Genomic DNA, 114,122 nt, shown 5'->3' with positions numbered 1-114,122 from the left:
TCTGCTGACGAAATCCCAGCAACCTGGTGGCTCCCCTATAAATTGTCCGACGAAGGCCGAAGCGTCTTTGCGCCAGTCTCGGCAAATGCAACGGTTGATCCCGAACTGTTGACGGCCTTGGCGAACGGGCACCTTGGTAGTGCTGGCAGCGTTCAGGACAGCTTTCGGGCCCGCAAGGTGGGCTACGATCTGCAGTTTGCACCCCCAAAATCCGTTTCGTTGCTGTTCGCCTTTGCCGATTTGGCGACAAAGCTGAAAGTGTTGGACGCGCATTTGAAGGCCACGACGCGAACGCTTGAATTCGTGAGCGACACAGGGCTAATCCAGTCGAGGCGAGGAAAGGCAGGCACGTTACGCGAGGCCGTGCTGGGCTTCGTGTGTGCGCTATTTACCCATTTTTCCAGCCGCGATGACGACCCGCAACTGCATACACATGTCGTGGTGCCGAACACCGTCCTACGCAAGGACGGGTCTGTCGGTACATTCGATACGAAAACGCTGTACCAGTGGCAGCTTGCCATTGGCGCCATCTACACGGCCGAACTGTCTTCCAATTTGCGAGCGCTGGGCTACGACCTGGAACCAACTGAACACGCCTTCGAAATAACGGGCGTCCCGACCGAAGTCCTGCGCAACTTTAGCAAGCGGCGTAATGCCATTGAAGAATACGTTGGTGACAAGGGATTCACGACGGGTCAAAACCGTGCAGCTGCCCAGGTCGCTGCGCTCAAAACGCGAAAGGCCAAAAGCGGCCTGCCGCTCGCTGAGCTGGGCCGGGTTTGGCAAGAGCAGCTGGTTGAGATGGGGATAAATGCTGGCGATCTGGTCGCGCAAACGGAGTCAAAAGACCCTCCGGTAGCGCCCGACACCTGGTCGTTGGCTAAGATGGCTATCCAGGCCGCGGTGGAACATGATGCGACGCTGTCTCGAGCGTCCGTTTTTAAGATCGTCGGGATGGCATTGCAGTGCTTCGCCAGCGCCTCTGAGATCGAGCACATTGCTGATCGTCTCGTCCAAGAAAAAGTCCTTGTCAAACTCACGGATGCGAGCCTGCCGGAGGAAACCTATTATTCAACGCCCCAAATGATCGATGCTGAACGCGCTATCGTTTCTCTCGCCAAAGCGGGGGTTGGCTGCCGCGAATTTGTACCCAGAGAAGTCATCGAGGCGGTTATCGGGAAACGGTCAACGATGTCGCAAGAGCAGATCGACGCCGCTCGACACGCGCTCAACCTGGATCAGGTCTCAATCGTCGAAGGCACCGCCGGGTCTGGCAAATCCTTTACCTTGGGTGCTGTTGCTGAAGCCTCGCGCAACGCCGGCCTCGACGTTTGGGCGTTGGGGCCTTCGTGGCGCGCCGCGCACGTACTGGGTGAAGACACCAACGCGCCCCAAACACGGGTCCGGGCCCTCACTGGTTTCTTGAACGATTTTGAACGCGGTAAAGTCGTCCTTACGGCCGATACGGTGTTGCTGTGCGACGAGGCCGGTATGGTCGATACACCTCAAATGCATCGACTCATGGAGGCCGCTGCACAGGGCCGCTGCAAACTTGTCCTGTCTGGCGACACGAGGCAATTGACGCCCGTCGGGCCCGGTAGTCCATTGTCCTTGCTCACTCGAACAATCGGCACATGCCGTATTGAGCAAATTCGTCGACAAAAGACTGGGTGGAACCGCGCCGCGTCAATGGGCTTTGCCCGCGGTCGTGCGCATCTGGCGCTCCGCGCTTACGATGTTGGTGGCAGGATCAGCTGGATGGCCGGCGCGGATGCAACCCTCGTGGCCCTGGCTGATCAGTTCATCAAGGATCGTCTGGTCGATGTTGCCAAAGCTGGGGCAGGGCACTTGCCCACCTGCCAAGCCTTCGCCGGTCGCAATGCCGTCGTGCACAGGCTCAACGAGCTGATCCGCAATCGCCTTCAGGCCGCTGGTCTTGTTGGCGCAGATGCACTCGTTCTTGAGGTATTGAGCGAAACGTCGGGCAAGCGAAATCGAGGTGAAAACAAACAGATGTTGCGACCTTTGGCACTGGGCCTCGGGGACCGCATCGTCTTCAAAGAGAAGATCGATCACCCTCAACGGTTGATCCAGAATGCGGACACGGCCATCGTTGAGCAGGTCGTCGGAGGACCATCGCCCTCTCTGGTCCTGCGATTTGAGCCGGATGGATCCAGGGTTCGCACACGCGTTGATGAGCTGGTGGGTTTTCGGGAGGAGGGGGCCCCGCAGGTGCCGGCCATCGCGCTCGCCTATGCGGGCACAACATATTTTGGCCAGGGCCTGACATTGGACCGCGCCTATGTGGCGGCAACCCATGCGATGTCGGCCGAGCACATCTACGTTGCTATGACGCGCCACCGTCATTCTGCTCGACTGTTCGTGGATGTGGACCGGATAAATGTGCGGGTCAGGGGCGTACCATCGTCCCCGATCGCCAAATTTGGTGGTGGCAGATTGGAGAAGGACGCGCGTGCAATTGAGCTTCTGGAGGAGAAGAAGAAGCGGTTCTACCAGGAATGTCGGCGCCCAACTGCGAAAAGGAACGCGCTCGATTTGCTCGTTGAGGCCAAGCCGGCGCCACAGGGTGCGGCTGATACTCACTACACTGCCGCCAAAAGCGATATGCTTGCTATTCTTGGCGAAGTTGCGCCCAGCGGTTTTGAGCAAATTACCCGATATGTGCGGTCGAACGGGGTTCTGAACGCCTTGCGGTTGGCGATTTCGAAGTTCTGGAAAAACCCATTTACGAATGGAGGCTTCGGCTTGGGCCGCCGGGAGACAATCACTCCTCATCACAAGTCGGAGTTTGTCAACGGGGGCGAAATTTCAGTGGGCAGTGGAGAGGCTGGTGACAGCAGTTGGCACAACAATGACGAAAGAAGCGGCCTCGACACCTCTCCTGATTAAGGCCGTCTTGTCCCAGCGCGATCAGGCTCTGTGGCAACTTCGGGGCCGAATGCTGACAGTCCGGTGCTAGCGAGAATGCTGGACAAGCGGCCATTCAGGATCCGACCCCGCGCGAGTCGTCTTTGATGGTATCCGGCGCCCCAATCCTGAAATAATGATGGACGTGAGTCGTCACGGCTTGGGGAACACCTAGGGCCCCTCGCCATAGCCGCGAACGACGGCCTCGCATTCGCTGAGTGCGCGGCCAGAAATTCCGCAATGCCGTCAGACTAGGCAATCTGTACAATGTGCCGGGCAGTGGGATGGTGCTCGGCGCATCCGGATACAAGATCAGTGCATGACTGCATCGAGCAAGCCTAGTGCCAAGCCTTCGGCACGGAATAGGCGACATACCCGAACGTGTTTGGGGCGGCCATTGAGCCGCCCATTTCGTCATTTGCGTGAAATTTCACACGCATTCTTGACAAAATACTTCACTAACTTAATTATGTTCCCACACTACCCATGGGAGGCGAAGATGGAACAGGACATTCAATTCGAACCCACGGTGGGACGGGAGGACCTTTTGATTGCTGGCAAGGATGATGCGTTCCGCGAGATGGTGCACAACCTGCTGGCCTTTTCGGCCCGGCTCGAGCAAATCCGCTCCCGATTTGGAGCGTTTGTCGGCCTTTCGGGGGTCCAGTACACTCTGCTCATCAGCATCAGGCAGCTACAGTCGGAACGCGGGGTTGGCGTGCGAGCTCTCGCCGATCACCTCGCGTTTTCCCCGCCATTCGTAACCAGTGAAACGACCAAGCTCGTAAAATTGGGACTTGTGACCAAGACTCCCAATCCCGACGACCAGCGCCGTGTTCATATGCGTGTCTCGGACAAAGGCACTGCTCTTCTGTCTCAGCTGGCGCCCGTACAGCAGGAAGTCAACGACCTGCTGTTTGAACCGGTGAATGCCGCCAACTACGCCCTCGTGCGGCAACTGGCAGCCTCTCTGCGGGCGAGCGCGGAAAAGGCAGTCCTGCTCTCGGACTACCTTGTGGGCACGGAAAGGAGCGATCAATGAGCGCTTCGGCATCCACAAGCATTGATCCCCGCGAAATGCGTCAGGCGCTGGGCCAATTCCCAACGGGCGTCTGTGTCGTAACTTGCCGCGGTGACGGCGAAGATTGCGGGATGACGATGAGTTCGTTCAATTCCCTCTCGCTCGACCCCCCGCTTGTCTTGTTCAGCGTGGATAAACGCGCCTTAAGCCTCCCCCATTGGGAGCAGGCCAAGGGATTTGCGATCAACATCCTTTCCGACAACCAACAGGCAATTTCCAACCGATTTGCCCGTGCCGGCTCTAACAAATGGGAGGGCACCCATTTTCACAGAGGGTTTGCCGAGGCCCCCGTTCTGGCCGGCGTCGCCGCCGTCTTTGAGTGTCGTCCGTGGGCAACCCATGATGGCGGAGATCACATCCTCTTCATCGTGGAAGTGATCGAGATGCGCTCAACCCCCGACCGACGCCCCCTGGTTTTCTCCAAGGGACGCTACGCAAAGCTAGAACAAACCCAAGACGTGGCCCCTTGGCCGCTCGCAATTCACTACTGACCCCAAAGGAGGACGTCGCCATGGTTAAGACCGGCGCTCAACACATTGCATCACTTAATGACGGTCGTTCCGTCTATATTAACGGCGAACATGCGGGCGATGTTAGCGTCCATCCCGCCTTTCGCAGAACCGTCCAGTCGACGGGCAAGCTTTATGATTTCCAGTCGCGCCCCGAAAATTTGGACCTGATGACCTATCAGGTCGGTGAAAACAGTGACTTGAGAGCCAACCGGATTTGGCAGCTGCCCAGGTCATACGGGGAGTTGGTCGAGCGCCGAAAAGCGCTGGTGGCATGGACCGAAATTCATGGTGGCTTTCTGGGTCGAGCCCCGGACCACGTCGCATCGTGTATTTCGGGCATGTATATGGGAATCGACGTCTTCGAATCCTACGACAGCAACCGCGCCAAGGCCCTGGCCGAATATTATCGCTACGCGCGGGACAATGAGCTCTACCTCACCTACGTGATTATTAATCCCCAGGCTGACCGTTCCAAGGCCGCCAATGAGCAGCAGGATCCGTTCCTTACTGCCGGGGTAGTTGATCAGGATGCCGAAGGTTTGACCATTCGTGGGGCAAAGATGCTCGCGACGGGCGGAATCATGGCCAATGAGGTCTTTGTGACCTGCATTCAGCCCTTGCGTGAGGGCGAAGAGCCGTACGCCGTTTCCTTTGCTATTCCCATGAATGCAAAGGGTCTAAAGATCCTTTCGCGCCGCTCGTACGAACAAGCTGCAACCAGCGTCTATGACTACCCGCTCGCCAGCCGGTTCGACGAAAATGACGCTGTCCTATATTTTGATGACGTCAAGGTTCCCTGGGACCGGGTCTTTGTAAACCAGGACACGGCGATGTGCATGAAACAATTTATGGCCACCCCGGCTCACGTCTACCAAAACTACCAGGCCCAGATCCGCCTCATGGTCAAAATGCGGTTCTTGGTCGGGATCGCCCGCAAAATAGCCGATACCAACGGCATCATCAATTTTCCTCCAGTCAAGGAGACGCTGGGAAAGCTGGCCGCCCAGAACAATCTCGTGGATTCTCTCGTTCATGCAATGGAGATCAAGGGACAATCGCGGAACGGCTATTTCATCCCCGACACGCACACGCTCTATTCAGCTCAGGTTCTCACCCAAGAGCTCTACGGGCAGGTCATCACGACTCTGCGCGAACTGGCGGGCGGCGGTCTGATCATGTTGCCCTCATCCGTCGAGGATTTTGCCAATCCAGAATTGCACGAGCTCATTGGCAAAACCCAGCAATCGCCGACGTCATCGTCCGAAGGCCGCGTGAAATTCTTCAAGCTTGCATGGGACGCCGTGGGCTCGGAGTTTGCTTCCCGTCATAGCCAGTACGAAATGTTTTATGCGGGCGCCAATTTTGTTACCAAGGGGCACAGCTTCCGCTCGTTTGACTGGGACAGCTGCACCCAGTTGGTCGATCGCATGCTCGACAGCTATTCGCTCGAGGACGAGCTCAAGACAACCAAATCATCAGCGGCGTAAGGAACCAAAATGGCTATCAACAAGCAGCATCTTGAATTTTTCCCCGTCGACATGGGCACAGAAGGTTGGCACGTCCCTGCCGGCTATCCTGAGGGAATCGAACAGAAAATTCTCGCGGGCGCTCTCGATGAAGACGCAAAGTCTGGCAACCGCACGCGCCTCTTGCGGTTTGCACCCGGTGTGTTCACCACCAAACCATTCGTCCACGACTACTGGGAGGAAGTCTATTTGGTTTCAGGTGATCTCACGGTGGGGAACGACGAGAACGGGAAAGGTGGTGAGAGCTTCTCACCCAACACCTATGCGTGTCGCCCCCCGGGAGCCTATCACGGCCCCTTCAAGTCGGAGCAAGGGTGTGTCTTGCTCGAAATCCATTACTACGACGAAAACTAACCAAAATGGTGACGCTCTCGGAACTCGCACGCAAACTCGAAAAGGGAGAGGCAACGAGTCTCTCCCTGGTCACGCAGTATCTGGAAACCATCGAGAACTCCGACGACCCTAATGCGCCAGTATTTCTCGCTCTCGACCGAGACCGCGCACTGGCCGATGCCCAGCGCGTCGATGATCTTCGAGCCGAAGGGAAGTCCCCTTCACCTCTCGCCGGCATCCCAATTTCAATAAAGGCATTGTTTGACGTCGAAGGATTGGTGACGACAGCCGGTTCGACCGTTCTAAAAAGTGCCGCACCGGCCCGACAAGACGCAGAAATCGTCAAGCGGCTGCGGGCGGCCGGGCTGATCATCCTCGGGCACACCAACATGACCGAGTTCGCCTATTCCGGTCTTGGCATCAATCCCCATTATGGAACGCCCGCCAACCCGGCCGATCCCACGACACCACGCATCCCCGGCGGCTCGTCATCGGGCGCAGCCGTCTCGGTCGCCCGAAATATGGCTGCCGCCGCCATCGGCACCGACACGGGCGGCTCTTGTCGCATACCCGCCGCCTTGTGTGGCCTGACTGGTTTTAAACCGACGGCGTCGCGCGTCCCCCTGGATGGGGCCTATCCCCTCTCGAAATCCCTCGACAGCATTGGCCCGATTGGTGCCAGCGTGGAATGCTGCGCGCTGCTTGACGCGATCATGGCCGGCGATCACCCAGCTGCCCCCGATCAGGTCAAGCCGTCAAAGCTGAAATTGGCAGTTCTGGTCAATTACGTAACCGATGACGTTGAAGCGGCAGTGTCTCACGCATTCTCGGTGGCAATAGACCGCTTGGCAGACGCCGGGGTGACGATTGAAGAAATCAGGCTCGAGGACCTTGACCGACTGCCCGAACTCAACGCGCGCGGCGGCATCGTTGCTCACGAGGCTCTGATGGTCCACCAGGAGCTGCTCGCCTCGTCGGCCGAGCTATACGACCCGCGGGTCAGCGTGCGTATCGAGAAAGCCTTGCAACAGGAACCGGGCGAATATGAGCGCCTTTTGAACATTCGCCAAGAGATGATCAAAGCGGCAAACAGTGCGACCGCGCCCTATGACGCCGTAATATTCCCCACGACGCCTTTCGTCGCTCCGACGCTTACAGAACTGGAGGATGAACAAGCCTATGGACGCGCGAACCTCTTGGCTCTTCGCAATCCGACAGTGGCCAATTTTCTCGATCGCTGCGCTATCTCGATCCCGATTCCGGTCGGTGGCGGCATGCCGGTTGGCATGAATCTAATGGGGTCCCACGGCGGCGACAGATCGTTGCTGGGTGTCGCGCACTCTGCCGAAGCGATATTGAGGGGCTAAACTCGATCAGGCGCGCATGATCTGGCTCGTTGCGTTCATCTGGAAAGAAGCGATGTGTTCGCGCATCGCTTTTTCCGCAACGTCGAGATTGCCCGACTTTATGCCTTCAATGACTGCCGCATGTTGCTCGCAAACCCGAATATTGTGATCGGGTGCCTTGAGCGAGATGAACCAGAACCGCAACGCCTTGTCATGGAGACTAGAGAGCACATCTCCTAGGATACGGTTGCTGGCCGATTGCGTGATCAAGCGATGGAAATCGCGGTCGAGCGAAATGAACTCTTCGATATTGCGGTCCTTGGCCGCCTGCCAGATGGCTGCAAGATTGGCCTCCATCATGGCAATCTCGGCGCGACTTGCCCTTTCGGCCGCCCAACGGACGGCGGCCGTCTCATTGACCATACGCATCTCGACAACCTCCATGAAATCATCGAGACTGACGGGACTGACCACGATCCCCTTGCGGGGCATAACGTCGACGAGTCCATCGACAGCCAACCGGTCGATCGCCTGAATCACCGGCGTTCTCCCAATGTTGAGAGCCTCAGCCAGGTCCGTGACTGTCAAAGGCTGCCCGGGGCGCAGTTCACACGTCACTATGAGCTTGCGTATCTCATCATAAGCGGTGTCGCGGAGCGAAACCCTTTTGCCAACGGTTTTCATCAAATGTTCTCCGCGCCCATCTATACGGCCTACCCTACATCTTCGAGGATCGCGGTATCGTAGCGGAACGAGATCGTCCGGCTCAGTTTCGGATCCTCGACCTCAGCCTCAAAGGTTGTAAAGCTCCTTACGCCTCCAATTGCCGGCAGCGTGCCGCAAAACATTGCTGTGCCATCAGCGAGCGTGTCGGTGCCTGTATATCGTTTGATCAGATCGCGCGGATCAAGAAGCCCGTCCACACTCCCCTCCTGATAGAGCACGCGTTCGCCATCCTCGATCACATAGCTGCGCAATATCAATGAGTCCCAGTGGTCAGCGACTTCGCTAAACGGCCATACACGGTCCGCCACTGGCTTGTCGCACATCTGTTTCGAGACCGTCACTCCATAGGCTTCGACTTTGCGATCGGTATGATCGGAACCAAGACCGACGAAAAGGTCTCCATCAGCAGCAATCAAAACCAGCTCGGCCTCGCCGCTCGAATTCTCACCGGTCGCCTGGACGACAGGATCACTGTTCAATCGGGAGGGCGAAACCCTGTAGAACGTTGGTGTTGCTTTGGGCCGCGCGATGCCGAGCGCCTCCAGCTCGGCAATATGATGTTCCATTGCCTCGCGATTGCGACCGGCCCAGCCAGCTATGACAAGAGCGTCGATATCAAACCGTACTGCGCGCTCACCCGTTTGGCTGTCCACAGTCATATTGAGTGCCACCATTTCGGCTCCTCCTTTGGTTGTAGCGAATGGTCAGCATCACCAAAGATGCTTGACAGCAATGCATGGTAATGATCATGTGATATTTCACAAGCGTTTTATTTGACCGTAGGGAAAGGTCGACCGCTTGCAAAGGAAGGACAGGGAATGAAACACATCGTACGCACTGCTGGGACGCTGATGGCGTCTCTCGTCCTCGCAACCCAGGCCATGGCTCAGGACAAACCCGAGCAGATCGACGTGGGGGTCTTTACGTTCACCTCTGGTGCTCCAGCAGCCTATGGCCAGCCCGGCGCCCAAGGAGCCGAGCTGATGGTCGACCTGATCAACGCCGCCGGCGGCATTGATGGGGTGCCCCTCAGAGCGACGATCGTTGACGAAGCCCAAGGGGCCGAAGGGGTCATTGCCGAATATCGCCGTCTTGCTGGTGAAACCAGTTATCAGGTGATGATCGCAGCACTTTCTTCGAGCAACTGTCTTGCGTTGGCGCCCGTTGCCGAGCAAATGCAAATGCCAACGATCAGCTGGAACTGCGATACGCACCAGCTCTTTTTGAACCAACAGCTCGACTACACGTTCCGGCCCAATGGGAACACCATTCCCGAATTTGTGGCCTATGTCGCTTACCTGCTTCAGGTCAATCCCGACATCGAACGAGTCGCAATCATCAATCCTGACTATGCATTTGGCCATGACGCCGCCGAGATCGTTAAGGCGGCCTTCCGCGCCTTTAAGCCCGATGTCGAAATTGTCGCTGAGCTCTTCCCGAGCCTTGGCGCTTCGAGCTACCAGACCGAAGTATCTCGCCTATCGGCCGCTCGCCCGGACGCCATCTTTTCCAACCTCTGGGGTGCAGATCTCGAAAACTTCGTCCGTCAGGCCCAGCCGCGCGGCCTCCTCACGCAAAGCCAGACTGTCCTGGCGCTCGGCGAGACCATCCTCCAGCGTATCGATCTGCCAGACGGTGTGATCGTCGGCATGCTCGGTGACGGATATTGGCTCACACCCGACGCCCAGGCCAACGAGGATACCGTGGCCTTCGCTGAGGAATATGCGACCCGCTTTGGCGAGTATCCGGTGTTTCCCACCATGAAAATGGCCAATAGCTTCATGGTTATGAAAGCGGCCTATGAAGCCGCGATCGAGGCCAATGATGGCGAATGGCCTTCACGCGATGAGATCGCCGCAGCCCTCGGGGGCATCGAAACTGCGACGTTTACAGGCACTGCGCGTCTGCGCGAGGATAACGACGGATACGTTGATCAGGTGATTGGCGTCACTGGACCTTCGGACACCTACGACTTCTCAGTCATCACCAATATGGTGCGGTACGACGGCGAAGCCCTGATGGCACCTTTGGGAGAAGATCCGATTGCGTGGATCGAGACCCTCACACCAGAGTTCCTCGAGACGCTTCCCGAGCCTGGCTCCTATAAGTAACGGCGTGCGCGCGGAGCCTTGTCCTTTTGAGGGGACCGGCTCCGCGCCACCGGCACCCAAGCGGTGCAGACCTCACGGATGGACAAGATATGCTTGATATGGCCTTGCCGCTGATCATGGACGCACTTGCCAACGCCGCGCTTATATTTTTCGTGGCCGTCGGCCTGACTCTGGTCTTCAGCGTTCAGCGCATCCTCAATGTTGCCCATGGCAGCTTCTACTCAATTGGAGCCTATATTGCCGCCAGCATGGGCCTTTGGCTCATCAGCGCAGGCCTAAACCCTTGGCTTTCTTTCCCTGCGCTGCTTCTGAGCGCGGCGCTCGTTGCCATGGTCCTCGGTCCGCTTGTCGAACGCACGCTGATACGTTGGACATATGGCAGGCATGAAGCGATCCAGATCCTGGTGACGTTCGGTCTATTCCTGATCCTGGAAGACCTTCAGCGCCTCGTTTTTGGTGTGCGCTCGATCTATCAGGACACTCCCATGGCGCTTCTGGGGGTATCTGAGATTGGCGGAATCTTCTATCTCAATTATCAGCTGCTCCTCATCGTGCTCGCGCTGGCTGTTCTGTTCGGCATGCGGTTTCTCATCAAGCACACCCGCCTGGGCCGTTTGCTTGTCGCCGTTGTCGCCGACCGTGAAGTCTCACTCGCTATGGGTATCAACACCGACCGCGCCTTCGTGCTTGCCTTTACGCTTGGGGTGTTTCTCGCAGCGCTCGGTGGTGCCCTTGCCACGCCAACGACTGGCGTTGCCCCCGGCCTTGGTGCCGAAACCATGGTGCTGGCATTTGCAGTCGCCGCCATCGGCGGATTGGGACAAATCGAAGGGGCTGCAGTGGCGTCGATCATTGTGGCTGGCGCGAAAGTCCTCGCGGTTTATTACGCCCCCGCATTCGACACCGTTGCCCCCTTCCTGGTGATGCTCGCCGTATTGCTGGTTCGCCCTAACGGGCTATTTGGCACCGCCACGACGAGGAAGATCTGATGAAAATCCTCTATGCGCTTTTCGCCGCGGCTTTTGCCGCCCTGGCCATCGTCCCCTTCGCTGCCCCCTGGCTTCAATTCGTACTCACCATCGCCATTGCAAAGGGATTTGCGGCAGTCGGCGTGGCCCTGCTTCTGCGTGCTGGTCTGATCTCGATTGGACACGCCATGTTTTATGCGGCCGGTGCGTACACCGCAGCCTTTATCGTCCTGCGGTCGGGAATATCGGACCTGTTCGTGCTCCTTATCGCATCCACCTTGGTCACGGCCGTTATTGGCGCCCTTGTCGGGGCCTATTTGGTTCGCTATCGCGCGATCTTTTTCGCGATGCTCAATCTCGCTGTCTCGATGGTGTTCTTCGCCCTGCTCTCCAAACTCTATGGCATAACGGGCGGCACCGATGGCTTGCGCGTGCCCGTCCCAACGGTGTTGGGCATGACCCTTACCAAGGCCGGTTTCGATATCGTTTTGTTCTACGTCGCGCTGGCGCTCATGGCCATCATCGCTGGCCTAGGCGTTCAGTTCCTGAAAAGCCCTCTCGGACACGCAGTCGGCGCTATTCATACCAACGAAGTGCGTCTCGAATATCTGGGTGTGTCGGCTTGGTCTGTACTCTTGATCGCCTACACGATTTCAGCAGCGCTGGCCGGCCTTGGTGGCGCCATTGCCGCTGTCTCGATCGGCCATGTCCTACCTGATTACGCCTATTGGACCGAATCTGGCCACTTGGTCTTGACCGCTGTTCTGGGCGGGATCGGCGGCGTTGCTGGACCGTTCATCGGGTCGATCTTTCTCGAGATCGTCCACACCGTCGCAGTTGGCGTTGCCCATAACGCCTGGAACCTAATCATGGGCGCAACGCTGCTGCTGGTCATTTTCTTCCTGCCACAGGGCCTATACGGCCTGGTCACCAAGTCAGCGGATAAAACGTCTAGCGCTAAGCTCGGGGAGAACAAGTCATGAGCCAGCCCCTCCTGAAGGCAGAAAGCTTGACCATTGCATTCGCTGGCATCAAAGCGGCGGACAATGTCAGCCTGGAAATCGAAAAAGGCGAGTTTCTTGCCATCATCGGACCCAATGGTTCGGGGAAAACAACTTTCCTCAATCTGTGTACCGGCTACATTCGCCCCGTCTCGGGCGAGGTGTACCTTGAAGGTGAGCCGATCACCGGCTGGGCGCCCCGCAGGATCGCGCGGCAAGGTATTGCACGCGCGTTTCAGATTCCCCAGCTTTTCACAGACCAGACAGTACGGAGCAACCTGCTGCTGGCCATCGCCTCTCGCCAAGGTGTTTGGGATGGCCTAAAGCCATTGGCACGTCGCAGATATCAAGAAGAGGCCGATGAGCTGCTCGAACTGCTGGGACTATCGGCTCATGCCGATGCGATCGCCGGCACCCTGCCTGAGGGGCTGAGAAAGCTAGCCGACATCACTTTGGCGCTCGCACTCAAGCCACGCCTGCTGCTTCTCGACGAGCCGACAAGCGGTGTGAGCGCGTTGGAGCGGTTCTCCATCATGGAAACGCTCATGAACGCTATGCGCACCAAGGGTTTGACCGCGCTCTTTGTCGAACACGACATGGAAATCGTGGAGCGCTACGCCGACCGAGTGTTGGTGTGGAACAGCGGGTCCATTCTTGCGCAAGGCAAGCCGGCGGAGGTTCTTCAGGACCCCCGCGTCGTGGAAACTGTTGTGGGGGTTGCATGATGCTCAAGGTTGATAATCTCGAAGTCGAAATCGAAGGCGTGCAGGTACTGCGCGGCATCAGCTTCACCCTCGAATCTGGCAAGACAACGGTCCTGATCGGCAGGAATGGGGCCGGCAAAACAACCACCCTTCGCGCCATTATGGGCCTTCTACCTGTCGTTTCGGGCACTGTGTCGCTGGCGGGCGATGCTCTGCTGGACAAACCGGCTTTCGCTAGAGCTCCTCTGGGAATTGGCTATGCTCCCGAAGATCGGCGCTTGATCGCAGAGTTTTCCGTGCGTGAAAACATTCTCCTTCCTGCACTGGCGCTCAATATGGCACCCGCGGAACGCAAACGTCGTCTCGACGAGACCTACGCGCTCATACCCCAGCTAGAAACGCTCGACGCTCGGCCGGGGGGCAGCGTCTCAGGAGGTCAGGGCAAGATGGTCGCTCTTGGACGGGCCCTCATGGTCGCTGATCGCGTGCTATTGCTCGACGAGCCGTTTCAGGGACTCGCTCCAGCGCTGGCGCTTGACTATGCCAGGGCGCTCAAGCGGCTCAAGGCAGAAAAACGCGACATTGCCTATATGATCACCGAATCCAGTCCCGATCTGTTGTCATCAGTCGCCGATGAAACTCTTACCATCGAGCGGGGCATGGTATCAGGCGGAACTGTGGAAGCCATTTAGCATAGCGTTACAGAGCGACCATGCAAAGGTGAATGAAGGTTCGATGCGAGCCGGGGTGCGGCTGGTCGCTACGAGACAAATTTTGTGAATCGCCCAAGGGATCAACTGTCGTTATTGCCCCTTGCGGTCTGCATCCTTGTTGGGGGCGGGACCGCGACGGCAATATAGGTCCAAAGTCATCGAAACATCACCTATGTGCACGATGGCGGACCAGGCAGATGGTATGGCCGCGCGGAGCTCGCCGCCATTTCGCTACCGTGGTCGAAGCGAACCGGCAGCCTTCAGCAAAGCGTCTTGGCGGCCCAAATGTTGGAAGTGAGGGCGCGCTGCCAACTGGCGATAAGGGGGCCGTCATCTGCCCTGTCCGCTATTATTCGAAGATTGTAGAAAACAGACTCCCGGCGCCATTGTCCCGCCGATGAGACGATGGCGGGGAACGGACAGAGAGGGCTCTCAGGTCAGTAGCGCCTTTACCTGCTTGCCATCGCAAAACATCCGGATGCGGTCCTGAACAAGCCGAAATGCGAACTCGTCGCCGGGAATGCCCTTGAACGATTTGGTCTTGATCTTTACACATTGACCATCCGCAAGCTGTCCCGTCACGATCTGGTAAGTGTCCGTCGTCAGATCATTTGGCGCAGTTTGGGTCTTGGATTAGCGGAGTATCGGCCTCGTCTTTGGGTTGATGTTATGCGGCGAGCTTGCGGTGCTGCAAGCGCCGATGCTGGATGGTTTGTCGTTTGATCCTTTCGCGCTGTTTTATGATGGCTGCGGCCCTGCCGAAGTAGGCGTCTGCCGGGGTCACGTTGTCGAGGCTCTCATGATAGCGCCTGTGATTGTAGTGTTCGACGAAGGCGCCGATCTGGGCCTCCAGGTCGCCGGGCAGGAAGTAGTTCTCCAGCAGGATGCGGTTCTTCATGGTTTGGTGCCAGCGCTCGATCTTGCCCTGGGTCTGGGGATGCATCGGGGCGCCGCGGACGTGGCTCATGCGATTGGTCTGGATATAATCGGCCAGTTCACTGGCGATATAGCAGGGGCCATTATCGCTGAGCAGCCGGGGCTTGTGATGCACATGCACCTGGTCGCAGCCTGAGGCCGCGAGGGCCATGTCCAGCGTGTCAGTGACGTCCTCGGCCCGCATTGTGTTGCACAGCTTCCAGGCGATGATGTAGGTGCCCCAACAATGGAATGTCCAAGCCAGCTTGAACCTTTTGGTCTTCGGGATGCGTTAGGTTTGAAGTGAGTTGCCTTGGGTAACCTACAGCCCATGAGGTCATGAGGCTTTAGCCGCTGGCTTCAGGGTCATCCGCAAGTTTTAGGAGGATGTCCATGGACAAGGAAAACCAAAAAGACTCTGTCAAGCGTCCATGGCCTGCAATCTGGCGGGGTGCGAAGTGCAAATGCCCGAACTGCGGCAAAGGCTGGCTCTTTCATCACTACCTTGAGCAGCACGACAATTGTGCCGTCTGCGGTGAGCCGCTTGCCTATTATAAGGCTGGCTTGTTCCTGCCTTTCGTGGTCGTGACGTTTGTTATCCACTTGGTGGCTGGTGTAATGCTCCACATGGAACTGAGCGGGGCATCAAATCCACTCTATTACCTGTACATTCTTGTCCCTATGACCCTTGTTGGCACTATGGCAATCCTACCCTCCTCGAAAGGGGCCATAATCGGACTTATGTGGTCTAAAGGTTGGAGCGACGAACAAGACCGCTAAGCGTGTGCCAAAGCTACACGTCTGCATTCGCCCACTACTGACGTAAAGCAGACAGTCCGATAACCACCCCGTTCTCGACGTTGCCGAGACCATAGCGGACCAACCGCTTTCGGGAAATCGAAATGCATGCTCGAACGGCAGAAAGGGGGCGCGTTGCCGATCGGCGGGTGCCGACGCCATTGTCGCCGTTCGGAGCGCCGCGTTCGGCGCCCGAAACCTGCCGTTCATTCACTTCCACCCGACGGCAAAGTCGGGGACGTCTGCTGAAGAGGTCATCAGGAAAATCAAGCGGCTCCTCAAGATTGAAAAGAACCCGCCCACTGTTACCCGCGCCGAAGGTCGCCTCACGCAGCGCGGTGGCTTCTTGAAGAGTACGGCCTCGTCACCGACGACTATCACCGCACACAATGGGTGTGGTTCGCTGTGACCTTCACCGCAATCTGGCGCAATTTCTTGAGCGCTAAGTGGCGGATTGCTGGCGAGATCTCGAAGAAAAGTAGAACGGACGTTCGAGCGTGATGCCGCGAAAGTCTGGTCTGAGCCCAAAGTGACGAATGCTGCACGATGGACGAATGTCGATTACCAACCTCACTACGCCAGCGTGCGCGTCATCTCACGGATCAGATCATTTGTCTCTGGTCTCGTCGTTTGGTGCCGATATCGAAGGGCCAAAACAGTTCTTGATATTTCAAGACCATCGATGGGTTTCGACACCAGGCCCATGTCCGAAGGAATAGCGGTGGCTGGCAGGATCACCGCACCTGACCCTTGCCGAGCAAGTTCAACTAACCAATCCACGCGATTTGACCGATAGGCCGCGTAGAGTTCGTGACCATGATCCGCGCAGGTCCCATGCAAAACATCCCGCATTTCGCAATTTAGGCGGTCAAGCATGTCAGTTTTAGCAAGAGTCGAAAGAGAGATCGCACTTAGTTCAGACAACGGATGCGACTTTGACACCACGACCTTGTAGTCCTCTTCATAGAGATGGTCTATACGATAGAGGTCTTCACTGACCTTCTCTGCGGTGACTACAACGTCAAATTCACCATCTCGTAACCCGGCAAGAAGCTCGGAGGTTGACGCCACGATCAATTCTATTTCGGCTTGCGGCAATCGCGTACGAGTACGCTCCATAGCTGCCGAAATCCTGTTGTGGCCAATCGTTTCTCCGACACCGACAGAGATTGGCACCCGCTCCAAGCGCATATGACGGACCGCCTCCGCCTTCGCCTGCCTCGTCTCATCATGAGCCTTCTGCAATCTTGGCTGCATGAGTTTTCCCAGCGTCGTCAGCCTGCATCCCGCACGGTCCCTGACAAACAGGTCACCTCCAAGCTCGTCTTCAAGTTTCTTGATCGCAGTCGTCAAGGAAGGCTGGGAGACATTGGAGGCGCTGGCTGCGTGGGTGAAGTTTCGGTGCTCGCAGACAGCGAGAAAATACCTGATCTGGTTCATTTCCATCGCCGCATCCTCTGTTACATCTTCAGCCACACCATCAAACCCACTTCAATAGTCAATGTCTATCAAAGAATAGAATTTCGGAATTGGCTTCGGGCGCATTCGGCATGGGACAAAAGTGCATCGAAACCAAACACGATGCACTTCAAATCAGGGGACGACCATGAAAACGCAAATCCTTCAGACAGTCGCCGCACTGGCTCTGATCACAACCCCTGCAACTGCACAGGACAACCCAATGGAAAATCACACTGCCAGCTACATCGCCATGCCCGCCGCCGAAGGCCAGACCGGAGCTTTCGCGGAGTTTCTGGCTGGTGCCGCACCTATCGTGCGGGACACAGAGCCGGGCACCGTCCTTTGGTTTGCTCTGCAAGCCGATGACACGCTCGCAATCTTTGACATCTTCGCAGACGAAGAAGCACGCGACGCTCACTTCTCAGGAGCGGTTGCGGCGGCTTTGAACCAAAACGCCGACGCGCTGATCGACGGCGGATGGGACGACGGTGTTGTCGCGAATATCAACAACTCCGATGTCCTGTCGGTCAAGGCGCCGGTTGATCTCTCCACGGCAACGACCGCAACTTACATCAAGCTCGAAGCTGCTCCAGGTAAAGGCCCCGAATTGGCAGCCTTGCTGACCGCCGCCGGCCCCATCGTCGCAGAAACTGAACCCAAGACATTGTTCTGGGCGGCGCTGCAGATTGACGAGACCAACTTCGCCATCTTCGACATCTTTGCCGACAACTCTGGCCGCGAAGCGCACTTTGCCGGACAAGTCGCCGGACTCCTGAATGAAAAGGCTTCAGAATTGATCTCAGGTGGATGGGACGACGGTGTGGTGGCAAACGTCCACAATTTCGAAATCCTCGCTACCAAGTAAGCTCGAGGTGACTTGAGAAAGAAGTGCCCGGTGCAACCCATCGGGCGCTTTGCTGTTTGAATTTAGATTCGCGCCAAAGCGGCCAGAACTGGCAAGCGAAGCTCGCACTCGCCACCGGCTTGGAAAGGGCGGCTATCGGCGGGAACATGTCCGCGCCTTCGCCCAACACGCCGAGATCGCGGACGACGCAATCTACATCAAGGTCAGCAAAAAACACCCTATTGAGGACGCTGGTAGCCAACAAAGGAGGGAAGTCAGCTGGAATCGGCGTTCCCGGTTTTTACCAAAGTGGCAGAGGGGATGGGCCTGTCGTCGAACCTTCTCCACCTTAAGTTATTGATTTCTTTGAGACGACGGGGCGCCCTCAATCATCGGTCAATGCATCGATGTGCCATGACGGCGTTTGGTTCAATCTGCGCTTGACCTTCCAGTGACGGGAAGGAGCACATTGATCCTTATGGCCCGTGCATCGGCCTTCACGCGGCACAGACCGCGAAAGGAGAACACCATGTCCACTGTCAATCCTCACTCCGGCCACGTCCACTCAGACGCCGAAATGCCGAAGGTCCACGAAGTGCCTGCGACCGAACCGACGGCCATCGACCCGGTGTGTGGCATGACGGTGAGCCTGAAGCCGGACACCCGGACGGAGAGCTACGGTGGCGAGAACTTCCACTTCTGCTCGGGCAAGTGCCAGACGAAGTTCCAAGCGGATCCCTGGTTCTATGCCTCCGGCCGCGCCGCGGGGCGGAAGAAGGCGGCCCCGGCTAACGTCCAGTACACCTGCCCGATGCACCCCGAGATTGTTCGCGATGGACCGGGTAGTTGCCCGATATGCGGCATGGCTTTGGAGCCGATGGTTCCCTCGGACGAGCCCAGCGAGGAGCTGACCGACTTCACGCGGCGGATGTGGATTTCGGCGGCGGCGGCGGTGCCGCTCATTGTGCTGACGATGGGCGAGCTTGTCGCCCTGCCGGTGCGCGACTGGGTCGGGCATCAGACGGCGAGCTATCTGGAGTTCGTGCTGGCGACGCCAATCATCCTCTGGGCCGCGCTGCCGTTCTTCCGCCGCGGCTGGGACTCGATCTTGAACCGATCGCCGAACATGTGGACGCTAATCAGCCTCGGCGTTGGAGCGGCCTATCTCTATTCGCTGGTGGCCACGTTCCTCCCGGGCGTGTTTCCAGACCAGTACCGCATGGGCCACGGCGTCGGGACATACTATGAAGCGGCCGTCGTTATCGTGGCTCTGGTCTTCGTCGGCCAGGTTCTCGAATTGCGGGCGCGCGAGCGCACCGGGGACGCGATCCGCGCGCTGCTTGATCTCGCACCCAAGACCGCGCGGCGCATCCTGCCGGACGGCACCGAATACGACGCGCCGCTGGAGAACATCATGGAGGGCGACCGGCTGCGGGTGCGCCCCGGCGATGCGGTCCCGGTGGACGGGACGGTGATCGAGGGGCGCTCGTCTCTTGATGAAAGCATGCTGACCGGCGAGTCGATGCCCGTGGAAAAAGGCCCTGGTGATGCCGTGACCGGGGCCACGATCAACAAGAACGGCAGCCTCGTGATCGAGGCAGGCAAGGTCGGCGCCGATACCGTGCTGGCTCAGATCGTGGCCATGGTCTCGAACGCCCGCCGGTCGCGCGCGCCTATCCAAGGACTGGCCGACAGGGTTTCCGCGGTATTCGTGCCGACGGTGGTGGTCATCGCCATTGTCGCCTTTATCGTCTGGCTGACTGTGGGGCCCGAGCCCGCGATGGTGTTCGCCATCGCCTCGGCGGTGTCGGTGCTCATCATCGCCTGTCCCTGCGCGCTGGGGCTGGCTACGCCGATTTCCATCACCACGGCGGCGGGACGCGGCGCGCAGGCGGGCGTGCTGATCAAGGATGCCGAGGCGCTGGAGCGCATGGCGGCGGTCGACACGCTGATCGTGGATAAGACCGGCACCCTGACCATGGGCAAGCCGAAGCTGACGGATACCGTGGTGTTGGGGGATATCGCCGAGGCCAACCTGCTATCGCTTGCGGCCGCGCTCGAGCGCGGCTCGGAACACCCACTCGCCGAGGCAATCGTCGAGGGAGCTGAGGCCCATGGGGCGCCGCGTCAGGAGGCCGTGGATTTCGAGGCGGTCACTGGCAAGGGCGTGCGCGGCACGGTCGGCGGGCGTGAAGTGGCGCTCGGCAATGCGGCAATGATGCGCGAGATGGGGCTGGACACCGGTCTGGCCGAAGCGAAGGCCGACGGCCTCCGCGCCGAAGGCAAGACAGCGATGTTCATCGCGTCGGGCGGCGCGCTCGTCGGCATCGTGGCGGTGGCTGATCCGATCAAGGACAGCACCGCGCAGGCGATCCGGGAACTGCACGCGCAAGGGCTGCGGGTCATCATGGCGACCGGCGACAACGAACGCACGGCGCAGGCGGTCGCCAGCAAGCTCGGCATCGACGAGGTCCGCGCCGGCGTGCTGCCCGAGGCCAAGAAGGATCTGATCGACCAGCTGCGCCGGGATGGGCACAAGATCGCCATGGCGGGCGACGGGGTGAACGACGCGCCTGCTCTGGCTGCAGCCGATGTCGGCATCGCCATGGGAACCGGCGCGGATGTGGCCATGGAAAGCGCGGGCATCACCCTCCTGGGCGGTGACCTGATGGGGATCGTGCGCGCACGCAAGCTGGCCCGCGCCACGCTTCACAACATCAAGCAGAACCTGTTCTTCGCTTTCGCCTACAATGCTCTGGGCGTGCCGGTCGCGGCGGGACTGCTCTATCCCCTTACGGGAATGTTGCTGTCGCCGATGATCGCAGCAGCGGCGATGAGCCTGTCATCCGTCTCCGTCATCACGAACGCGCTGCGACTGCGGCGGATCGAGTTGTGGGGGAATGACAATGTCCGAAGACCCGAACCGGTGGGAAGACGTCTATCGGAACAAGGAAGAGGCCGAGACGAGCTGGCATGAGGCACGGCCGAAGGTGTTGCTCGACCTCATCGCGGAGACTGGCGTGAGGACGGACGCCGCCATCGTCGATGTGGGCGGGGGTTCCTCACGTCTGGTGGACTGCCTCCTGGAACAGGGATTTCGCCGCATCACCGTGCTCGACCTCTCGGAAACTGCTTTAGCGAAGGCTCGGGCGCGACTTCCCAAGGACGTGCCGGTCGAATGGGTGGTGGGCAACGTGCTGCACTCGAAGCCCTCCGGTCGCTTCGACATCTGGCACGACCGCGCCGCCTTCCACTTCCTGACCGACGCCGCCGATCAGGAGTCATATCTGCGGGTCATGGATCGTGCCCTGGTCCCCGGCGGTCATGCTATTATCGGAACCTTCGCGCTGGACGGTCCGTCTACCTGCAGCGGACTGCCAGTCGCCCGCTACGACGCCGCACGGTTGTCCGAGCGGCTCGGCGATGGGTACCGGCTGATTCGAACCCTCAACCATGAACACCCAATCCCTTGGGACAGCGTGCAGCGGTTCCACTTCGGTCTCTTCCGAAAGGTCTGACGCAGACCGAAATGGGATCAATCGGCGGCGGCCGCATTCGATCTCTGCACTTGCAGGTCCCGAATGTGTTCCGGCCAGGTCGACTTGATGTAGTCGAGGATCGCCTCGATCTCCGGTTCATCCAGAACCGAGCCGAAGCCCGGCATTCCCGAGTTGAAGGTCACTCCCATGTCGTCGAGCACCGCCTGACCGCCGCGTGTGATGTAGTCGATCAGCATCGCATCGTCATGGTGCCAGGTGTGACCGGACTCGTCATGGGGAGGCGCCGGGTAGACACCGTCGGCGTCGGGGCTGCGCCAGTCCGGCTGTCCCTCAAGATTGATGCCATGGCATGCCGCGCAGTGCTCGACGTAGAGCGCACGGCCAGTGTCCGCATCCGCCGGGGCGGCGTGCAGAAACGCCGCGGCAGGGAGCGGAAGCAGACCGATCAGGAGGACTGCTGGAGCGAAAAGCCGCACAGACGACGTTCCTATGCTGAACATCGGCCCGGATCCATCGAAAGAAGATGTATTTGACCAGCGCGGCGATGACGAGCACCACCAGCACGGCGAGCACAAGGCCCCAGAGCCCCATCCCCACATCATGCCGTCGCCCATCATCGTTCCGCCCTCCATCGGGTCCTAGTGATCGCGCGTCTTCCCCGACAGCCCGTCGATGATCGGGCAGTCCGGGCGGGCGTCGCCGTGGCAATTCTCGACAAGATGCCCGAGCATCTCCCGCAACCCGGTCAGTTCCGCGATCTTGCGGTCGATCTCGCCAAGCTTCTCGGTGGCGATCGCCTTCACATCCGCGCTGGCGCGGTCGCGGTCGGTATAGAGGGAGAGCAGCTGCCGACATTCCTCGACCGAAAACCCGAGGCTGCGGGACCGCTGGACGAAACGCAGCCGGTGGACGTCCTCGCTGGAATAGTCGCGGTACCCGTTGGCGGCCCGGTCGGCGGTCAGCAGACCGATGTCCTCGTAGTAGCGGATCGTCTTGGGCGGCAGGCCCGATTGCCTGGCGGCTGTCCCGATGTTCATGGCGGCGTCTCCGAAGCTGCGTCGCCAATATGGGATTCCAGCCACTGGAAGCTCAAGAAATTTCGAAGCGACAAACGGAAGTTGCCGCGCGGCTGAACCGCGCGGCCATCCGGGCCTCAGTCGGCGTTCTCAGCCAGCCAAGTGGTCATCCGCTCGATCTCGGGGCCCTGCGCCGCGATGATCTCCTCGGCAAGCGCGCGCATCTGCGGATCGTCGCCGTGCTCGAGCAAAACCTCAGCCATGTCGATGGCGCCCTGATGGTGGGCGATCATTCCACAGGCGAAGGCCACGTCGGCATCCTCCATCATCATGCCTTCGTGCATGGCCGGCATGGTGATCATCATCTTGCGCATGTTCTCTTGGACATGCTCGGGCATGGATTCGAGGTCCATGCCTCCCATGCCCATCATCTCCATCATGCCCGCGTTCATGCCGCCGCCCTGATTACCGTGCATGCCGCCATGTCCCATGGCCGAGTGATCCATGCCACCCGCGGCGGCAGCTGTCGTGCACTGCTCGGGGAGCTGGAATTCCGCGTCCTGCGCCATGACGGGCGCTGAGAACGCGGTAGCGGCGATAGCCGCGGCGAGGATCGTCTTTGCGATAGTCATCTTGAGTTCTCCTGAATGTATGATTTGTCGAGCGATCAGAGCCACAGACGTCGCGGAGGGGGGAGGATCACCCCAGGATCGCTTCCCAAGCCCGGCACCGGCGTCGCAGCCGTCGTCTCGTCGCTGGCCGAAACGGTGGTAATTTCATGCGCACCGACTGAAATCCCCGGACAGCAATGAGCCATCATGCAACAGGCTGCTGCCGCAGCAGCACAGTCGGCTTCCATCTGAACGGTGAGAAAGCCGTGCTGGCCGCTCGGTTTGCCATGAGCGTGTTGAGTATGGGCTTCCGCTTGCACTGCGTGATCATAGGGTGATGGGGAGCCAAAGTTGGCAGGCGGCCAGATGAAGGCGAATGCCAGCGCCAGTAACGCTGCAATTGCCATGTTCCAAATCCGCGCTGATTTTTTCATCAATGGTTATCCACCAGGGAAGACGCTGCCTCAGCAGTTACAACCCGCCTCAGGCAAGCGCGTTCTTCTTGCCGCTTCTTGTGACTATTGGCCGAGCATCATGCCGCAGGGCGAGGCGAGAACCCGGCGTCCACGAGCACGGACGCAACGGCGGATCGATCGACTCCCGACTCCACGGTCACCCGCTTATGGGGCAAATCGATGTCGACCTTTGCCTGCGGGTCGACCGAATGGATCGCCTTTGTAACGCTTCTGGCGCAGCCGCCGCACGTCATGTTGTCGATCTGGAACTGCATAAGAGTCTCTCCGAGCATCTGGTTAGCCCTGAAGATGGGGCTTCCAGCTAGTGGAAGGTCAAGAGCAGCCCGGGCGCGATCGATGCGTTTCGGCTCAACCTTCCGTGTACGGGTGACGATTGCGTCTCTGTGGGATGAGGCGTGTGAGTAAGCCATCAAAGAAGAATGCGGGGTGCGGACGGTTTGAAGACCATGCTGCTTGCAGCGATGGCCTTGCGTGAAGAAAAGGATCGACGATGCGATTGATTGTTTCTCGCCGGGGTTTCGTAATTGGCGCGTGCGCTGTTTCGGTGACGGCCGCGGTGCCTGCCGGGGCCGAGGCCAGTCCTGGTCTTCACGTCCTCAGGGATCCCAACTGCGGATGCTGCTCGGCCTGGGTCGACATTCTTGCATCCGAGGGATTTGATGTGACGGTCGAGGAGAGCGGAGGAGCGGCGCTCGCGCAGTACAAGCTCGACAACGGTATCCCGCAGGCCATGGGTTCGTGCCACACCGGCAAGATTGCGGGATATATGATCGAAGGACACGTTCCGCCTGCCGACATCCGCCGACTGCTGGACGAGCGTCCGGACGCCATCGGAATTGGCGTGCCCGGCATGCCCTACGGGTCACCGGGCATGGGGCCGGAGAGCGAACGTGAGGCCTTTGAGGTTTTCCTCATAGGGCGCGACGGATCGACTTCAGTCTATACCAGCTACGCAGCAGCGTGACCTGAGTGCAGACCTGTCGGTCACCGCGCCGGATCAACCGGCCAAAGCTGCTGGCAGCGCGGGCCCTACCGGAACGATCCCGGTCGGGTTGAGAGCCTTGATCGAGTAGTAGCCGCGCTTGATGTGGTCGATGCTGACTGTCTCGCACACCCCCGGCAGCGCGAGGATGCGCGCCTGGTAGGCGCTGAGGGCGGGAGAGTCGGCGATGCGGCGCAGGTTGCACTTGAAGAGGCCGTGATAGGCCACATCGAAGCGCACCAGTGTCACGAACAGCCGCACATCCGCTTCGGTGAAGCGGTCGCCCAGCAGGAAGTCGCGGCCATCGCCGAGGCGTCCTTCGAGTTCATCGAGCATGGCGAAGACGTCTTGGAACGCTTCTTCGTAGGCGATCTGCGTGGTGGCGAAGCCCGCGCGATAGACGCCGTTGTTGAGAGCCGGGTAGATTCGGGCGTTGATCGCGTCGATCTCCTCGCGGAGGTCGGCCGGATAGAGGTCGAAGGTGGTGTCCGCGAAGTCGCCGAACCCGGAGTTCAGCATCCGCAGGATGTCGGCGGATTCGTTGTTCACGATGGTGCCGCGCTGCTTGTCCCACAGCACCGGCACCGTCGCCCGACCCGAAATGGCGGGGTCGGCGCGAGTGTAGATCTCGTGCAGGAAATTGGCGCCGTTCAGCGTGTCGAGGTCGGCCCCGCCAGTGTCGCCGAAGCGCCAGCCCTGGTCGGAGAGTTCGGGCTCGACGACGGAGACCGAGATCGCGTCCTCCAGTCCCTTCAGCTTGCGACCGATCAGCGTGCGCGACGCCCATGGGCAGATCAGCGCGACGTAGAGATGGTAGCGGCCGGGCTCGGCCTTGAAGCCGCCTTCGCCGGTCGGCCCGGCGCTGCCGTCAGGGGTGATCCAGTTGCGGAAACTGGAGGTCTGGCGAACAAAGCCGCCCTTCTCGTCCTTGGCCTGGACGGGCTGCCAGTTCGCAACCCATTTCCCGTTCATCAGCATGGTCGTCTCCTCAAGTCGTCAGGGTTATGGCGGTGCCCCAGGGATCGTGTAGGGTCAGGCCGTCGGTGGTTTTGATGCTTTCCATGCCGGCGCCTTCGACGCGTGCGGTGATGGCTGCGAGGTCCGCTGCACTGCGGACGACGATTTCCACGGCATCCAGACCCGCCATGCCCTGCGGGCGCACCCCCGCACGGCGGCTGTTCCAGACGTTGCCGGCAAGCTGGTGGTGATAACCACCACTGCCGTAGAAGCTGGCGCCGGGATAGCGCGCCGCGATATCGAGGCCGAGCAGGTCGCGGTAGAAGCGATCGGCTTCTGCAGTATCCCCCACCTGCAGGTGGACATGGCCGACGCTGCCGCCCTCGGGGAAGCCCGTCCATGCGGTGCCCCCGGCGCTTTGGAGCAGGTCCTGCAGATCGAGCGGATCGGTGCTCATCCGGATCTCGCCGCTCTCTCCGTGCCAGTCCGAGACCGGACGGTCGGCATAAACCTCGATGCCGTTGCCCTCGGGATCGGCGAGATAGAGCGCCTCGCTGACGATGTGGTCCGACGCGCCTTGAAGCGGCACGCGCGCTTCCGCGACGTGGGCGACCCAGCGGGCCAGGTCAGCTCTGGTCGGCATCAGGAAGGCGGTGTGAAAGAGGCCGGCCTGCCGCGGGTCGAGGGGAGCCAGCGCGGAGTCGCCTACGAGTTCGAGCAACGGCGTCGTGCCGGTACCGAGCGTCACCCGCCGGTCGCCGGTCTCGATGGGGCTGAGCCCGAGGACGGTCTGGTAGAAGGCAGAGACCGCACCGAGGTCACGCACCTTGAGCCGGACCGCCCCGATCCGCATCGGCGCTGCAGTCATATCGAAGAAGTCGGTTGCGATGGTCATGGTGGGTTTCCTTTGAGAACGAGTGCGGCCGCGGGAGGCCCCCCGCGGCCGGCAAGGGAGGTCAAGCGCGGCTGCGCTTCAGGGCGAAAGCGCCGTCGCCGAGCAGGGCCTGGACAACCAGCGTCACCGCCCAGAATGCCGGGAATTCCCAGCCGCCGCCTTCGTTCGAGAAGAAGAAGCCGGCCGCGCCATGGGGCACGTAGATCGATCCGAGCAGGATCGGCACCAGCGCCAGCGACACCCAGCGGCTGTAGACGCCGAGGATTAGCGCGATGCCGCCGAGGAGCTCGGCCGCGATGACGAGGTAGGCGAGCGGCCCGGGCAGCCCGAGGCTGGCGAAGTAGCCCGCCGTGCCGGCCGGGGTGAAGACGAAAAGCTTCAAGCCGGCATGAGCGAGGAAGAGGACGCCCATCGAAACCCGCAGGATGGTCGCGGCGAGATCGGCGTTGGTGACCCCGTCGACAAGCGACGGACGGGCGGAGGCGGAAGCGGTGGCGTAGGTCATGGTCATGTTCCTTGATTTCGAGGGAGCTCAGGCAGCGCGCTGCCAGGTAGGGGCAATGTCGGTGCCATGGCCGAGGCCGTAGCCGAGCGTGATGTTCAGCGCGGCGGCGGGCTCGAGGTAGCGGGCGGTGGCGAGGGGCCCGGTCTCCAGCGTCTCGAAGCCGGCGCTCCGGGCCAGTTCGGCGACCGCGGCGCGGGCGGCCTCGTCGTCTCCCGCAATGAAGACCGTTGCGGGACGGCCGGCGGCCTGACCGTTGTTCTGCAGCACCTGCGCGAAGATCGTGTTGAAGGCCTTGACGACCTTCGCCTGCGGCGCGCGCTTCTGGATTTCCTCGGCGGCGCTGGTCGTGTGACCGATGCTGAGGCCCGAGAAGTCCGCCTTCATCGGGTTGGTGATGTCGATGACGATCTTGCCTGCGAAGCCGCCGGCCGCCTCGATGACGTTGCCCGCGGCATCGAAGGGCACCGCCAGGACGACGATGTCCGCCGATTGCGCAGCAGAAGCGAGGGATGCGGACGACACGCCGTTACCCACTTCCCGGGCGGCAGCGTCGGCTTTGGCTTCGTCGCGGCTGGCGAGCGTGACGGGATGGCCGGCATTCGCGAAGCGGGTGGCAAGACCCTTCGCCATGTTGCCGGCGCCAATGATCGAGATGCTCATGTTCGTTCTCCTTCTGACATCCGGCGTTCGGCTGAGCGCCAGTTCGTTCGTCATGCGGAAAACATAGACTCTGCCGAGAAAGACGATAATCCGACCCTTGGGAAGATGATTGCTTCCCGAAGAAGGGTAATAACCTACCAGCCTTGCTCCCAATGCGGCGTCTGCCTGTACCGCTCGGAGAGGAAGTCGACGAGCAGGCGCACCTTGGCCGCGAGATGGCGGCTATGCGGATAAAGGACGTGTACGTCGTAGGGATCGGATTCGAACGACGGCAGCAGTCTGATCAGCCTGCCCGAGCGCAGTGCTTCCCCCGCCACGAATGCGGGCACGCAGGCGAGCCCGAGTCCAAGTTCTGCGGCTTGGACGCAGGCCTCAGCGTTCGAATAGCGGATGCGGCCATCGACGCTCGCCATCTCGACCTCGCCAGTCTCGCCCTTGAACGGCCACCGGGTTGGCTCGCGGAAGTTGGTGTCGATGATGCAGGCGTGTTCGGCAAGGTCCGAAGGCGACTTGGGCGCATTGTGCTGTTCGAGATAAGAGCGTGCACCGACGACGACGATGCGGACGGCGCAGAGCCTGCGGATGATCAGGCTGGAATCGCCGGGACGCCCGACGCGAACCGCAAGGTCGAAACCTTCATCGACGACGTTGACGACCCGGTCCGAAAAGCTGACGTCGAGTTCGATGTCCGGGTAGAGCCCGGCGAACGCGTTCAGTGCGGGAGCCAGTTCGAGAGTGCCGAATGTCAGGGGCGCCGTGAGCCGCAGCCGTCCGCGCGGGGACTGCGAGATATTTCGGATGTCGAGATCGAGGGTGTCGAGCTCATCGACAAGCGGCTTCAGGCGATCGTAATAGGCACGACCAGCCTCGGTCGGCACGACGGATCGCGTCGTCCGGTTGAGCAGCCGCACGCCCAGATCGGTCTCCAGACGCGAGATCAGCTTGGACGCCTGTCCGGACCGCGTGCCCAGCTTCTCTGCGGCCGCCGTGAAGCTGCCTGTCTCGATCACGGCGAGAAACATGCGGTCGCAGTCGAGGCGGTCCATTTCTTCCCATGCGGTGCAATGATGGTTAGTTGCTGGCCATTCTAGCCAAATTGACAATCAAAGGCCATTGGCTGGCGGGCGGAAGATCATCGCCCCCGGCACGCGCGCGCCTGATCCCGCATGACGCTGTAATCGGCGAGCATAGCGGCGATAGCGGACCTGTCCGGGAGCAGCACGATTTCCTCCGCTGCGCGGGCCTGGACCTCTTGGTCGTGCTCAACGACGGGTGGGCATACGGCGCCGCTCAGCAGATCAGAACCGCCCCTCGCGCAGCCGCTCAGCAAGCTCGTTGCGATCGCGAGGACGGCGAGCCGCCGCATCCAGCATCCGGCGTTGGACGTCATTGGCCTTCTCCGTGGTTTCAAGGCGTTCGGCGAGGCGGCCCGCTCGTTCCCCTGTGCGCCGAAGCGAAAGCAGGAACAGGAGCACTGCCAGCGCGATGGCTCCGTAGCGCAGCGCCGCCCGCATGCACGGGCTCGTGGCGATCCCGCCGAGCAAGGTGCCGATCACCGCCGCCCCCGTCGCCAGTCATCAAGGCGGGCGTAGATCGTGACTGCGATGCCGCCGAGGGCGACCGCGATGAACACCCAGCGCAGGGTATCGAGATACGGGACCAGCGGCAGGACGGCGCTTTGCGTCTCCGCCAGCACCTGCTGGGCCACTTCCACCCCGACCGTGCCGAGCGTCGCGACACCCGCCGCCCCGCCGCCCTTCATCGTACGGCTGTCGGCCAGCACCTCCCGCGCGGGCGGCGTCTCAGCTGCAAATGCGGTCGCCCGTACCGGGAACCGCTCGCCCCACTGCCGCGCGGGGCCGAGGTCGACATGCATGAAGCCCGAGCGCGGGTAGAAACCGAAGCCGAGGAACCCGACCTCGCGCGCGGCGGCCTCGAACGCCACGGGGTCGTGGTTCGCCATGGCGATGTCGAAAGCGGCGCCGTCGAGGTGCTTGGAGCGGGTGGCGCCCCCGACGGCACGGTTGTGCTCTGGGCTCCGGTAGGCCGAGCGGACGATCAGCGGCTTGCCCAGCCGGTCGCGCAGCGCCTGCAGCTTGTCGAGCGCAGGCTCGTTGATCAGCAGCCTGCCGGTGCCTCGGCAGGCGATCTCGGCCGGGCTGAAATTCGGCCAGTGCCAGGTGCTCTCCGGTACATCACGCCAATGGCGGTGGAAGGTCGTGGTCATGGGGTCCTCCAGAAACGAAAAACCCGCCTCGAGGGCGGGTCATTGCGGGCTGATGAATGGGGATGGGGCGCGACTACGGGCTGCCGCCGAAGATCTTCAGCTTGATGGCGATGCCCGCGAGCAGCGCCAGCATGACGCCGGTGGTGATCATGCGGACGGCGGTCTGCATGGCGGTGCGGCGCACCAGCCGGATGCAGTCGACGAGCGAGCGGAGATCGCGGATGGCGGTGCACATTCGGCCGACGACGCCGTCGCGCGCCGCCTGCCAGTCGAAGGTGGCCTGAACTCCTGCGGACCGGAAATCTCGATGCGCGGGCGCGGCAGGTAGACCGCGTGCACAATGAAGGTGAAGCTCTCGCTCGAGGGCAGGACGTAGGCAAATTCCATCTCGCAGGCCTCGCCGTTGATGGCCTGCGTCACCAGCGTCTGGTCGGCGAGGCGGTCCACAAGGGCGACAGCTATCCCGGCGAGCACGACGCCATCATCGATCCCGAGATTTGGGACCGCGTCCACGCCATCCTGCAGGAGAGCCCACGCAAGCGCGCGGCCCGCACCCGCGCCGACACGCCCGCGCTGCTGAAGGGGCTGCTGTTCGGGCCCGATGGCGCCGCGTTCTCACCGACGCATACTCGGAAGGGGGATCGTCTCTACCGCTACTATGTCAGTCAGACCGTGCTGAAGCATGGTGCTGGTTCGTGTCCGGTCGGCCGCGTGCCTGCGGGGGAGATCGAGGGCGCCGTCATAGACCAGCTCCGCGCCGTGTTCCGCCAGCCGGAGATCGTGGCGGGGACGTGGAAGGCAGCGCGTGCCTATGCCGAGGACATCTCCGAGGCCGACGCACGCGCGGCCTTGCAACAGCTCGACCCGCTGTGGGACGAACTCTTCCCCGCCGAGCAGGCGCGCATAGTCACGTTGCTGGTCGAGCGCGTCGATATCGGCACGAACGGGCTCAACTTCCGGCTCCGGATGGACGGCCTCGGAGGGCTCGCGCGCGAGATGCTATCTGGCAGCATCGGAGCAGCGGCATGACCCGCGCGACGGCGGTCCCCGACACGGTCACAATCCACGTGCCATTCCGCATCGTGAAGCGCGGCGGGCGGAAAGAGATGCAGCGGCCATCAGGCAACCACGCGCGCGGGAAGCCAGACGATACACTCATCAAGGCGCTTGCGCGCGCGTTTCGCTGGAAGAGGATGCTCGACAACGGTGACTTTGCCACGGTAGCCGACCTCGCCGCACAGGAAGGCATCGCTGTCTCCTACCTCACGCGTGTGCTTCGGCTGACGCAGCTTGCGCCCGACCTCGTCGAGGCGATACTCGACGCACGGCATCCCCCGGGCCTGACGCTTCAGTCGCTGCGAGTGCAGATCCCCGATGAATGGTCGAGGCAGCGCGAGACCTTGCTGCCAGGGACGGAATAAGGCTTGCGGCATCAGTCGGCCACGCTGTAGCTTCTCCGAGCCGTTGTCAGGCGAAAGAGCTGCCAAACCAAAGAATTGCGCGTTGATCTGAGCCGAGTTCTTTGACAAGCCGTTTGCTGCGCGATGGCATGTCGAAACCGGGCGAAGTAGATTGCGCATGAACGAAGCCGATACCTGCAGGAAGTTCGTCGTCCCGAAGCTGCAGGAAGCAGGCTGGGATGACCGCCCGCACGCAATAAACGAGCAGAGAACCTTTACTGACGGCCGAGTTGTATTTGTTGGCGGCAAAGCTCGCCGTGGCAAGCAGAAGCGCTCAGACTATCTGCTGCGGTATAATCAGGACTTCCCGATCGCCGTCGTTGAGGCCAAATCCCGCTACCGGCACGCCGCGGAGGGACTCCAACAAGCCAAGGAATATGCAGAAATCCTTGGTCTTCAATTCGCGTATTCGACCAACGGGATCGAGATCGTCGAGTTCGACTACACGACCGGCATCGAGCGAACGATTTCGGATTTCCCGGCGCCTGATGACCTTTGGGCCCGGCTGCGCCGCGCCGAGGGCATTGTCGACGACCAAGTGGCCGAACGGCTGCTGACACCCACCTTTCCAGACCGAGCCAAACCCCTTCGCTACTATCAGGAAATCGCGGTGAACCGCGCGGTCCAAGCGGCCCTTCAGGGCAGGAAGCGGGCACTGCTCACCCTGTGCACCGGAGCGGGCAAGACTGCCGTCGCCTTCCAGATCTGCTGGAAGCTATGGTCAGCACGCTGGAATTCCAAAGGGGTGAACCGGAACCCGAAGATCCTGTTTCTCGCCGATCGCAACGTCCTCGTCGACGATCCGATGGCAAAGGATTTCAGCCCGTTTGGCGACGCCCGTCACAAGATAGCTGGCGGCGTGGCGGTCAAGAGCCGCGACATGTATTTCGCGATCTACCAGTCCATCGCGCGTGACGAGAACCGTCCCGGCCTCTACCGAGAGTATGCGCGCGACTTCTTCGATCTCATCATCATTGACGAATGCCATCGCGGCAGTGCGCGCGACGACAGCAACTGGCGGGAAATTCTCGAGTGGTTCGAGCCCGCAACCCAGATCGGGATGACAGCGACGCCGCGGCGAGAGGACAACGTCGACACCTACAACTATTTCGGCGATCCGCTCTATGAGTACAGCCTCGCGCAGGGCATCGCTGACGGCTTCCTGGCCCCGTATCGCGTCCATCGCGTCATATCGGACTACGACGCTGCCGGCTGGCGTCCAACGCGGGGTGAACTTGATCGCTATGGTCGCGAGATCCCCGACGCCGAATACTCGACGCGGGACTTCGAGCGGGTCGTGGCGCTGCGTGCACGAACGCAGGCCATTGCGAGACATCTGGCGGGCTTTATGGCCGAGACCGACCGCTTCGCCAAGACCATCGTCTTCTGCGTCGACCAGGAACACGCGCTCGAGATGCGGCAGGCGCTCGCCGCCCTGAACACCGATCTCGTGAAGGACCATCCCGACTACGTCTGCCGTGTGACGTCCGACGAAGGCGATGTGGGAAGCGCGCACAGGGCGAAGTTTCAGGATGTCGAGACCAAGACGCCGGTCATTCTCACCACGTCGCAGCTTCTCACGACCGGAGTGGACGCCCCGACCTGCAAGAATGTCGTGCTCGCGCGGGTCGTGGGCTCGATGCCCGAGTTCAAGCAGATCATCGGACGGGGCACCCGCCTCAGGCCCGACTACGGCAAGCTCGCCTTCAACATCATCGACTACACCGGAACCGCGACGCGCATGTTCGCCGATCCCGCCTTTGACGGCGATCCCGTCCGCGAGGACGAAGCGGTCATCAATGCCGACGGCGACATCGTGGAAGAGCGCGAGATCGAAGACGTGGCGCCGGATCCGGACGATCTTCCTGAAGGGCCCGATATCCCGGATGGACCCGTCGAGTTGGGGGACGAGGGCGAGAACGGGCCCCGCAAGTTCTATGTCGACGGCGGCGAGGTAGCGATTGTCCGGCACCTCGTGTACGAACTCGATTCCGATGGGCGGCAGCTCGCCTGCCGCCAGCTTACCGATTACACCGGCGACAAGGTTCGCACGCTCTATCCCAATGCGTCGGAACTGCGCACGGACTGGCTTGACCCCGAACGCCGGGCGGAAATCGTCGAGCGTCTCGAGGAGAAGGGCATCGACCTAGACTCCTTGGCTGATGCAGTCGGAAAGCCGGAGGCCGATCCGTTCGATCTCCTTTGCCATCTGGCATATAACGCGCCGCTGCGAACCCGGCGCGAGCGCGCTGACCGTCTGCTGAGAGAGCAGGACGAGTTTCTGGACCGCTTCGGGCCGGATGCCCGCGAGGTCTTGGATGCCGTGCTTGAAAAGTATGCCGAACATGGCAGTGCCCAGTTCAAGCTACCCGACATCCTCGAAGTGCCCCCGTTCAACGAGTGGGGCAACGTCATCGAAATCGCCGCCCGCTTCGGCGGGGGCAAGGAGCTGCGCAGCGCCGTCACCGAGCTGCAGCGTCTGCTCTACACCGCTTGAATTGAAGGAGATCCAACTTGGCCAAAACCGCCCGTAAGAAGGCTGAGCCGAAGCAACTGACCACTGCCCAGCGTCTCGACAGCATCATCAAGTCCGCCCGCAAGATCATGCGGAAGGACAAGGGGCTGAACGGCGACCTCGATCGGTTGCCGATGCTCACCTGGATCATGTTCCTGAAGTTCCTCGACGACATGGAGCGGATCGAGGAGGGACGCGCGGAGCTCGCAGGCAAGGACTATCGCCCGATCATCGAGGCTCCTTATCGCTGGCGCGACTGGGCGGCGGATGCGGATGGCATCACAGGCCCGGACCTCCTGTCGTTTCTCGTTTCCGAGATGACGGAGCGTCCGGACGGCACCCGCGGCCCGGGACTCTTCGCCTATCTCCGAGGCTTGCGCGGCGACAATGGGCGGCGAGAGCGGCGCGACGTGATCGCCACGGTCTTCCAGGGCTTCGCCAACCGCATGGAGAGCGGCTACCTGCTGCGCGACGTGGTCAACCTGATCGACGGCATCCATTTCGACTCTTCGGAGGAAGTCCATACCCTTGGCCGCCTCTACGAGACGCTGCTGCGAGAGATGCGCGACGCGGCGGGGGACTCGGGCGAGTTCTACACGCCCCGCCCGGTCGTGCGGTTCATGGTTGAGGTGACCGATCCCAAACTGGGCGAGACCATCCTCGACCCGGCATGCGGAACCGGGGGATTTCTGACCGAGGCCTTCCAGCATCTCGAGCGCCAGGCAGACACGGTCGAGAAGCGGCGCATCCTGCAGGAAGACAGCTTCTTCGGTGGCGAGGCCAAGTCGCTGCCGTTCCTGCTGTCCCAGCTCAACCTCCTGCTGCACGGCCTGCACGCCCCGCGCATCGACCCCGGCAACGCCCTTCGCTTCCGCCTGGCCGAGATCGGCGAGGATCAGCGGGTCAATGTCATCCTGACCAATCCGCCATTCGGCGGCGAGGAGGAGGCAGGCATCCTCAACAACTTCCCCGAGGACCGGCGCACGGCCGAAACGGCGCTGCTGTTCCTGCAACTGATCATGCGGCGGCTGAAGCGGGCCGGGCGCGGGCGGGCCGCGGTCGTCGTTCCGCACGGCACGCTGTTCGGCGATGGCATCTCGGCGCGGATCAAGGCGGACCTGCTCGAGAAGTTCAACCTGCACACGGTGGTCCGGCTGCGTGAAGGGGTGTTCGCGCCCTACACGGACATCCCGGCAAACCTGATCTTCTTCGATACGACCGGACCGACGAAGGACATCTGGTACTACGAGATGCCGCTGCCTGAGGGCCGCAAGAAGTACTCGAAAACTGCGCCCATGGCCTATGAGGAGTTTGCGGACTGCCTCGCCTGGTGGAAGAAGCGCGAGCCGAACGAGCGCGCCTGGAAGGTCTCGGCCGCTGACCTGATCCAGCGCGACGATCAGGATCGTGTCGTCGCCTGCAACCTGGACATCAAGAACCCCCATTCCGGTGAGGTCGTCGATCACCGTGCACCGGCCGAGATCGTGGACGCGATCATCGCACAGGAACAGCGGATCATCGGCATCATGGACGAGATCAAGGCCGTGCTTGCGGAGCGCGTGTGATGTGGGGATCGATTGCCATTTCGGACTTCCTGACCAAATCCGAAAGCTGGGTACCTGTCGAACCTGACGGTCAGTACAAGCAGATCACGGCGCGACTATGGGGAAAGGGCCTGACGCTTCGCGGTGAAGTTCCGGGCAGCGCAATCGCCGCTGCGCGACAGTACTGTGCCAAGGCCGGCCAATTTCTGCTCTCGCGGATTGATGCTCGCCACGGCGCCTATGGAATCGTTCCCGAGGAATTGGACGGCGCCTTGGTCAGCAACGATTTCCCTTGCTTCGACATCGACGCCTCAAAAGTACTGCCGCACTACTTCGAGTGGTACTCACGCACTCCCGAGTTCATCGACCTGTGCCGTCGGGCAAGCGAAGGATCGACGAATCGGGTGCGCATGAAGGAAGACAAGTTCCTGAGAATGATGGTCCCGCTTCCGTCCCTCGGCGAACAGCGTCGCATCGTTGAAAAGCTCGACCGGGTCGCGGCGCTGGTGGACGAACGCCGCAGCGCCATCGAGGCGGCCGAGCGCGAAACGCAGGCGCTGCTGCTGAAAGCTTTCCAGCGCGCCATCGACGGCGCTCCCCTGCGCCCCATGGCCGAGGTCGCGCCGCTGGTGCGCAGGCCGGTCGAGATCGATCTTGACGCGAGCTATCCAGAGCTCGGCGTCCGTTCGTTCGGCCGCGGTACTTTTCACAAACCCGATCTGCTGGGCGCGGACCTGAGCTGGCAAAAGCTCTTCCTTGTTCAGCAAGGCGACCTCGTGTTCAGCAACATCAAGGCTTGGGAGGGGGCCTTCGCGGTGGCTGGCCCCGATGACCATGGGCGGGTCGGCTCGCACCGCTACCTGACATGCGTTCCCACTCAGGGGCTCGCGACAGCCGATTTCATCTGGTTCTACCTCCAGACCTCTGAAGGTCTCGGCAAGGTCCAATCCGCATCGCCCGGAAGTGCCGACAGGAACCGCACTCTAGGGCAAGGAGCGCTGGAGGCGATCACTGTTCCGACGCCACCGATCGGCCGCCAGCAATGGTTCAACCGTCTGCATGCGAGGGCCCGCGAAGCCCGCACCATCCGTGCTAGCACTGCGCAGGATGTCCAGGCCCTGATCCCAGCCATGCTGCACGAGACATTTGGTAGGCAGCATCAGGCGGCGTGAGAATCGGACGGCTTATTTATCTGACGCCGTTCCGGCCCAGAGTCTTGTATCTGGGCTCGGCGTCCGTTTGCCATTTGGGAGGTCGAAACGCAGCAAGCCGGCTTTTCGGTTAGTCGTCGCGATCTTGTTGAGGTGTGTGGTCCGCACCGGCACTAGCTCCATCACCTCACTGGCAAGTGGACCGAACGCGACCCCTGGTCTCTGTGAAACCGTCTGCAACAGGAGTTCGGTCGCCCAACCGACATGAGCAGAGCATCCGACCCCGTCGCGATCGGTCTCGAACGCGATGATCTGGTCCTCTGGAAACAGCTGCGACTGCCTGCTTTCCTCGGTCTGAATGGCGTGGCGCGTGCGGACAGCTTCCTTCTCCACCTTTTCCTGAACGGTCCGGAAAACCTCGACGCCGATCCCACTATGAGTGCCGAGTATGAGCCGCATCTTGATCCGATCCTCGCGCGGCTTTCGGATCGCCATATCGGTCAGGTAGGTGGCGACCCGGGCCTCCTTCATCTTGGCCTTCAGGAGCTGCAGGATCTTGGTCTCGTTCGAGCCCTCCGGCATCGCCTCGAATGCATCCTTCCAAGCAGGATCCGCCAGGAACCGACCGACGGATGCCGCAACTCCATCCCAGCCAGCGTGCCTGTTCACCTCTTCAGCCATGAAGTTGAAAAGGAATTCGCCGTTCAGGCTCCGCAGGAACTCAAAAACCTTGGCGGATTCAACATTCCAGCCGGTTGGATCGATGAATGTGAAGGTGAAGCCGTCCCGGCAGGCAGCGCGTATGCCGTCGAGGTTGTCTTCGAACTGGCCTGAGAACACCTGAATGTCGAACTCCGGCTTCTGGGCTGCGAACTCCCGCAATTTCGCGACGGATGCAGGGTTCCGTTCGCAGAACCGAAAACGGACCTTGAGGCCGGGACGTCCCATATCGAGCAAAGATCGCCGAACCGTTTCCAATGTTTCGATGGCCTGAGAAAACGAGGCGTCGGAATACCTGTTAGTGTCAGATACCCGCCAAGGGCCCGCGAAGGCGTCCACGAAGTTGAAGACCGGCGATCTGCCTTGGAACAACTTGTAGGCTGCGGACTCGAGATACTTGTTGAGAAACAGATGCTTGATGAAGGACTGCTCGCGCCCGTGATAGTTTTCTATCTTGGGCGGCATCAGGCATCCTCGGGCTGCAGGGCGCGAATGATAGGTTCGGGAACGATCTGCCAGGGAAAGCCATTCCACTCTTCACCGTCGAGAAGGCGCCCGCCGGATTTCGGTCTTGCGCCGCCCCACTGCTTGAAGAAAAACGCGACGTCGTCACGTCCGCACATGTCCCGGATCTGGCGGACCCAGCTCTCGTCCATCGGCCGAGCCCGAGGCCCACTCTCGCCGCCGACGATGGCCCAAGCGACGCCCTGCAGATCAACATCCCCAACCGGTCCGAGCAACGGCTCGAACGAGATGAAGCGCGCGTCGGAATTGATCTGCTTCAGGTGCTCAATCCGGCTCGCATGCGCGGCGTCCTCGACAGAAACGCCGAGCCATATGTGGCGAGGGACCGGCCGTTCATGATACCGCTTTCGAACGTAGTTGCGCATGAGCGAGCTGCGCTTGGTCAGCACCTGGTAGACGTGCCAGTCCGCCTGCTCCATGGCGTCGAACACAGCGTCGAGGAATGTACGGTCGATGTCCTTGTGGAAGAGGTCGCTCATTGAGTTGACGAAGATCATCCGCGGCTTCTTCCAGAGCACGGGCTGCTTCAGCCTCGACGGCCAGAGTGTCAGGTCAAAGCCCTGCTCGTAGGGGTGTCCAGGGATTCCACGCCAGCGCTCTGCGAACCGCTCGGCGTAGCAGTTGTCACAACCGGGACCGACCTTGGTGCAGCCCGTCACCGGGTTCCACGTCGCGTCCGTCCATTCGATGTCTGACTTCTGGGCCAACTGCTCGCCTCACACTTTTTCACAACGGTAACACGCGGTTGACTCAGCACAAAGCACGAACAGCGGCTGAGGTGAGATTGGTCCCAGCCGCAGCCGAACCAGCGCGCAACGGGCGACGTTCGATCTCTGTTCCATCCGCCATCCAGATGAATTTTCCAAATCGCGTGCATCACGGACTTCGAAAGATCAATTGAAAGCAATGATTTAAAGCTGTTCACCGAAAGCGCGGCGGTTAACAGGTCCGGAGAATATCGGCCCGGAGAGAACGCGTGTCCGCCCTTCGGGGCGTAGGCCGGTTAACAGCCCAACCCGCATAACCCTCGAAAACAACGAGGAAATCCAGCCGCGGCCGGATCGGGAGAACGCTTTCGCGGGGGCAAGTGGCGGACCGGGTGGGATTCGAACATACGCCGAAGTAATCGGCTTGCGCTTGGCTACGCCGTGAGCGATGTCGGCTTTCGGGACGCCGCAAGCGGCAGTCGAACGGCCAGAAAGGGGCGCCTTGCCGAACGGCTGCCTGGAGCGCACCCCTCCCGCGGGCATGTTCGTGCATGCGGCGTCTTGCAGATGGGCCGGTTCCGACACCGATGAAGACAGCGTAGGCGCTCGCGAACTAACTTTAAGGGGCTGCGGGCGTGCCGGCCCCTCCGCTCGCTCAGAGCGTTCGCGCAAAGCAAGCCCTCCAGATTGCCGGCCGCGTTCCATTAGATTTCACTGTACACTCAAGATTATTACACCCGATCAAATGTGCTCGGCAGGATAATCAAGTCGCGAATGGTCACGCCGCGTCGTCGCGAGAGCATGAACACGATTGCCTCGGCGACGTCTTCTGGTTCGATCAAGCCGCCTATCTCTCGAGCCTTGCGCAGATTTTCCTCAGGCCAATCGGCCAATAGCGCCGAGACCACAGGACCGGGCGAAATCTGAGCGACTCGAATGTCGCTAGATGCCAACTGCCGGCGCATACACTGCACGAAACTTGTAATCGCCCACTTCGACCCCGAGTAAATAGGCTCCCAGTATGTAGGGAAGTGGCCTGCAACCGAGCACGTGACTATGATGTCGCCGGTGCCGCGCTCCTGCATATGAGGACAGATGGCATGCACGTTTTTCATCACCGCATTCACATTGAGGTTGAGCATGCGATCAATGGCATCAGGCGTCGTGTCTGTGAGATCGCCACCGATATAGGTACCTGCATTGCAGTGAAGAATGTCGATATGTGAGACGACCTCAAGGATTTCCGGCACCATTTGTGCGCAACTTGTGGGGTCAAGAAGGTCTGTGACATGGTAGCAAGCCTTACTGCCAAGTTCGGACGTCAATTCTTTCAGGGCACTTTCATTCCGGTCAACCATCACAACCTGGGCGCCCTCGGCCAGTAGGGCCCTCGTGGTTGCGAGCCCTATGCCCGATGCGGCGCCTGTCACAACGGCAATCTTGTCTGCGAATGCGTCTGGCATGTGGTTCTCCCGACTGTCTGCACCCTGAACAGCCTAGCTTTGTCCACTGACGCAGAGTAGTCATCCCATTCAAAATCCTCGGGTGTCAAAAAAATCCGCGCCATTTGGGCTGGCCTTGCGGTCTTCGCTATCGCGGTCCTGCCTGCCGCGTCCACTGCCACCAAGCATCATGCGTCGCCGTGCCAAATGGCAGTAATCTGAGTTTCTGCCGCCGGAGGCGTTGCCTCCACTGCTGCTGGCTACACCCGTCGAGCCTATTCCCGCGCAAAAATTTGTCGATGAGCCAACCTTCCCTGGACGGCCTAGGTGCCCCATGAAACCCTGCCATCGCATTTCATTTTGAATTACCCTGGCAGCGCGCAAGCCAAAAGCTGCGCACGACCCTCCAAGGTCAGCCCCTGCGTAACGCCCCCATGTGCGCAGGGGTCTTTTTGCGCTGAGAACTTTGTTGGCCGCGCCTCTGACCCTGCCGACGAAAGGCGAGAGCGGCCTTGACCTGGCTAATTGTGACGCCCTGATCTGCCGCGAGGTCTGCCTCCGACATGCCGGGATTGGCTTCAAGGGCGCGGCGAATGCGTTCGGCTTTGTTGAGTTTGATGGCGATGCTCATTGTGGTCTCGGTCTTCTGAGTGACACGAGCATATGACGTGAACAAAAACAGAACAAGTGCTTGACGGCGAGCGGACTCGGTTCTTGACTATCCTGCCCATCAACAGGAGGCGGACATGCCGAGCACATGGACCTGGGTCTACCGACATCGCAATCCAAATCATCCCGATCTCCGCGGCATGTGGCCCAATGAAGCCGAGGCCAGAGAGTGCAATGGACTGCTTTTGGTGCCGATGTACGATCCGCATCGCGGTGAAGTGCTGCGCGACTGGTGGGAGCTGCGGCACAAGGCCAGTGGAGAGGCCTTGCTCTTTATCCGCGCTGAGGGCGACGAGCTGGCGGAAGAGTACGCGACACCTGTGGCCGAGAAAGCCAACTGGGCCTACATGCGAGAGGTACCAGAGTGGTCAGCGCCACCGCATTCGCTGCAGTTGATTGACTACCTTCGCTCGACATCAGGCGTATTTTACGAACCAAACTTTGGCTCGCTCTTCAAGAAGATGACCAGCGAACAGGATGCTCAAGATTGGGACCAAGATGTGCCCTATGCTGGGCGCCATTGAGCTGAAAACGACGCGAGGGTGAGGCTGTGTAATTGGTGTTCGAACCTACACCAGTGATTTGGGCAAGTCCGGTTCGAGCCACCGATATCCGCTGGCGATTGAAAAATCTCGGCCTACAAAAAGAGAAGCTTGAAAAAAACGAAGGGCGATCAGTCCGCGACCGCCCCCAGCGTCAAATCACGCTTTGGCTTGGAACCACCCGCTAGTGCTGGGTGGTTGAAGGCAGGTGCCACACTCTCGCCGCGATGCGGCGAGGATTGGACACTGGGACCCTGGCGGTCGCTTGACTCCTTGTCTGGCCACTGCGCCTGGCGGCGCCTGGCCGGCCGCTCCGCAGCCTAAAGAGCGGGTGAGGGTAATGTGGCCAGGCAAGGCGTCAACCGATCTCTCTGGAATTTGGAAACCGGTCTTCTGTTCTGGCGGAGGTGCTCAGACACCCGCTACCGCATCGTTAGAGTGTCGGCGCAGACCATAAAGTCGCTCCGGGGCGCATGGTGACTCGGTTGAAGATCGCCACGGTTGGACTGGTGTCGGTCCCCGCGATCTTTGCGACCGCAGGGACCGTCTTCTTGTTAAGCCAAAGGCGCACTGTGCAGCGGCCGAACTCGGTCAGTAACTCCCACCAGCTGCGGCGGATACTTCGGCGGACGCGCCAAAAGCGCATTTGCGAATTTTGGAAAGACCGCCGCGAGCAAACGACTGTACTGTTGCTCGACTTTCCGCGTCGTGCTGCCCTGAAGAACCCGCAGGCGGCGCATAATATCATCAGGCAGAGCCTTCGCCTGCTCCGGATACAGGTCCAGCAAATTGATCGTCCTGCGCAGCCAGAATGCGCCGGTCTTGGCATTGAGCAAGGCTTCGGTCCGTTTGGACAACTGGTCGGGCAGCCTCGCCTGCTGCGGATTGTCGATCAACCCGTCCAGTGCCGACAGCCATGCCATCATGATAGGCAATCCATCTTCAGCGGCTATTGCCGTCCCCGGAGCCACGCAAACCCGAAACAGCTTGCGATAAGCATTGGCCATCTCCTGCATGCCTGCTCCTTGTGCCGCATTCTCGCGCAGGGTTTTGGCCGCCGCTGCCGCTTCAGGACCAATCTGCTCCAACCACGCCCTGCCGAAGGCGGAAGCATTTGCCTCCCGCCGATCAGCCGGAGAGATCAGGATATCATTGAGACCGACCATATTGTGTTTCCAGACACAGTAGCTGCCGCGGTCACCGAGGCGCGGTGCAATCCGAAACTGATGCAGTTTCAGCTCGCCGGCCGCCTGGCTCGCTTCGACGGCTGCCTCGGACACAGCCAGGATGCTGCCGCCATTGCTGACCACGAGATCGGTGAAGGCTGCACTAGTCAGCTTGCTTGTGGCCGACAAGCTGGTCACCCAGACCAGATCAATATTGCGCTTCTGGTAAAATGCCTGCCGGCCGACGATGGTCTCAAGGCTGGGCCGCGCCACCTGGACCTCAAAAGAAACCTCCTGTTCGCCGAAACGGGCGAACACATCCGCCCGGCGGCCAGGTTCATCGCCGCCGAAAATGGTCTTTTCGAGTGTGATGTCGCTGAACCAGTCATCAGCCTTGAGGCAGATCTCGAGCAGGCGCTTTGCCTCCCGATGGTTCCAACCTTCCTGCTGTCCGCCGAACTGGACAGCGCCCAGATCGTGGATATCGGGACCAGCGTACCACGAACAGGCTTTGGCGTCGGCACGAAGGGCATGGACGAAGAAACTGGTCCGCTCGCCCGAGCGGCCATTGCGCCGGAACCGGAGGGCGACCTCGGCATTGCAAGCGCCGCAGCGATATTCGGTCCGCTGATCTGCCTGGGTGTCGCGGCTCTGGACGCGCAGCGCGTGCCCCGTGAGGCCGGTGAGATCGGAGAGAGCCTCCGCCGAGCTAAGGCGCACGGTCCCGGTTCCGGTGGTTTTGGTGACGGTGCGGATCGCGCGTTGAGTGAGTGTTGGAGTCATTGTGGTGTTCCGTTCTGATTGCGTGATGGGTCAACATCTGGACGGATCCAGATCGTCTTGCTTGGATGATGAGTGGCCGAGCTAGTGGAGCAGCCGACGCGTTCGGCTTCCGCTGGCGGCGTCTAGCGCCTTGTGGAGCTTTCGTAGGCTTTTGATCTGCCCCTTGTGCGCGGCTTTCTCGAGAACCGACAGCAGGTCAGGCTCAAGCTTGCGCCGGGCGATTTCTTTTTTCGCTACGGCTAGGATCTCATATGCCGTCGGCCGCTGCATCTGGATCACGCGACACCGATCAACGACTGGTCGCGCCACACGACTGAGGTTATTGGCCAGCAGCAAAAAATTGACGTGACTGAGGTCGATCTCAGCCTGCAGGTACTTGTCCTTGTGATGACGCGCGACAGTGCGGTCGATCAGCCCAATCAAAGCCTCGCTCAGATTGGCAAAGCCGCCCTCGGCCATGTCGTGCAACTTGTCCACTTCGTCGATGACCACCAATGGATTGGCGACCCGGTGCCGCGCTAGGCCTTCAACGATGGCCGAGGGTCGCGCGGACTGGAAGACCACATCACTGCTGATCAGTTCAGCCGATGACGACAACGAGCTCCCGTCAATGTAGATGAGCGGCAGTCCGCTCAGCTCGGCAAGTTTTCTGGCGGCATGGGTTTTGCCCGTCCCAGGCTCCGACACAACCAGTGTCGGCTGCATGCTGAACCACACGGCGCCATCCTGCAAAGCCTGAGCGGCCGATGCCCAGATCGCCATGGCAAGGTCGCGAAAGCCTGGACAGCTGTCGTAGAAATTGGCGATGAGCAGTTCGAGCGCGTCAAAACTCCTTGGGCCCTCCAGCGTCATCCGTTCAGAGAGATCGTGATGGAATTTGGCGAGTTCCCTATGACGCTCATCAGCTCCGCCGCGCCGTTCCTTGCTGCCAAAATCCGGACGCGCGCAGACTCCCAGGACCGGTGTGAGCGTGTGATTGAGCCTGACGATCCGCGGCTTTCCCAGAGGTGGAGCATCCCTGTGCTGGCGCCGGATCTGGTGCTGCCGCAACCGGCGCTCGTGGTCGCGCCGGTCGTCGGCCAGATCGATATCGTCATCGCCGATCAGGCTGTCCAACAGGCCTGGTTCATCGATCTCAGCGACCGGCAGGTCCTCCGCCGGCTGTTCGGGTTCTGCGCAGAATTGCGGGTCTGTGGTCGGCGGCTTTTTGGGGCCGTCATCATTGTCGCTCGTGGTCATCATTCAAAACTTTCCAGGCGTCGGCCATCGCCCGCCAAGCAGGGGCGAAGGTGCGACGAAACATCAGGCGAGGGGGGATGCGTCTGCGGAAGGCCTGGTCAGCCGAAGCCGTGCGCCGGAACGGTCAAGACGTCCCGAGCGTCCACGCCGCCAAGAGCGTGACCAACCAAAAAAGCAGACGGGTACTATCAGCAGTGACTAGCTGCTGTTGCGCACCCCAAAATTGCTGGAAAGCTTGCGACGAATCTGTGCGTCGCCGTAAATGGCCTCAGCCATGTCGGTTCTCCTGTTACTGCAGGTTGGACCGCCTGGTTAGGCCGTTGGTGAGGGTGCAACCAAACCAACGGCCGCCTTATTGGCGGCCATAACTCCAAGGCGGAGTCATGCTTTGAGGCTGGCACGTCCGGAGCCTGCTGTCATCCGAGATTGAGAACAATGGTTAACGCGCGCCTGAGCCACGTTCGCTATTTGAACAAATCTCTGAGCAGCTGACCCCGAATTGAGCCGCGCATCGAGCCAGCCTCTATGCCGGTCAAATTGCCGGTCTTCCGAAAAGGCTCTAACCCCCATGATCCGTGGCTTTGCGGTGTGGAGTGGGGGGCCTTTGTGCCGATCTTTTTGCCGGTCTGTCCTGTCACCTAGAGCACAAGGCAGGACCTGCGAACTGGGCGCCGGCCAGTTTGTATATACCGCTGTGGCACTTGCCGCGTGAACGACCGCGGGATTTTCATGGGGTCGCTTTAGTGTCCGCGCAGTTGACGTGTGTGCGTGAGAATGGCCGAGCGACCATGAATATCTGGGTGATGAGCGATCTGCATATTGATACCGAGCGCCATACCGCCGCGACGACGCCGAAAGGGACCGACATCATCGTGGTTGCCGGCGACGTCGCGGACGGGCATCGCCTCTCCGCGAGCTGGCTGGCCCGGCATCTGGTGCCGCGCGGTTTGCCCGTCATCTACGTGACCGGCAATCACGACTACTATGGTCATGACCTCAACGATGATGCTGAGGCGCTCTATGCTGATTGCGGCGTTGAGCTGCTCAGTGCAAACCGCCCCGTACTGGACATTGCCGGTGTTCGGCTGATCGGTGCCACGCTCTGGACCGACTATTTGATCAATGGCGATGAGGCTGGCGCGCAATTCTGGGGCAAGCGTTCGATGCCGGACTTTTCGGCCATCGATACTGGCATGCGGCGCATTCGTCCCAATGACCTGGCACGGCTGCATCAGGAGCAGAGAGACATCATCGAAAACGCGCTGCCGGCGCCGTTCGATGGACCGACCGTAATTGTCACCCATCATGCGCCGCACCCGAAGAGCCTCAGGAGCGAGCGGTTCCGGGACGCAACCGACGGGTCCTTTGCCAGCGATCTTGAGCCCTTGATCCTTGCCCATCAGCCGAAGGCCTGGATTCACGGTCATGTGCATCATAGCCGGGACTACAGGGTGGGGCGTACGCGGGTCGTCTGCAATCCGCGCGGGTATTCGGTATCCCGGCGCAACGGGCGGGGCGATGGTGTTTCTCTTGAGAATCCGCGCTTTGATCCGCAGCTGGTCATCGAAGTCTAGCCCTCAGACATGTGTCCGCAGATGCGGCAAAAGTCGGCCACCCTCTTTGTCTGTTTCCCCCGCTGTGAGGAAATCCCGTGTTCCGCATCGGTTCCGGCCACCAGGAGGTTGACGCCGCTTCAAGCCACCTACACTCGCCCCCGCCCGGTCGCCATGGCGGCCGGGCCCAGCGCCGCAGGCGCAAGTGGCTTGAAACGGGGTCAAGTGCCCGACCCGGGTCCCATTGTCCAATGTGCGCCGCTCTGCGGCGCAAGCGATGCATCAACGCTACAATCGCCCAGCACTAGCGGGCGATTGACGAACCAAGCGTCATTTGACAATGGGGGGAGGGCACGGACCTTCTGGTGTGTGGCACGATCTGCGGCTTGCGATCGATTTATGTTCTGCGCTTCATCAGATTTCGACCACAAAATAGCGAGGCTGCTCACGGCCCCGTCTAAGCCGCTGGCACGGAGGATTGTGAGGCAGGGGGCCCCCACAACCCGTCGGGCAGGTGGGCGCCCCATTCCGGCCATTCAGCCGGCCTGGACCGTCTCCTGGAAGCTGTCCGTCTGAAGATATGTGGATGCAGTCCGAAACCAGTTTGCAGCTGAACCACAACTCAGATGTGTGCTGGTCGACTGGCGAGAGCCTCAAAGCTTCTTAGTATCACTTTGGGGCCGCTGGCGCGCTAGACGCTAAGGGCGGCCGGCGCTCTACTTCTGCCATCGGTCTCATTGACGCCTCGGAATCGAGCGGGCCGAACAGGAGGAATTCATGAACGTTCGCATATTGGCGGCATCTACCGCCGTTGGGCTATCCGAACAATTGGGATCGGACACGTTCCTGCATGTCGAGGTCGATGGGCTGGGGCTGATGATCGTGCGCACCGATGGTGAACAGACCTTCAGCCATGGCGACAAGGTCTGGCTCACTCCAGACCCCAACCGCATCTACAAGTTCGATGCGGCGGGGCTGGCGGTATACTGATGGCGTACCGGCTGGCTTGGCAGGAAATCTAGGGGACCCGATGAGTAGCATAGCCCCAGCAGTTGAACGCGTTGTGGTGCCCGAGGCCGACAGCTTCGTGGTCCGTCACGACGACTATCCTTGGCGTCACTCGGTGTGGAATTGCCACCGCGAAGTCGAGATTCACCTCATTACGCGATCCTACGGCACCCAGTTGGTGGGAGACCACGTAGGCGAATTCGCGCCAGGACAGCTTGTCGTCGTAGGAAGCTGGCTCCCTCATGACTGGGTTTCCCACCGAGGTCCTGAATGGCCAATAGAGGGACGCGATCTGGTTGTTCAATTCGACCCGGTCTGGATAGGTGGTTTGGCTGCCACTACCCCCGAGCTCAACGGGGTGGTTGAGATGATCGAGCGGAGCCGGCATGGACTGCAGATTGGCGGTCCGCATCTAAACGAGGCGAAGGCAATGATGCTTGAATTGCTCCGCCATTCTGGTGCGCGTCGGCTAGGACTGCTTATTGAGCTGTTGGGGGTCCTGGCCGCAGCTGACCAAGTCGAGGTTCTGTCGTCGGTTGTATTCGAAGACAATGCCCTGGCTGAGGACTACCGACGCACGCAGCAGGCGATCCTCATGATCAACTCGGACTATGCTGCACCGCTCCAACTTGCGGAAGTGGCCGAGCAGCTCGGTGTACGGGCCGATTATCTAAGCAAAGTTTTCCGCCGGAACGTGGGATATTCGTTTTCAGAGTATCTGATGAGAATCCGGCTCAATCGCGCCTGTCACCTTCTGCGCACAACCAAGATGAAGGTGTCTGAAGTGGGCTTTGAAAGTGGCTTCTCCAACCTCTCAAATTTCAATCGCCTGTTCGTCCGGCAAAACAGCATGACCCCGCGCGAATTTCGCCGGTCCATCCGATCCGAACCCGACCGCATGCAACCTGGAGCCGAATATGCCTCTCGCCCTAGTCCTTGAACGTCAGCATGAATTGGCCCTTCGCAATGTTGAACTGCCGCTTGAAGTTGGTCCCGGCTTGGTGAAGATCGCCGTGCACACGGTCGGGGTCTGTGGCTCTGACGTGCACTATTATACCCATGGCAGGATTGGTCCTTTTGTCGTCGCGGCGCCTATGGTACTCGGTCATGAGGCGGCGGGAACCATTCTCGAGGTCGGGGATGGCGTCAGCCACCTCAAAGTCGGTGACCGTGTTTGTATGGAGCCCGGAATTCCGGATCCCAATTCCCGGGCCAGCCGGCTGGGCATGTATAATGTGGATCCGGCGGTTCGGTTCTGGGCCACTCCGCCGATTCATGGGGTGCTGACACCCCAAATTGTCCATCCGGCCAACTATACTTTCAAACTGCCCGACAATGTGAGCTTCGCCGAGGGTGCGATGGTCGAGCCTTTTGCGGTGGGCATGCAGGCCGCATTTAAAGCTGGCATCAAACCCGGCGACACGGCCGTAGTGCTTGGTGCCGGCCCGATCGGCGTCACGGTGGCGCTGGCAGCACTTGCCGGCGGTTGCGCCCGCGTCATTGTCGGCGATTTGGCGCAGCCCAAACTCGATATCGCCGCGCAGTACCAAGGCATAATTCCGGTCAACATTCGCGAGAAGTCCATTGTCGATGAGGTGGCAATTCTCACCGAGGGCTGGGGCGCCGATGTGGTTTTCGAGTGCTCGGGCTCTCCTCATGCCTGGAAGACGATCATGGATTTGCCGCGTCCTGGCGGCGTCATCGTGGTTGTCGGGCTCCCGGTCGAACCGGTGGCGGTGGACATTGCTTGCGCCTCCACCAAGGAACTGCGTATCGAGAACGTGTTTCGCTACGCTCACCAATACGACCGCGCAATCGCATTGATTGCATCAGGCAAGGTGGACTTGAAGCCCTTGATCTCCGAGACATTTGCGTTCGAGGATTCCAAGGCGGCCTTCGATCGGGCCGTCGAGGCGCGCCCCACAGATGTGAAACTGCAGATCAAGGTGGCTGGATAGGTATTCCGTTGTTCCGGCAACGCCTGGGGAAGAGGCCATACAAGGAGAAACAGATGGATCTTGGTCTTAAGAACAAGGTTGCAATCATTACCGGAGGTACCGTTGGCATCGGCCTCGCCATAGCTGAAGGGCTTGCCGCTGAAGGCGCAAACGTTGTGCTTGCAGGCCGGGACGGCGAGCGCGGCAAGCGGGAGGCAGCGCGCATTACAAGCCAGTTTGGTGTCGGGGCAATCGCTATTGCCTGCGACGTGGCCACTGCGGAGGGATGCAACCATCTTATTGCTGGCGGGATGCGCCACTTCGGCGGCGTGGACATCCTGATAAACAACGCCGGTACCGGATCAAACGAGACAATTGCCGAGTCTGATGATGCTAAGTGGCAGTACTACTGGGATCTACACGTCATGGCCGCGGTCCGTTTAGCACGTGGCGTCGTTCCTTCGATGAAGGTTCGCGGTGGTGGAGTTGTCCTACACAATGCCTCAATTTGCGCCGTGCAGCCGCTTTGGTATGAGCCGATCTACAACACCACCAAAGCGGCGCTGCTAATGTTCTCAAAGACCCTCGCCAATGAAGTGGTAAAGGAAAACATCCGCGTCAACGCGGTCAATCCGGGTCTAGTGCTCACCTCTGACTGGATCAAAACAGCCAAGCAAATCGCCGGCGAGGATGGATACAAGTCTCACCTGCAGGCGGTAGCCGACGAGGCCGGCGGAATGCAGCGCTTCGCAACCCCACAAGAGTTGGCGAACTTCTTCGTCTTCTTGTGTTCGGACAAGGCCAGTTATTCGACGGGATCGTCCTATTTCGTAGATGGTGGATGGTTGAAGACAGTTTGAGTTAACCCTGCGGGCTTTGCCTTGAGCTGGGTCGCCGACGGGCCGCTGCGCAAACTGCGGCCTGGGCTAAGGAATGCTGCCAATCTGGCTCTCGGCCCATATGCATTGGTGGCAGTTTTCGAAATTGCTCGACGCAAACCGGACCGTCGGCACCCGGCCCCGCCTAAGGCGCTGGCGCGGTGATTGTAGGGCAGGGGCTTTTATAACTTGCCGGGCAGATGCGCGCCCCATGCACGAACCCGCTCCGCGGGAGGGCGTGCGCGGCTGGTTCAGCGTGATCGTTTAGGTCTTTGAGCGGCTGAGGTTGCAGTCGGACCATGGAGTTTCTTTCAACGAGAGGAACTCCCCATGGTTACGTCACCCACCATTTCACCGGTGTCGCCGCTCCGCCAACGCATGCAGCAGGACATGCTGATGCGCGGCCTGGGCGTCCACACCCAGCACGATTATGTGCGTCACGTCCGGCGCTTTGCCGCCTTCTTAGGGCAGAGCCCTGATGTGGCCACGGCAGACGATATCCGCCGCTACCAGCTCTTTCAGCATGAGAACGGCGTCAGCCCCTCCACGATCAACGGTGCCGTCTCGGCTCTGCGCTTCCTGTTCGACGTGACGCTGAAGCGGCGGGATCTGTCGCGGGCCCTGGTGATCACCCGCTATCAGCGCCAGCTGCCTGACGTGCTCAGCATCGATGAAGCCGGTCGGTTGCTCCAGGCGGCGCCGGGCATCAAGTACAAGGCCGCGCTCGGGGTCGCCTATGGCGCCGGCTTGCGCGTCTCCGAGGTCGCCCACCTCAAGGTCGACGATATCGACAGCGCCCGCATGCTGATCCGGATCGAACAGGGCAAAGGGCGCAAGGATCGCAATGCCATGCTCTCGCCCCAGCTGCTGGAGCTGCTGCGCCTGTGGTGGCGCGAGGGCAAGCAGCGGGGCGTGATGCTGCCCCATGGCTGGCTGTTTCCGGGGCGCTCGCGCACAGATCCGATCTCGTCACGGCAATTGCATCGCGCGGTGCAGGAAGCGGCCGAGGTTGCCGGCATCCGCAAGAAGGTCAGCCCGCATACCTTGCGGCACAGCTTTGCCACGCACCTTTTGGAGCAGGATGTCGACATCCGGGTCATCCAGGTGCTGCTCGGGCACTCCAAGCTTGAGACCACTGCGCTCTACACCAAGGTCTCGACCCGCACGATCCAGGCGGTCGCCAGTCCCCTCGACCGGCTGATGGCCCTGATGGAGGACAAGCCTCCACCCGCCTGATCCGGTGCGCCATACCATCGAGGTCGCCGATATCTTCCGGGCTGCCGGCCCCGCCTATCGCGTGGCCCATGCCGGGCACCTGAGCCTCAGCCAGCTCAAGGTCATGTCAGCGATCGAGGCTTGTCGCACCGCCGCTCTGGGTGGCCACGTCGAAGCCTGTTCCGACTGCGGGTATCAGCGCATCGCCTATAACTCTTGCCGCAACCGGCACTGCCCACGGTGCCAGGGCGCGGCGGCACGCACATGGTTGGAGGCCCAGGAGGCCAATCTCCTGCCGGTCGGGTACTTCCATGTGGTCTTCACGCTGCCCGCCCAGGTCGCCGACATCGCCTTCCACAACAAGGCGCTGATCTATGACCTGCTGTTCAAGGCGGCGTCCGAGACCATGCTGACCATCGCAGCCGACCCAAAGCACCTGGGCGTCCGTATCGGCATTACCGCTGTGCTTCACAGCTGGGGCTCGGCCATGACCCACCATCCGCACATCCACATGATCGTGCCGGGTGGCGGCCTCACACAGGATGGGCGGTGGATCTCGTCGCGCCCGGCCTTCCTGCTGCCGGTGCGGGTGCTCGGCGCGCTGTTCCGCCGCCTGTTCCTCACCCGGCTGCTTGATCTGCATAATGCCGGAAAGCTCGTCTTCTTCGGCAAGATGGCAGGGCTCAACGACCGCCGGGCCTTCGCCCGCCACATCGCCCCGGTCCGCAAGAAGCGCTGGGTGGTCTATGCCAAAGCGCCCTTTGCCGGGCCTGAGGCGGTGCTCGCCTATCTCTCGCGCTATACCCACCGGGTCGCCATCTCGAACAGCCGCCTCATCGCCTTCGACGGCAATGAGGTCACCTTCCGCTACAAGAACTATCGCTGCTCCGGCGCCGAAAGGCAGCAGGTCATGACCCTGGCCGCCGAGGAGTTCATCCGCCGCTTCCTGATCCACATCCTGCCGCGCGGCTTCCACCGCATCCGGCACTACGGCCTGCTCGCCGGTTCCGCCCGCAAGGACTGTCTCGCCCAGGCCCGGGACATGTTGGGGGTGGCACCGGTGCCGGACGAACCGCCGGCCGCCGAGGCCGCCCCGGACCCGTGCCCGCCTTGTCCCTGCTGCGGCGGCACCATGATGATCATCGAGACCTTCGCTGCATGGTGCCAGCCGCGGGGCCCGCCGACCGCGCGACCTCCAACCCGGGAGACCATCCATGACCCGGCATGATCCGCTCGTTCAAACGGCCGCGCCACATCGTGGGCCGACGGGATGGTTCGTGCCAGGCGCCACAGTGACCATGATCATGCACGCCAATCTCACCGACGCCGTCGTCGTTGATGCCCGGATGCAGTTCGAACGGCATTCAACAGGCAGGCGCACCACGCCATATGCTGCGGCTCACGGCCGCCGCCCGACCACGCCAAATCAGAAAACCCCATAGCCCGGCGCATGCGGACCGCGGGTTCCTGCATGGGGGGCTTTCGTACGCCAAACAGCGCCCGAAACCCTTCACCACAGCGGTCATTCAGACCGCGTTTGCGACGTCCCGATAGCTGCCATTCCGACCCAGATCATGTCGATGCCGGATTGGCTGAGCAGACCTGCCATGACGTGGTCGTACGCTGTGAGCATCGCGATCCGCTTCCTGGCATCGCGTAATACCTGTATGTCGCGCATGGTCAGGCGACTCGAACCCGTATGCCGACACGTTGAATCCTCGCATGCTTGGACAGACTTGTTTGCAAATCCCTAGACGCCGCGCTTATTGCCCCAGAGCAGCACGTGAAGCTGTGGCAATACCCGCGCCTGGAACCATCGGTCTTGAGTAACCTTGTCCACCAGCCATTCCATGCGCTGCATGACGCCATCGATGTCTACGGGGCCGTCCACCGCATCGGCCGAGGGCGGCGTGTGGTTGCCCGGCTGGAGATAGGTCGGCAGGTGCGGATAGCGGGCTGCGACGTCTCGAGCAAAGTCATAATCCGCATCGCCGAAAACCACCAACTTGAGCACCGTCAGCGGCTTGCCTTGCGCGGCGTCGAGGCAAGCCTCGAATTGTGCCCTGTCGACGCTCATCCGGCTTGACGGCGGCTTGGGGCTCAGCACCAGGACGTCCAGCATCGAGAACCAGTCCCGGGCCATCGAACCCTGCGTTTCCAGGGCGAAGCGATAGCCGTCCTGGTGGCCGCGTGCGATCAGGTCGCCCAGCGGCTGGATCGCGGGATTGCCGCCGGACAGCGACACCATCAGCGGCTCGCCGCCCGACAGGACCCGGACCTGTGCCCAGATCTGCTCTATCGACATTGGCCGCCAGTCGTCACGGAAGCGACTGTCTACGGCATGCAGGCTGTCGCACCAGGCGCAACGGTAGTCGCATCCACCGGTTCGCACGAACACGGTCGGCTGGCCGATCAATACGCCTTCGCCCTGAATCGTCGGCCCGAAGATCTCACTGATGCGGATACCGGGCGGCTCCACGGCGCTCACGGCCTGTACTCCGCCCAGGTTTTGGCGGTCTCGCTGACGCGTACGGCAGAGGCTTCGGGCAGTCGCTGCTTGCACCAGTCATAGAAGTATTGGGCGAGATATTCGGCAGTGACCCGATCATGGCCCAGCACATCGTTGAGATGGCGATGGTCGAATGCCTCGTCGATGTGCCGTTTGAGGACTGACAGGTCCTGGTAATCGCGCACGAAGCCATGCTCATTCAGCTCATCGGCGGTCAGTTCGACTTCCACGATGTAGTTGTGCCCATGCAGCCGAGCGCATTGGTGGTCAGGCGGAAGCGACGCGAGCTGATGGGATGCCGAGAAATGGAATTCCTTGGTGATGCGAAACGTCATGCGCGTTTCGCCTCTACGGCATCACGCCAGAAGTCGGCATCGGCATAGGGTGTTGGATCCGGCAGCCGGGCCAGGTCGAAGGCTTCCCGACGCTCGACGCAGGTGCCGCAACGTCCGCAATGTATCTCCCCGCCCTTGTAGCAGGACCAGGTCTGATCGAAGGGCGTTGCATGCCGTGCGCCCTCGGTCACGATGTCGGCCTTGGACACGTTTACGAACGGCGCGTAAAGGCGGACGTTGGCATAGCCGTCGAGCGCACGGTCCTGCATCGCCTGGAAGGCGTCAATGAAATCAGGCCGGCAATCGGGATAGATGAAGTGATCGCCGCCGTGGACGGCAACGCCGACTGCCTCGTCCTGTCGCGCCGCAGCGACACCGAAGGCTATCGCCAGCATGATGGCGTTGCGATTGGGCACCACCGTGATCCGCATCGATTCTTCGGCATAGTGGCCGTCGGGAACGGCAACATCGTCGGTGAGCGCGGAACCGCTGAGTTGGCGGCCGATGTCACGGATGTCGATGACCTGGTGCGGGACGCCAAGCCGTTGTGCGCAGGCCGCGGCAAAGCCGAGTTCCTTGCTGTGCCGCTGTCCGTAGTCGAACGAAACGAGGCCTGTGAGAGTTTGCTCGGCCGCCACCTTGTGCGCGAGCGAAACCGAGTCCAATCCGCCGGAGCAGATGACGAGAGTTTTCAAAATGTTGATCCTTGTTTTGACCGGGTAAGGCTGCGACCGGAGATTGCTCTGTCTTCCCTCTACGCCAGAAATGGCAACTTGTGAATGGAACTCGAAGGGGCTGCGGCGTTGTGGCCAAGACGCCTCCCAGGCCGCCGAGCCGGGTGCAATAACCGGGCACCGGAGCCGAGGGCCTGGCTTGGTGCCGCTGCTATGGCCCTCGAGATAAAGCCTTTGGCTTGGCTGACCGAGGCGGTCAGTGGCCAGCCTCTGGCGAGGCCACCTGCGACCGCGGAGGAAAACATGCAGCCCCCGCCATGAATCTCCCCCACGCCTTGCCGCTGCGCTGAAAAGCGTGTCACGCCGTCGGCGTCGACGAGCAGGTCCGTACTGCGCGGTCCCACAGCGTGTCCCCCTTTGATCAGCACAGCCTTGGGCCCCATCGCCAGCAAGGCCCTGGCCTGAACGATCCTCGCAGTCTCGTCCATGGCAAGTGGCGAGCCAGTCAAGGCCGCAGCCTCAGGCAGGTTGGGGGTGAGCAGGAGGGTCCTCGGCAACAGCAGAGTGACCAGTGCGGCCAAAGCCTCCTCCGGGAGCAGGCGCGCGCCGCTGGTTGCCACCAGCACCGGATCAAGGACAATCCGGTTGGCGTCATGCCGGCTCAAGGTCTCGGCGACCGCGTCAATGACCTCGGCATTCCCGAGCATGCCGATCTTGACAGACGCCACCGGCAGATCGGCGAACGCCGCCTCGATCTGGGACGCTACAACTGTTGGAGGGACCGAGTGTATCGCAGACACGCCCATGCTGTTTTGCGCCGTCACCGCTGTAATCGCGCTGGTCCCGAAGACGTCAAAAGCGGCAAAGACCTTGAGATCGGCCTGGATTCCGGCGCCGCCGCCCGAATCCGAACCGGCAATGGTCAAAGCAACGGGTATCACGACGGATCGCCTTCCAGCGCGACCAGCGCCAGGTTGTGCCTGCCCATGGACTGCAACCGCCCCGCAGCGCGCAGAGCCCGCTGCCCGCTGCGGCAGCAGAGGACGATGCGGGCACCACCATATGCCGATGCCAGTTGGTCAATTTCCGTTGGGGCCAGACGAAGCGCATCTGCTCGCGGCAGGGTCGGCGCTTCAGCGACGCCGCGCAGGTCGACGACAATATCGTCGGGCACGAGGTCTGCCAGCCCGATGAACGGGGTGGCGTGCAGAGGCTCAGGACTATCGGCAAAGCTGAAGCCGCCAAATTGCAGGGTGTGGCCGTCGAAGCTGACAACCCGGCCTAATATGCCTGGCTTAAGGTCGAGCAGCACGTGAAGTGCCATATGGGCCTGGAGGCTCCCCAGTATCGATACGGCTGACCCCAGCACGCCGACGCTGGCGCAACTGCCGGCCACCGCTGGCGCATCGGGAAAGACCGCGCGATAACTTGGCGCACCGCCGCAAAAGGCGCCGACATAACCGGAGAAGCCAAGCACCGACGCACTGACCAATGGCTTGCCGGCAGCCCGGCAGCGGTCGGACAGGATATAGGTCACTGCGAAATTGTCGGCCGCATCGATGACGACGGTCGCCCTGTCGACGAGCGCGGCGGCATTGTGTGGCGTCAGGCGCTCCGGTCTGGCTGTTACGGTGATTGCGGGATTGGCTCGAAGCAGCGCCTTTCGCGCCGCCTCCGTCTTTGGCGCACCGATATCGTCCATGCCGTAGAGCGGCTGCCGATGCAGATTGGTGACGTCCACACGATCATGGTCGAGGATGACGATTTCGCCGATTCCGGCACCGGCCAGGATTTGCAGGACCGTCGAACCAAGGCCCCCGGCGCCAACCACGAGGACGCTGGCAGCGGCCAGCTTCGCCTGTCCATCGGCGCCGATTTCGGCCAGCGTCATCTGGCGGATGTAGCGATCGGTCATGTCAAAGCCTCGTTGCTGCCAGCCAGGCACCGGCCTGACCGGCTGGGTCGGGGTGGCGCACGATGTCTCCAACGACCGCAACGCAATCGGCGCCCGCCGCCAGGCAGAGTTCGGCCCGCGCCACGGTCAGCCCGCCAATGGCCACCAGCGGCCGCGCGCCCACGAGGCGCTTCCATTCTGCGATCCGCGCCAGCCCCTGCGGCGCCCAGGGCATCTTTTTGAGCTGGGTGGGATAGATGGGCCCCAGGGCCACATAGTCAGGGGACTCAATCAGGGCTCTGTCCAATTCGGCATGGTCATGGGTGCTGATGCCGAAGCGTATCCCCGCGCGGCGCAGCGCCCCCATGTCGGCCTCGGCGAGGTCTTCCTGGCCCAGATGCACGAAATCGCACCCGGTATCGATGGCCACCTGCCAATGGTCATTGATCACGAGCTGCGCACCCGCTGCCATGCATGTGGCCCTAGCTTGCTCGATCTCAGCGCGCAGCGCGGGTTCGGGACAATCCTTGATCCGCAGCTGGATCAGTTTTGCGCCCGAGGCCAGAAGACGCTCGACCCAATCCGCATCGGGCACGACGGGATAGAAGCGATCGAGCATCATGCGAGGACTGCCTTGCCCAGGACCGGGGTCGAAGGCGCCGCCATGTCGCGCGGCTCGAGGGGCGATGCGGTATGGGCAAGCCGCCCCGCGTCCACGGCGAGGGCAAAGGCTTCGGCCATGCGGACAGGGTCACCCGCCTCGGCGACGGCAGTATTGAGCAGCACCGCGTCATAGCCCATTTCCATCGCCGCTGCCGCATGCGAGGGCAGGCCGAGACCGGCATCGATCACCAGGGGTACATCGGGGAAGTGGGCGCGCAGGGCGCGCAAGCCAAAGAGATTGTTCAGCCCGCGCGCCGATCCGATCGGGGCGCCCCAGGGCATCAATACTCGGCAGCCTCCCTCGAGCAGGCGTTCGGCCACGACCAGGTCTTCGGTCGTGTAGGGAAAGACCTCGAACCCGTCCTCGCCCAGGATACGTGCAGCTTCCACCAGCCCGAAGACATCGGGCTGGAGGGTATCGGCCTCGCCGATCACTTCGAGCTTGATCCAGGTCGTGCCGAAGAGTTCGCGAGCCATGTGGGCCGTGGTTACGGCCTCCTTGACCGAATGACAGCCAGCCGTATTGGGCAGGACGCGGAGGCCCAGCTCGCCTATAAGCGACCAGAAAGCCTGGCCGGCCCGCTGGTCGCCGCCTTCGCGCCTGAGCGACACAGTGACGATTTCGGCCCCCGAGGCGCGCACTGCCGCCTCGAGGATTTTGGGCGAGGGATAACGGGCCGTGCCCAGCAGCAGCCGGGAGGACAGCGTGACACCATAAAACTCCATGCCTCAGCCTCCCTGCATAGGGGCGAGCACTTCGAGACTGTCGCCATCGTATAATTGCGTGTCCGCGCGCCGGGCCGCCGGCACGAACCGACCGTTAACGGCGGTGGCGATGACCGCGTCCTTGTAGCCCAGTGCATCAAGCGCCTCGTCGAGGCGGCTGGCGGCAAGCTGCTTCTCGGCGCCGTTAAGCCGAATTCGCATGCAGAAGCTCCGTGTCGAAATGGGGGGCAAAGGCCGCGCCGGTGGCAATCCGCGCGAGGGCCGGGGCAAGCAGGAAGCCGTGGCGGAAGAGGCCATTGACGCGAATGACGCGTCCCGTTCGCTCCACCCGGGGAAGATTGTCGGGAAGGGCAGGGCGGAGATCTGCCCCAAGCTCGAGAATTTCCGCCTCCCCCAGCGCCGGATGGAGGGTGAAGGCAGCCCCCAGCAAGTCGAGCATGGAGCGCACGCTGACCGGGCCCCGTGCCTCGCTTTCGAGCATGGTCGCACCCAGCATGAAGACGCCTTCGCCGCGCGGAACCAGATAGATCGGCAGGCGTGGATGCAAAAGGCGCACCGGCCGGGACAGCGACAGACTGCGTGAGCGGATCAGCGCCATCTCCCCGCGAACGCCGCGCAGTGCTGGCATGTCGATCCGCCCGCCAAGCCCCCGGCAATCAAAGACCAGATCGCCCCGCGCCGCTGCGGGCTCGAGTTCGGTGTCGAACCGGATGGCGACGCTCAGAGCTGCCAACCGCTCCACCAGCTCCGCCAGCGCGAGGCGCGGATCGAGATGTGCTTCGCCGGGGAAGTGGAGGCCTTTGCGGAAACGACCGGCCAGGTCAGGTTCCAGGGAAGCTATCTCGGTCTCGTTGAGCCACCGGTACCGCTCGGTGGGCTGGGCAAAGCGATCGAGTTCCGCCAGGTCGCGCCCAGGCGCAACCACCAGCGTGCCTTTCGACACAGTGGCGGGGAAGCGTTCACGCCACCAGTCAATGGATTGGGCGCCAAGACGGCCGACCACGGCCTCGCTCGATGCCATTTCGCACCACGGCGCAAGCATGCCCCCGGCATGCCAGGAACAGCTCCCCGGCCCGAGCCCCGCATTGCGGTCGAACACCTCCACCGCAAGGCCTCGCTCGGCCAAGGTCAGGGCGGTCGTCAGCCCGGCGACGCCTGCCCCGATCACTGTTGCCCGCAGGGGAGCGCGGCTAATCGAGCGGGACATAGACCTTCCCCCCCTGGTCGAGGAACTCGCGCGACTTCTCCGCCATGCCACCCTCGCGGGCGGCCATGTCGCGGATATCCTGCGTGATCTTCATCGAGCAGAATTTGGGCCCGCACATCGAACAGAAATGGGCGGTCTTGTGCGCCTCCTTGGGCAGGGTCTCGTCATGGAAGCTGCGTGCCGTATCGGGGTCGAGCGAAAGGTTGAACTGGTCTTGCCAGCGGAATTCAAACCGGGCCTTTGACAGCGCATCGTCACGCAACTGCGCCGCCGGATGTCCCTTGGCCAGATCGGCCGCATGCGCCGCGATCTTGTAGGTGATGATGCCGGTCTTGACGTCATCGCGATTGGGCAGGCCCAGATGTTCCTTGGGCGTTACGTAGCAGAGCATGGCCGTACCGAACCAGCCGATCATGCCGGCGCCGATAGCCGAGGTGATGTGGTCATAGCCCGGCGCAATATCGGTGGTCAGGGGCCCCAGCGTATAGAATGGAGCCTCGCCGCATTCGCGCAGCTGCTTGTCCATATTCTCCTTGATCTTGTGCATCGGGACGTGCCCCGGCCCTTCGATCATCACCTGGCAACCCTTGTCCCAGGCGATCCTGGTCAGCTCGCCCAGCGTTTCGAGCTCGGCGAACTGCGCTGCGTCATTGGCATCGGCAATCGAGCCAGGGCGCAGGCCATCGCCCAGGGAAAACGACACGTCATACCTGGCCATGATATCGCAGATGTCGCCGAAGCGTTCGTAGAGGAAGCTTTCCCTGTGGTGGGCAAGGCACCAGCCGGCCATGATGGAGCCGCCGCGCGAGACAATGCCGGTGACGCGCCTGGCGGTCAGCGGCACATGGGCCAGGCGCACGCCGGCATGGATGGTGAAGTAATCGACACCCTGCTCGCATTGTTCGATGAGCGTGTCGGAGAACACGTCCCAATCGAGCTTGGCGGGGTTGCCGTTGACCTTTTCGAGCGCCTGGTAGATCGGCACCGTGCCGATCGGGACGGGCGAATTGCGGATGATCCATTCGCGGGTGGCGTGGATGTTGCGGCCGGTCGAGAGATCCATGACCGTGTCGGCGCCCCAGCGGATGGCCCAGACCAGTTTTTCCACCTCTTCCTCGACTGAGGACGACACGGCGGAATTGCCGATATTGGCGTTGATCTTGACCAGGAAATTGCGCCCGATCACCATCGGCTCGATTTCGGGATGGTTGATATTGGCCGGAATGATCGCCCGGCCGCGGGCGATCTCGTCGCGCACGAATTCCGGCGTGATGAAAGGCGGAATGGCCGCGCCGAAACTGTTCCCATCGGCGAGGCGAGCCTCGGCGCCCTCCAACATCTGCTGGCGCCCCAGATTCTCCCGCTCGGCGACGAAAATCATCTCCTTGGTGATGATGCCGGCGCGCGCATAGTCCAGTTGGGTGACCGGCCGCCCGGCCCTGCCGCGGAGCGGCTGATGGGCGAGGGGGAAATGCGCGACGGCCCGTTCCGGGGATACATGGCCGTCGTCTTCGGGCCTGATGGCGCGGCCCGCATAGGGTTCCGCGTCGCCACGCTCGGCAATCCAGTTTCCGCGCAGGCGCGGTAGGCCGCGCTTGAGATCTATGGCGATGGCCGGATCGGTATAGGGGCCGGACGTGTCGTAAACGCGAAACGCCGGGGCGTTGGGATCGTCGATGGCGATCTCGCGAAAGGGCACGCGGATATCGGTGGCGAGCGGGCTGCTCGCATAGATCTTACGCGACGCGGAAAGCGGTGTGGTGGATATGCCATTGGCGCTCAGCGCCTCGGCGTTGATGGTCTTGTTCACGATGGGTCTCCATGTTTTCTCGTGAAAACGGAAACCCGGGCGCAGCTCTGGTGGCGGATACGATCCCGTCCCTTCGCCGGCATTACCCGGATCAGGTTCAAAGGGTTCGGCCTCTCAGCCATCTCAGACCAGACTCTTGCGAACCTGGACACCCCTCGGACGTCCGCGAGAAGACGGCATCGTCATGCCAATGTCAACCCGTCAACTCCGCCTTGCCAACAGCGCGGCTCGGGGGGTATACGCACCGAGTCTGGTGCCCGCTTCGGCGGGAGAATCGGGAACGCGGTTGAAATCCGCGACGTGCCCAGCGCTGTGCGGGGGACCTGTCGGGCATATGCCACTGGCGCAAGCCGGGAAGGCGTCCGCCGGGGATGATCCCAAGTCAGAAGACCGGCCAGATGACCTCTTGAAGCTGGCTGGACCCCAGCTCCTGTGTTTTTTTCAACAGGGGCAATGTCATGCCGGACACCACCGATCAGCCTGCGTTTCAACCACACTTTGCCGCGGGCGGACCATTTTCCGACGCCGAGCGCGCAGCGGTCTATCGCGCCATCTATAGCCGGCGGGATGTGCGCGGCCAGTTCCTGCCCGATGCAGTGGGCGACGAGGTCCTGATGCGGATCCTGGATGCCGCACACCATGCGCCCTCCGTGGGCTTCATGCAGCCCTGGAATTTCCTCGTGATACGCGATGCCGAGAAGAAGCGGCGGGTTGCCGAAATCTTTGCGCGCGCCAATGACGAAGCGGCATCGATGTTCCCCCAGGATCGTCAGGACGCCTATCGGGCCCTCAAGCTTGAGGGAATCACCAGCGCGCCGGTCAATATCTGCGTGACCTGCGATGGCACACGCGGCGGCCCGGTCGTCTTGGGCGCCACGCACATGCCCGACATGGACCTGTTCAGCACGGTCTGTGCCGTCCAGAACCTCTGGCTGGCGGCCAGAGCAGAGGGTCTGGGAGTCGGCTGGGTCAGTATCCTCAAGGAGCACGAGGTCAAGGTGGTCTTGGATATCCCCGAGCCGATCCGGCTGGTCGCTTACCTTTGCGTCGGCAGAGTCGATAGCTTCTTCGCATCACCTGAACTAGAGCAGAAGGGATGGCGGATGCGTATCCCGCTGGCGGACCTGGTTTTTGAGAACCGCTGGAATGCGAAGGGTGGCTGACTAGCGTCGCCGGTGGTTCCTAAAGCCCCAGTAAACGTCAATGATGGAAACGGCCATAAACGCATAGTGCGGGCTATGATAGGCCGTTCGTCCTTCATCAAGTAACCGAGGACCGCCACAACAAGGGACGGGAGGCCCCGCCGCCTGTCTTGAGTCTCTCAAGACACCATATTGGCAGTACCAGCATCTCCCTTTCCCGGCGCAGGCTCTTGCACTCCGGTGCTGGCTGCGGCTATCGCAATCCGGCGCAGGTCTGTTTTGCCTGACCGCAGGAGAACTCAATGTTATCTCGTCTTGATACGCGGCGGCGGATCGAGGGCCTTGCCCTGTTTGCCGCTTTCGCCTTAACTGTTCCACTCGCCAACTGGATGATCGGCAATGTGGGAACTGTCTGCCCTCCCGATGGCCCATGCTTGATTCCCGTCGCTCCGGGACTTTTGGCGCCGAGCGGTGTCATGGTGGCAGGACTCGCCTTTGTGCTGCGGGATCTGGTGCAGCGGCGCCTCGGCCTGGCTTGGACCATTACTGCAATTGCCTTTGGGGCTATATTGTCGGTGCTGGTCGCCCCGCCTGCTTTGGTGTTTGCCTCAGTGGTTGCGTTTCTTGTTTCAGAGCTGGCCGACCTGGGTGTTTATACTCCATTGCAGCGCCGAGGCCTGGTGCTGGCTGTCGTCGCCTCGAGCATGGTCGGCTTGTTTCTCGACACCCTGATCTTCCTGCAGCTGGCATTCGGCAGTATTGAGCTGATGTGGGGGCAGATCGTTGGCAAAGGCTTGATGGTTCTGGTCGCCATTCCCTTCATCTATTGGCTACGCTCATATGATGAGCGGCAGGAACGGCAACTCGCTGGAGCACTGGCATGACCGACTTCTCTCTTCAAGTCACGCAGCTTGGTCGTGAGACCAAGGCGGCAGACAGCCCCGAACTCGCCATTCTGGAGCGCGTGCCCAATCCACAGGCCGATACAGACTATGTCGCGCGGTTTACGGTGCCGGAGTTTACTTCTCTGTGCCCTGTGACAGGTCAGCCAGATTTTGCCCATCTGGTCATCGACTATGTTCCGGGCGACTGGCTGGTGGAGTCCAAATCGCTCAAGCTCTACCTGACGTCGTTCCGCAACCACGGCGCCTTCCATGAGGACTGCACAGTATCGATCGGACGCCGGCTGACGAGCCTGCTGGAGCCCCGATGGCTCCGGATCGGAGGGTACTGGTACCCGCGTGGTGGCATCCCAATCGATGTGTTCTGGCAGACTGGCATTGTACCACAACATGTCTGGCTTCCCGAGACAGGTGTGCCGACCTATCGCGGGCGCGGATAGGAACTGCCTCTTTTCAGCGCTAAGCTGTGACCGACGACACTGCTCCCGAGCTATCCATCCGCTCAGGACGTCCGTTCGCTCAATGTCCGCTCCTTGATGAATGCGTCTAGGAGCGGACTGGCGACAACGGCCAGCATCACGGCAAAAGACCTTCCTTCCGGGGTCAAAAGCTCTCTTGCTAACACAAGTTCGCCTGCGCCCGGAAAGCTTCGCCGATGATCGAGCGGCCCAGCTTGACGTAGATGATGTCGCTGAGGCCCCGGCCACCGCCGGCCTTGGCCTCGCCCATGCTCATGGTCTGGACGCCGCTGCGACGCAAAGATCGGCACGCCGAATCGCGTCGAGAGACGCGCTAGGAAGGGAAACCCCTGCCATGACTGCACGGTCTGCAGGACCGGCACGGTCTCGAAATCTGCCGCCGGGCGTGAAAAGAAGATCTGCGCCGCTTGCTGGGCACGGCCATGGTCCAAAAACGAACCGTCAACAGGCCCTGCCGACTTTAAAGAACGGCAGGGCCGCATCGCTCGATACTAGAGGCTAGTCGCCGATCGCGTCGAGTGCTCGAAGGGCTTCCAGGCAGGCAGCCGCGGCTTCGCGGCCCTTGTTGTGCTCGTCCTTGCGGCTGCGCAGGATGGCCTGCTCGTCGGTATAGGTGGTCAGGATGCCGAAGGTGATGGGCTTGCCTGTTTCGAGCCCGGCCTGCATCAGGCCATGAGCGGTGGCCTCACTGATATATTCGAAATGGGCCGTATCGCCCTTGATGACACAGCCCAGGCAAATGACGCCGTCGAAGCCGGACTGCGCGAGCCGCCTGGCGATGAGCGGAATTTCGAAGGCGCCTGGCGCTGAATAGATGTTGTCCGGCGCGACCGAAACACCATTCTCGGCGAGATAGGCTAGTGCGCCATCGCGCAGCCCATGGGTGACCTCCAGGTTAAACTGGCTGACGACGATGGCAAGGCGGGGTGCGTTTTCAGGCATTCTGGTTCTCATGGTCCTGGTGGGTGAAGGTGTGGCCGAATTTGTCCCGCTTGGTCGCGAGATAGCGCCAGTTATAGGGATTGGCCGGGATTTCGAGCGGCACGCGCTCGGCGACGTGGATGCCGAATTTTTCGAGGGACAGGGCTTTGTCGGGATTGTTCGACAACAGCCGCAGACGGTCGATACCGAGCGAGTGCAGGATCTGCCCGGCAATGCCGTAGTCGCGGGCATCGGCGAGAAAACCCAGCGCGGTATTGGCCTCGACGGTGTCGTGCCCCAGGTCCTGCAGGGCATAGGCGCGGATCTTGTTGGCAAGCCCAATGCCGCGGCCTTCCTGACCGCGCAGGTAGATCAGGGCGCCGCCGTCACCGGTGGCGATCTGGCGCAGGGCCTCCTGCAGTTGCGGCCCGCAATCGCATCGAAATGATCCGAGCGCGTCCCCGGTCAGGCATTCCGAATGCAGGCGCACCAGCGGTGTACGCCCCAAAGGACTACGGAGCAGCGCCAGATGCTCGGTGCCGTCCAGCCGGCTACGAAAGGCGCGGACCTCCAGGGGAAGCGGGGAGTGTTCGGTGGGCAGTTCGGACCGCGCCACTTCGTCCACCAGTGTTTCATTGGCGAGGCGATGGGCGATAATGTCCCTGATAGTGAGAATGGGCAGCTTGTGCTCCCGGGCAAAGACCTCGAGATCGGGCCGTCGCGCCATTTCGCCATCGTCCCGCATGACCTCGCAGATGACGCCCGCGGGCCGCAGCCCGGCCAGTCGCATGAGGTCGATCGCCCCCTCGGTATGGCCATCGCGCGCCAGGACGCCATTGTCGGCGGCCCGCAGCGGAAAGACATGGCCCGGAGAGGCGATGTCGCCAGAACGGACGTCGGGAGCCGCTGCAACCTGGATCGTCCGGGCCCGGTCATGCGCGGAAATGCCGGTGGTGATCCCGTCGACGGCCTCGATGGAAACGGTGAAGGCGGTCGAGCGGCGGGCCCGGTTGTTGGCCACCATTGGGGGTAGGCCGAGCCGGTCCACCTGTTCGCCCGTCAACGCCAGGCAGATGAGGCCTCGTCCATGACGGGCCATGAAGTTGATCGCCTCCGGCGTCGCAAATTCGGCGGCAATGACCAGGTCGCCTTCGTTCTCGCGATCTTCGTCGTCGACCAGGATCACCATGCCGCCATTGCGCAACTGGGTCAGGGCTTGAGATAGGGCAGGCATAGCCGCTCCACATATTTGGCCATGACGTCGACCTCGACATTGAGGGCGTCGCCGATGGCGAGGGTTTTCAAGTTGGTGTGCTCCCAGGTGTGCGGGATGATGGTCACGAGCACCGCGATGCCGTCGTCCCGGTCATCGAGGCCATTGATGGTGAGGCTGATGCCGTTGAGGGCGATGGAGCCCTTTTCGACGCAATAGCGTCCCAAGGCTGAGGGCAGCAGGAAGACGTGCCGATAGGCGCCGTCGGCCTCGATCCGCTCGATCAGCTGCGCCAGCCCATCGACATGGCCCTGCACCAGATGGCCGGAGAGCCTCGTGTCGAGGGTAACCGCGCGCTCCAGATTGGCGTATTGGCCCACTGCCAAGCCACCCAGATTGGTGCGCGCCAGGGTTTCGGGGCTGATGAAGAAGCGGGCAAGGCCGTTTTCATCGAACTGGGTGACCGTCAGGCACACGCCATTGACGGCGATGCTCTCACCCAGCGCGAGGTCCGGCCAGCCGCTGTCGAGTTCGATTTCCAGCGACCCGCCGCGGGACGCGGCCATTCTCACCCCCGCCAGTTTTTCAATGATGCCCGAGAACATCTCTTTCCTTTCCTTGTGAATAAGATTGGGGAGCCGGCTGGCAGCGAACGGTCACCCGGTCGGTGCCATCAGCATTGGCGGCCTGTTCGATCAGCACGTGCTCGTCCCAGAGACCTGCCGACAGCATGTGCGTCGTTACGGTCGGGCCGGCTTCGACCAGCACCTCCATGCCCTTGGCAGCGCCGATCGTTTGCAGCGCTTCATGCACGTCATCGGCCAGATGCACCGAAAAGCCACGTTGTCGGGCAGCGTCCATATAGAGCTCAGGAATGCGCCGACGCCTGTCCAGAAGAACCAGCATGCGATGCTTGTCCGGATGGTCGGGGATCAGGCGCACGGTGAATAGCGGGTCATCCGCTAGCACCGTCCCGGAACCCGTGAGAATGGCGTCGGCCCGGCGCCGCAACCTATGTGCCAGTTCCAGCGATGCGATGCTGGTGAAGGTCTTTTGTCCGACCGCGGGCACCATGCTGCCTAGGGACGAGATGGCCTGCTTGATCGTGATGAAGGGCAACCCCATCCGGACGCGCTTTGCGAACGGTGCGATGAGGCGTTCCGCCTCGGCCAACACGAAATGGGCGGATGGATGGTCCAGCTCCGAGAGGAAATTTACCCTGAGACCGGCCGCGCGCAGGCGTTCGGCGCCGCCCCCCTTCACTTGGGGGTTCGGATCGCGGCATGCGATCCATACCTGTCGTGCACCCGTTGCCAGGATGGCCTCGGCACAGGGTGGCGTGCGGCCGTGGTGATTGCAGGGCTCGAGCGTCACCACGACGGTGTGGACTTTATCGGCCAGGCCAGCGGCATGGGTCTGGGCGATGGCCTCGGCCTCGGCATGGGGCAGACCGGCCCGCCGATGCGCCCCGCTGGCCAGTTCCCGCCCATAGGGGTCGAGCAACAGGCAGCCGACGGGCGGATTGGGCGCCGTGGCTCCTTCATGTGCCCTCGCCAGTTCCAGCGCGCGAGAAAATGCGTGCAGGATGAGCTGCGGCGAAAGTTCGGGATTGAGTATGTCTGCGTCTTTGTTCATGCCCGTCTCGTCGTCAATTCAGACGAGTTCCAGGGCAAATGACGACAAGCACGCGCCCTCCGATGATAGGAAAGCGCGCTTCGACAATCATTGGTTCTCTTCCATCCGGACTATACCGTCGGCCCCGGAATTACACCGGGTCTGCTGACCCCATCCCGAAGGATGGGCGCTCGCGGGCTGATGTGCACAAAGACACAATTACCGCCGGTGGGGAATTTCACCCCGCCCTGAGAACTCTCCGCCATGAATAAGGAGGCAGGGCGGGCAGATCAAGTGGGCACAAAGGCGTAACCTGCGCACGAAACGAGGCGCACCGGCAATCGCTCTCGCCATTGAGCGCGATCGGCATCGGCCGGCCGCGCCAGATTTCAGGCTATCGCAAGACCTTGCGCAGGCTGGTTGCCAACCGGTCGCGGCTATAGGGTTTGCCGAGCAGCTCGATGCCTGGATCGACGCGGCCGTCGTATTCGATGGCGTTCTCGGTATAACCAGAAGTGAACAGGACCTTGAGGTCGGGCCGCAAGCCCTGCGCCATTTTGGCGAGGTCAGCGCCATTGACGCCACCGGGCATGACAATGTCGGTGAACAGCAGCGTGACGTCGGGATTGGCCGCGAGCAGTTCCATGGCCGGGGTCGCGGCGGTCGCCTCCAGGACGCGATAGCCCAATCCTCCGAGTAGGCCCGAGACGTGACGGCGGACCATGGCATCATCCTCGACAACCAGGATCAATTCGCTGCCGCCCTCGGGCGCCCGGCGCGCTGAGTCCTCGGGCGATGCCGTCAGGACCTGCATGGACTTGCGGAAATAGAGACTGATCGAGGTTCCGTGGCCCAGCTCGGACCGGAGCCGGATGTGCCCGCCTGATTGCTTGACGAAGCCATAGACCATGCTCAGCCCCAGACCCGATCCCTTGCCGATCTCCTTGGTGGTGAAAAAGGGCTCGAAGACCTTGGACAGCAGGTCAGGGGCGATGCCGTGGCCGGTATCGGATACAGTCAGCACCACATACTGCCCGGGCGCGACATCGGCAGCAACCGCCTGGATGGTGTCGAAGGTCGTGTTGGCCATGCTGATCGTAAGGCTGCCGCCATCGCCCATGGCGTCGCGGGCGTTGATGGCCAGGTTGAGAACAGCGCTTTCCAGCAGAGCCGGGTCGATTTCGACCGCCCATAAGTCGTCCGGCCGGCTGACCTGGACATCGATGTGCTCGCCCAGTGTGCGTACCAACATGGCTTCCATGCCGGCGATCAGGTCGCCGAGGTCGAGAAGGCGCGGTTGCAGGGGCTGTTTGCGCCCAAAGGCCAAAAGGCGGCTCGTGAGCTCGGCCCCCCTTTGAGCGGCCGTCGAGATCATTTCGGCCAGCAGGTGCGGCTGCGTACCCCTCTCCAGCGCATCGCAGAGCAGCTCGGCACTGCCCAGTATGACGGTCAGGAGGTTATTGAAGTCGTGCGCGACACCGCCTGTGAGTTGGCCCATGGCTTCGAGTTTCTGCGCCTGCCGCAAGCGGCCTTCGAGTTCACGCCGCGGGGTGACATCGAGCATGCTGCCCACCATCCGCACCGCCCTGCCACTCTCGTCTCGAATGACGGATCCGCGGTCGATGATGCTGAGAGCATAGCCGTCATGGTGCAGGAACCGGTATTCGCTGAGCCTGGCGGCCTGTCCGGTCTGCTCCGCCAGGGGCACGAATATATCAGGGCCGCAAACGAGCGTGTCGCCGCGAGTCCAGCGCGCCAGCGCCTCGTAGCCGATCAAGCCGCCGTCGCTGCATCTCACCTTGGGCTGAAAAACCGGGCCGATCTCGCCTTCCGACAATGCGCGCGCCAGGTCTTGGCTGGACGGTGTCGAATTGGGTGACGGCATGACCAGTCTGAGCTTTGGCGTGGCGTTTCCCGTCTCGAGCAACGTGGAAAGAGCGCTGCGGCTGAACGGCTTGGACAGGGCGCCCGCGATTGGGAGCTCATGCTGTTTTGCCGAACGCTGGGCGGCGTCCAGCACCCGGCGATCGACGCCACTGACAATGATCAGCGTCGCCTGGCAGCCCATCTCTGCCAGCCGCTGGATGACCTCGACACCATCGATGCCGGGCATGACCAGGTCGAGCAGAATGTGGCTGGGACCCCATTCAGAGACTTGCGTGAAGAACTCATTGGCGGTCCGGCAATAGGCGCTTTCGGCACCGATGGACGCGGCCATCATCCGCACCGTTTCGCCGACAAGCGGATCATCATCGAGGATCAGCAAGCGCAGGTGGGGACCCTGAAGGGCACCGTCCGATCCTGGGCTGAGCGGCAGGAGGCCGAGCGTGCCGCCTGGCGTGCGCCGGGCGTCGTCAAGGTCGACAATCGCATTGTGGTCAGTCCCTGACGCCGAAGCCGGCGCGCGCCCCAAAGGTGAAGATCATGTCCTCATCCACAGTCCCACCAGAATCATCGGGGCGCGCGCCACAACACGGTGAGCATGGCCTGCGCGGCACCACTCGGGGAGAAGCAAACGACCCGATCGACGAGGCCAGCGACGAGTCCTTTCCTGCCAGCGATCCGCCCGCGTGGATTTATCGGGAGCCTCATCCCGGAAGAATAGAGCCGTTGGCGCCGCACGAAGAAGACCGGAACCCTGCTGTCCCGCGAACGGCGCCTCTCAATCCACAAATCCTGCCAGTGGAGGGTCAAATGACCTGGTTCAAATTGGGCGACGCGGCTCTGTCGGATGCCAGGAACTTGATGCTTGCAGGCAATTGGTGGATCGTCGCGCTGCGCGGTGTGCTCGCCATCCTCTTCGGCATCGGTGCCTTTGTCCTCCCCGGAGCGACGATACTCGCGCTGGTGGCCGTGTTCGCCGCCTTTGCCATCCTGGACGGTGCCCTCAGCATCGCGCAGGCCGTTCGCGGCGCCCGCAGGCAAGAGCGCTGGGCCTTGCTTCTCCTCAACGGCCTGGTCGGAATAGCGATCGGCGTAGCCGCGGCAATCTGGCCCGATATCAGCATACTGGCCTTCGTCTTCATCATGGCAGCCTGGGCATTGATGTCGGGAGCCGTGATGCTGGGAACGGCGATTTGCCTCAAGACCAGCCACGGACGCTGGTTGCTGATCCTGGGTGCCATCGTGTCGATTCTGTATGGCGGCCTGCTGTTTGTCAGCCCCTTCCTTGGAGCGCTGGTCCTGACCTGGTGGATCGGCGCACACGCATTGGTGCTCGGCGTCATCTAGATCAGCCTGGCCTTCAGGCTCAGGCCGCCGCCTGAATGCCGCCACAGGCCTTCACGGCCTGGCTTCAATCATCTTCGCGTCCAAGTGATCGCATGGCATCAGTTATCAATGGGCCACAGCTCAGCAGGCTACCGCGCTGACTGCCAGTTCGCTGTGCGCATCGCTGAAAGTCCGCATGGTCCTTGACTGCACCCCATGCGCAGGTCGCGCCATTCATCATCTGTAGAACGTCTGCTTGAAGTTGTCTGGGACCAACAGCTGACAGACCGCAAGCGGCCCCGCTTAAGGCGCTGACGCGGAAGATTGCAGGGCAGGGGGCTTCAACAACCCGACGGGCAGATGCGCGCCCATCTCCATCACCACGGCATGTTCTCACCATCGGTATTCAAGTATCGACCGTTGTCGGCGGCGGTTGCGTTCTCGATCGTGCTCTTGACCTTGAACGCTGCTTCCCCTGCCAGCATTGGTGCGTCAGATCCTCCCATGGTGGTGCGCATCCAACCGGGATGGACCATGAGGACGCAAACGCCTTGCGACGACCAGTTCATCGCCAATCCACGCATTAGGCTATTCACCGCCGCCTTCGAGGAGCAGTAATCGTAGGCGGTGCCAGGATGGTTTGATACCGACCCCCAATCGCTCGAGATAGTGACAAGCTTGCTCGTCCCTGCCAGGGCAAGACTGGTACGAAGGGCAAAAGAAACCCGAGCAGGTCCGAGGGTGTTCACTCGGAGGGTGGTCTCCCAATCTTCAAACGAAACGCGCTCCGGCACGGACCACTTCCTAAAGTGAACGCCGGCGTTGTTTATCAAGACATCGACGACCTTTCCGTCAAACCTATCAGCGAATGCCGCCACCGAACCGTCGCGGGTGACGTCGAGAGCGAAAATCGAGATTTGTTCATGCTGCTCGCCAAGAGCCCTGATCGCAGGGGTATTGGGATTGAGACAGCCCGCCACGACGTGGTGACCTTCCTCCGCATAAAGGCGGGTGAGTTCGAGGCCGAGGCCTTGCTCGGCGCCCGTGATAACAATCATTGCCATGTCGCCCTCCTACCGAGCCAGGCTTGCTTGTGCGTAGATCGCATCGATGGTGGCCATGTTCCCTACCGGATCGGTGCCCTCCGTAGGCAGTGCACTTCCCTCAGCCAAAGCTGAAACAACCGCCGCCAACTGGTAGTCAAAGGTGGTCCCGCCGCCGATCGTGTATTGACGAGGTATTCCATCGACGGTCTCGATGATCGTGTGGCCGCGATGGGGCAAAAGGCTATTCTCGGCAATGATCGTGCCGCGGTCGCCTTCGATGGTGAAGCGTGCGTAATACTGCCATCCGTCGGTCATCCTACACTCAATGCGGGCTTCGACGTCGGAAGGAAACCGCAGGGTAGCAACGACCTCCTCGTCGTATCCGGCGGGGTCCAAGACCGCATCGACATCGGTCACCGTGGGTTCCTCCCCCGTGAGGGATCGGCACCAATGTATGGGGTAGCAGCCGAGGTCCATGAGGGCGCCACCACCCATTGACGCTATCCGTCGAAATTCGCCTTCGATGCGCGGAATGGTGTGATTGAAGATCGCGTCGAGGTTTCGAACTTTCCCGACCCGCCCGGCATTCACCTGCTGCTGAAGATGTAGAAAGACGGGGTGGTATCGGTCATGAAATGCCTCGATAATTCGCCGGCCACTCCTCTTCGCGGCCTCGTTCATGCGCCGCGCTTCGTCCGCATTCATGGCGAAAGGCTTTTCGCAGAGAACATGCTTCCCTGCGTCCAGGGCCTTGATGGACCACTCGGCATGCAGGTGCGGCGGAAGTGGATTGTAGATCAGGTCAATGTCAGGATCGGCAATGACGTCGTCGTAGCTGTCGTAGACGCGTTCAATGCCATACTGAGAGGCAAGTGGTTGGGCTGATCCAGCCCTTCTTGCTGCTATAGCAAGCAGCCTAATATCGTCGCGACGCGCAGCCGGCTCCGCAAGAGCCCAAGGGACTATACGCGATGCTCCCAGTATCCCAATTCGCAACACCGTTTGCCTCCTCCTAGAAAACGATTGCTCTAGGGTTGGAGGTAAAAGTGGCAGGAGTCAAGAAAACGATTTCTTAGACATTGGTCGCATGTGAGGATTCGCCCTAGAGCGGAACCCGAGCTGAATGAATCGGTTCGGGTTTCCAAATCATTTGGTTTCTGATTCATCGTGTTTGCCGGGGCGAGGAGGCCGGCGAACATGTCGAAAGCTCTCTCGCTCGATCTCAGGACGCGTGTTCTTGCTGCTGTAGCTGGCGGGCTCAGTCATCGGCAGGCTGCTGAACGTTTTGAGGTGAGCGCGGCAAGTGTGAGCCGCTGGAGGGCGCGTGAACGCGAACAGGGAGCGCCTCTGCCAAAGGCACTGGGCGGCGATCGACGGTCGGGGCGTATCGATGCCTGCAAGGCGCTGATCCTGTCGCTGTTGGAGGAAACGCCCGACATCACCATCGAGGAGTTGCGTCAAGCGCTTGGTGAACGCGGCCACCGCTTCGGTTTCGGTACGATCCAACGCTTCTTCGTGCGCCACGCCATCACGCGAAAAAAAAGACGCTCCATGCAACCGAGCAGGACCGACCCGATATCCTGAGGCAACGGCAAGACTGGTTTGAGGGCCAGCTTGATCTGGATCCGGCCCGGCTTGTGTTCATCGATGAAACATGGGCGAAGACAAACATGGTTCGCACTCATGGGCGGGCGCCTCGAGGGGAACGACTGCGGGCCGGCACGCCTCATGGTCACTGGCGCACAACCACCTTCGTCGGTGCGCTGACCCTGCGCGGCATGATCTCTCCCTTTGTTCTCAACGGGCCGATCAACCGTATCGCGTTTGAAGCCTATGTCGAGCAGGTTCTCGTACCTGAACTACGGCCTGGAGACATCGTCATCATGGACAATCTTTCCAGCCACAAGGGGACACGAACCTGCGAATTGATTGAGGCAGTCGGCGCATCGCTCAAGTTCCTGCCGCCCTACAGCCCCAACTTCAATCCGATCGAGAACGCCTTTTCCAAACTCAAGGCCATGCTGCGCAAAGCCGCCGAGCGAACCGTCGATGCACTCTGGAACAGGATTGGAAATCTGGTTGAAACCTTCACGCCAAAAGAATGCGCCAACTACTTCGCTGCCGCTGGATACGATGCAGACTGATAGGATTCCGCTCTAGTCGGGCGCTGGGCCTGTGCTCTGTCTGATAAGCAGGCGTGTCTGCAGCGTTTTGACGATGCCTTTTTCGCCCGATTTCTTGAATTCGATGAGGGCCTCGGCGGCCATCTGGCCCATCTCCCTAGCGGGCACGTCGATGGTGGTGAGTTCCGGCTCAACGACATGCGCGATTTCGAGATTGTCGAAACCGATGATCGATACATCTTTGGGAACGCTTATTCCCGCGGGCCCGCAGTACTTGACTGCACCTACCGCCAAAATATCGCTGCCGCAGAACACGGCGGTTGGGCGGGGGTGCGTCTGCATAAGCGAGCGCATGGCTGCGCCGCCAGCATCTATCGAATAGGGGGCTTCCAGAACAACGACATTATCGCGGCTAATCCCAGCCTCCATGATTGCATCGAGATAGCCGTCGCGGCGGAGCCGGGCTCGGTCGTTGTGCTGAGTGAGACCGGCGATCATGCCGAAGCGGCGGTGTCCCAATTCGAGCAGATACTTCGCGGCCGATATGCCTGATGCATAGTTGTCAAAACCAACCGCACCGCTCGCATCGCCTGGCGTGTCAGTGTATGTCAAAATCTGAGACACACCTGCGCGCGCAAGTGTCTCAACGGTCTGCGTTTGGTGCTCTGCGCCAACAAGGATGATGGCCTCGACTCCACGTGCAACCAAGAGGCGGGCTTGGCTGCGCTCGCGCTCTAAATCGTATCCCGAAGTGTTGATGATGACGGACGTCCCCGCCTGCGCGAGGCGGTCTTGAAGGCCGTCGACCATCTTGGCGTAAATGGCGTGGTCGAGGGTGGGGATGATTACCCCTACGAGGTGCTTTGTCTGAGCACGGAGCGCGCGGGCAGAATTGTTTGGCACGTAACCGAGCTGCGCCGCTGCTGCCAGCACGCGCTCGCGTTCAACTTCCCCTACCGTCGGGTTTCCGTTCAAGGCTCGAGATGCTGTCGCCAGCGAACATCCGGCGCGTAGCGCGACGTCCTTCAATTTGACAATCTTGGCTTCGGAATTCGCCAGCTTGGTGGAGGGCATGATGTTCTCCGCGTCGAGATTGATCACTATGGTTCTAAAGCCGCGCGCGCAAGGGCCAAGAAATCGGTTTCCAGACCAATCGCTTCGTCGTTCGGCGTCAATCTCGCCGGAATCTGCCGAACTGCCGATGACAACGCAGAAGCGGTTGACCATTTCGAGCATATCTGAGAGAACGATTTCTTAAAAGCTCTATCACGAACATTGTTTTGACTGAATTGCGGGGTTTTCTTCCTGAAGTTGCGAAGAAAACGATTTCGCAAGCTGGGAGGGTCGGATTGGATATCCAGTGGGACTTCATAGTCGTCGGTGGCGGTTCGGCGGGTTGCGTGCTCGCAAACAGGTTGAGCGAGGATGGCAGAACCCGTGTTCTTCTGCTTGAGGCGGGCTCAAGAGATTGGCATCCCATGATCCACATCCCCGGCGGGCTCGGGAAGCTCTTCGGGAAGGGCGTTAATTGGCGCTTTCACACTGTACCGCAAAAGCACCTCGACAATCGAGAGGTCTGGTATCCGCAGGGTCGAACCTTGGGCGGGTCCAGCTCAATCAACGCCATGGTCTATATCCGCTGTCAGAAGGAAGACTATGACGGCTGGGCCGCGATGGGCAACGAGGGGTGGTCCTACGAGGACGTCCTACCCTATTTCGTTCGATCGGAAGACAACGACAGGCTGGTCAATCATTACCACGGCACAGGCGGGCCGCTGTGGGTTTCGGATCAGCTGTCACCTCACGCTATTTCCCGGGCTTTCGTGAAGGCAGCTCAGGAAGAGGGTCTTCCCTTCAACTCAGACTTCAATGGCGAGACCCAATACGGCACCGGCTTCTATCAGGTGACATGTCGTAGCGGGCGCCGCCGGTCTTCGGCCGTCTCGTTTCTAAGGCCCGCAAAGGGTCGCCCCAATCTGAGGGTCGTCACCGGCGCCCAGGTGTCTAGGATCGTATTCGAAGGAAAGCGCGCCGCTGGGGTGGAATACCTATCTGGTGGCAAGAGGAGTTTTGTTAAGGCAGGGCGAGAGGTTGTAGTCTCCGCTGGTGCGATCAACTCCCCCAAACTTTTGATGCTGTCAGGAATAGGTTCGGCGACCGAGCTGAAATCGCTTGGCATTAATCCGGTGCACGACCTCCCAGGCGTCGGAAAGAACTTGCAGGATCATGTCTGCACGAACGTTCACCTGCAGACACGAGATCGGCTTGGTTACGACGGACAGGACAAGTTTCCGCGATCAATTCCTCACGGCATCCAATGGATGCTTTTCCGAAGCGGTCCGGCCGCCGCCGTAATTGTTGAGGGGGCGTGCTTCGCGACCACTCCAGGCGAGACGCGCCCAAACCTGCAAATTCACGTTGCGCCCGCGACCGTCGTGCGTGGCGGCCAGACCCAGATTGAGGGGCACGGCTTCACAGTCAATTCCACCTTCCTGCGGCCGAAGAGCCGGGGGTCTGTGCGTCTTCGGTCAGGGATAGCGGGCGACGATCCGCTCATCGATCCGAACTACCTTGCTGATCCCTACGATCGTGAGATGGCCATCGCTTCGGTCAGAAAGATCCGCTCGATCCTCGCTCAACCAGCCATGGGGGCCGTACTCGAACATGAGCGGCTGCCAGGCAGTGCGGCGCAGACCGATGCGGAGATCATGGACTACGTCCGCCAATATGCTTGCTGCGACTATCACCCGGTCGGCACCTGTAAAATGGGGTCGGACGATGCCGCCGTCGTCGACTCGAGGCTCAGGGTCCGGGGTGTCGAGGGGCTGCGCGTCATCGACAGCTCGGTGATGCCTGTCTTGCCCAGCGGGAACACGAACGCTCCGACGATCATGATCGGAGAAAAGGGCGCCGACCTGCTTCGCGCCACACACCACTAACCCAAACCGACAATCGATTGGAGTTCACCATGAACGAATTCTCGAGGCTTTCCGGCCCGCCGCAGCAACCCAAAAGGCTCGGTCTTTTCATCAATGGCCAATACACTGAACGCGCCAACATGGAGTATCTCCCGCGGTCGAGCCCAGGCTACGGCGTCGACGTCTCAGAAGTGGCGCTTGGCACCGTTGACGATGTCAACGATGCCGTCGCAGCGGCCCGTGGCGTATTCGAGCGAGGTTCGTGGTCCCGCATGCCGGGCGCAGATCGTGCCCGCATTCTGGTGAAAGCCGCATACCTCATTCGCGAACGGGCCGAAGAGCTCGCCTATTGGGAAACGCTTGAAGCAGGCAAGCCAATCTCGCAGGCTCGCGCCGAAATCAACGACGGCGCGGGTCACTACGAATATTGCGCCGGTCTCGCCCAGACGCTTCACGGCCAAACCTTCAATACCTATGGCGATGATCTATTCGGTCTGGTGATCCGCGAGCCAGTCGGGGTCGTGGGTCTCATCAACCCCTGGAATTTCCCTTTCATCGTCCTCTCAGAGCGCATTCCGTACATCCTGGCGTCGGGAAATTCGGTCGTCGTGAAGCCGTCGGAGATGACGTCCTACACAACGCTGGCTCTCGCCGATATTCTCCGGGAAGCCGGCCTTCCTGACGGCGTCTACAATGTGGTTACCGGTACCGGCCCTGTAGTTGGACAGGCCTTGGCCGAGCACCGCGATATTGACGTCATCAGCTTCACCGGCTCCACCCGTACCGGCGAAGCTATCGTCCGTGCGAGCACGACGAACTTCAAAAAGACCAGCTTGGAACTCGGTGGCAAAAACCCCCAGATCGTTTTTGCTGACTCCGACCTGGAAGATGCAGCCGATGGCGTGGCGTTTGGGCTTTGCTTCAATGCTGGACAGTGCTGCGTCAGCGGTAGCCGACTGGTCGTCGAAGAAAAGGTCCATGATGAGTTCGTTGCCCTATTGGCAGAGAAGCTGAAGCGCGTTCGCATTGGCGACAGCTTTGACGAAGCGAGCCAAATGGGTGCAGTCGTCTCGACCCAGCACCGCGACAAGATCGAGAGCTACCTCACCCTCGCTCAGGAAGAAGGTGGTCAAATCGCTTTCGGCGGCGAGCGTCTGAACATCACCGAGGGCGGCCGCTTCCTTCGTCCTGCGCTTCTTGTTGGCATCAAAAACAATATGCGTGTGGCTCAAGAGGAAATTTTCGGCCCGGTTCTGAGTGCGCTGACTTTCCGCACCGAGGATGAAGCGGTGCAGATTGCCAACGATTCCCCGTATGGTTTGGCCGCCAGCATCTGGACGAAGAACATCGACAAGGCGCTGGGCATGATCCGTCGCGTCAACGGTGGGCGCACCTGGATCAACACCACCATCGCGGGCGGTCCTGGGCAGCCGCTCGGCGGCTACCGCCAGTCTGGCGTCGGTCGTGAGGCGGGCCTCACGGGCGTCGAGGAGTACACAGAGGTGAAGTCGGTTCACGTCGGCATCGGCAAGCGGAACCACTGGATTTCGTAAAAGAAGAGGGCGCCGCGGATAACCGCGGCGCCCTTTCTGTTTGACCTGATTGTCTCAAGCCTTCTTGCGACTGTAGGACGACGCCGGCGCTGACGAAGCCCGGTCGAAGCGCACCGAATTCCGATCCGGCCCGATGGAATTGTTGGCGCGAAGTGATTCAAGGTCGCCGTCAGAATACCCGAGTTCCCGAAGGACTTCTCCGGTGTGTTCGCCGGGGGCAGGGGGGCGACGTGTCAGCCCCGGCACCTTGCCGTCATACTGGACCGGGTGAGCAAGAACGCGAACGCGACCGACTTCGGGGTCGTCATATTCGATAACAGACTGGTTTGCAGCGACCTGAGGATCCGCCAAGACCTCATCGTATTCGCGCACCGCGGCGTACCAGACGCCATGGCCTTCAAAGATTTCCTGCCATTGGGCGGTTGTCTTGGTTTTCATGTGCTCGACGACGCGGGAATTGACCTCCTCGCGGTGATCGAACTGATCGTCGCGAGTCCAGGACGCGAACTTTTCGTCCTCGAAGGCTTTTGCCAGTGTTGCCCCATCCGACAGCGACATGGTCAGCCAGCCGTCGGAGGTTTGATACGTGCCGTAGGGCGCCTGGTGAAAGCGGGAGCCGACGCCCGAGGCGCTACGATCCCAGAGCTTTGCACCATTGAGGTGATAATTCAGCGGTTCAAGCTGCAGATTGAGGGCCGCAGAGAGCAAGTTGCTATCCACCTTGACGCCTTCACCAGTGGCATTGCGCTGCAAGAGAGCTGCCAGAATGCCGAGGGCTCCTAGGGTCGCAGCGTGCTGATCCACGATTGCAGTGCCGACGGGCATCGGCGGATCCTCAGCTCGCCCAGTGAGCATGGCGAGGCCACTCAGAGACTGGATCAAGAGATCCTGACCAGGCTTTGACTTGGCGGGACCCGTCGACCCGTAGCCCGTCAGTGAGCAGTAAACGATCCGGGGGTTGCGCTTCTTGACCTCTTCGTAGGAGTACCCTCGCCGATCGAGGGTGCCGGCACGGAAATTCTCGACCAGAACGTCGGCTGACTCGATTAGCTTCCAGAGGGCATCGCTTCCCTCGGGCGTGCTCAGGTCGATCTCCACGCTCCGCTGATTGCGGCCGGCCATTAGGAAGAAAACGCTCTGGTCGTCGAGATAGGCTTTTGCGCCAGACCAATGCCTTTCATAGGCGCCGCCGATCCGCTCGACCTTGATGACGTCGGCGCCAAGGTCGGCAAGGTATTGGACGCAGGAAGGACCCTGCAGATAGTGCGTCAGGCTCAAGACACGGACTCCTGAAAGGGGTGCGGTCATTGGCGGGGTCTCCTTGGTGCGGTGAATTCGGGTTTGCGTTTGGCGAAGAAGGCATCGATGCCCTCCTCGATGTCGGGGCCTGTGAAGACAGCATGGCTGTCGGCGAGAGTCCGGTCTGTGGCGGCCCTGGTGTCCTGCAACAGGGAGTCGCGAACACCCGCCTTGATGAGAGAAAGGGCGAGGGCGGGGCCCTTTGCGATAGCGCTGGCAAGTGCAAGCGCGGCCTCTAGGGTGTTGCCGGCCGGGGCAATCCGGTTCACGAGGCCCACACCCAACGCGTAGCTGGCGTCGACGAGATCGCCAGTGTAGAGCAACTCCATGGCTACGGATGGGCCAACAAGGCGAGGGAGACGGAAGACGCCCCCGCTACCCGGGAAGACTCCCAGCTTAACTTCGGGAAATCCGATCTTGGCTTTCTCGTCGATGATCCGGAGATCGCACGCGAGAGCTATCTCGGCTCCGCCGCCAAGAGTTGTACCGTTTAATGCGGCGATCACTGGCATCGGGAGCTGCTCGATGGCGGTGAAGGCGGTGTTTTCTTTCGATAGCTTCTTGTCGACTACCTGGTCGCGAACGTCAGCGAATTCCTTGATATCGGACCCCGCACAAAACGCGCGATCGCCGGCACCGGTAATAATGACAACCCGAACCTTGTCGTCAGCGGCCAGGCGACCGCAAGTTTCGACCAGTTGATCCAGGGTCGTCAGGGTGTTCAGATTTAGAGGGGGATTGCTCAGGGTGAGTATGGCGATTCCGTCGGAACGCACCTCTGTCTCCACCAATTGTGGCTGTGTCACTTTTCCTCCTCGAATGGTGACGCGATAATTTGAGAAAACGATTACCAGCAAAACGGCAATTGGACAACCCGGCGCGCCATTATGCTTACGTTGTATGAGAAATGCGCGAAAAAATGATCGCGAGCCACTAGAAATCGATTTCTCAAACCGCTAGCAAGGGAGGGTCAACAGGAGGAATTGGTATGACTGAAGACGTAGTTGACTTCATCGTCGTGGGCGCTGGGTCTGCCGGCTGCGTAATGGCGGGGCGTCTGTCAGAAAATCCCAACACTAAAGTTGCGTTGCTGGAGGCCGGCGGCAATGACCGCAGTATCTTTATCAGCATGCCTGCGGGCTTCTTGCAGCTTATGGAAACTGGCGAGGTTGACTGGGGCTATGCGACGGCTCCTCAGCACAATCTTGGCGGTCGCAAAATTCATTCGCCCCGCGGCAAGGTGCTTGGCGGTTCGAGCTCGGTCAACGGCATGGTTTACGTGCGAGGCGATCGGTCTGATTTTGATCACTGGGCTCAACTTGGAAACCGGGGGTGGTCGTTCGAGGATTGCCTGCCGTACTTCAAGAAGTCGGAATCGTTTGAAGCGAATGGTGGGTCGGCTCGGGGGCATTCTGGCCCATTGCGGGTGACGCGCAGGGGTGTCGTTCATCCGTACGCCAAGGCATTCTATGACGCCTGCCGGCAGTATGGTCTCGAGGACAACCAGGATTTCAATGGCGGCGGTGATCAGGAGGGCGTGGGGCCGACCGATAGCACCATGGCCGAGAATAAGCGCTGGAGCAGCTCGCGCGCGTTCCTGTGGCCAGCACTGTCCCGTCCCAACCTGCGCGTTCTCACCAAGTCACATGCCACTAAAGTCATTTTCGACGGGAAGAAGGCGGTTGCGGTCGAGTACGTCAGTCGCGGAACAACGCGTCGGATTCGGGCGACCCGCGAGGTTATCCTCTGCGGCGGCGCTGTGAATTCGCCACAGCTCTTGCAACTGTCTGGGGTCGGTGATCCGGCGCACCTTCAAGACTTGGGGATCCCAGTCGTTCACGACCTTCCGGGCGTGGGGCGAAATCTCCAGGACCATCCTGGCATCGGCGGCGTCAAGCAGCGGTCCTCGGTTCCGATTAGCTACTATTCCAATGTGTCTCTCTTCGCCAAGGCGAGGGCGCTGGGCCAGTATCTGATCACCGGCGGCGGTCCTGCCGCGAATAACGGTCTCGAAGTGATGGCGTTTGTTCGGTCGCGCCCGGGGCTAGTTGCGCCCGACCTGCAATACTTCATGACCATGCTGATGTACGAGGATAGTGGCCGCAAGATCGTGCCAGAGCACGGCTACATGGTCGTTTTCACTTTGCAGCGTCCGGAGAGTCGGGGTGCTGTGATGATCCGCTCCTCGGATCCGATGGCAGCGCCGGAAATTGACCCCCGTTATTTCGAGCGCGAGATCGACCTCCATACGATGCGGGAGGGGGTGAAGATTGGGCGCAAGATATTCGCGCAATCCGCGTTCGATCCTTACCGTGCCTCCGAGTACGCGCCGGGTCCCAACATCAATTCTGACGATGAGATCGAGGATTGGATCCGTCAGCACGTGGATTCCAATTACCACCTCTCCGGCACCTGCAAGATGGGGAATGACTCAATGGCGGTAGTTGATGATCGACTTCGGGTACGTGGCCTTGAGGGGCTACGCGTTGTTGATGCATCGATTATGCCGACTGTGGTGAGCGGAAATACAAACGCCGCAACGATCATGATTGCAGAACGTGGCGCGGATTTCGTAGCGACTCCATAAGCCTGCAAGAAATCGGTTTCTTACTTTCTCTTTGCCTATAAAATTCCTGTTTTCAGCGCAGAACAAGGCTATTGACAACAAGCCTTCGTCATATCAGTGTCACCTAAAGAAATCGTTTTCTGGAAACTTGCGAGGTCGGCTCTTGTCCAAAACCAATTTGAACCCCGTGGCTGAAACAGACCGAGCTTGGGTATCCGAAGCGATCGACCAGGCTGTGCGTCGCGTTCAGAAGATCGATGGAGTGGTGGTGGATTTCCCGCACATCACTGAGAAGAAGCAGTGGAAGTTCACGCCTGACGGTGTGTGGACTGGCGGCTTTTGGGCTGGGCTTCTCTGGCTCGCCTACGAACGCAGCGGCGACGCCGCCACGTTGGAGCGTGCGATCCACTTCACCGACCGTCTTCTTCCGCGGGCCGACGACAGCAACAATCACGATCTTGGCTTCATGTTTGTGCCCAGCGCAATCAAGGGCTGGCAGCTGAAGGGCAATGAGCAGTACAGGCTCGCCGCTATCCAGGCAGCGCGGGCTTTGGCCGGTCAGTATATTCCCGAGGCCGGCTATATTCCGGGTTGGGGTTTCTTCGGTGGAGAGGACTGGAGTGGGAACGTCCTAGTCGACACCCTCATGAACCTTCCATTGATCGTCTGGGCGGTCGATCAGGGTGCTGAGCCCGAGCTTCTGGATGTCGTCCGTGGGCAGGCTGGCAAAACCCTCCGGCACATCGTGCGCGACAATGGCTCGGTCTACCACATGTTCCGCTTCGCCCCGGGAACCGGCGAGCCTATCGCCGGTGACACCTATCAGGGCCATGCGCCGGAAACGACTTGGGCTCGTGGCCAGGCTTGGGCCATTGCTGGGTTCGCAATGCTGGCGGGCATGCTCAAGGACGATGAATATCTGAAGGCCAGCGAATGTGCCGCGGCGTATTTCCTGGATCAGCTTCCAGGCGACGGTGTGCCGCCGTGGGATTTCCAGGCTCCCGACGACCTGCCGTACAAGGATGCATCCGCCGGCGCGATCGCCAGTTTCGGCTTGATCAAGCTCTACGATGTGACGGGTAACCGATCGTACCTGGATACAGCTTCCCGGCTCCTCTACGCGCTCTTCGACACCTGCGCCAACGACCAGGACGAAGGTGGTTTGCTGCTGCATTCGACGGCGGATCTGCCGCACGGCCTCGGGATCGATGAGTCCGCGATGTACGGCGACTACTACTACCTGAAGGCTCTGATGCGCCTGCAGCAGCGTCTTTCGACCACGTAGGCCAAGGCGGGCTTCCGCCGCCTTGCCAGCCTCTCGACCAAAGCGAGATGGCAAGGTGGCGCAGCCTGCAGGCCGGCGGCGGCGCTATCCCCTCCCTGGCGCCGTCGTCGGCGCTGCGGGACTGGCTGCGAGGCTGCCAATACTGAATGCGAGTACGACCGGAAAGAATGCAATGATGGCGACCCAATCGGCTTCCGCACTTTCGATGACCAACATCACGAAGCGCTTCCCTGGCGTCACCGCCTTGGATGGCGTGAACATTTCGCTCGATCGGGGTGAGGTCCTCGCGCTGGTGGGTGAGAATGGTGCCGGCAAAAGCACCCTGATGAAAATCCTCTCGGGTGCCTACAAGGCTGACGAGGGCGAGATCAGCCTATTTGGCACCAGGGTCGACTACACGTCGCCATTGCTGATGATGCGCATGGGCGTGGCGATCATCTACCAGGAGTTGTTGCTCGCCCCGCACCTTACGGTCGCTGAGAACATCTACCTTGGTCGCATGCCCAGGACGCCTCTTGGCACGATCGACTGGGCTAAAGCCCGGGCCGATGCAGGGGCCATTATCGAGCGTCTGGGCTTCGACATCGACCCGACCACCACGGTTGAAACCCTGAGTGTGGCCTATCGGCAGATCGTGGAGATCGCCAAGGCCCTGTCGCAGAACGCCAAAATTCTCGTTCTGGACGAGCCTTCAGCGGTGCTGGGTGACGCGGAACTTGAAAAGCTCTTCGCTATCATTCGGCGTCTCTCGTCTGAAGGCATGTCCTTCATCTACATCTCGCACCGCCTTGAGGAAGTGTTCGCGATCAGCAACCGGACCCAGGTCATGCGTGACGGCAAGGTCGTAGGCGTGAAAGCGACCAAGGAGCTCGACCGAAATGAGCTCGTTCGCATGATGGTCGGACGCGAGCTTTCTGACGTCTATCCCAGTCGGCAGTCATCTGCTGGCGAGACACTGCTTGAGGTGGCCGGTCTCTCCAACCGCGTTCTCAAGGATGCGAGCATTTACGTCCGCGAAGGGGAGATTGTTGGGGTTTGTGGCCTTGCTGGTGCGGGTCGAAGCGAGTTGTTGCGGGCCATTGCCGGCGCCGACGAGGCTCGGGCCAGCCACTTCAACGGCCTTGGGTTCCGAAGCCTGTTTTCATCGCCGCGCAAGGGCCTGTCCCGTCGTGTGGGCCTGGTTCCTGAGGACCGTCGCAAGCAGGGGCTATTTGTCGATCAAAGTGTCGGATTCAACATTTCCATTGCCAAGCTGTCCAATGCGACCACTGGCGGGGTACTGGCCGGCCCTAAAGAGAAAGAGCTCGCGCAGCGGTACATGTCGCGCCTTCGCATCAAGACGCCAAACAAGGACGAGATCGTCGGCAATCTCAGCGGCGGCAATCAGCAAAAGTGTGTGCTCGCCAAGCTGCTCAACGCCGAATGCCGCGTGCTCCTGATCGATGAGCCAACTCGCGGCGTCGATATCGGGGCCAAGAGAGAGATCTATCAGGTTCTGGCTGACCTCGCTGATCGCGAGTGCGTCGGCATCGTGATGGTGTCGTCCGAGCTACCTGAGATCATCGGTCTCTGCGACCGAACTTATGTCATGCGCAACGGTGAAGTGGTCCAGGAGCTCAGTCGCGAAGCGATGACCGAAGAGCGGATCATGATGGCAGCCACCGGCTCCGAGATGGTGGAAGCCTGACATGGACGTCATTCAACCCTTTGACAGTGGTAGGCCAGAGGACGGAGGAAGTACCCCCCCCTTCCTATTGGCCACTGATGTCGACGGCACGCTGCTCACCCGGGACTACAGGCTCTTGCCCGAGGTGCGGACTGCCATTCAGCATGTCAGGACAAACGGCATAATGGTCATGCTTGCGACGGCTCGCGGGCCTGCCGCTTTGAAAGTCGTCCTCAGAGACCTCGGCGAAGTCGATTATGCGATCTGCTTCGGTGGCGCGCTCGTCCTCCAACGCGCAGGTGGGGCTTGGACCAGAGCATCTTCAACTGTTCACACGGTGCACAAATCAGACCTCGTGCGCGTCTGGGAGCTGGCCAAATCCTTGAGCTTGGCCGTGGGGGCGTATACCGAGGCTGGGGTATATATCGGCTCTCCCAACCCCTGGTTTGAGAACGAGCTGGAACACACAGGAGAACCGGTGTTTCCGACGGAATTCTCCAAGATTGCCGAGCCTGTCTTCAAGTTGCTCGTCATCTCTGAACCCGACAGGATCCAATACCTTGAAGAGCTCCGCTTAGGTCTTCCACCAACGCTCGAGGGCGTCTACTCGCACGCAAACTATCTCGAGATCATGGCCGCCGGTGTCTCGAAAGGGCAGGCCCTCGAGGCATTCTGTGAATCAGAAGGCATCGCTTCAACGGCGGTCGCGACCGCCGGCGACAGCGACAACGACGTGTCTATGTTCCTCTGGTCAGGACACAGTGCCTCAATGCCGGACTCTTCGCCGGCGGCCCGCGCTGCCGCGAAATGGGCCGTTCCGGCTGGGTCAGTCGTGGGTCTCGCCTCGGCAATAGAACATTTTGCTTCCTCGCTGTGGCGCATCCCTACGCCACCCAAGAATTGGAGTTAAAAGATGGCCAATGAACTGGGCGCGTCTGCGACCCGAGCGCACGCCACTCGTAACGGTATCTTCGAGTTTGTACGCAAACGCGCCGGCATCACCGGGCTTTTCCTAGTATTACTTTTGCTCGCGTTGACTGCGTCTTTAATCTCGGAGGCCTTTCTCAATCCGTTCAACCTGGTCAATGTGCTGCGCCAGGTTGCACTATACGGCATCGTCAGTATCGGTCTGACCTTCGTTATCCTGACCGCCGGCATCGACCTTTCAGTCGGCTCCATCGTCGCCGTCGTCTCAGTCGTAACCGCCACCCTTTTGAATGCCGGCCTCGGCGTGCCGGTGGTGATCCTCGCAGGTCTCGGTCTCGGCCTTCTGTTCGGCCTGATCAACGGCATTGGGATCACGCTGGTTCGCATTCCGCCCTTCATCATGACTCTCGGCACGATGGTGATACTCCGCGGGCTCGCGCTCACCCTTGCCGACGGCCGTCCGATAGACGTGGCCAATTCCGCCGCCGATTTTGCCTGGATCGGTCGCGGTTCTGCTTTCGGGCTGCCGGTTGCCGTGTGGATATTTATCGTGGTCGCCGTTTTCTCTCTCTTCATACTCCGGTTCACGCCGTTTGGACGCAATGTCTACGCTGTGGGCAGCAACGCTGAAGCAGCTCACCTGTCAGGCATAAACGTTGAGCTCACCAAAATCGGAGTCTATTCTATTTCCGGCTTCCTCGCGGCTTTGACGGCCCTGATTTTCGTATCTCGCCTGACAGTTGGCGAGCCGACAGCCGGTACTGGGCTCGAACTGGAAGCCATTGCCATCGCTGTAATTGGCGGCACGAGCCTCTTCGGCGGCCAGGGTGGGGTCTTGGGCACCGTTATCGGTGCCGCCATCTTGGCAATCCTTGCCAACATCATGAATCTTATTGGGATTTCGCCCTTCACTCAGCAGATGGTGAAAGGGGCGATCATTATTATCGCCGTGTCGATGGAGGTCTTCCGTCGGCGGCGATAGCGGAGCGATTGACGCTCAAGTCTTAAACATGGAGGAGACTATGAATACCAAGAAACTGTCGCTGCTGGGACTAAGCGTGGCGCTGCTGGCTAGCACCATCGCTACCACCTCGGCAACCGCCCAGCAGGGCATCCTTGATGGCGTCGATCTTTCGGCGTCCTGCAAGATCGGGTTCTCACAGGGAACTATGAACCATCCTTGGCGCGTTGCTATGGTCGAGGGCAATCAGCGGTGGGCAGAGGAGAACCTGCCGAACGTTGAACTTATCGTAACCGACGGCCAGAACGACTCGGGCAAGCAGGTTGCTGACGTGGAAAGCCTTATGGCTCAGGGAATCGACGTCCTGATGATCAGCCCGCTCACGGCTCAGGCGTTGACCCCGATCGTGCAGGACGTAATGGACGCCGGCATTCCGGTGGTCGCTCTCGACCGCAAGGTCAACACCGATGTCACGGTATACATCACCGCGCAAAACGAACCGATTGCGGCGCTGGCCGGTCAGTTTTTCGCCGACGAGCTCGGCGAGAAAGGTAACATCGTTCAGATCGAGGGAACCGCTGGCGCATCTGCTGCAGACGAACGCAAGCGTGGCTTCGAGCAGGTCATCACCACTTATCCGGAAATGAAAATCATCGCGACCCAGAACGCAGACTTCCTCCGTGAGAACGCGACGAAGTTCATGGAAGATACGCTGCAACGCTTCGGACCTGGCGAAATCCAGGGGGTGTACGCTCACAATGACGAGATGGCGCTTGGTGCTATTGCAGCGATCGAAGCTGCCGGGCGCCAGGATGAAATCATGGTGACTGGTTTGGATGGCCAGAACAACGCTATCCAGGCTATCAAGGACGGCAGGCTCTTCGCGACCTTCACTTTCCCCTATGTTGCGCCTGAAGGCATTCAATACGCCTACAAGGTATGCGCCGAAGGTGGATATGACGGAAATCCGGAAATCATCCTCGAGTCTAATACCATTGCTGCCTCGAATGTAGACGAGTGGCTGGGCAAGGGCTTCTGATCACGCAAACCCGCAGGCTGAGAGTCCTTCTTCAGGGCTTGCGGCCTGCACCCTGCCGATTGTCAACAAGGCCTATTATGAGCGACTTCTACCTCTCGGTCGGTGACGCGGTCACCTTCAGTAAGACGGTCAGCGAGACCGACGTTTACCTATTTGCCGGGATTACCGGCGACCTCGCCCCGGTGCACGTGAACGAAGCGCTAATGAACAAGTCCGCTTTTGGACAGCGTATCGCTCATGGCGCTCTTCTGGTGGGATTCATGTCCACGCTGTCCACCATGATGGTGGCGCAGGCCAAAGACAGCCACTCAAAAGGCGAGACGCCAGTCGCGCTCGGCTACGACAAGATCCGGTTCACAGCGCCGGTCTTCTTCGGTGACACTGTCACCCTGACATACACCATCACGGACGTGGACACCGAACGTCGTCGCACGACCGCAAACATCGAGGCTAAAAACCAGAACGACATCACCGTTGCGGTAGCTGTCGGACTGTTGAAGTGGGTGAAAAGAGATTGAGCGCAGCACTGAACCACACGTCGACCGAGGCTGACTTCGTCATCGTTGGCGGAGGCTCTGCCGGCTGCGTGCTTGCAACACGCTTGAGTGAAGATCCCACCGTGAAGGTCGTTCTGATCGAGGCGGGCTCGCGAGACAGCAGCATCTATCTCCACCTGCCCGTCACCTACTACAAGACCACGGGTCCCGCGTTTACGTGGGGTTTTCAGACTGCGCCTCAAGAGCACCAGGGCGGTATGGTCACCCCCTTTACCCAACCACGCGTCTTAGGGGGTGGCAGCTCGGTGAACGCACAGGTTTATATGCGCGGCATCCCCCGCGACTATGATGATTGGCGCGATGTTTATGGTTGTCACGGTTGGGGCTTTTCCGACGTCCTTCCCGTCTTCAAGGATGCCGAGAACAACGATCGCCTGTCCGAGCCGATGCATGGTACCGACGGGCCGCTTCAAGTATCTGATCAGGCCTATACCCATCCCTTGACCAGAGCCTGGATCAAGGCGTGCCAGCAAGCTGGGATGCCGTACAACAGCGACTTCAACTCGGGCGACCCAGCAGGCTGTGGGCTCTATCAGGTTACCAACCGAGCGGGTAAGCGCTCGAGCACCGCCAACGCCTACCTGCACCCTGTCGAAAACAGAGCTAATCTCAAGGTTTTTACCGACGCCCACGTCACGCGCGTGCTCTTCGAGGGGCGACGTGCGATTGGTGTAGAGGTTCGTCAGGGCGGAACGCTGTCACGCATCAAGGCAACGCGCGAGACGATCATCACGTCAGGTGCGATCGGTACCCCACATCTTCTCCAGAAGTCCGGCATCGGCCCCGCGGGGTGGCTGAAGGACGCCGGCGTAGAAGTCCTCTACGACGCGCCCGAGGCCGGCGCCAATCTCCAGGACCATCTCGATGTATTCCTGATTCACGAGCTCAACGGGCCTAACAGCTACGACAAGTTCAAAAAGCCGCATTGGATGGCTTGGGCCGGCCTGCAGTTTGCAGCGTTCCGAAGTGGTCCGGTGACCTCGAACGTCGTCGAAGGCGGTGCGTTCTGGTGGGTGGATCGTGATGATCCTTATCCGGACGTCCAGTTCCACTTTCTTGCCGGTGCTGGCGTCGAAGCTGGCATCCCCGAGGTGCCGACCGGAAATGGCTGCACTCTCAATGCCTACCTCGTGAGACCGAAGTCTCGCGGCACCGTGAAGGTGTCGGGCAAGGCGGATTCTGGACCTATCATCGACCCAAATTACCTTTCCGCGCCAGAAGACCTGCAGAAAACCGTCGACGCTGTGAAACTTGGTCGGAAGATCATGGAACAGAGCGCTCTCAGCGGTTTCTTATCCCGCGAGCATTTCCCGGGTTCAAAGACCTCCACCGACGCCGAACTAGAAGACTTCGTACGTGCGCAGGCTAGGACGGGTTACCACCCCGCCGGTACCTGTCGGATGGGCAGTGATGAGCGTTCCGTGGTCGATACCGAACTTCGTGTTCGTGGCGTCGATGGTCTGCGTATCGCTGACAACTCCATCATGCCTCGTCTGGTATCGGCCAATACCAACGCCACCGCGATCATGATTGCGGAGCGCGCTGCTAGGTTCATTCGCGGCAATCACTGATTGTCTCCAGTGGATTGATCTCAATGTCGGCTCGGTTACTTCGGGCCCGCATCGCCAGCCTTTTTATAATTTGGAGCGACAGGATGCTTTTCGTCAGCATCGGCGAGTGCATGGTCGAAATGTCCGAGGCCGGCGATGATCGGTATCGCCTTGGCTTTGCTGGAGACACGCTGAATACGGCTTGGTATGCCCGCGCGCGTTTACCCGCTCAGTGGCAGGTCGAGTATTATACCGGTCTGGGTACTGACGTTTATTCGGACCGCATAAGGGCATTTCTCAACGAGAACAACATCGGCACTCGCTTTGTGCGTGAGGTGCCAGACAGGCGACCCGGCCTCTACCTCATCCACCAGGCTGAAGGTGATCGGCGCTTCACATACTGGCGCGGCCAGTCAGCAGCCCGCCTTTTGGCAGATGACCCCCCACATTTAATCAACGCGTTGAACGGTGCCGACGTAGTCTATTTTTCTGGCATCAGCCTGGCGATCCTTGCGCCGCAGGCGAGGCGCACCCTGATAGATTGTATTGCGTCCGCCAAGGCCTCCCGGAAGATGATAGTCGCGTTCGATCCCAATATAAGGATGGGGTTATGGGATTCGGAACAGGACGCTCGCGATACGATCATGCAGGTAGCGGCGATCGCTGACTTCGCATTCCCAACATGGGGCGACGAGACGGTTCTTTTCGGTGATCCGTCACTTGAGGTTACTGCGGCGAGATACCTCGATGCGGGTTGCGGCCACGTGGTCGTGAAAAACGGCGCCGGAACCGCTTTCGCCACGACTTGCGACCATCAAGCAAGGCTCGCTCCCTCGCCCCACACCAAGGTTGTCGATGCTACTGGGGCTGGCGACAGTTTCAACGGCGCCTATTTAGCCGCGTTCCTCACCGGAGCAAAAGTGACGGAAGCACTTCAGCAGGCTCACGACGTGGCTGGCAAGGTCGTCGGCCATACCGGTGCACTCATGCCCCAGTCTCTTGTCCGCTCAGATCCCACTTGGCGCTTCATGGTCAAGCACGCATCTGAGGTGTAGTTGTTGGCATACGCCTACGATTCCAAGAAGTCACCGCCGCGACGGACGGCTGGTGTCGCAAGGCGAGGCCGAGGCCGAGGCTGTCCGTTTGCTTGAAAAGGTGCGCATCCCGGCGGCTGCATCGCGATTCAAGGACTATCCGCACAACTTTTCCGGCGGCATGCGTCAGCGTGCCATGATTGCCATGGCACTTGCTTGTCGTCCGCGCATCCTGATTGCCGACGACCCAACGACGGCCCTCGATGTGACCATTCAGTCCCGGATCCTGGAGCTCATCAAGCAGCTCCAGGATGAAGAAGGCATGGCCGTTATGTTCATCACCCACGACATGGGTGTGTTGCCGAAATCGCCGAACGCACGGCGGTGATGCTCAAGGGAGAGGGCACCCACCCCTATACGCGCATGCTGCTCAACGCAGTGCCACGCCTGGGGTTCATGGCGGGTCAGAGCCTACCGCGCAAGTTTACGCCCATAGATACCACAACCGGTCAACCGCTGAACGAAGTGGATCGGTCGGACACGGTTGTGCCGACCGAGAAGCCGCTGCTTCAGGTGCGCAATCTGACGACCCGCTTTGACATCAGATCGGGCCTTTTCGGCAAGGTCAGCGGCCGCGTCCATGCTGTCCAGAATGTATCGTTCGACCTGATGGCGGGAGAAGCGCTGGCCGTTGTCGGAGAATCCCGTTGTGGCAAGTCAACGACCGGACGTCCGCTCATGCATCTGATCAAGCCGACATCCGGTGAAGTGCTGATTGGCGGGCGAGACATTGGCAAACTTCACGGAGAAGAGCTGCGCGCGGCCCGGCGCGAAATTCAGATGAACTTCCAGGATCCTTTCGCCAGCCTCAGCCCGCGCAGGACAGTCGGGCAGGCTTATTGCCGAGCCGTTCCTGACGCACAAGCTGGGCACAGCCGCCGAGGCCCAGGAAAAGGTTGCCCGTTTGCTCGATCAGGCTGGACTTTCCCCCAGCATGGCCAACCGCCTGCCGCGTCAGTTTTCTGGTGGCCAGCGGCAGCGCGTCTGCATTGCGCGTGCGCTCGCCTTGGGGCCGAAGGTTATCGTTGCGGACGAATCCGTGTCGGCGCTCGATGTGTCGGTGAAAGCTCAGGTCATCAACCTGATGCTGGACCTGCAGGAAGAATACGGCCTCTCCTACATGTTCATCTCGCATGACATGGCAGTAGTGGAGAGGAGCAGCCATCGGGTGGCGGTTATGTATCTGGGCGAAATCGTCGAGATAGGCCCCCGCAATTCAATCTTCACCAATCCTCAGCACCCGTAAACCAAGCGGCATCTGTCGGCTGTGCCGGTTCCCGATCCGACCCGCCGCGGTCTGCGCCGCGGTGTCTCCAACGACGAGATCAAGAACCCCTCCGCAAGGCCGACTATATGCCGCCCGCCCGGGAATATTTTGAGGTTTCGCCGGGTCGTTCGGTTCAGCGTTGGGGCGCCGAATGGGGAAGTGTGGCGTAGCCTCGCTGATCGGTCGAAATGCGCGAGGTTGAGGGCGTTCCGTGCCAAATGGCTGCTGCACTGCAGCCATCTGTCAGGACGCCTCTGACCTAGTTGAGCAGGTTGTTGGGAACTTGTGGATGCGCAGTGAGCAGGACTGCTCATTGTCGCAGGATGGGTTAGGATTCGCGCTCTGCAGTGAGTTCTGTCAGGTCCGAAATCCAACAACCATGACCAAGAGCCGACAGACCGCTAGCGGCCCGAGGCTGTGTGAAAACCCCTGAATATGTTATGATTTGGCACTGCTTCGGAGGTGCCATATGGGACGTTTCGTTGAAGGTGCAGACCGTGACCAGGCGAGTTTTCTGCCAGCGCGTCTTGAAGACTATGTTTCCCCCGACAACGCGGTTCGCGTGATCGATGCTTTTGTCGATGAGCTGGATTTAACCGATCTCGGCTTTGCCCGTGTGCAGCCTGCCGCAACCGGCAGACCCGGATATGCGCCGGGCACCATGCTCAAGCTCTACGTCTACGGCTATCTGCATCAACTGACCTCGAGCCGGAAGTTGGAGCGCGAAGCGGGCCGCAACATCGAGGTGATGTGGTTGACCGGCAAGCTGGTCCCCGACTTCAAGACCATCGCCGACTTCCGCCATGACAACCCTGGGGCGATCCAGATCGCGTGTCAGCGCTTCGTTGCCATCTGTCGCGCGCTTGGACTTGTTGGCGGCAGCATGGTCGCGATTGATGGGTCCAGGCTGCGCGCCGTAAACACGCACGAGAAGAACTACACCAAGGGCAAGCTGGCGCGCCGCAAAGCTCATGTGGAAGAGAGCATCGCGCGCTATCTGGCCGAGCTCGAAGAAGCCGACAGCGCCGAGATTGGCCCAGCTACGCCGCGCATCGACCGTCTGACCGAGCGATTGACGGCGCTGCGTGGGCGCCTCGGGGAACTTGAGGAGATTGGCCGGCAGTTGGAAGCTGCGCCCGACGGGCAGATCTCGCTCACCGATCCCGATGCTCGTGCCATGGCAACCGGGAGCGACCATCGCGGTGTGGTCGGCTACAACGTCCAGGCTGCGGTCGATACCAAGCATCATATCGTCGTTGCCAATGAGGTGACGAACCGCGGTCATGATCGCTCACACTTGCTGGAGATGGCCAAGGCCGCGCAGACCGAGGTTGGTGGGCCCCAGATGATTGCCCTTGCCGATCGCGGATATTATGAGGGCGAGCAAATTCGCTCCTGCGCCCAAGCTGGCATCGTCCCGATGGTGCCCAAGCCCGATACGTCACCCGCTCAGGCGCGTGGCTATTGGGGCAAGGCAATGTTCGTTTATGAACCAGAGACGAACACCTATCGCTGCCCGGCCGGCCAACATCTCCAGAAGCACCATTCCACTGTTGAGGCGGGCAAGCTCATCAGCGTCTACTACAACCAGAAAGCCTGCGGTGATTGCGCATCGCGTCCTCTATGCACGGCTGGTAAGGAGAAGCGCATCCGGCGATGGGAGCATGAGGCTGTGCTCGATGAGATGGAGCGCAGGTTCGAAGTGATGCCTGAAGCGATGGCCATCCGCCGCTGCACGGTCGAACACGTCTTTGGCACCATCAAGGGCTGGATGGGCGCCACCCACTTCCGGACGCGCGGCCTCAAGAACGTGGCCACCGAAACCAGCCTGACAATCCTGGCTTACAACATCAAGCGCGCCATCGCCGTTGCCGGCGTTACCGCCACGCTCAAGGCGATAGCAGGATGAAGGGAGCCGATGACGCCGCAAAACAAGCTGAGCCACCAGCCGCGCGGAGTTCTCACACAGCCTCGGCCCCATTGTGGTCATTAGCCAAGCTTGACGGAAGGGCGGAGTAGGGGCCGTAGACTAACCCGCTGCGCGGGAGGGTGCGCGCGGTGAGGTACTGGTAAGGCATTGGTCGTCATGGCTTGATTGAGGATCGCCTAATTCAGGCGTCGGGCCCCTCTGCTCTGACGACGATCGCGCAGTTCAGGCTAAGACGAAGGAGCGGCCTATCCTCCCGCCTAACGCTGGGGTGAAGTTTATGATGCGTGAAGCTGCGAACGATCGGTTGGCGCCGCAACATCAGGTTAAAACTGGTCGGGGCGCCGCACACTGTATTCAAGAGCTGGTTTTACGGCTGTGGTGGTGTCCAGACGTTCCCTACGGGAATGTCAATGTGCCCTACAATTAGCCCTACAAGTTGCCCTACAAATTGTCCGAATCGCACCTGAAGGTCTGACTAACGGATTGATTATTATGGACATTGCTTTCTGGGTGGATTCCCGCTACCCGCTCCAAAAATTCACCTTAAAAATTTTGCGCAAATCATTGAAATATTTGATGATTTACGTTTTTCATTTCTTTGAAATCTGCGTCGGAGCCCTGAGGTGCCACCGGCGGTGCCACGAGAGCGCGATTCGAACTTCACAAACGGTGGGCTCAACGCCATATCTACAGCCCTGCGAACATCAGGCGGTCGGACGTTACAAAATCGGTCTGAGTGGATCGAGCCTAAGGCGGTCCTCGTCCGCCCTGGTCTAAATGCCCTGAGCATACGTCTTGATCAGGCCGGCTGATGTCGCGTCGAATGTGATCGAACCGATCAGCTCGGCGTCAGCCAAGTTAGGGTATTATTGTTTGGTACTGCAGTTCGGCCAGGGCGATCCAGCGCAGGAACAAACCGACTTTTCGCTGATGGATGCCAGCGAGCCTCGATTCACATCTAAACCGCCAGTCAAGGGCGGCTGGACCGGCGCGGGCAGCCAGCCCAATGTCTGGGTCACTGATGCCAGCGCCTTTGCGAGCGGCGGCGTGTCTGGAATTACGCTGACGATAATGGCGCAGACCGAGCGTGCGTGCCGGAGACCGGCCAAGCAAAATAGTCCGTCAAACGTGGCAGCCTAATTTTCCACAGACGGCACAAACGCATCCTACTTCGCGGGACGAATTCGGGTAGCTGGTGCAAGCCAGTCCTCGCGGTGGCGAACAAAGGCGCTTGTGCTTATTCATGCCCGTTCCTTTCGACGACGGTGTCTCGAAAGCGGCGACCTAGCGGCGTCCTCGACGCGCTCAAAGGCAAACCTGCTAAAAACCCGATGGACGACGCCTCACACGCGACAGTCGGATTGGCTGAGTCACTTTTGCCTAAGTGTACGGATCCAATCGATAGTCCAATAGGCGATTGGGCTCTTGCGTCCGCCGCGCTTTGCCATTAGATACGGCGTCGCCTGAAGGGGTTTAGCTCAGTTGGTAGAGCATCGGTCTCCAAAACCGAGGGTCGTGGGTTCGAGTCCCCCAGCCCCTGCCAGGCCTTTCTGCATGGCTTGGAGTTTCAGGTAGCCGATTGACTCTTGAGGCGGGTGACAGCCCGGTGCAGGTGGTTGGTCGATGGCTGCAATGTTGTCTGCGGTCTGCTTTTTCTCGACATCACTGAGATAGTGCCTGCGAGCCACACGATTGGGCTGGGCTCGTGTGAGCGGATCCGCGAGACTATGCGGATGACTTTTTCTGCATGCGTCTCTCACGCCCTCCAAGCATGATCATTGCTTGTTTGACGCCGTGTTGGTGGTGATGAATCAGCCGACTAACGGATTGAGGACGCTTGTGTTCACGCTCCGAGCGCCTGCGACTTCCGACGTTTGCCGGATGCTTGCAATTGGGGCATTCGCCTGACCGAACCAGAAGGCATGTAATTAAAAAGCCAGTCCCCGGCAGGGGTAGGGAGTGCATGGGATCCGGGGACTGACGTTGGAGGTCGCAGGAGGCAAGTCCTGCAATTCCAAGAACGTGCGAATGCCTAAAAGGTTTCCGGGCTGCTCGCGTTCTGGTTGCCGGTTCCGGGCGACAGGAGATGCTGCCACGAAGCGCAGCCGGATCGTTACGGATTATTCGGCTGCTACGGGCAGAGGGTCGCTGTGCCTGGCCTTGAGCTTGTTAAGCTGGTGAGCCGCGTGGGTGAGCAAAGCGGTGCGCACTTTTTCATGCGGAACCTTGCCGCAATCGGCCCGCACGGGGAGATCAAGTCCATACTCGGTGACATTGCCTTGGAACTGTTCGCGAATCCGCACGCGCACGACCCCAGTGATGCGACCTGAAATGGTTGCATGGGGACCAAAATGCATCAATTGGCAGGCAAGGACCTCGAACGACATTGCTCCCTCCACGAGCTTTGCCACATTCCGGGCACAATCTATCCAACGACATGCATTGCGGGGGCGCAAGAGGGATTCGCCCCGCTTTTGCACTTATGCTTTACATGTGATCGGAAATGGGCAGGGTTCGGAGCGGCAATTCGACTGCCAAGCCTGTTGCATTCCTCTGGCAAAGCCTCTAGATAGCCCGCTCTAGCCGTGCGGGATTCCTGCGCGGCCTTTGGTTTTGCACCAAGATACGAAGTAGATTTGCCCATGGCCCGCACGAACCCAGTCCAGTTTCTCCAGCAGGTTCGCTCGGAAGTCAGCAAGGTCACCTGGCCGGGCCGGAGCGAGATCGTGATTTCCACGATTATGGTTCTGGTGCTGGTCATCCTGGCCAGCCTGTTCTTCCTCGCGGCGGACCAGGTCATTTCCTGGTTCGTGTCCTTGATGCTGTCGATCCGCTAAGTCGGTTCATTTAGAAAAGTTATTGGGAGCGGCGACCCTTTATGGCCAAGCGCTGGTACATCGTTCAGGCGTATTCGAACTTCGAGCGCAAGGTGGCGGAGGATATCCGTCTCAAGGTTGCGCAAAAGAAGCTTGAGCACCTGTTTGAAGACGTGATCGTGCCGACCGAAAAGGTCGTGGAGATTCGTCGTGGCCGCAAGGTCGATACGGAGCGCAAGTTCTTCCCGGGCTATGTGCTGGTGAAGATGGACATGACCGATGAGGCGTTCCATCTGATCAAGAACACGCCCAAGGTCACCGGTTTCCTCGGTTCGGACAACAAGCCGATGCCGATTTCGGAGAGCGAGGCCATGTCGATCCTGCAGCAGGTGCAGGAAGGCGTGGATCATCCCAAGCCATCCGTCAGTTTCGAGGTGGGCGAGAACGTTCGTGTTTCGGATGGTCCATTCGCCAGCTTCAACGGCATCGTCGAAGAGGTGGACGAGGAGCGCTCCCGCCTCAAGGTCGAGGTCTCGATTTTCGGTCGCCCCACACCTGTGGAGCTCGAATACGGTCAGGTCGAAAAGGTCTGACCAGACTGTCGGGTTCGCCCGGCAAAATCCGTGGAAGGGGATGGCGCTTAGCCGGCGTCAGGAAACCGCACCACGGCTTCAACTGCCCTTCGGGGCGCATGAGAAGGATAGAAAATGGCTAAGAAGATTACGGGCTATATCAAGCTCCAGGTGCCGGCTGGCTCTGCCACTCCGTCACCCCCGATCGGTCCGGCGCTGGGTCAGCGCGGTCTGAACATCATGGAATTCTGCAAGGCCTTCAATGCGGCCACGCAGGAGCTCGAAAAGGGCTCGCCGATTCCGACCATCATCACCGCTTATGCCGACAAGAGCTTCACCTTTGAGATGAAGCAGCCGCCGGTCACCTACTTCATCAAGAAGGCGATGAACCTGAAGTCCGGCTCCAAGCTCCCGGGCAAGGAAAGCGTCGGCACCATCACCGAAGCCCAGCTTCGTGACATCGCCGAGAAGAAGATGAAGGACCTCAACGCGGACGACGTTGAAACCGCAATGAGCATGATCGCCGGTTCCGCCCGGTCGATGGGCATCCAGGTCGAGGGCTGATAGAGATGGCAAAGATCGCAAAGAAGGTCGCCGCTGCCCGTGAAGGCATCGATCGCAACAAGCTGTACTCGCTCGAAGATGCCATCAAGATGGTGAAGTCGAAGGCTTCGGCCAAGTTTGACGAGACCGTCGAGATCGCGATGAACCTCGGTGTTGACCCGCGTCACGCCGACCAGATGGTTCGTGGTGTCGTGAGCCTGCCCAATGGCACCGGCAAGACTGTCCGCGTCGCCGTATTCGCCCGTGGCGCCAAGGCCGACGAAGCCACCGCTGCCGGTGCTGACATTGTCGGCGCTGAAGACCTGCTCGAGACCATCCAGTCGGGCAAGATCGATTTCGATCGCTGCATCGCCACCCCGGACATGATGCCGCTGGTTGGCCGTCTGGGTAAGATCCTGGGCCCGCGCAACCTGATGCCGAACCCCAAGGTCGGCACCGTGACCATGGACGTCAAGGGCGCCGTAGGCGCTGCCAAGGGCGGCGCCGTGGAATACCGCGTCGAAAAGGCCGGTATCATTCACGCTGGTATCGGTAAGGTGTCGTTCTCCGAGGATGCACTGCTGCAGAACATCAAGGCGTTCACCGACGCCGTGCAGAAGTCCAAGCCGGCTGGGGCCAAGGGTACCTATGTCAAGCGGGTGTCCGTGAGCTCCACCATGGGCCCGGGCGTCCATGTCGAGCCGAATACGGCCGTCTAATCCGAATTCCGGGCGGTTCGCCGCCCGGTTTCGCCGTCCCTTCGGGGGCTGCGTTAAGTCCTGTCCGAGACTGCCGGCCGGCGTCATGCCGTTAATTCCAGTTCTGGAGCCAGCAATAGACGGGGTGAGACCCAATTCCGGGCCGAATGGCCCAGAGGTTGTGGTTCGAACCTAAGCCAGTTGCCCCAAGCGGGCACTCGGTTGGCAGGCACTAACCGTTGTTCCCCGGCTCACACGGCAGGGGGCAGCAATTGGCAATGGTCCCTTGGCAAACGCCCTGGGGCTTATTTGTGGAGACTAGCTTTGGAAAGAGCGGAAAAGCGTGAAGTCGTCGCCTCGCTCCAGGAATCCCTTGCGGGTGCTGGATCGATCGTCGTCGCGCACAATACCGGCCTGACCGTCGCTGCGTTCACTGACCTGCGCGTGCAGGTCAAGAAGGCTGGCGGCAAGGTCAAGGTCGCAAAGAACCGCCTTGCCAAGCTCGCTCTTAAGGAAATCGATGTCGCGGATATCTCGGGCCTGTTTACCGGCCCGACCGTCATCGCCTATGCGGAAGATCCTGTCGCTGCACCCAAGATCGCAGCGGCCTTCGCCGAGAAGAACCAGAAGTTCGTCATTCTCGGTGGTGCCATGGGTACGACCGCTCTGGACGCCGATGGCGTCAAGGCGCTGGCAACCATGCCGTCGCTGGACGAACTGCGTGCCAAGCTCGCAGGTCTTGTCAAGCAGCCGGCAACGAACATCGCTTCCATTCTCGTGCAGCCAGGCGCGGGCATTGCCCGCGTTCTCAAGGCTCACGCCGAAAAGAGCGAAGCGGCGTAAGGCCGTTCCAAACTACCTCAACATTCGAACCCGAACTCAAACTGAAAAGAGTGTAAAATGGCTGATCTCGCCAAACTCGTTGATGATCTCTCGGCCCTGACCGTTCTGGAAGCTTCCGAGCTGTCCAAGATGCTTGAAGAAAAGTGGGGCGTTTCCGCCGCCGCTCCGGTTGCTGTCGCCGCCGCTGGTGGTGCTGCTCCGGCCGCTGCTGCTGAAGAAAAGACCGAATTTGACGTTATCCTTGCCGCCTTTGGCGACAACAAGATCAACGTCATCAAGGAAGTCCGTGGCATCACCGGCCTCGGCCTGGGCGAAGCCAAGGCCCTGGTTGAAGGTGCTCCGAAGGCCGTCAAGGAAGGCGTGTCGAAGGCTGAAGCCGAAGACATCCAGAAGAAGCTGGAAGCTGCTGGCGCCAAGGTCGAACTCAAGTAATTTCGACTTTTGCCTTGAAATTTGCGAAATGGCGCTTTATGTGCCATTTCGCTGTTCCGTTTCTGACGGAACGATTCGCTTTGGGCCGATTGGATGGGTCCAGGCCCCAATTTACGGAAATATATGACGAATTTGGATGTCGCGGGCAGATTGAAGCCTCTGTTGACCTCGCCGTGGGCTGTCCCTCGTGCGGGGCTTTAGTCGCTGATCACGTGTCTGTGAACTGGCTCATGGGGTTGTGAGCCGGATTCTTTGCCATCCACCAAGACCCGATGAATTGACTAACCAGGCATATATCCCGAGCGCCGACGGCGGATAGTCGGGTCTTTGGATATCTGCCTCCGAGACAAGCGCTTTAAAGTAGGAGCTTTCATGGCTACCACGTTCAACGGCCGCCGCAAGGTTCGCAAGTCCTTCGGCTCCATCCGCGAAGTCACGGAGCTGCCCAATCTGATCGAAGTCCAGAAGGCTTCCTATGATCAGTTTCTTCAGGTTGCCGAGCCCAAGGGTGGCCGGCCTGAAGAGGGGTTGCAGTCCGTGTTCCGGTCGGTCTTTCCGATCACTGACTTCTCCAACACCGCATCACTCGAGTTCGTGCGCTACGAATTCGAGCAGCCCAAGTACGACATCGACGAGTGCCGTGCGCGCGATATGACTTTCGCTGCCCCGCTCAAGGTGACCCTGCGGCTGATCGTGTTCGAGGTGGACGAGGAAACCGGCGCCCGTTCGGTCAAGGACATCAAGGAGCAGGACGTCTATATGGGCGACATGCCCTTCATGACGCCCAATGGCACTTTCGTGGTCAACGGCACGGAGCGCGTCATCGTTTCGCAGATGCACCGTTCGCCCGGCGTGTTCTTCGACCACGACAAGGGAAAGACCCACTCCTCGGGCAAGCTGCTGTTCGCTGGCCGCATCATTCCCTATCGCGGGTCCTGGCTCGATATCGAATTCGACGCCAAGGATATCGTCTATGCGCGTATCGACCGTCGCCGCAAGATTCCGGTCACCTCGCTGCTCAAGGCGCTTGGCATGGATGCCGAGGAAATCCTCGACACCTATTACAACAAGCTGAACTACGAGAAAACCGAGAAGGGCTGGCGCGTTCCTTACGACGCCGAGAAGTGGAAGGGCGCCAAGCCGACCCACGACCTGATCGACGCCAAGACCGGTGACGTTGTACATGAAGGTGGCAAGAAGCTCTCGGCCCGCCAGGCCAAGAAGCTTGCCGAGAATGGCCTAACGCACCTGCTGGCGGTCGATGAAGACCTCTACGGCATGTATGTCGCCGAGGATATGGTCAACCTGCAGACCGGTGAGATCTATGCCGAAGCGGGCGACGAGCTCGACGAGAAGCTGCTGACCGGACTGGTTGAAAAGGGCTTCGACGAGCTACCGATCCTGGATATCGATCACATCTCGATCGGTGCCTATCTTCGCAACACGCTGGCGATCGACAAAAACGAGAGCCGCGAAGACGCGCTGTTCGACATCTATCGTGTCATGCGCCCGGGCGAGCCGCCCACCGTTGAAACCGCCGAAGCCATGTTCCAGTCGCTGTTCTTCGACAGCGAGCGCTATGACCTGTCAGCCGTTGGCCGCGTCAAGATGAACATGCGTCTTGAGCTCGATGCGCCCGACACCATGCGGACCCTGCGCAAGGAAGATATCGTGGAAGTCGTCCGCACGCTGGTCGACCTGCGCGATGGCCGCGGCGAAATCGACGACATCGACAATCTGGGTAACCGCCGCGTTCGCTCGGTCGGCGAACTCATGGAAAACTCCTATCGCCTTGGCCTGCTCCGCATGGAACGTGCCATCAAGGAGCGCATGAGCTCGGTCGAGATCGACACTGTCATGCCGCAGGACCTGATCAACGCCAAGCCGGCCGCTGCCGCTGTGCGTGAATTTTTTGGTTCCTCGCAGCTTAGCCAGTTCATGGACCAGACCAACCCGCTTTCGGAAGTGGCGCACAAGCGTCGTCTGTCTGCGCTTGGGCCGGGCGGTCTGACCCGCGAACGTGCCGGTTTCGAAGTGCGCGACGTGCATCCGACCCACTATGGCCGTATCTGCCCGATTGAGACGCCGGAAGGCCCCAATATCGGTCTGATCAACAATCTGGCGACCTATGCGCGCGTCAACAAGTACGGCTTCATCGAAACCCCGTACCGCAAGATTGTCGACGGCAAGCTGACCAACGAAGTGGTTTACCTTTCCGCCATGGAAGAGGCGAAGCACTATGTCGCTCAGGCAAATGTGCAGTTCAATGCTGACGGGACCCTGAAGGACGATCTGGTTGTGGCGCGCCATGCTGGCGACAACGGCCTGACGCCCAAGGAAAACGTCGATCTGATGGACGTTTCGCCCAAGCAGATGGTGTCGGTTGCCGCTTCGCTGATCCCGTTCCTTGAGAACGACGACGCCAACCGCGCCCTGATGGGCTCGAACATGCAGAAGCAGGCTGTGCCGCTGCTGCGTGCCGAGGCCCCCTTCGTGGGTACCGGCATGGAGCCCGTCGTGGCCCGTGACTCGGGCGCTGCGATCGTGGCCAAGCGGACCGGTATCGTGGACCAGGTGGATGCGACCCGTATCGTTATTCGCGCAACGGCCGAAACCGATGCGTCGAAGTCGGGCGTCGATATCTACAACCTGATGAAGTTCCAGCGCTCGAACCAGTCGACCTCGATCAACCAGCGTCCGCTGGTCGTGGTGGGCGACCATATCAATGCTGGCGACATCATTGCCGACGGTCCTTCGACCGAACTGGGCGATCTGGCCCTGGGCCGCAACGTCCTCGTCGCGTTCATGCCCTGGAATGGCTACAACTTCGAAGACTCCATCCTCCTGAGCGAAAAGATCGCCATGCAGGACGTCTTCACCTCGATCCATATCGAGGAATATGAAGTGATGGCTCGCGACACCAAGCTTGGTCCGGAAGAAATCACCCGCGATATTCCCAACGTCTCGGAAGAAGCGCTGAAGAACCTGGACGAAGCCGGTATTGTGCATATTGGTGCCGAAGTGCAGCCGGGCGACATCCTCGTTGGCAAGATCACCCCCAAGGGTGAATCGCCGATGACGCCGGAAGAAAAGCTCCTGCGCGCCATCTTCGGTGAGAAGGCCTCTGACGTTCGCGACACCTCGCTGCGCGTGCCCCCGGGCGATGCCGGTACCGTCGTGGAAGTCCGTGTCTTCAACCGTCATGGCATCGACAAGGACGAGCGTGCCATGGCCATCGAGCGCGAGGAAATCGAGCGCCTCGCCAAGGACCGTGACGACGAACAGTCGATCCTGGACCGCAACGTCTATGCGCGTCTCAAGGAAATGCTGTTCGGCAAGGCCGCAACGGCAGGTCCGAAGGGCTATGTCGTGGGCACCAAGCTCAATGACTCGATCTTTGAAGGTCAGCCGCGTTCCAAGTGGTGGCAGTTTGCCGTCGAAGACGACAAGGTCATGACCGAGATGGAAGCTCTTCATGCTCAGTATGAAGAGAGCCGCCGTCTGCTCGAGCAGCGCTTCATCGACAAGGTGGACAAGCTGCAGCGCGGTGACGAACTTCCGCCGGGTGTGATGAAGATGGTCAAGGTCTTCATCGCCACCAAGCGCAAGATCCAGCCGGGCGACAAGATGGCCGGCCGTCATGGTAACAAGGGTGTGGTTTCCCGCATCGTGCCTGTCGAAGACATGCCGTATCTTGAAGACGGCACCTCGGTGGACATCGTGCTCAACCCGCTCGGCGTGCCGTCGCGCATGAATGTTGGCCAGATCCTGGAAACCCATCTGGGTTGGGCCTGTGCCGGCATGGGCCGCAAGATCGACGAGATGGTCCGCGCGTATCATGCCAGGGGTGACCTGACCCCGCTGCGTTCCGAGATCAAGACGCTGTTCGCCAATGACGACACGCTGAACGATCTGGATGACGACAGCCTGGTTCGCCTGGGTGAACATCTCTCGAAGGGCGTGCCGATCGCGACCCCGGTGTTTGATGGTGCCAAGGAAGCCGACATCGTCGAAATGCTGGAACAGGCAGGTCTCAAGGCCTCGGGCCAGTCGACCGTGTTTGACGGCCGTACCGGCGAGCAGTTCGACCGTCAGGTGACGGTGGGCTACATCTACATGCTCAAGCTCGACCACCTGGTGGACAACAAGATCCACGCTCGGTCCATCGGTCCTTATTCGCTGGTTACCCAGCAGCCGCTGGGCGGCAAGGCACAGTTCGGTGGCCAGCGCTTCGGCGAGATGGAAGTGTGGGCTCTCGAAGCGTATGGCGCTGCCTATACGCTGCAGGAAATGCTCACCATCAAGTCGGACGACGTGGCGGGTCGTACGAAGGTCTACGAGGCCATCGTGCGCGGCGACGACACCTTCGAAGCGGGTATCCCGGAGAGCTTCAACGTTCTGGTCAAGGAAATCCGGTCTCTCGGTCTCAATGTCGAGCTCGACATGCGCGAGGACGAGGAGCCCGAACAGTCTGGTCCGGAGCTCGCACCTCCTCAGGAAGCGGCGGAATAATCCGGCACTTCCAACCCCATTCACCTTCCGACCGGACCGGCAGCCTGGCTGCGGTCCGGGAGGATAGAGGAGAGAAATGATGAACCATCATTCCCACGTCATGGACCCGTTCAACCCGGCCGTCCCCGTGCAGACTTTCGATCAGATGAAGATCTCGATCGCGAGCCCCGAAAAGATCCTGTCCTGGTCCTATGGCGAAATCAAAAAGCCAGAGACCATCAACTATCGTACGTTCAAGCCTGAGCGTGACGGCCTGTTCTGCGCCCGTATCTTTGGCCCCGTGAAGGACTATGAGTGCCTTTGCGGCAAGTACAAGCGCATGAAGTTCAAGGGCGTCATCTGCGAAAAGTGCGGTGTGGAAGTCACCCTGAGCCGCGTGCGCCGCGAGCGCATGGGCCATATCGAGCTGGCCGCTCCGGTCGCTCACATCTGGTTCCTCAAGTCCCTGCCGAGCCGCATCGCGCTGCTGCTCGACATGACGCTGAAGGATATCGAACGCATTCTCTACTTTGAGAACTATGTCGTTCTCGATCCGGGCCTGACCCCGTTCACGCAGAACGAGTTGCTCTCCGAAGAGCAGTTCCTGGATGCACAGGACGAATACGGCGCTGACAGCTTCACCGCCAAGATCGGTGCCGAAGCGATCCGCGAAATCCTGCTCGGTCTCGATCTGGAAAAGATTGCGGCTGACCTTCGCGTGGAAATTGCCGAGGCAACCACCGAACTCAAGCCCAAGAAGCTGGCCAAGCGGCTCAAGATCGTCGAACAGTTCATCGTTTCGGGCAACAAGCCCGAATGGATGATCATGACCGTCATTCCGGTCATTCCGCCTGAGCTGCGCCCGCTGGTGCCGCTGGATGGTGGCCGTTTCGCCACCTCGGATCTGAACGACCTCTATCGTCGCGTCATCAACCGTAACAATCGCCTCAAACGCCTGATTGAGCTGCGTGCCCCGGATATCATCATCCGCAACGAAAAGCGCATGCTGCAGGAAGCGGTTGACGCGCTATTCGACAATGGCCGCCGCGGCCGCACCATCACCGGTGCAAACAAGCGTCCGCTGAAGTCGCTGTCCGACATGCTCAAGGGCAAGCAGGGCCGGTTCCGCCAGAACCTGCTCGGCAAGCGCGTTGACTATTCCGGCCGTTCGGTAATCACCGTGGGCCCGAACCTTAAGCTGCATCAGTGCGGTCTTCCCAAGAAGATGGCGCTCGAGCTGTTTAAGCCGTTCATCTATTCGCGCCTGGAAGCCAAGGGCTTCTCTTCGACGGTGAAGCAGGCCAAGAAGCTGGTGGAAAAGGAAAAGCCGGAAGTCTGGGATATCCTGGATGAGGTGATCCGCGAGCATCCGGTTCTGCTCAACCGTGCGCCGACCCTGCACCGTCTCGGCATCCAGGCTTTCGAGCCCATACTGATCGAAGGCAAGGCCATTCGTCTGCACCCGCTCGTCTGCTCGGCCTTCAACGCCGACTTCGACGGAGACCAGATGGCCGTGCACGTTCCGCTCTCGCTGGAAGCCCAGCTTGAAGCGCGCGTGCTGATGATGTCGACCAACAACATCCTGCACCCCGCCAATGGTCAGCCGATCATTGTGCCCTCGCAGGACATCGTGCTTGGTCTCTATTATCTCTCGCTGATGAACGACAATGAGCCGGGTGAGGGTATGGCCTTCGGTTCCTATGCGGAACTGGAACACGCGCTCGACAACCAGGTCGTGACTCTGCACTCTAAGATCAAGGCCCGCGTGCCGGCTTGGGATGCTGAGGGCAAGCAGACCACTGAGATCGTGGAAACGACCCCGGGTCGCATGCTGATCGGCCAGATCCTGCCGATCAATCCGGCGGTGCCGTTCGCGACGGCCAACCAGCTGATGACCAAGAAGATGATCTCCAAGATGATCGACACCGTGTATCGCGGTTGCGGTCAGAAGGAGACGGTCATTTTCTGTGACCGCGTCATGCAGCTCGGCTTCAAGAACGCCTGTGACGCCGGCATCTCGTTCGGCAAGGACGACATGGTTATCCCTGCGTCCAAATACACGATCGTGGAAGAGACGCGTAAGCAGGTCGAAGAGTTCGAGCAGCAGTACAATGACGGCCTGATCACTCAGGGCGAAAAGTACAACAAGGTCGTGGACGCCTGGGCCAAGTGTGGTGACAAGGTTGCCGAAGAGATGATGGACGCGATCCGTACCGTCCAGATCGATGAGGAAACCAAGCGTCAGAAGCCGATCAACTCGGTTTACATGATGAGCCACTCGGGTGCTCGTGGTTCGCCGGCGCAGATGAAGCAGCTTGCTGGTATGCGCGGCCTGATGGCCAAGCCGGACGGCTCAATCATCGAAACGCCGATTACCGCGAACTTCAAGGAAGGCCTGAACGTGCTGGAGTACTTCAACTCCACCCACGGTGCCCGTAAGGGTCTGGCCGATACCGCTCTGAAGACCGCGAACTCGGGTTACCTGACCCGTCGTCTGGTGGACGTGGCACAGGACGCGATCATCGTGTCTGAAGACTGCGGCACCGAGCGTGGCCTGACCATGGAGCCGATCGTGGACGCCGGTCAGGTTGTGGCCTCTCTGGGTCAGCGCATCCTGGGTCGCACGACAGCCGACGATGTGTTCCACCCGATTTCGGGCGATCTGATTGCGCCGAAGGGCACTCTGCTCGAAGAGAAGCATGTCGACGTGATCGAAGAGGCCCGTATCCAGTCGGTCCGCATTCGTTCGCCGCTGACCTGCGATATGCGTCAGGGTTGCTGCGCGGCCTGTTACGGTCGTGACCTTGCACGCGGTACTCCGGTCAATATCGGTGAAGCTGTCGGCGTTATCGCTGCGCAGTCAATCGGTGAACCCGGTACCCAGCTCACGATGCGTACCTTCCACATTGGTGGTACCGCACAGGTGGTGGACTCGTCCTTCCTCGAGGCTGGTGCCGAGGGCAAGATCGAAGTGCGCAATCCGAACCTGGCAACCGTCGAAGGTGGCAAGCAGGTCGTGATGGCCCGTAATGTGTCGCTGGCGATCGTTGACGCTGACGGCAAGGAGCGCACTACGCACAAGGTGACCTACGGTTCCAAGCTGCTGATCAAGGAAGGCGACACCGTTCGCCGTGGTCAGCGTCTGGCCGAATGGGATCCATACACCCGTCCGATCCTCGCCGAAGTCGAGGGTGAAGTGGTGTTCGAGGACCTGGTGGATGGCGCTTCGGTGGCAGAAAACACCGATGAGGCGACCGGCTTCACCAAGCGCGTGGTCATCGACTGGCGCGGCAATCAGCGTGGCGAAGGCCTCAAGCCTGCGCTCGCCATTGCCCGTGGCGGTGCGATTGCCAAGGTGGATCGTGGCGGCGAGGCCCGCTACCTGCTTTCGGTTGATGCGGTTATTGCCGTTGAACCGGGCGAGAAGGTTGCACCGGGTGACGTTCTGGCCCGTATTCCGCTGGAAAGCGCCAAGACCAAGGACATCACCGGCGGTCTGCCGCGTGTGGCCGAGCTGTTCGAAGCCCGCCGTCCGAAGGATCACGCCATCATCGCAGAGATCGATGGTACCATCCGCTTCGGCCGCGACTACAAGAACAAGCGTCGCGTGGTCATCGAGCCGACCGAGGAAGGTGCTGATCCGGTTGAATACCTGATCCCGAAGGGCAAGCCGTTCCATCTGCAGGAAGGCGATACCATCGAGAAGGGCGAATACATCCTGGACGGCAATCCGGCTCCGCATGACATCCTTGCGATCAAGGGCGTCGAAGAGCTGGCACGCTATCTCGTCAACGAGATCCAGGAGGTCTATCGCCTGCAGGGCGTGCTGATCAACGACAAGCACATCGAGGTGATCGTTCGCCAGATGCTGCAGAAAGTGGAGATCGTGGAGCCTGGTGAGTCCGGCCTGCTCAAGGATGAGCAGCTCGACAAGTTGGACTTCGACGAGCTCAACGATGCGCTGGTTGCCGAAGGCAAGAAGCCGGCTACGGCGAACCCCGTGTTGCTGGGTATCACCAAGGCCTCGCTGCAGACGCGTTCGTTCATCTCGGCTGCCTCGTTCCAGGAGACCACACGCGTTCTCACGGAAGCTGCCGTGTCCGGCAAGGCCGACCTGCTCGAAGGCCTCAAGGAGAACGTCATCGTCGGCCGCCTGATCCCGGCGGGTACCGGTGCCGGTCAGTCCAAGGCCAAGCAGATCGCAGCCAAGCGCGACGATCTCATCCTGGAAGAACGTCGCCGCCAGGCCGAGACCGTGCAGATTGCGGCACCTGCTGCCGAGTAACGGATCCACGATGCAAGAATTGAGGAAGGGGCCTTCGGGCCCCTTTCTTTTTGGCTATTTGACCAGGTTCAGGAAGCTGGTGAGTTCGCGGGCGGCTGCCGCGCCGGCCCGGTTCGCTCCGATGGTCGAGGCGGAAGGGCCATAACCGACCAGATGCACGCGCGGATCCTTGGCTGCCTGGGTAGCAAGGCGCCCGGTCATGGTGATGCCGCCACTCTCTTCGCGCAATTGCAACGGGGCCAAATGGTCAAGGGCGCTGCGGAACCCGGTGCACCACAAGATTACATCGACATCCAATGTGCGTCCGTCGGGCCAACGAACGCCGGTCGGCGTGATCTCGGAAAACATCGGCTGGCGATCAAGCACACCGCGCTTGCGCATGGCCGCGATCGCGGGGGTAACCGGTAGCCCGGTGACCGAGACTACGGCGCGCGGTGGCAGGCCGGCGCGCACACGCTCCTCGACCATCGCCACGGCCTTGCGTCCGGCATCTTCATCGAAGGGGCCGTCGCGCCAGCGCGGGGTTGTGCGTGTCACCCAGCTGGTCCGGGTCACTTGTGAGATCTGGTCGAGCAGTTGGATGGCGGAGATGCCCCCGCCTACAATCAGGACATGGCGCCCGGCAAAGTCGCTGGCCGTCCGGAAGTCCTTGGTGTGAAGAGTCTGTCCCTTGAAGGTGTCAGCGCCAGGATACTCTGGAACATAGGGGTTCTCCCAGGTGCCGGTGGCATTGATGATCCCGCGCGCGGAAAGCAACCCGCGGTCAGATTCGACGCGTAGCCGCTCGCCACGATCACACACCACCTTCACTGTCGCTGGGCGCAGAACCCGAAGATCGAAATGGGTCTCATAGGCGGCGAAGTAATGCGGTACCGCAACCGAGGCCTTGACCGTATCGTCTCCGCCTGCAAATTCCCCGAAAGCAAGACCGGGAAGGTCGTGGACGCGATTGACTGTGCTCAGGGTGAGTGAGGGCCAACGGTACTGCCAGGCGCCTCCCGGTTGCGGGGCCCGGTCGAGAACCAGGAAATCCTTCTCCGGCTCGAACCCGAGCTTGCGCAGATGGTGCGCGGCGCTGAGCCCAGCTTGCCCGGCGCCGATCACCACGATATCCAGTTTCAGGGCGGCAAGCAGGGTCTGTTCGCTCAAAGGGCGCTCCGTCGGGTGGCATCTGATCTAAGCAAGGCAAGGATCACGCGCAAGGGCAGGGGGATCGCGTTCGCGGCGGCGCGGAGCGGGACTCGAGTCGTCAGCCGAACCATTTTTCGGCAATCCGTCCAGTTCCTGTTGCATGCGAAAAGGGCCAATCTGCCTGAAACGCAAGGCTCACCTTCGGTTTTTTCACGAAAGAATCCTTGACGGGGCGAGTCTTCGGTTCTAAACAGCGCCTACCTTAGCGGTCGGTCGTGGTTGCCACACCGGGTCCCTGCCATCTTGAGCGGGAATCCAGGGCAATCAAACACACTGTCGGGTAGTTAGACGAAGCAAATCCTTGTGCGCATGACTGCTGCCGAAAGGCGGGTGGTCCGCTGCAATTGGGGCGCTGCCGAATCCTTCACGGTTTCGGGCATGCGCCGCTTTGGTTTGCTTGTGTAGACCGCACTGCGCGTCCCAAGGGGCGTGAATTTAGTACTGGAGCCTTTCACGCGTGATGGGCTTCGAATTTTGGACGATGGAAAGAGCGCAATGCCCACCATTAATCAGCTGATCCGCAAGCCACGCGCCAGCAAGCCAAAGCGGAACAAAGTTCCGGCCATGGAAGCCAATCCGCAGAAGCGCGGTGTTTGCTCCCGTGTGTACACCACGACCCCTAAGAAGCCGAACTCGGCTCTGCGCAAGGTTGCCAAGGTTCGCCTGACCAATCAGCGCGAAGTGATTTCGTACATCCCGGGCGAAGGTCACAATCTGCAGGAGCACTCCGTGGTGCTCATCCGCGGCGGTCGCGTGCGCGATCTGCCGGGCGTTCGCTATCACGTGCTCCGCGGTGTCCTGGACACGCAGAGCGTGAAGGACCGCAAGCAGCGCCGGTCCAAGTATGGCGCGAAGCGTCCGAAGTAAGGAGATATTGAGCGATGTCCCGTCGTCACCGCGCCGAAAAGCGTGAAGTTATTCCTGATCCCAAGTTCGGCGATCTGGTCGTTTCCAAGTTCATGAATTCGCTCATGAAGGACGGCAAGAAGTCTGCAGCCGAATCCATTGTCTATGGCGCTTTCGATATCGTCGAAGCCAAGACCAAGCAGGATCCGATCACCGTGTTCCACGGCGCCCTGGACAATATCCGTCCGGCCGTCGAAGTACGGTCGCGCCGCGTTGGTGGTGCAACCTACCAGGTTCCGGTTGAAGTCCGTACCGATCGTCAGCAGGCCCTGGCCATTCGCTGGCTGATCGATAGCGCTCGCAAGCGCGGTGAGAACACCATGCGCGAGCGTCTGTCCGGTGAGCTCATGGACGCGATGAACGGTCGCGGCCAGGCCGTCAAGAAGCGCGAAGACACGCACCGTATGGCTGATGCCAACCGTGCATTCTCGCACTACCGCTGGTAGTAGGAGCGCCCCATGGCACGCGAATACCCGATTAATCTGTATCGTAACTTCGGCATCATGGCGCACATCGATGCTGGCAAGACGACGACGACCGAACGCATCCTCTACTACACCGGCAAGTCCCATAAGATCGGCGAAGTCCATGACGGCGCCGCGACCATGGACTGGATGGAGCAGGAGCAGGAACGCGGTATCACCATCACGTCTGCTGCCACCACGACCTTCTGGAAGGATCGTAATGGCACCATGCACCGCTTCAACATCATCGACACTCCGGGCCACGTGGACTTCACCATTGAAGTTGAACGTTCGCTGCGCGTGCTCGACGGTGCCGTTGCGCTGCTCGATGCCAATGCCGGTGTTGAGCCCCAGACCGAAACCGTCTGGCGCCAGGCCGACAAGTATCACGTGCCGCGTCTGATCTTCGTCAACAAGATGGACAAGATCGGTGCTGACTTCTACCGCTGCGTCGACATGGTCGGTACGCGTCTGGGCGCCAAGGGCGTTCCGGTACAGCTCCCGATCGGTGCCGAGAATGACTTCAAGGGCGTCGTCGATCTGATCGAGATGAACGCTCTGGTCTGGCGCAATGAAGAGCTTGGCGCGCAGTGGGATATCGTGGAAATCCCGGCCGACCTCAAGGAAAAGGCCGAGAAGTACCGCGAAGCCATGATCGAAGCCGCCGTCGAACTCGACGATGCTGCGATGGAAGCCTATCTCGAAGGCGAAATGCCGAGCAACGACACCATTCGTCGTCTGCTGCGCCAGGGCGTCTGCGACACGAAGTTCTTCCTGATCTTTGCTGGCTCCGCCTTCAAGAACAAGGGTGTTCAGCCTCTGCTCGACGGCGTTATCGACTTCCTGCCGGCCCCGACCGACGTTCCGGCCATCAAGGGCATCGATGCCAAGACCGAAGAGCCGATCGAGCGTCACGCAGACGACAGCGAGCCGCTTTCGATGCTGGCCTTCAAGATTGCCAACGACCCGCACATGGGCTCGCTGACCTTCTGCCGTATCTACTCGGGCAAGCTCGAGCAGGGTGCCCAACTGGAAAACACCGTGAAAGGCAAGCGCGAGCGCGTTGGCCGCATGTTCCAGATGCACTCGAACAGCCGCGAGCAGATCAGCGAAGCTTTCGCTGGCGACATCGTTGCCATCGTGGGCCTGAAGGACACCACCACTGGTGATACCCTCTGCCCGTCGAGCTCGCAGGTTATCCTGGAGCGCATGATCTTCCCGGATCCGGTTATCGACATTTCGGTTGAGCCGAAGTCGAAGGCCGACCAGGAAAAGATGGGCCTGGCGCTCAACCGCCTGGCTGCCGAGGATCCGACCTTCCGCGTCAAGACCGACGAGGAATCGGGCCAGACCATCATCTCGGGCATGGGCGAGCTGCACCTCGACATTCTCGTGGATCGCATGAAGCGCGAGTTCAAGGTCGAGGCCAATATCGGCCAGCCGCAGGTTGCCTATCGTGAGACCATCACGAAGAAGACCATCAAGGACTACACCCACAAGAAGCAGTCGGGTGGTTCGGGTCAGTTCGCCCGTATCAAGCTCGAGGTCGAGCCGGGTGAAGTTGGCAAGGGTCTTGAATTCGTCAACGCCATCGTTGGTGGCGCAGTGCCGAGGGAATACGTCCCGGGCGTTCAGAAGGGCCTGGAATCGGTCATGGGCGCAGGCCCGCTGATCGGCTTCCCGGTCGTGGACATCAAGGTCACGCTGACCGACGGTGCATACCACGATGTGGACTCCTCGGTGCTGGCATTCGAAATCGCAGCGCGCGCGGGTTTCCGTGAAGCAATGCGTGAAGCCGGTCCGAAGATTCTCGAGCCGATCATGAAGGTTGAAGTTACGACGCCAGATGAGTACATGGGCGACGTCATCGGTGATTTGAATTCCCGTCGTGGGCAGATCCAGGGCACTGAAAGCCGTGGTGTGATCCAGGTCGTGAATGCATTTGTGCCGCTTGCCAACATGTTTGGTTACGTGAATTCGCTCCGGTCCATGAGCCAGGGCCGTGCTCAGTATTCGATGGTTTTCGATCACTACGAGCAGGTCCCGCAGGCAGTCGCCGACGAAGTCCAGGCCAAATACGCCTAAAAACAGCGCAAGCTACTAAAAACTCAACTGAATGTCGGCGATTGCGCTGACGAATTTGGAGAAAAGCGATGGCGAAGGAAAAGTTCTCCCGCAACAAGCCGCACTGCAACATCGGCACCATCGGTCACGTTGACCATGGCAAGACCTCGCTGACCGCAGCGATCACCAAGGTCCTGGCTGAAACCGGCGGTGCGACCTTCCGGGATTACTCGCAGATTGATGCTGCGCCAGAAGAGAAGGCACGCGGTATCACCATCAACACCGCACACGTCGAGTACGAGACGCAGAATCGTCACTATGCTCACGTCGATTGCCCGGGCCACGCCGACTATGTGAAGAACATGATCACCGGTGCCGCCCAGATGGACGGCGCAATCCTGGTCGTGTCCGCTGCTGACGGCCCGATGCCCCAGACCCGTGAGCACATCCTGCTCGCCCGTCAGGTTGGCGTTCCGGCTCTGGTCGTGTTCCTGAACAAGTGCGACATGGTCGACGATCCGGAACTGCTCGAGCTCGTTGAGCTCGAAGTGCGCGAACTCCTGAGCTCGTACGAGTTCCCCGGCGACGATATTCCGATCATCAAGGGCTCGGCTCTTGCTGCTCTGGAAAACTCGGATCCGAAGCTTGGCCACGACGCCGTTCTCGAGCTGATGGCTGCCGTCGACTCCTACATCCCGCAGCCGGAGCGTCCGGTTGACCAGCCGTTCCTGATGCCGATCGAAGACGTGTTCTCGATCTCGGGTCGTGGTACCGTGGTGACCGGTCGCGTTGAACGCGGCATCGTCAAGGTTGGTGAAGAAGTCGAAATCGTCGGCATCAAGGCCACCCAGAAGACCACCGTTACCGGTGTGGAAATGTTCCGCAAG

107 protein-coding genes, 1 tRNA gene, 1 pseudogene and 3 riboswitches (2 of these 112 only partly in view) are annotated in these 114,122 nt (G+C 60.6%); of the genes and pseudogenes, 63 read left to right on the top strand and 46 right to left on the bottom strand.

From position 1 onward, the window contains the following. From mobF to GO014_RS05395, 6 genes are all read left to right on the top strand, one after another. Nucleotides 1–2,910, top strand: the 3' portion of a protein-coding gene (gene mobF / locus GO014_RS05420; protein WP_179952921.1) for a MobF family relaxase. Its footprint begins 90 nt before the window's first position; only the last 2,910 of its 3,000 coding nucleotides appear in the window; the start codon falls outside the window, past its left edge; the stop codon is at nucleotides 2,908–2,910. A 517-nt stretch (nucleotides 2,911–3,427) separates the two neighbouring features. Continuing rightward, nucleotides 3,428–3,970 carry a MarR family winged helix-turn-helix transcriptional regulator gene (locus tag GO014_RS05415; RefSeq protein ID WP_157289385.1) on the top strand — a complete coding sequence of 181 codons (543 nt, stop codon included), beginning with the start codon at nucleotides 3,428–3,430 and terminating at the stop codon, nucleotides 3,968–3,970. After that, nucleotides 3,967–4,500, top strand: a complete 534-nt coding sequence (locus GO014_RS05410; RefSeq protein WP_157289384.1) for a flavin reductase family protein — start codon at nucleotides 3,967–3,969, stop codon at nucleotides 4,498–4,500. Before GO014_RS05415 ends, GO014_RS05410 begins: the two co-directional genes overlap by 4 nt. Before the next feature lie 20 nt (nucleotides 4,501–4,520). After that, entirely contained in the window at nucleotides 4,521–6,008 is a 1,488-nt protein-coding gene (locus GO014_RS05405) for a 4-hydroxyphenylacetate 3-hydroxylase family protein (RefSeq protein WP_157289383.1), read from the top strand. A gap of 9 nt (nucleotides 6,009–6,017) precedes the next feature. Next, a complete protein-coding gene (locus tag GO014_RS05400) occupies nucleotides 6,018–6,401 on the top strand; it encodes a cupin domain-containing protein (RefSeq protein WP_157289382.1) in 384 nt (127 codons plus the stop codon). Between the two features lie 5 nt (nucleotides 6,402–6,406). Then, nucleotides 6,407–7,747, top strand: coding sequence for an amidase (locus GO014_RS05395; RefSeq protein WP_157289381.1), 1,341 nt, complete (start codon nucleotides 6,407–6,409; stop codon nucleotides 7,745–7,747). Nucleotides 7,748–7,753: 6 nt separating this feature from the next. On the opposite strand, the gene GO014_RS05390 is transcribed toward GO014_RS05395, so the two are convergent. Further along, nucleotides 7,754–8,410 carry a GntR family transcriptional regulator gene (locus GO014_RS05390; protein WP_157289380.1) on the bottom strand — a complete coding sequence of 219 codons (657 nt, stop codon included), beginning with the start codon at nucleotides 8,408–8,410 and terminating at the stop codon, nucleotides 7,754–7,756. Between the two features lie 29 nt (nucleotides 8,411–8,439). Next, nucleotides 8,440–9,126 (bottom strand): DUF2848 domain-containing protein, encoded by a 687-nt coding sequence (locus GO014_RS05385; protein WP_157289379.1) that lies wholly within the window; start codon nucleotides 9,124–9,126, stop codon nucleotides 8,440–8,442. A gap of 144 nt (nucleotides 9,127–9,270) precedes the next feature. On the opposite strand from GO014_RS05385, the gene GO014_RS05380 reads away from it, so the two are divergent. The 5 genes from GO014_RS05380 (at nucleotide 9,271) to GO014_RS05360 (ending at nucleotide 13,928) form a co-directional block, all read left to right on the top strand. Next, nucleotides 9,271–10,563 (top strand): ABC transporter substrate-binding protein, encoded by a 1,293-nt coding sequence (locus tag GO014_RS05380; protein ID WP_157289378.1) that lies wholly within the window; start codon nucleotides 9,271–9,273, stop codon nucleotides 10,561–10,563. An 89-nt stretch (nucleotides 10,564–10,652) separates the two neighbouring features. After that, nucleotides 10,653–11,552 carry a branched-chain amino acid ABC transporter permease gene (locus GO014_RS05375; protein WP_157289377.1) on the top strand — a complete coding sequence of 300 codons (900 nt, stop codon included), beginning with the start codon at nucleotides 10,653–10,655 and terminating at the stop codon, nucleotides 11,550–11,552. After that, nucleotides 11,552–12,514: a branched-chain amino acid ABC transporter permease gene (locus GO014_RS05370; RefSeq protein ID WP_157289376.1), complete on the top strand. Its 963-nt coding sequence runs from the start codon at nucleotides 11,552–11,554 to the stop codon at nucleotides 12,512–12,514. Before GO014_RS05375 ends, GO014_RS05370 begins: the two co-directional genes overlap by 1 nt. Then, on the top strand, nucleotides 12,511–13,257 hold the full coding sequence (locus GO014_RS05365) for an ABC transporter ATP-binding protein (protein ID WP_157289375.1): 747 nt from the start codon (nucleotides 12,511–12,513) through the stop codon (nucleotides 13,255–13,257). Before GO014_RS05370 ends, GO014_RS05365 begins: the two co-directional genes overlap by 4 nt. Then, nucleotides 13,257–13,928, top strand: a complete 672-nt coding sequence (locus tag GO014_RS05360) for an ABC transporter ATP-binding protein (RefSeq protein WP_090597428.1) — start codon at nucleotides 13,257–13,259, stop codon at nucleotides 13,926–13,928. Before GO014_RS05365 ends, GO014_RS05360 begins: the two co-directional genes overlap by 1 nt. 688 nt (nucleotides 13,929–14,616) lie before the next feature. On the opposite strand, the gene GO014_RS05355 is transcribed toward GO014_RS05360, so the two are convergent. Beyond that, nucleotides 14,617–15,153 carry an integrase core domain-containing protein gene (locus tag GO014_RS05355; protein WP_343030844.1) on the bottom strand — a complete coding sequence of 179 codons (537 nt, stop codon included), beginning with the start codon at nucleotides 15,151–15,153 and terminating at the stop codon, nucleotides 14,617–14,619. Nucleotides 15,154–15,257: 104 nt separating this feature from the next. Between GO014_RS05355 and GO014_RS05350 the strand changes: the two genes are divergently transcribed. Next, entirely contained in the window at nucleotides 15,258–15,644 is a 387-nt protein-coding gene (locus GO014_RS05350; protein WP_157289374.1) for a DUF983 domain-containing protein, read from the top strand. Between the two features lie 591 nt (nucleotides 15,645–16,235). On the opposite strand, the gene GO014_RS05340 is transcribed toward GO014_RS05350, so the two are convergent. After that, nucleotides 16,236–17,138 carry a LysR family transcriptional regulator gene (locus GO014_RS05340; RefSeq protein WP_343030784.1) on the bottom strand — a complete coding sequence of 301 codons (903 nt, stop codon included), beginning with the start codon at nucleotides 17,136–17,138 and terminating at the stop codon, nucleotides 16,236–16,238. 130 nt (nucleotides 17,139–17,268) lie between these two features. Between GO014_RS05340 and GO014_RS05335 the strand changes: the two genes are divergently transcribed. The 3 genes from GO014_RS05335 (at nucleotide 17,269) to GO014_RS05325 (ending at nucleotide 21,485) form a co-directional block, all read left to right on the top strand. Further along, nucleotides 17,269–17,988 carry a hypothetical protein gene (locus tag GO014_RS05335; RefSeq protein WP_157289373.1) on the top strand — a complete coding sequence of 240 codons (720 nt, stop codon included), beginning with the start codon at nucleotides 17,269–17,271 and terminating at the stop codon, nucleotides 17,986–17,988. A 556-nt stretch (nucleotides 17,989–18,544) separates the two neighbouring features. Then, complete coding sequence (locus tag GO014_RS05330; protein WP_210252426.1) at nucleotides 18,545–20,944, top strand: heavy metal translocating P-type ATPase; 2,400 nt, start codon at nucleotides 18,545–18,547, stop codon at nucleotides 20,942–20,944. Continuing rightward, nucleotides 20,874–21,485, top strand: a complete 612-nt coding sequence (locus GO014_RS05325; RefSeq protein WP_343030783.1) for a class I SAM-dependent methyltransferase — start codon at nucleotides 20,874–20,876, stop codon at nucleotides 21,483–21,485. Before GO014_RS05330 ends, GO014_RS05325 begins: the two co-directional genes overlap by 71 nt. A gap of 17 nt (nucleotides 21,486–21,502) precedes the next feature. Here GO014_RS05325 and GO014_RS05320 read toward each other — a convergent pair whose 3' ends face one another. From GO014_RS05320 to GO014_RS05300, 5 genes are all read right to left on the bottom strand, one after another. After that, nucleotides 21,503–21,943, bottom strand: a complete 441-nt coding sequence (locus GO014_RS05320) for a c-type cytochrome (RefSeq protein WP_343030782.1) — start codon at nucleotides 21,941–21,943, stop codon at nucleotides 21,503–21,505. A 162-nt stretch (nucleotides 21,944–22,105) separates the two neighbouring features. Then, on the bottom strand, nucleotides 22,106–22,504 hold the full coding sequence (gene cueR / locus GO014_RS05315; protein ID WP_157289370.1) for a Cu(I)-responsive transcriptional regulator: 399 nt from the start codon (nucleotides 22,502–22,504) through the stop codon (nucleotides 22,106–22,108). Between the two features lie 116 nt (nucleotides 22,505–22,620). Further along, nucleotides 22,621–23,115: a CopM family metallochaperone gene (gene copM, locus GO014_RS05310; protein WP_157289369.1), complete on the bottom strand. Its 495-nt coding sequence runs from the start codon at nucleotides 23,113–23,115 to the stop codon at nucleotides 22,621–22,623. Between the two features lie 35 nt (nucleotides 23,116–23,150). Continuing rightward, nucleotides 23,151–23,528, bottom strand: coding sequence for a hypothetical protein (locus GO014_RS05305; protein ID WP_157289368.1), 378 nt, complete (start codon nucleotides 23,526–23,528; stop codon nucleotides 23,151–23,153). Between the two features lie 98 nt (nucleotides 23,529–23,626). Further along, the gene (locus GO014_RS05300; RefSeq protein ID WP_157289367.1) at nucleotides 23,627–23,824 is read right to left on the bottom strand and encodes a heavy-metal-associated domain-containing protein; all 198 of its coding nucleotides are present in this window, start codon (nucleotides 23,822–23,824) and stop codon (nucleotides 23,627–23,629) included. A 236-nt stretch (nucleotides 23,825–24,060) separates the two neighbouring features. Between GO014_RS05300 and GO014_RS05295 the strand changes: the two genes are divergently transcribed. Then, a complete protein-coding gene (locus GO014_RS05295) occupies nucleotides 24,061–24,534 on the top strand; it encodes a DUF411 domain-containing protein (RefSeq protein WP_157289366.1) in 474 nt (157 codons plus the stop codon). 33 nt (nucleotides 24,535–24,567) lie between these two features. On the opposite strand, the gene GO014_RS05290 is transcribed toward GO014_RS05295, so the two are convergent. From GO014_RS05290 to GO014_RS18930, 8 genes are all read right to left on the bottom strand, one after another. Beyond that, nucleotides 24,568–25,530, bottom strand: coding sequence for a glutathione S-transferase family protein (locus GO014_RS05290; RefSeq protein WP_157289365.1), 963 nt, complete (start codon nucleotides 25,528–25,530; stop codon nucleotides 24,568–24,570). A gap of 10 nt (nucleotides 25,531–25,540) precedes the next feature. Next, nucleotides 25,541–26,404: a VOC family protein gene (locus GO014_RS05285; protein WP_157289364.1), complete on the bottom strand. Its 864-nt coding sequence runs from the start codon at nucleotides 26,402–26,404 to the stop codon at nucleotides 25,541–25,543. Nucleotides 26,405–26,465: 61 nt separating this feature from the next. After that, on the bottom strand, nucleotides 26,466–26,909 hold the full coding sequence (locus GO014_RS05280) for a DoxX family protein (RefSeq protein WP_179952920.1): 444 nt from the start codon (nucleotides 26,907–26,909) through the stop codon (nucleotides 26,466–26,468). 27 nt (nucleotides 26,910–26,936) lie between these two features. Next, the gene (locus tag GO014_RS05275) at nucleotides 26,937–27,623 is read right to left on the bottom strand and encodes an NADPH-dependent F420 reductase (RefSeq protein WP_157289362.1); all 687 of its coding nucleotides are present in this window, start codon (nucleotides 27,621–27,623) and stop codon (nucleotides 26,937–26,939) included. A gap of 80 nt (nucleotides 27,624–27,703) precedes the next feature. Next, a complete protein-coding gene (locus GO014_RS05270; protein WP_157289361.1) occupies nucleotides 27,704–28,615 on the bottom strand; it encodes a LysR family transcriptional regulator in 912 nt (303 codons plus the stop codon). A 252-nt stretch (nucleotides 28,616–28,867) separates the two neighbouring features. Beyond that, nucleotides 28,868–29,125, bottom strand: a complete 258-nt coding sequence (locus tag GO014_RS05265; protein ID WP_343030780.1) for a hypothetical protein — start codon at nucleotides 29,123–29,125, stop codon at nucleotides 28,868–28,870. After that, the gene (locus tag GO014_RS05260; protein WP_157289360.1) at nucleotides 29,122–29,796 is read right to left on the bottom strand and encodes a YcbK family protein; all 675 of its coding nucleotides are present in this window, start codon (nucleotides 29,794–29,796) and stop codon (nucleotides 29,122–29,124) included. Before GO014_RS05260 ends, GO014_RS05265 begins: the two co-directional genes overlap by 4 nt. Before the next feature lie 73 nt (nucleotides 29,797–29,869). After that, nucleotides 29,870–30,031, bottom strand: a complete 162-nt coding sequence (locus GO014_RS18930; protein WP_179952890.1) for a DUF6127 family protein — start codon at nucleotides 30,029–30,031, stop codon at nucleotides 29,870–29,872. Nucleotides 30,032–30,129: 98 nt separating this feature from the next. Here GO014_RS18930 and GO014_RS05250 point away from each other — a divergent pair, with 98 nt between their 5' ends. From GO014_RS05250 to GO014_RS05230, 5 genes are all read left to right on the top strand, one after another. Beyond that, nucleotides 30,130–30,825, top strand: a complete 696-nt coding sequence (locus GO014_RS05250) for a recombinase zinc ribbon domain-containing protein (RefSeq protein ID WP_210252410.1) — start codon at nucleotides 30,130–30,132, stop codon at nucleotides 30,823–30,825. Then, nucleotides 30,822–31,217 carry a hypothetical protein gene (locus tag GO014_RS05245; RefSeq protein ID WP_157289359.1) on the top strand — a complete coding sequence of 132 codons (396 nt, stop codon included), beginning with the start codon at nucleotides 30,822–30,824 and terminating at the stop codon, nucleotides 31,215–31,217. Before GO014_RS05250 ends, GO014_RS05245 begins: the two co-directional genes overlap by 4 nt. A gap of 157 nt (nucleotides 31,218–31,374) precedes the next feature. After that, the gene (gene hsdR / locus GO014_RS05240) at nucleotides 31,375–33,753 is read left to right on the top strand and encodes an EcoAI/FtnUII family type I restriction enzme subunit R (RefSeq protein ID WP_179952919.1); all 2,379 of its coding nucleotides are present in this window, start codon (nucleotides 31,375–31,377) and stop codon (nucleotides 33,751–33,753) included. 17 nt (nucleotides 33,754–33,770) lie between these two features. Beyond that, on the top strand, nucleotides 33,771–35,336 hold the full coding sequence (locus tag GO014_RS05235; RefSeq protein WP_205029880.1) for a class I SAM-dependent DNA methyltransferase: 1,566 nt from the start codon (nucleotides 33,771–33,773) through the stop codon (nucleotides 35,334–35,336). Beyond that, on the top strand, nucleotides 35,336–36,487 hold the full coding sequence (locus tag GO014_RS05230) for a restriction endonuclease subunit S domain-containing protein (RefSeq protein WP_147405728.1): 1,152 nt from the start codon (nucleotides 35,336–35,338) through the stop codon (nucleotides 36,485–36,487). Before GO014_RS05235 ends, GO014_RS05230 begins: the two co-directional genes overlap by 1 nt. A 12-nt stretch (nucleotides 36,488–36,499) precedes the next feature. Here GO014_RS05230 and tcmP read toward each other — a convergent pair whose 3' ends face one another. The 4 genes from tcmP to GO014_RS05210 all read right to left on the bottom strand — a co-directional run bounded on the left by tcmP (nucleotide 36,500) and on the right by GO014_RS05210 (nucleotide 40,491). Further along, nucleotides 36,500–37,651, bottom strand: coding sequence for a three-Cys-motif partner protein TcmP (gene tcmP, locus GO014_RS05225; RefSeq protein ID WP_157289357.1), 1,152 nt, complete (start codon nucleotides 37,649–37,651; stop codon nucleotides 36,500–36,502). Further along, the gene (locus GO014_RS05220) at nucleotides 37,651–38,418 is read right to left on the bottom strand and encodes a DUF5131 family protein (RefSeq protein WP_119001112.1); all 768 of its coding nucleotides are present in this window, start codon (nucleotides 38,416–38,418) and stop codon (nucleotides 37,651–37,653) included. The genes tcmP and GO014_RS05220 overlap by 1 nt, the downstream gene beginning before the upstream one ends. Before the next feature lie 731 nt (nucleotides 38,419–39,149). After that, complete coding sequence (locus GO014_RS05215) at nucleotides 39,150–39,881, bottom strand: SDR family oxidoreductase (RefSeq protein ID WP_157289356.1); 732 nt, start codon at nucleotides 39,879–39,881, stop codon at nucleotides 39,150–39,152. Nucleotides 39,882–40,272: 391 nt separating this feature from the next. Continuing rightward, on the bottom strand, nucleotides 40,273–40,491 hold the full coding sequence (locus GO014_RS05210; protein ID WP_157289355.1) for a hypothetical protein: 219 nt from the start codon (nucleotides 40,489–40,491) through the stop codon (nucleotides 40,273–40,275). A 115-nt stretch (nucleotides 40,492–40,606) separates the two neighbouring features. On the opposite strand from GO014_RS05210, the gene GO014_RS05205 reads away from it, so the two are divergent. Next, nucleotides 40,607–41,053 (top strand): hypothetical protein, encoded by a 447-nt coding sequence (locus GO014_RS05205; protein WP_157289354.1) that lies wholly within the window; start codon nucleotides 40,607–40,609, stop codon nucleotides 41,051–41,053. Between the two features lie 572 nt (nucleotides 41,054–41,625). On the opposite strand, the gene GO014_RS05200 is transcribed toward GO014_RS05205, so the two are convergent. Together GO014_RS05200 and GO014_RS05195 are read right to left on the bottom strand one after the other, a co-directional pair. Further along, nucleotides 41,626–43,020 carry a competence protein CoiA family protein gene (locus tag GO014_RS05200; protein ID WP_157289353.1) on the bottom strand — a complete coding sequence of 465 codons (1,395 nt, stop codon included), beginning with the start codon at nucleotides 43,018–43,020 and terminating at the stop codon, nucleotides 41,626–41,628. Between the two features lie 81 nt (nucleotides 43,021–43,101). Further along, nucleotides 43,102–44,136, bottom strand: coding sequence for an AAA family ATPase (locus GO014_RS05195; RefSeq protein ID WP_157289352.1), 1,035 nt, complete (start codon nucleotides 44,134–44,136; stop codon nucleotides 43,102–43,104). Between the two features lie 911 nt (nucleotides 44,137–45,047). Between GO014_RS05195 and GO014_RS05190 the strand changes: the two genes are divergently transcribed. The 8 genes from GO014_RS05190 (at nucleotide 45,048) to GO014_RS05155 (ending at nucleotide 52,292) form a co-directional block, all read left to right on the top strand. Then, nucleotides 45,048–45,833 (top strand): metallophosphoesterase, encoded by a 786-nt coding sequence (locus GO014_RS05190; RefSeq protein ID WP_157289351.1) that lies wholly within the window; start codon nucleotides 45,048–45,050, stop codon nucleotides 45,831–45,833. 756 nt (nucleotides 45,834–46,589) lie between these two features. Further along, nucleotides 46,590–46,802, top strand: coding sequence for a TOBE domain-containing protein (locus tag GO014_RS05185; RefSeq protein WP_157289350.1), 213 nt, complete (start codon nucleotides 46,590–46,592; stop codon nucleotides 46,800–46,802). A 76-nt stretch (nucleotides 46,803–46,878) separates the two neighbouring features. Continuing rightward, the gene (locus GO014_RS19505; RefSeq protein ID WP_157289349.1) at nucleotides 46,879–47,760 is read left to right on the top strand and encodes a helix-turn-helix domain-containing protein; all 882 of its coding nucleotides are present in this window, start codon (nucleotides 46,879–46,881) and stop codon (nucleotides 47,758–47,760) included. Then, entirely contained in the window at nucleotides 47,738–48,778 is a 1,041-nt protein-coding gene (locus GO014_RS05175; RefSeq protein ID WP_157289348.1) for an NAD(P)-dependent alcohol dehydrogenase, read from the top strand. The genes GO014_RS19505 and GO014_RS05175 overlap by 23 nt, the downstream gene beginning before the upstream one ends. 53 nt (nucleotides 48,779–48,831) lie before the next feature. Next, nucleotides 48,832–49,617 (top strand): SDR family NAD(P)-dependent oxidoreductase, encoded by a 786-nt coding sequence (locus tag GO014_RS05170; protein WP_157289347.1) that lies wholly within the window; start codon nucleotides 48,832–48,834, stop codon nucleotides 49,615–49,617. Between the two features lie 348 nt (nucleotides 49,618–49,965). After that, nucleotides 49,966–50,871 (top strand): tyrosine-type recombinase/integrase, encoded by a 906-nt coding sequence (locus GO014_RS05165; protein WP_157289346.1) that lies wholly within the window; start codon nucleotides 49,966–49,968, stop codon nucleotides 50,869–50,871. 4 nt (nucleotides 50,872–50,875) lie between these two features. Beyond that, nucleotides 50,876–52,078, top strand: a complete 1,203-nt coding sequence (locus GO014_RS05160) for an IS91 family transposase (RefSeq protein WP_425482054.1) — start codon at nucleotides 50,876–50,878, stop codon at nucleotides 52,076–52,078. Next, nucleotides 52,065–52,292: a hypothetical protein gene (locus GO014_RS05155; protein WP_157289345.1), complete on the top strand. Its 228-nt coding sequence runs from the start codon at nucleotides 52,065–52,067 to the stop codon at nucleotides 52,290–52,292. Before GO014_RS05160 ends, GO014_RS05155 begins: the two co-directional genes overlap by 14 nt. A gap of 80 nt (nucleotides 52,293–52,372) precedes the next feature. Here GO014_RS05155 and GO014_RS19610 read toward each other — a convergent pair whose 3' ends face one another. The 11 genes from GO014_RS19610 to thiC form a co-directional block, all read right to left on the bottom strand. Further along, a complete protein-coding gene (locus GO014_RS19610) occupies nucleotides 52,373–52,528 on the bottom strand; it encodes a 3-methyl-2-oxobutanoate hydroxymethyltransferase (RefSeq protein ID WP_082903549.1) in 156 nt (51 codons plus the stop codon). Nucleotides 52,529–52,600: 72 nt separating this feature from the next. Beyond that, nucleotides 52,601–53,356, bottom strand: a complete 756-nt coding sequence (gene queE, locus GO014_RS05145) for a 7-carboxy-7-deazaguanine synthase QueE (protein WP_157289821.1) — start codon at nucleotides 53,354–53,356, stop codon at nucleotides 52,601–52,603. Beyond that, nucleotides 53,335–53,694 (bottom strand): 6-carboxytetrahydropterin synthase QueD, encoded by a 360-nt coding sequence (gene queD, locus GO014_RS05140; protein ID WP_157289344.1) that lies wholly within the window; start codon nucleotides 53,692–53,694, stop codon nucleotides 53,335–53,337. The genes queE and queD overlap by 22 nt, the downstream gene beginning before the upstream one ends. Next, nucleotides 53,691–54,389 (bottom strand): 7-cyano-7-deazaguanine synthase QueC, encoded by a 699-nt coding sequence (gene queC, locus GO014_RS05135; protein ID WP_157289343.1) that lies wholly within the window; start codon nucleotides 54,387–54,389, stop codon nucleotides 53,691–53,693. Before queC ends, queD begins: the two co-directional genes overlap by 4 nt. 59 nt (nucleotides 54,390–54,448) lie before the next feature. Next, the gene (gene thiD / locus GO014_RS05130; RefSeq protein WP_343030777.1) at nucleotides 54,449–55,309 is read right to left on the bottom strand and encodes a bifunctional hydroxymethylpyrimidine kinase/phosphomethylpyrimidine kinase; all 861 of its coding nucleotides are present in this window, start codon (nucleotides 55,307–55,309) and stop codon (nucleotides 54,449–54,451) included. After that, nucleotides 55,306–56,283 (bottom strand): HesA/MoeB/ThiF family protein, encoded by a 978-nt coding sequence (locus GO014_RS05125; RefSeq protein WP_157289342.1) that lies wholly within the window; start codon nucleotides 56,281–56,283, stop codon nucleotides 55,306–55,308. Before GO014_RS05125 ends, thiD begins: the two co-directional genes overlap by 4 nt. A gap of 1 nt (nucleotide 56,284) precedes the next feature. After that, nucleotides 56,285–56,884: a thiamine phosphate synthase gene (locus tag GO014_RS05120; protein ID WP_157289341.1), complete on the bottom strand. Its 600-nt coding sequence runs from the start codon at nucleotides 56,882–56,884 to the stop codon at nucleotides 56,285–56,287. After that, nucleotides 56,881–57,651, bottom strand: coding sequence for a thiazole synthase (locus GO014_RS05115; RefSeq protein WP_157289340.1), 771 nt, complete (start codon nucleotides 57,649–57,651; stop codon nucleotides 56,881–56,883). The genes GO014_RS05120 and GO014_RS05115 overlap by 4 nt, the downstream gene beginning before the upstream one ends. Nucleotides 57,652–57,654: 3 nt before the next feature. Then, complete coding sequence (thiS, locus tag GO014_RS05110; RefSeq protein WP_157289339.1) at nucleotides 57,655–57,852, bottom strand: sulfur carrier protein ThiS; 198 nt, start codon at nucleotides 57,850–57,852, stop codon at nucleotides 57,655–57,657. Then, entirely contained in the window at nucleotides 57,836–58,831 is a 996-nt protein-coding gene (locus GO014_RS05105) for an FAD-dependent oxidoreductase (protein WP_157289819.1), read from the bottom strand. Before GO014_RS05105 ends, thiS begins: the two co-directional genes overlap by 17 nt. A 10-nt stretch (nucleotides 58,832–58,841) precedes the next feature. Beyond that, entirely contained in the window at nucleotides 58,842–60,656 is a 1,815-nt protein-coding gene (gene thiC / locus GO014_RS05100; protein ID WP_343030841.1) for a phosphomethylpyrimidine synthase ThiC, read from the bottom strand. Nucleotides 60,657–60,719: 63 nt separating this feature from the next. After that, nucleotides 60,720–60,834, bottom strand: a riboswitch (TPP riboswitch). Between the two features lie 68 nt (nucleotides 60,835–60,902). After that, a riboswitch (cobalamin riboswitch) is annotated at nucleotides 60,903–61,081 on the top strand. Nucleotides 61,082–61,126: 45 nt separating this feature from the next. Here thiC and bluB point away from each other — a divergent pair. From bluB to queF, 3 genes are all read left to right on the top strand, one after another. Next, entirely contained in the window at nucleotides 61,127–61,831 is a 705-nt protein-coding gene (bluB, locus tag GO014_RS05095) for a 5,6-dimethylbenzimidazole synthase (protein ID WP_157289338.1), read from the top strand. 281 nt (nucleotides 61,832–62,112) lie between these two features. Further along, a complete protein-coding gene (locus GO014_RS05090; RefSeq protein WP_067458722.1) occupies nucleotides 62,113–62,694 on the top strand; it encodes a VUT family protein in 582 nt (193 codons plus the stop codon). Continuing rightward, entirely contained in the window at nucleotides 62,691–63,152 is a 462-nt protein-coding gene (queF, locus tag GO014_RS05085) for a preQ(1) synthase (RefSeq protein WP_067458719.1), read from the top strand. Before GO014_RS05090 ends, queF begins: the two co-directional genes overlap by 4 nt. A 537-nt stretch (nucleotides 63,153–63,689) precedes the next feature. Here the strand turns inward: queF and ribH are convergent. The 5 genes from ribH to GO014_RS05060 all read right to left on the bottom strand — a co-directional run bounded on the left by ribH (nucleotide 63,690) and on the right by GO014_RS05060 (nucleotide 69,157). Continuing rightward, entirely contained in the window at nucleotides 63,690–64,133 is a 444-nt protein-coding gene (gene ribH, locus GO014_RS05080) for a 6,7-dimethyl-8-ribityllumazine synthase (protein WP_157289337.1), read from the bottom strand. Beyond that, nucleotides 64,126–65,346 (bottom strand): 3,4-dihydroxy-2-butanone-4-phosphate synthase, encoded by a 1,221-nt coding sequence (gene ribB, locus GO014_RS05075; RefSeq protein WP_157289336.1) that lies wholly within the window; start codon nucleotides 65,344–65,346, stop codon nucleotides 64,126–64,128. Before ribB ends, ribH begins: the two co-directional genes overlap by 8 nt. Beyond that, complete coding sequence (locus tag GO014_RS05070) at nucleotides 65,322–65,891, bottom strand: riboflavin synthase (RefSeq protein ID WP_210252409.1); 570 nt, start codon at nucleotides 65,889–65,891, stop codon at nucleotides 65,322–65,324. Before GO014_RS05070 ends, ribB begins: the two co-directional genes overlap by 25 nt. A gap of 19 nt (nucleotides 65,892–65,910) precedes the next feature. Continuing rightward, nucleotides 65,911–66,960, bottom strand: a complete 1,050-nt coding sequence (gene ribD / locus GO014_RS05065) for a bifunctional diaminohydroxyphosphoribosylaminopyrimidine deaminase/5-amino-6-(5-phosphoribosylamino)uracil reductase RibD (RefSeq protein WP_157289334.1) — start codon at nucleotides 66,958–66,960, stop codon at nucleotides 65,911–65,913. 89 nt (nucleotides 66,961–67,049) lie between these two features. Further along, a riboswitch (FMN riboswitch) is annotated at nucleotides 67,050–67,199 on the bottom strand. A 134-nt stretch (nucleotides 67,200–67,333) separates the two neighbouring features. After that, entirely contained in the window at nucleotides 67,334–69,157 is a 1,824-nt protein-coding gene (locus GO014_RS05060; RefSeq protein ID WP_246204376.1) for a response regulator, read from the bottom strand. On the opposite strand from GO014_RS05060, the gene GO014_RS19500 reads away from it, so the two are divergent. Next, nucleotides 69,071–69,328 carry a BON domain-containing protein gene (locus GO014_RS19500; protein ID WP_342669901.1) on the top strand — a complete coding sequence of 86 codons (258 nt, stop codon included), beginning with the start codon at nucleotides 69,071–69,073 and terminating at the stop codon, nucleotides 69,326–69,328. The two genes, GO014_RS05060 and GO014_RS19500, sit on opposite strands and share 87 nt — an antisense overlap. A 35-nt stretch (nucleotides 69,329–69,363) precedes the next feature. Continuing rightward, complete coding sequence (locus GO014_RS05050; protein ID WP_246204375.1) at nucleotides 69,364–70,170, top strand: HdeD family acid-resistance protein; 807 nt, start codon at nucleotides 69,364–69,366, stop codon at nucleotides 70,168–70,170. A 356-nt stretch (nucleotides 70,171–70,526) separates the two neighbouring features. On the opposite strand, the gene GO014_RS05045 is transcribed toward GO014_RS05050, so the two are convergent. Continuing rightward, nucleotides 70,527–71,213, bottom strand: a complete 687-nt coding sequence (locus tag GO014_RS05045; RefSeq protein ID WP_157289331.1) for an SDR family NAD(P)-dependent oxidoreductase — start codon at nucleotides 71,211–71,213, stop codon at nucleotides 70,527–70,529. A 9-nt stretch (nucleotides 71,214–71,222) separates the two neighbouring features. Then, nucleotides 71,223–72,194: a Gfo/Idh/MocA family oxidoreductase gene (locus GO014_RS05040; protein WP_157289330.1), complete on the bottom strand. Its 972-nt coding sequence runs from the start codon at nucleotides 72,192–72,194 to the stop codon at nucleotides 71,223–71,225. 198 nt (nucleotides 72,195–72,392) lie between these two features. Between GO014_RS05040 and GO014_RS05035 the strand changes: the two genes are divergently transcribed. Beyond that, nucleotides 72,393–73,339 (top strand): IS630 family transposase gene (locus GO014_RS05035; protein WP_157289817.1). Its coding sequence is split into 2 segments (ribosomal slippage): nucleotides 72,393–72,729 and nucleotides 72,729–73,339, totalling 948 coding nucleotides; the frame shifts between segments, so codons are not numbered across the junction. A 12-nt stretch (nucleotides 73,340–73,351) separates the two neighbouring features. On the opposite strand, the gene GO014_RS05030 is transcribed toward GO014_RS05035, so the two are convergent. Continuing rightward, a complete protein-coding gene (locus GO014_RS05030) occupies nucleotides 73,352–74,545 on the bottom strand; it encodes a LacI family DNA-binding transcriptional regulator (protein ID WP_179952917.1) in 1,194 nt (397 codons plus the stop codon). A gap of 53 nt (nucleotides 74,546–74,598) precedes the next feature. Between GO014_RS05030 and GO014_RS05025 the strand changes: the two genes are divergently transcribed. Beyond that, entirely contained in the window at nucleotides 74,599–76,257 is a 1,659-nt protein-coding gene (locus GO014_RS05025) for a GMC family oxidoreductase (protein WP_246204374.1), read from the top strand. A gap of 29 nt (nucleotides 76,258–76,286) precedes the next feature. Beyond that, complete coding sequence (locus GO014_RS05020; protein WP_157289328.1) at nucleotides 76,287–77,789, top strand: aldehyde dehydrogenase family protein; 1,503 nt, start codon at nucleotides 76,287–76,289, stop codon at nucleotides 77,787–77,789. 54 nt (nucleotides 77,790–77,843) lie between these two features. Here GO014_RS05020 and GO014_RS05015 read toward each other — a convergent pair whose 3' ends face one another. Then, the gene (locus GO014_RS05015; protein WP_157289327.1) at nucleotides 77,844–79,097 is read right to left on the bottom strand and encodes a CaiB/BaiF CoA transferase family protein; all 1,254 of its coding nucleotides are present in this window, start codon (nucleotides 79,095–79,097) and stop codon (nucleotides 77,844–77,846) included. Next, complete coding sequence (locus GO014_RS05010; protein WP_210252408.1) at nucleotides 79,094–79,894, bottom strand: enoyl-CoA hydratase-related protein; 801 nt, start codon at nucleotides 79,892–79,894, stop codon at nucleotides 79,094–79,096. Before GO014_RS05010 ends, GO014_RS05015 begins: the two co-directional genes overlap by 4 nt. Before the next feature lie 182 nt (nucleotides 79,895–80,076). Between GO014_RS05010 and GO014_RS05005 the strand changes: the two genes are divergently transcribed. The 13 genes and pseudogenes from GO014_RS05005 to GO014_RS04945 all read left to right on the top strand — a co-directional run bounded on the left by GO014_RS05005 (nucleotide 80,077) and on the right by GO014_RS04945 (nucleotide 95,473). After that, nucleotides 80,077–81,675, top strand: a complete 1,599-nt coding sequence (locus GO014_RS05005) for a GMC family oxidoreductase (protein WP_157289326.1) — start codon at nucleotides 80,077–80,079, stop codon at nucleotides 81,673–81,675. 142 nt (nucleotides 81,676–81,817) lie between these two features. After that, nucleotides 81,818–82,939 carry a glycoside hydrolase family 88 protein gene (locus GO014_RS05000; protein ID WP_157289325.1) on the top strand — a complete coding sequence of 374 codons (1,122 nt, stop codon included), beginning with the start codon at nucleotides 81,818–81,820 and terminating at the stop codon, nucleotides 82,937–82,939. Nucleotides 82,940–83,111: 172 nt separating this feature from the next. Continuing rightward, nucleotides 83,112–84,626, top strand: a complete 1,515-nt coding sequence (locus GO014_RS04995; protein ID WP_246204373.1) for a sugar ABC transporter ATP-binding protein — start codon at nucleotides 83,112–83,114, stop codon at nucleotides 84,624–84,626. A 1-nt stretch (nucleotide 84,627) separates the two neighbouring features. After that, on the top strand, nucleotides 84,628–85,515 hold the full coding sequence (locus GO014_RS04990; protein WP_157289323.1) for a Cof-type HAD-IIB family hydrolase: 888 nt from the start codon (nucleotides 84,628–84,630) through the stop codon (nucleotides 85,513–85,515). Nucleotides 85,516–85,518: 3 nt separating this feature from the next. Then, nucleotides 85,519–86,514: an ABC transporter permease gene (locus tag GO014_RS04985; protein WP_157289322.1), complete on the top strand. Its 996-nt coding sequence runs from the start codon at nucleotides 85,519–85,521 to the stop codon at nucleotides 86,512–86,514. Between the two features lie 40 nt (nucleotides 86,515–86,554). Continuing rightward, nucleotides 86,555–87,532 carry a substrate-binding domain-containing protein gene (locus tag GO014_RS04980; protein WP_157289321.1) on the top strand — a complete coding sequence of 326 codons (978 nt, stop codon included), beginning with the start codon at nucleotides 86,555–86,557 and terminating at the stop codon, nucleotides 87,530–87,532. Between the two features lie 77 nt (nucleotides 87,533–87,609). Further along, entirely contained in the window at nucleotides 87,610–88,050 is a 441-nt protein-coding gene (locus tag GO014_RS04975) for a MaoC family dehydratase (protein ID WP_157289320.1), read from the top strand. Next, a complete protein-coding gene (locus tag GO014_RS04970; protein WP_343030774.1) occupies nucleotides 88,032–89,660 on the top strand; it encodes a GMC family oxidoreductase in 1,629 nt (542 codons plus the stop codon). The genes GO014_RS04975 and GO014_RS04970 overlap by 19 nt, the downstream gene beginning before the upstream one ends. A gap of 83 nt (nucleotides 89,661–89,743) precedes the next feature. Continuing rightward, nucleotides 89,744–90,694, top strand: coding sequence for a sugar kinase (locus GO014_RS04965; protein WP_157289319.1), 951 nt, complete (start codon nucleotides 89,744–89,746; stop codon nucleotides 90,692–90,694). 52 nt (nucleotides 90,695–90,746) lie between these two features. Then, nucleotides 90,747–92,170, top strand: a pseudogene (locus tag GO014_RS04960) (dipeptide ABC transporter ATP-binding protein); the annotation flags it as partial. Between the two features lie 299 nt (nucleotides 92,171–92,469). Next, nucleotides 92,470–93,909 carry an IS1182 family transposase gene (locus GO014_RS04955; RefSeq protein ID WP_157289318.1) on the top strand — a complete coding sequence of 480 codons (1,440 nt, stop codon included), beginning with the start codon at nucleotides 92,470–92,472 and terminating at the stop codon, nucleotides 93,907–93,909. 846 nt (nucleotides 93,910–94,755) lie between these two features. Next, nucleotides 94,756–95,070, top strand: a complete 315-nt coding sequence (locus GO014_RS04950; protein ID WP_179952889.1) for a GMC family oxidoreductase — start codon at nucleotides 94,756–94,758, stop codon at nucleotides 95,068–95,070. A gap of 327 nt (nucleotides 95,071–95,397) precedes the next feature. Continuing rightward, nucleotides 95,398–95,473, top strand: a tRNA-Trp gene (locus tag GO014_RS04945). A 577-nt stretch (nucleotides 95,474–96,050) separates the two neighbouring features. On the opposite strand, the gene GO014_RS04940 is transcribed toward GO014_RS04945, so the two are convergent. After that, on the bottom strand, nucleotides 96,051–96,317 hold the full coding sequence (locus GO014_RS04940) for a hypothetical protein (protein WP_157289316.1): 267 nt from the start codon (nucleotides 96,315–96,317) through the stop codon (nucleotides 96,051–96,053). A gap of 255 nt (nucleotides 96,318–96,572) precedes the next feature. On the opposite strand from GO014_RS04940, the gene secE reads away from it, so the two are divergent. From secE to rpoC, 8 genes are all read left to right on the top strand, one after another. Further along, nucleotides 96,573–96,767 (top strand): preprotein translocase subunit SecE, encoded by a 195-nt coding sequence (gene secE, locus GO014_RS04935; RefSeq protein WP_116588557.1) that lies wholly within the window; start codon nucleotides 96,573–96,575, stop codon nucleotides 96,765–96,767. Between the two features lie 41 nt (nucleotides 96,768–96,808). Then, nucleotides 96,809–97,339 (top strand): transcription termination/antitermination protein NusG, encoded by a 531-nt coding sequence (gene nusG, locus GO014_RS04930; protein ID WP_104894162.1) that lies wholly within the window; start codon nucleotides 96,809–96,811, stop codon nucleotides 97,337–97,339. A 114-nt stretch (nucleotides 97,340–97,453) separates the two neighbouring features. Then, nucleotides 97,454–97,882: a 50S ribosomal protein L11 gene (rplK, locus tag GO014_RS04925; protein ID WP_104894163.1), complete on the top strand. Its 429-nt coding sequence runs from the start codon at nucleotides 97,454–97,456 to the stop codon at nucleotides 97,880–97,882. Between the two features lie 5 nt (nucleotides 97,883–97,887). Further along, nucleotides 97,888–98,580 (top strand): 50S ribosomal protein L1, encoded by a 693-nt coding sequence (gene rplA / locus GO014_RS04920; RefSeq protein ID WP_104894164.1) that lies wholly within the window; start codon nucleotides 97,888–97,890, stop codon nucleotides 98,578–98,580. Between the two features lie 303 nt (nucleotides 98,581–98,883). After that, the gene (rplJ, locus tag GO014_RS04915) at nucleotides 98,884–99,402 is read left to right on the top strand and encodes a 50S ribosomal protein L10 (RefSeq protein WP_116588559.1); all 519 of its coding nucleotides are present in this window, start codon (nucleotides 98,884–98,886) and stop codon (nucleotides 99,400–99,402) included. A 57-nt stretch (nucleotides 99,403–99,459) separates the two neighbouring features. Next, nucleotides 99,460–99,834 (top strand): 50S ribosomal protein L7/L12, encoded by a 375-nt coding sequence (gene rplL / locus GO014_RS04910; protein WP_104894166.1) that lies wholly within the window; start codon nucleotides 99,460–99,462, stop codon nucleotides 99,832–99,834. A 372-nt stretch (nucleotides 99,835–100,206) separates the two neighbouring features. After that, nucleotides 100,207–104,346, top strand: coding sequence for a DNA-directed RNA polymerase subunit beta (gene rpoB, locus GO014_RS04905; RefSeq protein ID WP_157289315.1), 4,140 nt, complete (start codon nucleotides 100,207–100,209; stop codon nucleotides 104,344–104,346). Between the two features lie 79 nt (nucleotides 104,347–104,425). After that, nucleotides 104,426–108,610, top strand: coding sequence for a DNA-directed RNA polymerase subunit beta' (rpoC, locus tag GO014_RS04900; RefSeq protein ID WP_157289314.1), 4,185 nt, complete (start codon nucleotides 104,426–104,428; stop codon nucleotides 108,608–108,610). Between the two features lie 54 nt (nucleotides 108,611–108,664). Here rpoC and GO014_RS04895 read toward each other — a convergent pair whose 3' ends face one another. After that, nucleotides 108,665–109,759, bottom strand: coding sequence for an NAD(P)-binding domain-containing protein (locus GO014_RS04895; RefSeq protein WP_157289313.1), 1,095 nt, complete (start codon nucleotides 109,757–109,759; stop codon nucleotides 108,665–108,667). A gap of 537 nt (nucleotides 109,760–110,296) precedes the next feature. Here GO014_RS04895 and rpsL point away from each other — a divergent pair. From rpsL to tuf, 4 genes are all read left to right on the top strand, one after another. Further along, nucleotides 110,297–110,668 (top strand): 30S ribosomal protein S12, encoded by a 372-nt coding sequence (gene rpsL, locus GO014_RS04890; protein ID WP_035080811.1) that lies wholly within the window; start codon nucleotides 110,297–110,299, stop codon nucleotides 110,666–110,668. A gap of 14 nt (nucleotides 110,669–110,682) precedes the next feature. Further along, nucleotides 110,683–111,153, top strand: coding sequence for a 30S ribosomal protein S7 (rpsG, locus tag GO014_RS04885; RefSeq protein WP_104894170.1), 471 nt, complete (start codon nucleotides 110,683–110,685; stop codon nucleotides 111,151–111,153). A 12-nt stretch (nucleotides 111,154–111,165) separates the two neighbouring features. Beyond that, complete coding sequence (gene fusA / locus GO014_RS04880) at nucleotides 111,166–113,256, top strand: elongation factor G (RefSeq protein ID WP_157289312.1); 2,091 nt, start codon at nucleotides 111,166–111,168, stop codon at nucleotides 113,254–113,256. Nucleotides 113,257–113,324: 68 nt separating this feature from the next. Continuing rightward, nucleotides 113,325–114,122, top strand: the 5' portion of a protein-coding gene (tuf, locus tag GO014_RS04875; protein ID WP_104894172.1) for an elongation factor Tu. Its footprint extends 393 nt past the window's final position; 798 of the gene's 1,191 nt are visible here — the first part of the coding sequence; it begins with the start codon at nucleotides 113,325–113,327; the stop codon falls past the right edge of the window.

Origin of the sequence: Devosia marina, from assembly GCF_009758415.1 — a bacterium.
Lineage (GTDB): Bacteria > Pseudomonadota > Alphaproteobacteria > Rhizobiales > Devosiaceae > Devosia > Devosia marina.
This window is presented reverse-complemented; position numbering and strand designations above follow the sequence as displayed.

What these genes read in the sequence shown, in the direction of transcription:
- GO014_RS05415 (WP_157289385.1), top strand. Translation starts at nt 3,428, where the DNA reads ATGGAACAGGACATTCAATTCGAACCCACGGTGGGACGGGAGGACCTT.
- GO014_RS05410 (WP_157289384.1), top strand. Translation starts at nt 3,967, where the DNA reads ATGAGCGCTTCGGCATCCACAAGCATTGATCCCCGCGAAATGCGTCAG.
- GO014_RS05405 (WP_157289383.1), top strand. Translation starts at nt 4,521, where the DNA reads ATGGTTAAGACCGGCGCTCAACACATTGCATCACTTAATGACGGTCGT.
- GO014_RS05400 (WP_157289382.1), top strand. Translation starts at nt 6,018, where the DNA reads ATGGCTATCAACAAGCAGCATCTTGAATTTTTCCCCGTCGACATGGGC.
- GO014_RS05395 (WP_157289381.1), top strand. Translation starts at nt 6,407, where the DNA reads ATGGTGACGCTCTCGGAACTCGCACGCAAACTCGAAAAGGGAGAGGCA.
- GO014_RS05390 (WP_157289380.1), bottom strand. Translation starts at nt 8,410, where the DNA reads ATGAAAACCGTTGGCAAAAGGGTTTCGCTCCGCGACACCGCTTATGAT.
- GO014_RS05385 (WP_157289379.1), bottom strand. Translation starts at nt 9,126, where the DNA reads ATGGTGGCACTCAATATGACTGTGGACAGCCAAACGGGTGAGCGCGCA.
- GO014_RS05380 (WP_157289378.1), top strand. Translation starts at nt 9,271, where the DNA reads ATGAAACACATCGTACGCACTGCTGGGACGCTGATGGCGTCTCTCGTC.
- GO014_RS05375 (WP_157289377.1), top strand. Translation starts at nt 10,653, where the DNA reads ATGCTTGATATGGCCTTGCCGCTGATCATGGACGCACTTGCCAACGCC.
- GO014_RS05370 (WP_157289376.1), top strand. Translation starts at nt 11,552, where the DNA reads ATGAAAATCCTCTATGCGCTTTTCGCCGCGGCTTTTGCCGCCCTGGCC.
- GO014_RS05365 (WP_157289375.1), top strand. Translation starts at nt 12,511, where the DNA reads ATGAGCCAGCCCCTCCTGAAGGCAGAAAGCTTGACCATTGCATTCGCT.
- GO014_RS05360 (WP_090597428.1), top strand. Translation starts at nt 13,257, where the DNA reads ATGCTCAAGGTTGATAATCTCGAAGTCGAAATCGAAGGCGTGCAGGTA.
- GO014_RS05350 (WP_157289374.1), top strand. Translation starts at nt 15,258, where the DNA reads ATGGACAAGGAAAACCAAAAAGACTCTGTCAAGCGTCCATGGCCTGCA.
- GO014_RS05335 (WP_157289373.1), top strand. Translation starts at nt 17,269, where the DNA reads ATGAAAACGCAAATCCTTCAGACAGTCGCCGCACTGGCTCTGATCACA.
- GO014_RS05330 (WP_210252426.1), top strand. Translation starts at nt 18,545, where the DNA reads ATGCCGAAGGTCCACGAAGTGCCTGCGACCGAACCGACGGCCATCGAC.
- GO014_RS05325 (WP_343030783.1), top strand. Translation starts at nt 20,874, where the DNA reads ATGTCCGAAGACCCGAACCGGTGGGAAGACGTCTATCGGAACAAGGAA.
- cueR (WP_157289370.1), bottom strand. Translation starts at nt 22,504, where the DNA reads ATGAACATCGGGACAGCCGCCAGGCAATCGGGCCTGCCGCCCAAGACG.
- copM (WP_157289369.1), bottom strand. Translation starts at nt 23,115, where the DNA reads ATGACTATCGCAAAGACGATCCTCGCCGCGGCTATCGCCGCTACCGCG.
- GO014_RS05305 (WP_157289368.1), bottom strand. Translation starts at nt 23,528, where the DNA reads ATGAAAAAATCAGCGCGGATTTGGAACATGGCAATTGCAGCGTTACTG.
- GO014_RS05300 (WP_157289367.1), bottom strand. Translation starts at nt 23,824, where the DNA reads ATGCAGTTCCAGATCGACAACATGACGTGCGGCGGCTGCGCCAGAAGC.
- GO014_RS05295 (WP_157289366.1), top strand. Translation starts at nt 24,061, where the DNA reads ATGCGATTGATTGTTTCTCGCCGGGGTTTCGTAATTGGCGCGTGCGCT.
- GO014_RS05290 (WP_157289365.1), bottom strand. Translation starts at nt 25,530, where the DNA reads ATGCTGATGAACGGGAAATGGGTTGCGAACTGGCAGCCCGTCCAGGCC.
- GO014_RS05285 (WP_157289364.1), bottom strand. Translation starts at nt 26,404, where the DNA reads ATGACCATCGCAACCGACTTCTTCGATATGACTGCAGCGCCGATGCGG.
- GO014_RS05280 (WP_179952920.1), bottom strand. Translation starts at nt 26,909, where the DNA reads ATGACCTACGCCACCGCTTCCGCCTCCGCCCGTCCGTCGCTTGTCGAC.
- GO014_RS05275 (WP_157289362.1), bottom strand. Translation starts at nt 27,623, where the DNA reads ATGACGAACGAACTGGCGCTCAGCCGAACGCCGGATGTCAGAAGGAGA.
- GO014_RS05270 (WP_157289361.1), bottom strand. Translation starts at nt 28,615, where the DNA reads ATGGACCGCCTCGACTGCGACCGCATGTTTCTCGCCGTGATCGAGACA.
- GO014_RS05260 (WP_157289360.1), bottom strand. Translation starts at nt 29,796, where the DNA reads ATGACCACGACCTTCCACCGCCATTGGCGTGATGTACCGGAGAGCACC.
- GO014_RS18930 (WP_179952890.1), bottom strand. Translation starts at nt 30,031, where the DNA reads ATGTGCACCGCCATCCGCGATCTCCGCTCGCTCGTCGACTGCATCCGG.
- GO014_RS05245 (WP_157289359.1), top strand. Translation starts at nt 30,822, where the DNA reads ATGACCCGCGCGACGGCGGTCCCCGACACGGTCACAATCCACGTGCCA.
- hsdR (WP_179952919.1), top strand. Translation starts at nt 31,375, where the DNA reads ATGAACGAAGCCGATACCTGCAGGAAGTTCGTCGTCCCGAAGCTGCAG.
- GO014_RS05230 (WP_147405728.1), top strand. Translation starts at nt 35,336, where the DNA reads ATGTGGGGATCGATTGCCATTTCGGACTTCCTGACCAAATCCGAAAGC.
- tcmP (WP_157289357.1), bottom strand. Translation starts at nt 37,651, where the DNA reads ATGCCGCCCAAGATAGAAAACTATCACGGGCGCGAGCAGTCCTTCATC.
- GO014_RS05215 (WP_157289356.1), bottom strand. Translation starts at nt 39,881, where the DNA reads ATGCCAGACGCATTCGCAGACAAGATTGCCGTTGTGACAGGCGCCGCA.
- GO014_RS05210 (WP_157289355.1), bottom strand. Translation starts at nt 40,491, where the DNA reads ATGAGCATCGCCATCAAACTCAACAAAGCCGAACGCATTCGCCGCGCC.
- GO014_RS05205 (WP_157289354.1), top strand. Translation starts at nt 40,607, where the DNA reads ATGCCGAGCACATGGACCTGGGTCTACCGACATCGCAATCCAAATCAT.
- GO014_RS05200 (WP_157289353.1), bottom strand. Translation starts at nt 43,020, where the DNA reads ATGACTCCAACACTCACTCAACGCGCGATCCGCACCGTCACCAAAACC.
- GO014_RS05190 (WP_157289351.1), top strand. Translation starts at nt 45,048, where the DNA reads ATGAATATCTGGGTGATGAGCGATCTGCATATTGATACCGAGCGCCAT.
- GO014_RS05185 (WP_157289350.1), top strand. Translation starts at nt 46,590, where the DNA reads ATGAACGTTCGCATATTGGCGGCATCTACCGCCGTTGGGCTATCCGAA.
- GO014_RS05175 (WP_157289348.1), top strand. Translation starts at nt 47,738, where the DNA reads ATGCCTCTCGCCCTAGTCCTTGAACGTCAGCATGAATTGGCCCTTCGC.
- GO014_RS05170 (WP_157289347.1), top strand. Translation starts at nt 48,832, where the DNA reads ATGGATCTTGGTCTTAAGAACAAGGTTGCAATCATTACCGGAGGTACC.
- GO014_RS05165 (WP_157289346.1), top strand. Translation starts at nt 49,966, where the DNA reads ATGGTTACGTCACCCACCATTTCACCGGTGTCGCCGCTCCGCCAACGC.
- GO014_RS05155 (WP_157289345.1), top strand. Translation starts at nt 52,065, where the DNA reads ATGACCCGGCATGATCCGCTCGTTCAAACGGCCGCGCCACATCGTGGG.
- GO014_RS19610 (WP_082903549.1), bottom strand. Translation starts at nt 52,528, where the DNA reads ATGCGCGACATACAGGTATTACGCGATGCCAGGAAGCGGATCGCGATG.
- queD (WP_157289344.1), bottom strand. Translation starts at nt 53,694, where the DNA reads ATGACGTTTCGCATCACCAAGGAATTCCATTTCTCGGCATCCCATCAG.
- GO014_RS05125 (WP_157289342.1), bottom strand. Translation starts at nt 56,283, where the DNA reads ATGACCGATCGCTACATCCGCCAGATGACGCTGGCCGAAATCGGCGCC.
- GO014_RS05120 (WP_157289341.1), bottom strand. Translation starts at nt 56,884, where the DNA reads ATGATGCTCGATCGCTTCTATCCCGTCGTGCCCGATGCGGATTGGGTC.
- GO014_RS05115 (WP_157289340.1), bottom strand. Translation starts at nt 57,651, where the DNA reads ATGGAGTTTTATGGTGTCACGCTGTCCTCCCGGCTGCTGCTGGGCACG.
- thiS (WP_157289339.1), bottom strand. Translation starts at nt 57,852, where the DNA reads ATGCGAATTCGGCTTAACGGCGCCGAGAAGCAGCTTGCCGCCAGCCGC.
- bluB (WP_157289338.1), top strand. Translation starts at nt 61,127, where the DNA reads ATGCCGGACACCACCGATCAGCCTGCGTTTCAACCACACTTTGCCGCG.
- GO014_RS05090 (WP_067458722.1), top strand. Translation starts at nt 62,113, where the DNA reads ATGTTATCTCGTCTTGATACGCGGCGGCGGATCGAGGGCCTTGCCCTG.
- queF (WP_067458719.1), top strand. Translation starts at nt 62,691, where the DNA reads ATGACCGACTTCTCTCTTCAAGTCACGCAGCTTGGTCGTGAGACCAAG.
- ribH (WP_157289337.1), bottom strand. Translation starts at nt 64,133, where the DNA reads ATGCCTGAAAACGCACCCCGCCTTGCCATCGTCGTCAGCCAGTTTAAC.
- ribB (WP_157289336.1), bottom strand. Translation starts at nt 65,346, where the DNA reads ATGCCTGCCCTATCTCAAGCCCTGACCCAGTTGCGCAATGGCGGCATG.
- GO014_RS05070 (WP_210252409.1), bottom strand. Translation starts at nt 65,891, where the DNA reads ATGGCCGCGTCCCGCGGCGGGTCGCTGGAAATCGAACTCGACAGCGGC.
- ribD (WP_157289334.1), bottom strand. Translation starts at nt 66,960, where the DNA reads ATGAACAAAGACGCAGACATACTCAATCCCGAACTTTCGCCGCAGCTC.
- GO014_RS05060 (WP_246204376.1), bottom strand. Translation starts at nt 69,157, where the DNA reads ATGGCCGCGTCCATCGGTGCCGAAAGCGCCTATTGCCGGACCGCCAAT.
- GO014_RS05050 (WP_246204375.1), top strand. Translation starts at nt 69,364, where the DNA reads ATGTCCTCATCCACAGTCCCACCAGAATCATCGGGGCGCGCGCCACAA.
- GO014_RS05045 (WP_157289331.1), bottom strand. Translation starts at nt 71,213, where the DNA reads ATGGCAATGATTGTTATCACGGGCGCCGAGCAAGGCCTCGGCCTCGAA.
- GO014_RS05030 (WP_179952917.1), bottom strand. Translation starts at nt 74,545, where the DNA reads ATGGTCAACCGCTTCTGCGTTGTCATCGGCAGTTCGGCAGATTCCGGC.
- GO014_RS05020 (WP_157289328.1), top strand. Translation starts at nt 76,287, where the DNA reads ATGAACGAATTCTCGAGGCTTTCCGGCCCGCCGCAGCAACCCAAAAGG.
- GO014_RS05015 (WP_157289327.1), bottom strand. Translation starts at nt 79,097, where the DNA reads ATGACCGCACCCCTTTCAGGAGTCCGTGTCTTGAGCCTGACGCACTAT.
- GO014_RS05005 (WP_157289326.1), top strand. Translation starts at nt 80,077, where the DNA reads ATGACTGAAGACGTAGTTGACTTCATCGTCGTGGGCGCTGGGTCTGCC.
- GO014_RS04995 (WP_246204373.1), top strand. Translation starts at nt 83,112, where the DNA reads ATGATGGCGACCCAATCGGCTTCCGCACTTTCGATGACCAACATCACG.
- GO014_RS04990 (WP_157289323.1), top strand. Translation starts at nt 84,628, where the DNA reads ATGGACGTCATTCAACCCTTTGACAGTGGTAGGCCAGAGGACGGAGGA.
- GO014_RS04985 (WP_157289322.1), top strand. Translation starts at nt 85,519, where the DNA reads ATGGCCAATGAACTGGGCGCGTCTGCGACCCGAGCGCACGCCACTCGT.
- GO014_RS04980 (WP_157289321.1), top strand. Translation starts at nt 86,555, where the DNA reads ATGAATACCAAGAAACTGTCGCTGCTGGGACTAAGCGTGGCGCTGCTG.
- GO014_RS04975 (WP_157289320.1), top strand. Translation starts at nt 87,610, where the DNA reads ATGAGCGACTTCTACCTCTCGGTCGGTGACGCGGTCACCTTCAGTAAG.
- GO014_RS04965 (WP_157289319.1), top strand. Translation starts at nt 89,744, where the DNA reads ATGCTTTTCGTCAGCATCGGCGAGTGCATGGTCGAAATGTCCGAGGCC.
- GO014_RS04955 (WP_157289318.1), top strand. Translation starts at nt 92,470, where the DNA reads ATGGGACGTTTCGTTGAAGGTGCAGACCGTGACCAGGCGAGTTTTCTG.
- GO014_RS04940 (WP_157289316.1), bottom strand. Translation starts at nt 96,317, where the DNA reads ATGTCGTTCGAGGTCCTTGCCTGCCAATTGATGCATTTTGGTCCCCAT.
- secE (WP_116588557.1), top strand. Translation starts at nt 96,573, where the DNA reads ATGGCCCGCACGAACCCAGTCCAGTTTCTCCAGCAGGTTCGCTCGGAA.
- nusG (WP_104894162.1), top strand. Translation starts at nt 96,809, where the DNA reads ATGGCCAAGCGCTGGTACATCGTTCAGGCGTATTCGAACTTCGAGCGC.
- rplK (WP_104894163.1), top strand. Translation starts at nt 97,454, where the DNA reads ATGGCTAAGAAGATTACGGGCTATATCAAGCTCCAGGTGCCGGCTGGC.
- rplA (WP_104894164.1), top strand. Translation starts at nt 97,888, where the DNA reads ATGGCAAAGATCGCAAAGAAGGTCGCCGCTGCCCGTGAAGGCATCGAT.
- rplL (WP_104894166.1), top strand. Translation starts at nt 99,460, where the DNA reads ATGGCTGATCTCGCCAAACTCGTTGATGATCTCTCGGCCCTGACCGTT.
- rpoB (WP_157289315.1), top strand. Translation starts at nt 100,207, where the DNA reads ATGGCTACCACGTTCAACGGCCGCCGCAAGGTTCGCAAGTCCTTCGGC.
- rpoC (WP_157289314.1), top strand. Translation starts at nt 104,426, where the DNA reads ATGAACCATCATTCCCACGTCATGGACCCGTTCAACCCGGCCGTCCCC.
- rpsL (WP_035080811.1), top strand. Translation starts at nt 110,297, where the DNA reads ATGCCCACCATTAATCAGCTGATCCGCAAGCCACGCGCCAGCAAGCCA.
- rpsG (WP_104894170.1), top strand. Translation starts at nt 110,683, where the DNA reads ATGTCCCGTCGTCACCGCGCCGAAAAGCGTGAAGTTATTCCTGATCCC.
- fusA (WP_157289312.1), top strand. Translation starts at nt 111,166, where the DNA reads ATGGCACGCGAATACCCGATTAATCTGTATCGTAACTTCGGCATCATG.